This is a genomic window from Dickeya sp. ws52 (assembly GCF_007210685.1).
In the GTDB taxonomy this organism is placed as follows: domain Bacteria; phylum Pseudomonadota; class Gammaproteobacteria; order Enterobacterales; family Enterobacteriaceae; genus Dickeya; species Dickeya chrysanthemi.
The window spans coordinates 1-101,081 of record NZ_SZVX01000018.1; the positions used below are offsets into that span (position 1 = coordinate 1).

Here is a 101,081-nt window from a genome sequence, read left to right on the forward strand (position 1 = left end):
CGGGCCCGCCACCTCCAGGTAGCCCGCCAGCTGGCTGCGGTTCGGCGACACCACTTCGTTGAGGATGGCCGCGGCCGACCGGCCGTTCAGGTTGGGGTTGTTCTGGAGCAGCCCGCCCAGCTGACTCGGCGTCAGCCGGGCGGTGCCGTTGTTGAGGATAAGTCCGCGGTTGTCCACGTTGAAGTCGTGGTAGCGGTTGTGCGACAGCCCCGACGCGTCCGGCGTGGCGATGTTCACCACCGGCACCCCGTTGCCCGCCGCCTCCAGCGCCGTGTTGCCCGACGCCACCGTCACCCCCGCTGCCCACGCCGGCAGCATCGGCTGCAGCACCGTCAGCCACACCAGCGCCCACACCTTCACCCGCTGCGACGTCTTCACCGCCTTCATCCCTGAACTCCTGCGTTTTGCTGTATGAAAAGCCCAATGCCTTGAAAGCATTGAGAATAGCGTTTAAATAAAACGCGAATTATTTAAGGTATATCTATTGATCTGTATTAAAACGACAGCCCTACCCGATACCCCACCACCATGGTGTCGGGTTGTAACCATGCCGGGTAGGAAATCGGCCATCCCACGGTTACCTGTTGGCTCAACCAGCGGCTGGCAACGGTCATGCCGACGGCACCGCCCCATAGTGAGGCCGCCGTCGAGTTATCTTGTTTATGGTTATACAAATGACCGCCATCCACCGCTGCCATGAAGGTGACGTTACCCAGCACCGGCAACTGCCATGCCTGCCAGTTCAGTTCGTTACGCCAGTAAGCGCCTCGATTGCCGGAGGTGTACTGCTCGCGGAATCCGCGTATGGAGGATTCCCCGCCCAGCGTCAGTTGTTCGCTGCCGTACAGCGCTCGGGCCGAGTACTGGCCGTACAGGCTGCCGAGGTAGGTGATGCTATCGGTCACGGGGTGATAGTAACTGGCCGACAGCGTCCATTTATTGAACTCGGCGCGCGGTTCGTCCGCGCTTTTGTCGGTGTCGGTTTCTGAGCCTAACCAGCGCACACCGCGGTTATACGTCGGGTTAAACGTCGCCAGGCCGCCCCACAGTTTCTGACTGTGATTGACGCCCAGCGACACACTGCTCAGTTTGCGGCTGCTGGACGGCAATAACGATCCGTTGAGATAGTTGTTACCGGTTCGCTGGCTAAACGTGCCGGCAATGGCGGTTTTCATCGTGCCGTCGCGGAACACGACGCGGGACAGCGAAAACCGGTGGGTATCGCTGTCGCCGGTGGAATGCCAGGGAAAATCGCGGTTGATAAAGGTATTGCGGTAACGACTTTGGGAATAGTTGTAGCCCAGGTTCCAGTAACCATACGGCATCGAGAAACCGGCTTGCAGGCTTTCAGCATCGTGACTGGTGGCAAAGCGGCTGCTATGGCCGGCGCTGATGAACCATTGATCAGCCAAGCCGAACACATTATCCAGCGCCAGGCTGCCGTTAAGCTGCTCTTCGCCGGTGCTTTTCTGGCCGCTGTTATCGAAAGTCAGCCCTCCGCTAAACGGTAAATGCGCTTCACGCGTCAGATTCACCACCGAATATCCCGGCTGGCTGCCCGGTTGGATCTCGATAGTGACCTGCTGAGACGGCATCCGGTTCATCTGTTCCATGCCTTGCTCAATATCGCGCAGGTTCAGGATCTCCCCTGCATGTGCCGGGAAGGCCGTCCGGGTCATCCGTTCCGTCTGGTTATTGATGGTGATCTTTTCCAGCCGGCCTTCCAGGATTTCCAGTTGCAGTACGCCGCCCGATAAATCCTGCTCGCTCAAAAAGGCACGACTGGTGATATAGCCGCGCTGGATATACCAGTTGCTGACGTCGTGCACCAGTTGGTTGATTTGTTCAAGGTTATTGCAACGATTCAGGTAGCCTGCGACCAGCGTCGCCTGGTCGCTCGGGCGCAACAAGGTACTGTGATTAAAACGGATGTCGCGCAGGGTAAAACAAGGGCCTTGCGGCGCGTTATCCGCTTTCAGCGGCGCCTGCGCAATGTCGTTTAACTGCTGTAATGCTTCACGCTGCTGGCGGGATTGTTCAATCACTTCCGACTGGCGTTGCTGAATGTCGTTTCGCTCCGCCGGGTTCAACGATGCGGAAAACGCAGAGGCGGTATAACCGATAAGGGAAAGACAGGCGATCAGGCCGGTTTTCCTGCTACTGACGGGCATTATGCACATCCATGTAATAGAAACAGAAGGTAAAAATTGCTGAGATAATAATGCGCAAACCTGTCAAAAACAATACAAATACTTACAATTGAGTTGACATTAAATGACACTAAAAAATCAATAAATGATTGATTTAAAATAAATATATTTTATTTATGACAATAAGATCTAAAAATAACGCATAACATAACGCGAAATAACCATCAGAGATGTAACAGAAAGGGGAACCGGATTTTCATCGAATGTAACAGCCGTTTACTTCTCATCTCTTTCGTCCGTGAGATATCTCGGTATAGAACCAGAAAGTCCAGGTGGAGAAAGATGATGACCAACCAACTCAAGATTGTCAGGCCGGAACACCCCACGGATACCACGCAAAAACTGCCCTATTTTGTCGGCATCTCCCGCGATACGGTAGGTTCAAGACAGCTTTCTATGAATATTGTGGTGATCCCGGCCGGCGCGCAGGCGGAACCGCACTACCATGTTGATTACGAAACCGCAATCTATCTGCTAAAAGGGCGGATCGAAGTACGTTACGGCACAGAGTTATCGCAGACGTGTTTCCATCTGGCCGGCGAGTTTCTCTATATTCCACCCGGCGTTCCCCATCAGCCGCGTAATCTGAGCGACGAGGAAGATGCTATCGCGATTGTGGCGCGTAACGACGCGAATGAGCGGGAAAATGTGCGTTTGTACCAGGTCGATGACGATGATTAACCGGTCCCGCTAATCGCATAATAAGAAAAGAGACAGGCTTCCCCGTCTCTTTTTTCGTTTCCGCTTTATCAGGCCAGCAGGGATTATCAGGCGTTGGCCAGCTTACCCAGCGCCATGTTGGCTATTTTGTCGCCGACGACAGCCGCATCGATACCCAGCGATGCACCACCCGCGCCGCGCAGGTTCAGGTTGGTATTGCCGGTATCCCCTGCTACGGCGCTTTTGATCATACCCATCGCCTGACGGAATTTGTCCATGCTGGCGCCGGTCATACCGTCATCATCCGGTTTACTCAGCGCCTTAGCCCAGGATTTGTCGTCAGTTTTTGCTGAGCTCCAGTTATCTTTCTGATACTGCGGCTTACCAAAAATTTCCGGATACTGATCCATAAACTGGCCGATCTCTTTCGCCATGCCGCGATCTTCTTTATCCACAAAGTGGCGGTTGTTGCCGTCTACGTGGGTGCTGACGTTACTCAACGCACCCAGCGCAGCATTCTGCCCCACGCCCATGCCGATAGCATTACCCAACTGGCTGAATGCACCCGCGCCACCCAAGCCCTGCAAGCCGCCTGCACCCAGAGAAGGCTGAGAGAAGCCATTCATCGCCTGGCCGAGACCGTTGCCCAGAATCGACGACAGTGCGTTGTTCACACCGCTGCCGAACGCATTCATATTACCCTGGGTCATCTGGCTGGCGTTCAGCAGTGAATTAGCCAGTTGGTTGCTCTGGTTAGTCAGCTTGGTCACGGTGTCATGACCCAGCAGATCGTCCAGCGCTTTATCAAACATTTTTGACAAGGCATCGCTGCCGGATTGCGGCATGGATAACAAGTTGCCGGCACCCTGCGCGCCATTGCCGAAAGACTGGCCCAGTTGATTGCTCATCCCCAGCCCCTTCGAGCTGGCGCCCAGCCCCTGCGCGCCGCCAAACATCATCGACGTCAGCGCGGAGGTCAACTTATCGATGGTGCTGCTCAGTTTATCCACGCTGGAACCCAGCGATGACGCCGCGGAATTCAGTCCCTTCAGTCCCTGAGAACCCAGCCCCAGGCCGGAGACGCCCAAATCACCGCCGATGTGCGCTTTGATCGTAATTTGCATAATTTCGTTTCCTCATTCATGTCAGGTGTTCGCAAAAGTATCTGCAACGGATGCCCACGCCGATCCCGATGTAGGCATCATGATGGATACTTGTTACTGAGTGACGCCGACGGTGAAACGGTTCCTCACCGTTATCGTTTTGCAATAAAAAAAGCCGCCTTATCTTAATGATCGGGCGCGTCCGTTCCCTGTCTGCACGCGCGCCGCCGGTGCTATGGATACCGACGGCAACGTCATCCCCGCCAGTTCAAACAAACGTTCGATCACCTGCGGATAACTGCCGGGATCTGATGGCAGCGGCCACCAGAGGATCAATACATCGCTGCCGTTCAGGCACAGATGGCAGCCATCGCACTCTGCCGCCTGCTGATAACGACGAGCGAGCAGGCTGCGCAACATGCCGGGATATTGCTGCCCCGGCTGAATCTGCATCATGAGTTCACGTCCGGTGTCCCCAAACTGAAATACCAGATCGACGCCGGATTGCGGCGACCAGCGCGCCGCCTGATGCCGGTTCATCGCGGCCATAAACGCCGTAACGGTGTCGAATACCGTGATGCTATCGGTCATGGCACGTTCACTCGGGTAAAATCGGCCGCACCGGGGCGCATGTCCGTCTGCCACCAGATAACCATCTGCCGACTGTCGGGGTCCGGACGGCAACTCACCGATACACAAGCGCCGGGTGGCGTGCGGGCAGCGCAGGCGCTGAGCAACATGCCGAAAAACAGCAATAAAGTTTTATAACGCATGGCTTTTCTCCCTAAAGGCTATGGGTGTGAATCGTCAGGGTTTGATTAAGGATGCGCGAGACGGTTGCGCGTTTTTGGCCGGCAACAGCGCCAGATACACCTCGGTGGATTCACCGGGTGCCAGCGTGGTTTTCGGCCAGGCGGCGACCGCCAGCGTACGGCTATTGGCACAGCTGGCTTCGTCAAAGCGCAGGGGCTGAGTACCGGTGTTTTTCACCACCCCGACCGTCAGGCTGAGAGACAAATTGCTGTACCACTGGTGACGATGACTCTGATAACTCATTGATGGCGATGTGCGACAAATCTCCGACAATGTCGGCCCGCTGCCGTCAATGGTGAAACCGGCCGGCGTCTGGCCGCTGGCCAGATCGCGCAGGGCATTTTCTACTGTGCCGAACAGATCGGTTTTGCTGTTGCGCTGGGCCACTCGCCCCATAGCGTCATTCAGTTGACGACGGTTATCCGCCGAGACAAACCGGGTGGGATCGTTCTGATCGCCAATTAAGTGCGGCGTGAGAATAAACAACCGTTCGCGGCGGGAGACTTCATGCTGGCGTGAGGTGAACAGTTTGCCGATCCAGGGGATGTCGCCGAGCAACGGCACACGCTTATCGCGATCACCGCTCTCTTCGACGTGAAATCCCCCCAACACCAACGCCCGGTTTTCGCCAATCAGCGCCTGCGTACTGACCGTACCGCGTTTCACACCGGAAGCGGTGCCTTCGGTATTGGTTTCCACCTGACCGTCCTCAATATCGATAACCAGTTGGATACTGCTCGAGCCGCCGTGGCCGACGACCCGCGGCGTCACCTGCAGGCTGGTGCCGGCGGTCACCGGCTGCACATTCGCCACCCGCTCGCCGGTGGCGGTAATAAAGGCGGTACGGCTGAAATCGATCACCGCGGGCTGGTTTTCCAACGTCAGTACCGATGGATTGGCGACGATAGATGCGGTGCCCTCGCCTTCCAGCGCCTGAATATCAGCGGAAAAACGTTTGAAATCGCTGACAAACAGCGTGCTGGAACCTGACATCATGTTGGCACCGCCGGTAACGGCACCCAGTTTCCCTTGCCAGTTGGCTTCCAGCCTGGAAAGCGCCGTGCGGTCCACATCCAGAATGATCGCATCGATGTTGACCAGATTTTGCGGCACGTCGATCTTGTCGATCAGTTGCTGGTATTCATCCCGACGTTTTTCATCGTCGCGCACCAACAGTGCGTTGTTGCGCACATCCGCCGATACCTTGCCGTTGAGCTGATCTTTTTTACGGGACGCCGAAGAGGCGCCGCCGCTGTTACGGCTCGCCAACTTGGCCAGCATCGAGCGGGCGTTCATTTCAATCGCCTTACTGGCATCCTGCCCACCGCCCGCGCCGTCGGCCGTCGTCATTCCGCCGTCGCTGCCGATACCGCTGCCCGCGGCCGCGGCACCGGCGGGCGTGTTGCGGTTGCCATCCATTAATTCATTCAGAATGGTCGCCACGCCGGGGATCACCAGGCGCTGATCGCGATACTGGATAGTGCGGTCCGATACCGAAGCGTAACGCAATGGAAAGATCATCACCTTGCGACGATCTTCTTTGGTTTCACGCTGCTGACTGAAATTACGGATCAAATTGATGTATTCGGTCGGGCCGGTGACCAGCACCACGCCTTCTTCCGGCAATTCCCCCCAGCCGAAGCGGGAATCCAGCAAACCGATGCCGGTCAATGCCTGTTTCATGTCCGGCGCGGCGTCTTGCGATACCTCGATACGTACCGAGGTCTGTTCATCCTGCGGACTGACGTATAACACGTTGTTGTAGACGAACCACTGAAAACGGTGCTCCAACGCTAACCGATCGAGAAACGCAACGGCGTTGTCGGCGCGGATTTTTGTCTCGATATTGACGTCTTCAATGTTGCCCAACACCAGATCGACACCATGACCATTGGCAAAATCCTGCAGCACCGCCGATAGCGGCGTCTGTTCGGCGGAATAGGCATAAGCGCCCTTGCTCCAATCAGCCGGCGTCGCCGCATGGGCGATAGGCAACATCCCCATCAGCACCAGCGACCAGCAAAACAGGCGGTAAAGGTTAAACAATAGTGCATACAGCGCGTTACACATGCTGATCTCCTTGCAAAAAAGCCAGTGTCTTCAGATTCAGCGGCGGCGGCGATGCCGGTTTGGCGCGTTGCGCCAGCAGGCTTTGCCAGACATCTCTCTGATTAACCAGCACTTCCAGTGAACGACACAACCGGATTGGGTCATCCGGCTCGCGTCGCATCAGTAACCACAATTGCTCGTCGTTGGCGGACCAACAGAGGGTAGCGGCGTCCATACCCAGTCGCAGCACGGCGGCTGATGAATAGCGCAGCGCCTTTTGCAACAGCCGGTCATCCACCTTGGCCGGCAGTGCCACGACGGCGGAACATCCCACACCGTCGTGATAACGCGTCAACATCACCGGGCCGTCGTCAATATGTAGCGTCAGTTGACCCGCAGCGCTGTTGAGCCAGCGCTCAATCACGCCGGGTAACTCAGTTGAAGTCATTGATGATGGCCTTCGCCAAGCCATGCTTGACGCTCAGCATCTGCCCGGCAGCCCAGTTGGCATTGGAATAGTCCATACTGGCTTCATAAAACGCATAGCTATCCGCCATGCTAACCTCCCCTTCCGAGAGAGATTGCGCCATCTCGTCGAGCCGGGACTGAGCATCGACAAATGCGCCGTCCAGCCGACGCTGAATAGGTGAAGATGAAGACATGGTTGCGTACTCCCGTTAGTTGAACTGGTCTGTTTGTTGAACAGATGTGGTTGGCCTGCAGTTGTGTGGCCGGGGAGCGGCGGCGGTTCCATTGGGAATGAAAGATGTGTACAAGGCGGTGAGAAGCCGTGCGCGCGGGTATGGGTGCAAGGTAAACAAACCAAGTAAAAACAGGCCGTACCTGATGGCGACGGCCTGTTACGCTAATCTGAAGTAACCTGGTAAGACGCGTTAAAACGTCGTCGTCCCGTACTGATAGCGGTAGAACCGGCGGTATTCCGGTTTCTGCGGGTTATCTGAAGACAGCGTTTTCTGCAACGATTTGCCGCCGATAAGGCCGGTAATGCCGTAGGACAACAGGCTGGTCTGTTTGTCCAGTTGGCTGATCAAATCGGTTTTCGCGCCGGCGGCGAGCTGGTCGAGATAACCGTTTTCAATCTGGCTCAGCAGACGGGCCGATTGCTCCCAGTTGGGGTCGAACGACACCAACTGTTGCAAAAGCGCAATCGGCGCCACGCCTTTGCCCTGATACAGCGCGGAGATTTCGTCTTCTTTGCTGACCGGCGCCGAGTGGCGGAAACCGGCCATCACCAGTTTGGCGCGTTTGGCCGGGCCGGCCTGCTTGCCCATTTGCTCAGTAATGAAACGATACCAGCGGTAATCAAAGGCAAAACTGGAACGGGCATCATAACGTGCGCTGTAGACCAGCGTGTCGAACACTTCCCGCCCGCCGAACCACTTGGTTTCCAGCTCGGCCAGGATCTGAGCGAGGGTTTTATCTTTGAGAATGGCATTAAAGGCGTTGGTATCCTTGTCGGAATCCTGTTGCCCCTGAACCGGGTCAACCACCACCAGTCGAATGGTTTTCGCATTGGCCCAAACGCCGGGGGCCTGATTCTGCACCGCCAGATGATACAACTCGGCCAGAAACTCGGTTAAGCCCACTGCCGCACCGCGGCTATGCCCACCGACCACCAGTTGATATTCCTTCAGCGTCTTCAGGTAATCCACCAGCGGGAACAGGCTATCCAACGTTACCACGCCGGCACGGTCGTCATAACCGTTGACCTGATCGTAGAGCACGCCCAGCGTTTCACTCATCCCCACAAAGCTGCCGCCCCAACTGGCGCGTTTGGCCAATGCCTGGGTTTTGGTCAACATGGCGGCGGTGCCGATGCCGTCGATAGCGACGATGGCGCTGAAACCGCTGATTTCAACGTTGGCGAGAAAATCCTGTTTAGTCGTGCCAGTGCCGCAGAACCAGATTAGTATTTTTTCCATAGGTAACCTCTTGGTTTTCAATCGATTAGGTTTATACATCTCCGTCAGGCAATGTAGCGCGGCAAGCGCCTTGGGGCTGTGTGAGAACCACGTAAATTCAGGCCGTAACAGTGGTGTAGGGCCTGCAACACCGCGTCCATTGCGATAACGCTTCAGGCAGCGCCAGCCTTCCAAATACCCTCTCAGCTGACTGGGCGGCGCCGAACGAGTGCAGACTACAGGATGATGCGCGCCGGTGAACGTCGCGGGGGTTGTGTGGTGGTCAGGCGGGAAAATGCGTTTGAAAAGGGATGACGAGCAACGTTAGGTCCGATGACGGAATCGTGCGCCGCCCTGCTGGTGCAGACGGCGCACGATATCGTGACGACGGGCTGAATGGCGACGTTAATCGCAACGCAGCCTGTCAAGCAAGGCATGGTCGGGGTAGCCATCCGCCGGTAACCCCTGTTGCTGCTGATAAGTCCGGATAGCCTGCGTGGTGGCGCGGCCAATGTTGCCGTCGATAGCGCCCTGATAGCGCTGTTTTTCCTGTAGCAGAATTTGCAACGCCTCACGCTCTTTGCGTGTTAACGGCGTTTCCTGGTGCGGCCAGGGTTTGAGTACCGGCGTATCATGCCGGTAGTTGTCCGACAGCAAGCCAACGGTCAGCGCGTAGGAAATATCATTGTTATACCGCAGAATGGCGCGGAAATTGTCCGTCACCAGAAATGCCGGGCCATTCTTGCCGACCGGCAGCAATATCGAGGCGTTCTCCGCAGACAGCGATGACAGGTCTCTGGGTTCGGCGGCTTTCACCCCGAGCGCCTGCCAGTCGGCAACGGTTTTCTGACTATCCAAACCGGAAGCGGCATAATCAAAACCGGCGGGCAGAGTCACTTCAAACCCCCAGGGTACGCCCGCTTTCCATTTGGCCTGTTGCATATAATTGGCTACCGATGCCAGCGTATCGGGGAAAGAGGTCCAGATATCAGGGCGGCGATCGCCATCAAAATCCACGGCGTATTGCAGGTAAGACGTCGGTATGAACTGAGGCATCCCCATCGCTCCGGCCCAGGAGCCTTTTATCTGCTCTGGCCGCGCATCGCCGTTTTGAATCATGCGTAACGCCGCAATCAGATTCTGCCGGTTAAACGCCCGACGATAATTGTAGTAATCCAGCGTGGCCAGTGAGCGGACGACCGCTTTGTCGCCGGTATTGGCGCCATAGTGACTTTCAATGGAGAGAAAGGCGAACAGCAATGGCGGTTCCACCTGATAACGCTGCTCAATACGCGCCGCCACCTTAGCGTATTGTTTCAGCAACGTTTTCCCCTGCGCAATGTTATCCGGCGTCACCCGTTGTTCAATGTAGGTCCACACCGGCGTGATCACCTCAGGCTGTTTTTGCGTGGCGGCCACCACATCGTTGTCTGGGGTCAGGTCGGCAAACGCTTTATCAAAGGTGTCCGCCGTAATCCCCTTAGAAAGGGCTTCCTGGCGCACTTTGGCTTTCCATTGTTCAAAACTTTCATCTGGCGTAGGTAGCCCTGTTGGCGTGTCAGTCACGCCGTGCGATTTCAGCAAGCCATCAATATCGCGACATTCGCCGGGCGGAGCATGTTTATGAGCACATGAACTTAACACGCCGGTGACGAGCAACAACACCGTCACCTTCGCCATCATTGATGAACACCGGGTTCTGTTATTGACCATTCGACTATTCCATTCAGAGACAGAAAACAGCCCAAAGCAGACCCACGTGGCTGCCGGAACATTGCCGGTGCATCACTCCGCGACCCCTCGGGCATCGTTTAACTTCTACTCTTACAGTAATAGTGCAACCACATATGGGAATATACAGGCGACGACTGACATAACTGTCACGGACGGCGGTTATCCGTAGTATGACATGTGCTTTGGTAACGATGCATTACGGCCTTGTTTCGCTGTCGTCGGCATCGTCAGTTTAACGAGAACGTCTCCGTCTGCGGCAACAACTGTTCTACCGCTCGCTGCCAGCTCAGGGTCATCACGCCCTGTGCGGTGATCAATTTCAGGGTATCCTGCGCCAGCGCGTCATCGTTACTCAATTTCCAGCCAAGGTGGCGATGTTCGGTCAGCCAGGCGGACACATCGGCCTGACGTTCGGGATGGCAATACAGCGTGCCGCTGCCTTCTCCGCCTTGTGTGCGCAATAACTGGCGCAACAGCGCCGGGTAACGCTCTGCATCGGGTACGGTTTTGAGAAGTTGGGTCATAGCATCGGTCAGCAACTGGCTGCATTGCGATACCAGCCAGCTTTCCATTTGCTCGCGCTCCTGTTGCCAGCCGCGCAATACCTCATCCGCCTGCCGCCAGAATTGTTGCTCCGCCTGCCCGGTGGCAACGGCAATCGATTCCTGCGCCTGCCGGCGTGCTTCGTCAAGCAACACATCGGCCTGTTGCCGCGCTTCTTCTATCACCGCCAGGCCGCGTTGATGCTGTTGTAATTGTTCAACCCGAATCAGTTCCGCTTCCTGCACATCCGTTCCCGCTACCAGTTTTAGGCACCGTCTGGTCAACATATCCTCTCTCCCTGATACCGATGATGCTTACATTGATAATGCTCACCAAATAGTTTATACGTTAAACTATTATAATATGAATTATCACATTTATACTTTCCGAAACTACCCGGCGGCGACTTTCCAGATAATGGCGTCGCACAGGCTGGCGATGCGGCCGGCCGGTAAGGCTTCGGCAGGTGTTTCTGCCGCGCCGTCGCACCAGTCTCGCGGGTACAACAGTTGCAGGCGTGACCAGCATGACGCCGGAAAGCGGCTACGTAATATCACCAAGGCGTCCTGTTCCCGACGCTGGCCGAACGCCAGCATCGAAGGCAGCCACAGGCCGGGACGCAAGGCTTTCGCCAGTCGCCGGCACCAGATGGCCAGCGCGTCAGGCTGTTCACCCTCGGTTTCACGGCATACCGCCGCTATCAGCGCCAACACCTGGCGGCGTTGTTCTGCATTCAACTGCCCCAATTGCAATAGCGCGCTCTCCGGCGGAGGCGGGGTTGTTTCGACGATGTCGAAGCGATGGCGCATCGCGGTATGGTGTACCGGCGCCAGCGCCAGATCGTCCTCGCTGAATGCCACTGCCGTCAGCCAACTGGCATCCGCCTGTCGCAGGCAGCCATAACACCACCACTGAATCCAGTACAAGCCGTCGTGAACGTCAGAGGCGCTGTGCATACTCAGGCCCCCGCACCCGGCGGCGTCTGTTTCCTGCGCGCCAGTTGCTGCTCCCACCAGGGCTTGCCGAAACGCCAGCCCAACACGCCCGCCAGCGCCAGCGCCAGCAAACCGGCCAGCCACTGCACTTGCGTCATGGTCTGCGGCGTCAATTGAAACGGCCCCAGCGACACCTTAGGAATATGATCTTTGTAGGGCTCCGCCGGAACAAACACGATGGCCAGGTCTTTATCGCTCTTACCGGCAAGCCCCGGAATGCTGCTGGCCACCATGCGGCGGATACGTGGTTCGATGCTATCCGGCTCCAGCTCTGGCCGGTATTTAATGAATACCGCGGCGGATGCCGGTTGAATGGGTTCCCCCGGTGCAATACGCTCAGGCAACACAACATGAACCCGAGCCACCAACACGCCGTCAATCTGCGTGAGTGTGGATTCCACTTCCTGAGACAAGGCATAAATGTAACGGGCACGCTCTTCCAGCGGTGTCGAAATCACGCCGGTTTTCTGAAACACCTGGCCCAGATTGGTGCGGGCCTGCCGCGGCAATCCGGCGGCGTTAAGAATATTGACCGCCCGTTCCATGTCTTTGACATCAATCAGAATGCTGACGCCGGCTTTATCCGTACGCTTTTCCGCCCCGATGTGATACCCCCCTAATGCGGCAATCACTTCGTTGGCATCGTTTTCAGAAAGACCGCGATGGAGCTCCACGCGATCACCGCAGCCCGCGATCAACATCGCCAGCAGCAGGGTCAGGAATCGGTGCAGGACGGGTTTATTCATCATGGCGCCATTATTATGGGTTGATCATGATTGGGTAAATCATGACGATATTAATGATGGTCTGACTCGGTTTATCGCGAGGTTATTGCAGGTTAGTCAGCTTTTCCAGACTCTGAACGCTCTTGGCGACGACCTTGGCATTCAGCAGACTTTCCAGATAAAACGAAGATAACGTTCGGGTCGCATCCATCACATCTTTGGGGTTATTGCTGTTGATGCTTTTGCTCACCTGACGTTCCGCTTTTTGCAGCATGTTTTCCAAATTGTCGGATTTTTCCGCCAGCGCCCCGAGCCAGGCCTTATTGTCCGGCGTCGTCGGCGTTGCCGGCGCGGCAGGCTCCATCGCAGCGCTAAACCAGGTCACATCCGCTTGCGCAGGAACATCAATGCTGCGCGGTTCACCGTCGTTGATCACTCCCTGAACTTCATTGACACGGGTAATTTTCATCATGAGTCCGTTCCTCTTTGATGGATGTTCATCTGACAAAAAAACCGGGGGAACTTCCCCCCGGTAGTCGACTACCTACACAACATCAGAACTGAATAGCTTTGGCCGCTTTCTGCCCGGAGTTCATGGCCTTGGTGGCAGAGTCCATCTGGCCGTCGGTGATTGAGCTGATAGCATCGGTTTTCATTTTCTGCGCCTGGGCAGCGGTGGTCATCGCCGTGGTCGATGCCATGGTTTTGTCCAGAGTCTGCATACCTGCCAATGCTGCTGCGTTAGAAAGTCCCATCATGATAGATATCTCCAATTAACAATTGATTGATAAAGTGAATTTCGCTACTGAACTTTGCGACTTACACAGTCATCGTGTTCATAGATTAAGTAGGAGATAATGCGAGGTGGTTCCGGAAGATGTTCACTTTTTTTCCCCTGGTGGTGATAACAGGATACTGCCTGGTAAATTACAGCCCGCGCGCCGCGACATTCAGCAACTTGATGCGGTGATAAAGCGTGCGCTTGGGGATCCCAAGCTCACTGACGACGGTATCGATACAGTGGTCATTACGCTGCAACGCTTCCTGAATCAGAAAGCGCTCGATACGGCGCAACCGAACCTTCAACGATGTCAGCGGCGTGTCGCTCTCTGCGCCGTCTCCGTCGGCGACGATCGGCACCGGCGACAATCCCAGCACCCACCGCTCGGCGGCAGCCTTCAGTTCACGAATATTGCCCGGCCAGTCGTGCATCAGCAATTGCTCCTGCATGATGACCGACACCCCCGGTACCGACAGTTTCAGGCGGGCGGCGGCATCGTGTAAAAAGCGCTGAAACAACGGCAAAATGATGTCCGTGCGTGAGCGCAGCGTCGGCAATTGAATTTTTACCGTATCCAGCCGGAAGTAAAGGTCACGTCGAAAACGCCCCTCGTCCACCAGCTTTTGCAACGGCGTCTGGGTAGCGACAATCACCCGCATATCCACCGGTTTGAATTGGGTACTGCCTAACCGCTCAATGCCGCGACTTTCCAGCACCCTCAACATTTTTGCCTGTAACGTCAATGGCATACTGTCGATTTCATCCAAAAACAGGATGCCTTTATCGGCGGTTTCAAGGTATCCGGCACGGGACCGGCTGGCGCCGGTATAGGCGCCGGAAACCACCCCGAATAACTCGCTTTCCGCCAGCGTTTCCGGTACGGCCGCGCAATTCACCGCCACCAGCGGACCGGCACAACCGGAAAGCTGATGGATGCGGCGCGCCAGCGTATCTTTTCCGGTGCCGGTTTCCCCCTCCAGTACGATATCGACATTGAGAGGCGCAATAGTGTGGATGAGAGAAGCGAGTGAGCCGTGTATATCCTCCGATTGCTGTGTTGACAAAAAATGATGCGTAGCACAATGAAGTGACTGCGAAAACTCATTGCTATTCCTTAACGTCATGACTGCTCCTGTACTTTTTTTGTATTCCATTATCAGACTGTCGGATCATTTCCATGCTGTGCCGACATGTCGGTAACAGCGTCGATCTGACAACCATCATCGTCACCCTGATGCATTCTTAACGATCAACTGCGATAAATCTGATCGTTTTAACGACGTATTGATGGTATGCGTAAACATTACTGCCTGGCGCAAAACAAACCATCAGCCAACCGCTGAAGTTGAGGTAGGGATTTCAGAGCAAAAAGTAGGAATAATCTTACCCCCGGAAATCGCCGCCGCGATGGCTATCCGGATAAGGGGAAACGAGGATCGCCTCTCCGTCACGGCAGGCGATGATGCATGACGGAGAGGCGCGGCGTACACGCTACCGTCAGATGATTAAACGCTGGCTCAATGCATACTTCACGATGTCTGCATTGGTGGTGAATTGCATTTTTTCCATTAACCGCGATTTGTGGGTACTGACGGTTTTATTGCTGATGGCCAGCATTTCGGCAATCGCATTCACGCCCAATCCCTGCGCCAGCATCACCATGATCTGGTGCTCCCGCGAAGTCAGCAATTCATGACGTCCATCGCCGCGCGTCTGACAATCCGCGAACACAATCTGTTCGGCGATACTGTGATCAATGTAGCGTGCGCCCTGTGCAACCCGGCGGATAGCCGACAGCAGCGCTTCCGGATCTTTATCTTTCGTGATATAGCCCAGCGCCCCGCTTTTCAGTACCCGCCGGGCGATTTGCGGTTCGCTGTACATACTCAGCACCAGGATCGGCAGACGTGGGTATTGCGCCACAATGCGGATAATCAGCTCTTCACCGCAAATGCCCGGCATACTCATGTCCAGCAGCAGTAAATCCACCTGATTCTCACGCAGTTGCGACAAAACCTGCGATCCGGTTCCCGCTTCCGCCACCACCTCCAGATTCTCGTCTAATGCAAAGATCTGTTTTAATCCTTCACGCATAATCACATGATCGTCAGCGATCATCAGTTTTATGAGTCTGTCCATTCGCGTTGTCGTCCTCTCCAGAGACATCTGTTTTAGGCGGTATCCTGCGGAAACGTCAGCCGGACCAACGTACCGGCGCCCGGCTGACTTTCTATTACCACCTCGCCACCCAGCATTCGACCGCGCTCTTTCATGCTCATCAGGCCGAAGGCGTTGGGTTTACGAGTTTGAGCGTCAAATCCTTTACCGTTGTCGTGCACGCTCAACACGATCAATCCTTCGCGGTTTTCCAGCGAAATCACCACTTGCGTCGCTTCGGCGTGCCGCGCGATATTGGTGAGCGATTCCTGCACCACCCGAAACGCCGCCGTGGCGCATTCATCATTGAGCACCACTTCAGGCTCAGGGGCATGTAACAGGCATGGGCAGCGATATTGACGAATAAAATCATCCCGCAACCACTCCAGCGCCGGTGTCAGCCCCATATCCAGCACGTTAGGGCGTAACCGGGTCGCTACGTGTCTTACCACCTGAATGGTTTTATCGGACAACGCCATCAAATTCTGTAGTTGCGTCAGCATATGTGGATTATCGCGGGCAAACTGCATACGCATCAGCGACAGGCTCATACGCATCGATGTCAGGTGTTGCCCCAGTTCATCATGGATCTCTCGGGCGATGTGTTTACGTTCTTCTTCGCGGGAAATTTCCCGCTGGCGCGCCAACAGCCGCAACTGCATATGGGAGTCTTCCAGTTTTTTTTCGGCATAGCGTATGGCGGTAATATCCCGCCCGACGGTCAGGATCGATATCAGCTTGCCGCGCTGATCAAACTCCGGCACGCAGCGGATATGGTGGATCACCCGGTGGCGCGTCGTTGTCATGCCGATGTCCTCTTCCAGTTCCCCTTCAACGCTGCTCTGCGTATCCACCACCATCTGCACCAATTGCAAAATACGCTGAGCGCAGCGAGCATTGGGCAATAAGTCGGTCAACCGCCGCCCGTGCAGTTGCTCGGCGGTAAAACGCAGGTGAGCCAATACGGCGGGATTGGCGTATTGGCAATTGAGCTGCGTATCAAAGCGCGTGACCAGATCCGGCGTGTTCTCTACCAGCGCCCGGAACTCCTGCTCTCGGGCGTAAGCCAGTTGTTCGTTCTGTTTGCGTTCACGAATATCCCTGACGACACACATGCTGTACTTTCGTCCTTTATGTAGAAAATGGTTCACGCTGACTTCTACCGGCAGCACCACGCCCTGACGGGTTCTGTGCTCGGTTTCAAACGTCAGCCCGCGTTTCCAACCACGCGGATCGCACCAGTGGCGCTTTGTCTTTTCCTGCTCCCAGTCGAGGTCGATATTTTGTATCCGCATACGACGAAATTCGCGACGACTGTAGCCCAACATGCGACATGCCTCGTCATTGGCGTAACAGAACTGCTCCATATCATTGACGATATAAATAGCATCCTTGATACGACTAAAGGCGAAATCCACCAGTTCCAACGGCGGAACGTCATCGGGATGGTGGGGTTGCCGGGAAGTTGGGATATATAACATGGCCATCTCCTTGCTATCGCTAAGCCTATCGGCCCCTGTAAACCAGGCGCCGACAGCGAAAGGAAAGCCGCAGAAATCACCTTCGGGGAAGGAGGCCTGCGACCCTGTTAGGCTGCGTTGCCGCACGGCTCTGCGGCGGCTGACAACCTGATACTGACTGACAGGTTCCTTCACCTCCCTTGATTCAGGGGAGATGCCCTCCCGGGGCATGGCAATACCAGCGATCCCCCGTGACGATTTCGCACACGGGGGATTCAGCTTATGCATCAACGGCCTGGCGGAGATATCCCCTGGCGCGGGAAAGACGCGAACGTACAGTGCCAATAGGAATGTTGAGTTGCTCGGCAATGTCCTGGTAGCTGACATCGGCATCCAGCAACATCATCAACATTTTACGCGTTTCCTCAGGCAGGTGCGCACTGGCCGCCAGTGCGCGGCTCAATGAGTGATCGCATTCCGTGATACGGCTGGGATCGATATCCGTCGACAGAATTTCCGCGACTTCCAACGCCTCGTCGCTAATATCGAAGGCACGATAACGCGCCTGCTTGAAGTGATTTCGTACCAGATTCAGGGCGATGCCGAATACCCAGGTCTCCGGACGCGAAGCGCCGGCGAACTTTTCGCGATTTTTCAACACTTCCAGGTAGGTCATCTGCTGTAAATCTTCCACATCCTCACGGTTCGATACGCGCTTGCGAATGAAGTTTTGCAGTCGTTTGCCATGCAGGCGAAAAACCTGCTCCCAATCCACGGTATTGGCAGGGGTATGAATCTGACACGCATCCATTTGTTTCAGTGCAATCGTTTCCATTTCATTAACTCTCCATCGTTGTGCCCTAATTGGCGCATCGAGAAGAGCAAGGCGCGTGCCAGCTGATGAAAAACGATTAACCCACTGTTATGTAATAATTTATTTTTTATCCCTATGGCTTTTTACGCCACTTTTTGCCGGTGAAATCCAGCCTGAATTGCAAACTTTTGCAGAGCAAACCACCCAAATAGTTACCATATTAATAATAACTTATTGTTACCTTACAATGTTGACTTACATCATTTAACGGGAACCCGCTTTCAGGTCCTGCCACATAACAGCACACCGTTAAAGAAAAGGCTGCTTCTGGCAGGACAGGACCATGATTTCACTCAATAACGTTTCTTCCGTGCTCAATACCAGCAGCACGGCCGTCAACAATAATGACAATGATATCGACGAGCAGACGCCGATCGGCTCACCGTCTAAAACCGGCGAGGCTCGTCCCTCGCACGACAAAACCCTCAACGACGCGATGGAAGAAGTCGCCGCCAGCTTTGGCGAGCAGATTGAACGCAAAAGCAAAGCGCTTAACCGCCGGCAAATCAGCCAACCGCAGAGCCGTATGATGGCCAACATTGAACGCATCGAAAAACTGACCGAGCTGTTCGAATTGCTGGAAAACCCGAAGCACCCGACGCTTGACCAGCAAATCCGTCAGATGCAGGGGTTGTTGGGTCAGTCCTCGCCGCCATCGGTCGACGCCATCATGCAGGCGGCGGGCGGCGACGCGGCGCGCAGCGATATCGTTCTGCGTCATGTACTGAGCCAGGCGCAACAACAGCAGGATGCGTCGCTCACCCAGGCCGCCGGCCAAAGCCTGGAAAAGTTACATCAGGAAAAAGGGCCGGAAGTTCGGGCGGGGCTCAACACCGCCGCCGCCATTTCCCTGTTCAGTACCGACCCTAACCAGAAGCAGGCGCTGCGCGACCTCTACTATCAGCGCATTGTCCATCAACAATCTCCCAGCGCCCTGCTCGATGCCTTACTGGAACGCTTCGATGCACAACACTTCGCGGCCGGGTTGCGCACACTGCAACGCGCGCTGGCGGCGGATATTGCCTCACTGGCGCCGTCTATTTCAAAAAATGTGCTGAGCAAAATGCTCACCAGCCTGAACGACTCGCGCCAGTTGAGCCACACGCTGTCGGCCAGCCAGTCGCTGTTGGCGCGGCTGGCGTCGCGTATGCCGGAATGCACGCTGGGTGCGGTAGAACTGACGCGACGATTGATCGGCCTGAGCGCTAACGGCGCTTACGCCCGCGACTTGCATAATCTGGGCCGCGAAGTCGCCGGGCAGGATCTCCAGCGCCAGCTGATGTTTTTCAATGGCCTGCTGCCGCTGGTCAACGACCTGCCGCACCCGCTGTGGCGCGATGCGAAAAATCGGCTCACCGCTCTGCAACTGATTCGCAGCCTGATCGGCGATTTCGCCCAGTACGAAAAGCAACAGCAGCAGGATAACGCCGCATCAATGAACGACCGTTCTCGGAACAAGGGGTAACCGATGGCTATCCTGATCGTCTGGCTTAACCGTTTTGCCATGAGCGCCATGCAGCGCTCCGAGGTGGTGGGCGCCGTGATCGTCATGGCGATTGTGTTCATGATGATCATCCCGCTGCCGACCGGTCTGATCGACGTGCTGATTGCGTTCAACATCTGTATTTCATCACTGTTGATTGTGCTGGCCATGTACCTGCCCAAGCCGCTGGCGTTCTCTACATTTCCGGCGGTATTACTGCTGACCACCATGTTTCGGCTGGCGTTGTCCATCTCCACCACCCGACAAATCCTGCTGCAACAGGATGCCGGTCACGTGGTGGAGGCGTTCGGCAACTTCGTGGTAGGCGGCAATCTGGCGGTGGGGCTGGTGATCTTCATGATCCTGACGGTGGTGAACTTTCTGGTCATCACCAAAGGGTCGGAACGTGTGGCGGAAGTGGCGGCACGCTTCACGCTGGATGCGATGCCCGGCAAGCAAATGTCCATCGACAGCGACTTGCGCGCGGGGTTGATAGACTCGCAACAGGCCCGCCAGCGCCGGGAAAACCTGGCCAAGGAGAGCCAGTTATTCGGGGCGATGGACGGGGCGATGAAGTTCGTTAAAGGGGACGCCATCGCCAGCCTGGTGATCGTGTTCATCAACATGATTGGCGGCTTTGCCATCGGCGTGCTGCAAAACGGCATGGCCGCCGGCGACGCCATGCACATTTATTCGGTGCTGACTATCGGCGACGGTTTGATTGCCCAGATCCCGGCGCTGCTGATTTCACTGACCGCCGGGATGATCATTACCCGTGTGTCGGCAGACGGCCAGAAAACGGACAACAATATCGGCCGGGAAATCGCCGAGCAGCTGACCAGCCAGCCCAAAGCATGGATTATCTCATCAGTAGGGATGTTGGGGTTTGCGCTGTTGCCCGGTATGCCGACGCTGGTGTTTCTGCTCATTAGCCTGGCATCGCTCGGCAGCGGGTTATTCCAGCTCTGGCGCGCCAAACAAAGCGGATTACAAGATGCGCTGCTGGCGGACGACGGCCTGCCTGCCGACCAGAACGGCTATCAGGACTTACGCCGCTTTAATCCCACCCGCGCCTACCTGTTGCAGTTCCATACCGTGTGGCAAGGTGCCGCCGCCGCCGCGTTACTGGTGCAGGAGATCCGCCGTCTGCGCAACCGGCTGGTGTATCACTTTGGTTTTACGCTGCCGTCGTTCGACATCGAATTTACCCCCAACGTACCGGAAGATGAGTTTCGTTTCTGCGTGTATGAAATTCCGCAATTGCGGGCCAGTTTCGGCGTGCCGCTGCTGGCGGTGCCGCGCGGGCAAATGCCGGAAGACGCGCTCGACGACGGCATGATGCTGGGGCTCGCCACCCGCGATGAGCATCACCTGTTATGGCTGACGCCGGAACACCCGATGCTACAGCAGCCGGAACTGAGCCCCTGGAGCCCGGATGCGCTGATCCTGAGCCGCATGGAGAATGCGATTCATCGCAGCGGCGCGCAATTCATCGGGTTGCAGGAAACCAAGTCGATCCTCGCCTGGCTGGAAAGCGAACAACCGGAACTGGCGCAGGAACTCCAGCGCATTATGCCGTTGTCGCGCTTTGCCAGCGTGTTGCAACGGCTGGCATCGGAACGGGTGCCGCTGCGCTCGGTACGGCCGATTGCGGAGGCGCTGATCGATATCGGCCAGCATGAACGCGACATCAACGCCCTCACCGACTACGTCCGTCTGGAACTGAAAGCGCAGATTTGCCACCAGTACAGTCAGGACGACAGCCTCACCGTCTGGCTGCTGACGCCGGAAACGGAAGAACTGCTGCGCGACGCGCTGCGCCAGACACAAAACGAAGCCTTCTTCGCACTCACCCAGGAATACGCCGCCACCCTGCTTGGCCAGTTACGGCGCGCCTTCCCGCCGATGATGGCGCCGTCGTCGCTGATTCTGGTGGCGCAAGACCTGCGCAGCCCGCTGCGCATTCTGTTGCAGGATGAATTTCATCATGTACCGGTGCTGTCATTTACCGAACTGGAATCGCACCTGTCGATCAACGTAGCGGGCCGTATCGACCTGCTGGACAGGATTGACCCTTTTAACGCATAGGAAACGCAATATGTTTGAACTACGTGTTCTGACCGGATTACACCGAGGGGCCGCGTTGCCGCTGAGCGGAACCTCATGGCGTATCGGCTCTTCCGACGAAGCCGACATGGTGCTCTACGATCCCGGCATCCGCGAGCAACATTGCTTGCTGGAAAAATTAACCACGGGCTGGCAGATAGCCGTACTGGACGGCCCGGTCATCAATAGCGAAGGCCACGCCGTGGAGCAATCGCTGATGCTATCGCCCGGCACGCCCTTTGCCGTCGGCGGCATCTGGCTGTGCGTGGTCAGCGCCGATACGCCCTGGCAGGATGAGGCGGAAGAAACGCCGCCGGATGAACAACAACACGTCGGCGACGCCGAAACGCCTGCGGACGCGCCGCCGACCGAGGCCGTTGCCCCCGAGGAAACGTCCCCGACGCCGACGCCGGAAACCCTGTTGGTGTTGCAGGAAAAACGCCGTCTTCCGCTGTGGGCAAAATTCAGCTACCTGCTGCTGGCCGTGCTGCTGTTCATGATCATCGGCAGTTGGATGTTGCAGGAAACGGCGGCGATGCCGCCGGCACCGCCGGCGCAGGATACCCGTTTACCGATCGGTACGTTGCCGCAGCTTAACAGCACCCTGCAAACCATGCTTACCGACCGCGAGCTGGAGCGGCTGGTCACCACCAGCCTGGATAACAACCGCATCGTCCTGAGCGGCGCGCTGCTGCCGGCGCAACACACCCGGCTGGCACGTATGCTGGCGCAATTTCACCAGCGCTACGTCACCGCGTTGCAGATTGAAAACCTCACCACGGTGAAAAACGACCAGTTGCCGTTCCAGATAGTACAAGTCACCAGCGGCCCGAAAGCGAATGTCGTCACCTCCGACGGCCGTCGTATCTTCGTCGGCGATGAGGTGGACAACCTGCGACTGGTCAGCATCAACGACAGCCAGATCGAATTTCGCGGCAAACAACAGATCAAGGTGAACTGGTAATGAGCACACTGGATGTCATCGACACCCGCTACCCGCAGCTCACCCAATGGCTGCGACGGCAACAGCGCCAGTTGGCGGCGTATTCGCCGGTAACGCGACAAGGTCAAATCATCGGCATCAGCGGCATTTTGCTGGAATCCAGCTTGCCGAACGCCCGCATCGGCGATTTATGTCTGGTGGAACGCAACGACAGCTCACAGGTGCTGGCGGAAATCGTCGGTTTCAGCCCCAGCAACACCTTCCTGTCGGCGTTGGGCGCGCTGGACGGCATCGCGCAGGGGGCGGTCGTCACGCCGTTGTACCAACCGCATTGCGTGCAGGTTTCCGATGCACTGTTCGGCAGCGTGCTGGACGGATTCGGTCGTCCGCTGGAGGAAGGCGGCCACAGTGCGTTTGTCGAGCCGGGCGATCTGAATGCCAATCCGATGCCGGTGATCGGCGATGCGCCGCCGCCCACTGAACGCCCACGTATCGCCGACCCGTTGCCCACCGGTATGCGCGCCATCGACGGCCTGCTGACGATCGGCTGCGGCCAGCGCGTCGGGGTGTTCGCCGGCGCCGGCTGCGGCAAAACCACCCTGCTGGCGGAACTGGCGCGCAACACCCCATGCGACGCCATTGTGTTCGGCTTAATCGGCGAGCGTGGCCGCGAACTGCGCGAATTTCTCGATCACGAGCTGGACGAACAGCTACGCAGCCGCACCGTGCTGGTCTGCTCCACCTCCGATCGCAGCAGTATGGAACGCGCTCGCGCCGCCTTCACGGCAACCGCCATCGCCGAAGCCTTTCGCGCGGCGGGCAAACAAGTGCTGCTGATTATCGACTCGCTGACCCGCTTTGCCCGCGCCCAGCGTGAAATCGGCCTGGCGCTCGGCGAACCGCAAGGGCGCGGCGGGCTGCCGCCTTCGGTTTACACCCTGCTGCCCCGCCTGGTGGAGCGCGCCGGGCAAACCCGCCAGGGCGCGATCACCGCCCTGTATTCGGTGCTGATCGAACAAGACTCGATGAATGACCCGGTCGCCGACGAAGTACGCTCGCTGATCGACGGCCACATCGTGCTGTCGCGTCGGCTGGCTGAACGCAACCACTATCCGGCCATCGATGTGCTGATGAGCCTGAGCCGTACCATGAGCAACGTGGTGGAGCGGGAACACACGCGCAACGCCAATGCCGTACGACGGCTGATGGCCGCCTACAAACAGGTGGAAATGTTGATTCGCCTCGGCGAATACCAGCCGGGGCACGATGCCCTCACCGATGCCGCCGTCAGCGCCAACGACGACATCAACCGCTTTCTGCAACAAGCGATGCGCGAGCCGCAGAGTTTTGAGTTTATCCAGTCGCAACTCGCCGAGGTGAGTCAGTATGCCAATCTCTAACGCCATGAAATCCGTCAGCGTCATGGAAGAAGAACAGCCGGACACCAGCGCACAAGAGCTGAATGCGGTACTCAACCAGTTGTTGCCGATCCGCCGTCAGCGCCTCAGCCGCGCCGAGCGCCAGTTACGACAGGCCGAACAGACGCTCAGGCAAACCGAGGCGGCGTTACGCGCTCAGCAAGCGCAACTGGAACAGTTGCAGGCCGAATGGCGGCAACAGCGCGACACTTTTCTGCGCGAAGCGCTGGGCAAAACCCAAACGCTGGAATCACTGAAAAACCAGTTGGAACAGGAGCAAAAACAGATTCGTCAGATTCAGGCGCAGGTGCTGCTGTGTACCGACTGGCAACAACAGTATCTGCACCGCCAACAACTCGTCGGGCAGGCCAGGGAAGCGGCGCGCCTTTGTCAGAAAGCCGTTGAAAAACTCGAGTTTCTGTTAACCACTTATCAGGAGGCGATATGACCCCTCACCTGCCTGCCGCGCCCGATGTGTCGCAGCCCGGCCAATCTCCGTTACCGCATGACCAGGCGCTGGATTTCCCCGGCTACGGGTATGACGATACCGGCATTGAAGATCCGTTCGAGGATCTGTTCGACCCGGAAATGCAGTTCCCCGATGCCAGTTGGCTACCGTTTGGCCCGCCGATGGCGTTGCATCCCCCGCTCAATCTGGATGGCTTCATCGATGCCCCGTCGTCAACGGAACCGGTTGTGCCGGTGTACTGGTCGGCGCTGGAATCGTCGCTCACCGACATGCCGTTGCTACGCCGGGGAGAACCCTTGTCGTTCAGTTTGCAATTACCGCAGTTGGGCAACGTCGATGTCCGCATGGTTACGCTCCCCGCCAACGGCTGGGATGTGTCGCTGCGTTTCGGCAAAACCGCGTATGAGCAATTGAAAGGCCTGCGCGATAACTGCCGCCGTTCGCTGGCGGATACGTTACGCGCTCCGGTTCGCCTGCAATTTGAAAGCCGGGAGGATGAAGAATGATTCCGCTGGCTCAGACACTGCGACCGGTCAGCCGGGCGCGGGCGGCACTCTCCCGTCAACTGGCGACGGCGCACCGCTTCGCCTTCATGCTGGATGGCCAGCCCGGCGAGTTGCGTTTGCAATTGGCGCAGGAAGCCGTGCCCGACGCGCAGGAGAGCGGCTGGCGCTGCCACGCCGGAACGCTGTGGCTGGACAACGCCGCCCCGTTGCTGTCGTTGTTTTCCGCCTGCCCGGCGCTGCTGCCCGGCCCGCATGACAGTGAAGACGCCGTACACTGGTATTGGACCCACTACAACCAGGCGCTCAGCCCGACGCTGCGCGACCTGTTCGGCGAGTTTCAACCGCTATTCCCGGCGCCAACGGGCCACTCAACCTTACCCGACAAGACACAACCGCCAGACGATTCAGCACCGGCCGAGGTGACGCTGTGGCTGGACGCCAGACGGGGTGATTTCCGGGTGCGCAGCCGGTTGCGTACCTCGTACCAGACCTTGCAGCAATGGTTAAGTCGGCCGGGGTGGTCGGTCCCGCGCTATCCGCTGCCCGGTCATCTGGCGATAAGGGTGCCGTTAACACTGGCGGAAGTGACGTTGTCACACGAACAATTAACCCATTTGGAACCGGGCGACCTGATCTGTCCACTCAAACAGTACTTTTCACCGCAGGGCGACGGCAGTATCACGCTGGCCGACCGGCGGTTGACCGGGCGGCTCAGGATGGACGTGCTGGCCCCTTACTGGTTTACCGTGACAGAACTGGAGGAATGTCCCGTGACAACACCTTTTGACGACACCGCCGTTTTCGATAATACCGCCTCTTTCGATGCCTATACCGCGTCTGAAGCCTCTCCGTATGCGGAGTATGGCGTACCGGATGGCGACAACCCTGCCGGCGCGTTGTCCGGTTATGCGTTGCCGCCGCTGACGCTGGCGCTGACCGTGCGTTGCGGCTACCTGACGCTGACACTACAGGATTTGCAGCAACTCGCCCCCGGCACGGTGCTGACGTTGCAGCAGGCGACGCCCGGTGAAGCCACCCTCTATCACGGCGAACAGCCGCTGGCATTGGGGGAACTGGTCGATGTGGAAGGGCGACTGGGATTGCAGATCACCCGCCGCCTCGGGGTGGATGGCGAGATAGCACCGGAGTCATCACGATGACCTCGGGCAGCTTCGATCCGGTAATGTTTGCCCTGTTTCTGGGCACCTTGTCGCTGATCCCTTTGTCGATGATCGTCTGTACCTGCTTTCTGAAGATCTCGATGGTTTTGATGATCACCCGCAACGCCATCGGGGTACAGCAGGTGCCGCCCAACATGGCGCTGTACGGCATTGCGCTCGCCGCCACCGTCTTCGTGATGGCCCCGGTATTCAGCGACATCAAACAGCGATTTCAGGATGCGCCGGTCGATTTCAGTAACCTCGACGCGCTGGAAAGCAGCGTCACCCGCGGCATCGAGCCGTTGCAGAAATTCATGTCGCGCAACACCGACCCGGATATTCTCACCCATCTGCATGAAAACAGCCTGCGTATGTGGCCGGCGGCGATGTCCGAGAAAATCACCACCCAAAGCATTCTGCTGATCGTGCCCGCTTACGTGCTGTCGGAACTGCAGGCCGGATTTAAAATCGGTTTTCTGATTTATATCCCGTTCATCGTTATCGACCTGATTGTCTCCAACGTCTTGCTGGCGCTGGGGATGCAGATGGTCGCGCCCACCACGCTTTCGCTACCGCTCAAGCTGCTGTTGTTCGTGCTGGTCAACGGCTGGACCCGCTTGCTCGACGGCCTGTTCTACAGTTACCTGTGAGGCGACGATGGAAACGCTCAATCTATTCCGACAAGCGATGGTGCTGGTGGTGATGCTGTCGGCGCCGCCGCTGCTGGTCGCGGTGGTGGTCGGCGTGCTGATTTCGCTGCTACAGGCGGTGATGCAGCTACAAGACCAAACGTTGCCTTTCGCCGTCAAGCTGGTGGCGGTAGGGCTGGTGCTGGCCATGACCGGCCGCTGGATCGGCGTTGAACTGATCCAACTGGCGATGATGGCCTTCAATATGATCGAACAAGTCCGGGCGTGAGGCCACTATGCTCTCCATCGCCACCATCCAGAATATTTACGACTTTATTTACGCGCTGACGCTGGGTGTCGCCCGGTTGTATCCGTGCCTGTTTCTGGTGCCGCTGTTCTCCTTCTCGATTATCAAAGGTATGCTGCGCAACGCGGTGGCCATCGCCATCGCGCTGGTGCCGGCCGGCGCCATCCAACAGCAAATGCTGACCACCACAATCACCTGGCCGATGCTGCCGGCGCTGCTGCTGAAGGAGCTGGTGATCGGGCTGTTGTTGGGGGTGGTGCTGGCCATGCCGTTCTGGCTGTTCGAGTCGGTCGGCGCGCTGTTTGATAACCAGCGTGGTGCGCTGACCGGCGGCCAGCTCAACCCGGCGCTGGGCAGCGATGCCACCCCGCTCGGCCACATGCTGAAAGAGCTGTTTACCATGTTGCTGGTTCTCACTATCGGCTTTTCCGGCTTTACCCAATTACTGTGGGACAGCTACCGGCTGTGGCCGGCGCTGGATTTTCTGCCGCCGTTATCGGAACAGGGGTTTCACACCTATCTCGACCTGCTCAAAGAGACCTTTCAGCACATGATTGTGTACGCCGGGCCGCTGGTGGCGCTGCTGCTGCTGTTGGAATTCAGCATCGCCATTCTCAGTCTTTACAGCCCGCAGTTACAGGTGTATGTGCTGTCTACGCCCGCTAAGTGTCTGGCGGGGATGGCGTTTTTCGTACTCTACATGCCAGTGTTGCAGTTTCTCGGCGAAGGCCGGCTCAACGCACTGACCGATCTGAAACACCTGTTTCCCCTGTTCTTTCAGGCATCGTCCTGACGGACCGGCGACAGGCTACGGCGATGAAACGCTAAGGTGCCGGGATGAGTGAAAAAACCGAAAAACCCACCCCCAAAAAATTGCAGGATGCCCGCAAAAAAGGGGAAGTAGGCCAAAGTCAGGATGTGCCCAAGCTGCTGATCAGTTTTGCCTTGCTGGAGATGATTCTGGCATTGACCGACAGCGGCATGAGCAAATTACAAGCGCTGATGCAATTGCCGCTGAGCCGCATTTCCGACCCTTTCGGCCATGCCGCCGATGAAGTTTTCAGCGAAGCGCTGGCGCTGCTGGCCACCTTTTGCCTGCTGACCATCAGCGTAGCGCTGCTGATGCGTATTGTCGGCGGCTGGATCCAGTACGGCCCGTTGTTCGCCGTGGAAGCGCTGAAACTCGACTTCAACCGCCTCAACCCGATCAATCAAATTAAGCAAATGTTCACCATGCGCAAGCTCACCGACATGCTGACCAACCTGCTGAAGGCGACGACCATCGGGTTGGTCTTTTGGCTGGTGGTGATCCCGCAACTGGAGTGGCTGGTGGAGCTGGCTTACGGCGATCTGACCGCATTCTGGAAAGGTGTGGAAAACGTACTGAAAAGCGTGTCGCGCACCACCCTTTCCGCGCTACTGGCGCTGGGCGTATTCGACTTCGGGTTGCAGAAATATTATTTCCTCAAACAGCAGCGCATGAGCCACGAAGATATCCGTAACGAGTACAAAAACTCGGAAGGCGACCCCCACATGAAAGGGCACCGAAAATCCGTAGCGCAGGAAATTCTCAACGAACCGGCCAGCCCGCGCGTCAAACCCAAAGTGGAAGACGCCGACCTGCTGCTGGTCAACCCGACTCACTACGCGGTGGCGCTGTTCTACCGGCCCGGCAAGACGCCGCTGCCGCGCATTCTGCTCAAAGGCGAGGATGATCAAGCCAAGGCGTTGATCGCCCGCGCACATCAGGCCGGCGTGCCGGTGATCCGTTTCATCTGGCTGGCGCGCACCCTGTACCGGGTGCCCGAAGGCCACTACATCCCGCGCGATACCCTGCAACCGGTTGCGCAGGTCTATAAGGTACTGCGACAATTGGAGAAAGACCTGCCGCAGCGGGAGCAGAATGTGATTGAGATGGGGTGACAGACAAATCGGCATAAGCCGATTTGAGGCTGTTGACAAACAGCCGGGTTGTCTTGTGAACGGTGAAAGTCTGCCTATTCAGTGAATGGTTTCGTGCGGGATAAACGGTGTGGTTCCTCTGCTATTTCATCGCACGCACGACAAGGAGAGGTGCAAGCGCCACCTCTCCTTGACCTCTGGCTGGTGGCTAAACTGCGGCGCTACGCGCTACCTTCGGCGTTCGACTTCGCTGTTCGGGCCGCCCATGACGTGTTCCCAACACGGCACGGGCTTTCGCGACGTCCTGTCGCTCACCCGGCGAAGTCGCCCACCTCAGCGCAGTTTTTGACGCCGGAAAGATGCTTCATCCTGTAGTTAATGCGTTTGTCAGCAGTCTGAAATCGGCATAAGCCGATTTGCGCGCTGCCGACAGCGGCCCGTAGGGCGAGGCCCATTGATGGGCCAGGTAAGAAAGCCAATACACCTGCAACGTGAAGTATGACGGGTAAACAGCCATAACCCTCAGATCCGCACCGGGCATCTCTGCGTTTGCCGCCTTCATTGCGTAAAGAAAAAACCATCGCCGTCAAAAATCGTTTCAATATAATCCTGCGCCTGATTTAAATATTTGCTATCACGGCAGTTATTCCTTTTTGCCGATACCTTTTACGGATCAGCAGATACCTTTTACGGATCAAAAGTGCGCCTATGTTCAAATCGTTTTTTCCTAACCCTAAACTGTTTTTCTCCTCCGCGTTGATCTGGTCGCTGGTGGCGGTGTTCCTCTGGTATGGCTGGTGGCGTCCGCTGGGCGATAGCCTGCTGCACACCAGTGAACCGTTGCCGCAAGGCGCGATACGCTTCCTGTCGCCCGCTTTTTTGTGGTTCTACGGTTACTATCTGCTGTGCGTGAGCCTCTTCGCCGGCGCCTGGGCATTACTCGACCCACACCCCTGGCAACGCTGGTCGATTCTCGGCACCTCGTTGATTATTTTCGTCACCTACTTCTCGGTCGAGGTCGGCGTGGCGGTCAACGACTGGTACGTCCCTTTTTACGATTTGATCCAGAAAGCGCTGAGCGCGCCTAATACCACCACGATTCAGGCGTTTTACCAGCAGTTGCTGATTTTCCTCGGTATCGCGCTCACCGCGGTCACCGTCGGCGTGCTGAATATGTTTTTCGTCAGCCATTACGTTTTCCGCTGGCGTACCGCCATGAACGATTACTACACCTCGCACTGGCAAGCGCTGCGCCATATTGAAGGGGCGGCACAGCGTATTCAGGAAGATACCATGCGCTTTGCATCCACAATGGAGAGCCTGGGGGTTGACCTGGTGAAATCGCTGATGACGTTGATCGCGTTTTTGCCGGTGCTGGTGAGCCTGTCGTCGCACGTCAAATCGCTGCCGCTGCTCGGCGAAGTTCCTTACGGTTTGGTGATTGCCGCTATCGTCTGGTCGCTGGCGGGAACCGGTTTGCTGGCATTGGTCGGCATTAAGCTGCCGGGGCTGGAGTTCAACAACCAGCGGGTCGAAGCGGCTTACCGTAAAGAACTGGTCTACGGCGAGGATGCCGCCGACCGCGCCACGCCGCCGACGGTAAAACAGCTCTTCGGTAATGTGCGGAAAAACTATTTTCGCCTCTACTTTCACTACACCTACTTCAATATCGCCCGGGTGCTCTATCTGCAAACCGACAATGTATTTGGCATCATCATGCTGTTGCCGTCGATCGTAGCCGGTAGCCTGACGCTCGGTTTGATGACCCAGATTACCAACGTGTTTGATCAGGTACGCGGCTCGTTTCAGTACCTGATCAACTCCTGGGCCACCATCGTGGAATTGATGTCGATTTATAAACGTTTACGCAGTTTCGAAGCGACCATTCAGGATGTGCCGCTCTCCCTCGACGCGGCCGATGCCGCCCCCGATGCCTGACACATCCCGAGGCTGCGCCGTCACCACGGCAGCGCAGCCTTACTCCATGATGAAACCCCGGAAACGCCACACGGGCTGAATACCCGCGCTCGACTTCTCTCCCTTTCTTTATTTCTTCCTGAATAATTCGCCCCTGCTTACAGCATCGCGCAATCAAGTTCGACCTCAAAAATGCTGATGTTCCGGTAAGGAACGGACAACGGAAATTATTTTTCCGATTAGAGACGAAATGAAAAAATATGATTTACTCAGGAGAGTTAAAAATAATTTTTTGAAAGAGCGTTTAAAAAAAATCGTTTTTATAGTTCACCCAACTAGTACACGAAATCATTTTACGGGTTTTGGGAAAAATAAAAATAAAACAAGGAAGAATCTGGAATAAGAAATACAAACAACCTGTAATTTCATTATGTTACAAATCGTTTGCATTTTTAAAAAATGTGATAGTATTCACACGTTTTTTCCCTCCGTGAAAGAACCCCATCTCTGTATTTTTTTAAAAAACATGGACGTTAACAGATGGTTACTCTCTGTTGACCTGCGTTGTCAACGTACTCAGCTCTGTAGGAAGCCTTTATGAATACTATTCTGCATACCTATAACAATCTGAAGGTTGGTAGTAAATTGGCGATAGGGTTCGGACTGATTTTAATCATGTCCGCCTTTATCATGCTCTCGGGTGTTAATGGTTTTCGTAATGTTGATGCTTATGTCGATAAATCGATTATCAGCAACGACATTAATAGCAATTTGAACGATGCCCGACGTGCCCGCCTTACTTTTCAATATACTCACGACTACAACGCCATTAATACCGTCGGCGACCTGATGAAAAAGGTAGGTCAGTCGTTAAATCAGGCCGGCCAGCTTACCTGGAGCCCCGAGGCACAGAAATTACTGGATCAGCTCAATGACGCCTATAAAACCTATCTTCCCGGGCGGGACGCATTGATCAAAGCCGGCCAGCAGCGTGATGCCGTGGCGCAAAAATTCAATCAGGATACCAGCGCCGGCGTCGTTACCACGTTGCGTACCCAGTTCGGCAACAGTTCGTTGACGCCGGAATTAAAACTGGAATTTGCCGGGCTGCTTGAACAACTGTCTGACATCCGTGATCTGACGCATCAGTTGTTGCTGCAACCCTCCGAACAAATCGAATCCACCCTGCGCAAAGCCATTGGCAACGCTCAGGTCGCGTTTAATCAAGCGCTGCCTAAATTCAGCGCGGAACAACAAGGGTGGTTGAATCAAACCTGGCGTTTCTTCTCCGCTTATAACGGCTACCTTACCGATTACATGACGGCTTTCCGGGATGAAAACACCGCGACCAAAACCATGACCGGTGCGGCAATCATTCTGGATAACGCTTCCAATGATTTATACAACAGCCAGTTGGCGCTGGTCAGTTCCACGACAACCCGCTCACAGTGGCAATTACTGATTACCGGTCTGGTGATCATCGCGATCGGCATACTGATGGCGTGGGGTATCACGTTGCTGATTACTCGCCCTTTGCATCAGAGCCTGTCGCTGGCGGAGCAAATTGCTCAGGGTGACCTGACCTCTTCCATCGACGTCAACCGCCGCGATGAGCTGGGCCTGTTGATGGTGGCGATGAATCAGATGAACAGTAAACTGCGTGAGACGATCGGCACCATTCGTGAGGGCGTCAGCAATGTCGCGCTAGCCGCATCGGAAATCGCCGCCGGCAATACCGATCTCTCCTCCCGCACCGAGCAGCAGTCAGCCGCCGTCGTGGAAACCGCTGCCAGTATGGAACAGTTAACCTCCACGGTGAAACAGAACGCCGACAACGCCCATCACGCCTCGCAACTGGCTGCCGATGCCTCGGCTAACGCCACCCGCGGCGGTGAGATTGTCACCAATGTCGTCAGTACCATGAACGAGATCGCCGTCAGTTCCCGACGCATCTCTGAAATCACTTCCGTCATCAATGGCATCGCGTTCCAGACCAACATTCTGGCGCTGAACGCGGCGGTAGAAGCAGCACGCGCCGGTGAGCAGGGCCGTGGCTTTGCGGTGGTGGCGGGCGAAGTCCGTAATTTGGCCCAGCGCAGCGCCCAGGCCGCCAAAGAGATTGAAACGTTGATCGGTGAGTCCGTCACCCGCGTGAACACCGGTTCTACACTGGTGGAAGATGCCGGTAAAACGATGGATGAAATCATCCGTTCTATCTCTCATGTGCATGACATCATGGATGAAATCGCCTCCGCTTCCGATGAGCAGAGCCGCGGTATCAACCAGATTTCCACCGCCGTCACCGAAATGGACGCCACCACCCAGCAAAACGCCGCGCTGGTGGAAGAATCGTCTGCCGCCGCTAACTCGCTGGAAGAGCAGGCTCAAATGCTGGAACAAGCGGTATCGGTGTTCCGTCTGGGTAATGACAGCATAGCGCCGCAGGTAAAACCACGCGCCGCCATCGGCACGAAAAAGCCGTTGATGCTGAATAAATCTACGCTCAGGGTATCTTCTGCCGCCGCGAAAAAAGCGCCGACCGGTAATACCAAAAATGCCAAGGATGACTGGGAGTCGTTCTGAAGCAATATTGACTGACGGGTTCGCTACCCTGTCAACTCAATATCATCTGATAGAGGCTGTCGACAGACAGCCGGGTTGTCTAGTGAACGGTGAAGTCTGCCTATTCAGTGAATGGTTTCGTGCGGGATAAACGGTGTGGTTCCTCTGCTATTTCATCGCACGCACGACAAGGAGAGGTGCAAGCGCCACCTCTCCTTGACCACTGGCTGGTGGCTAAACTGCGGCGCTACGCGCTACCTTCGGCGTTCGACTTCGCGGTTCGGGCCGCCCGTGACGCTCTCCCGGAGCGGCACGGGCTTTCGCGACGTCCTGTCGCTCACCCGGCGAAGTCGCCCACCTCAGCACAGTTTTTGACGCCGGAAAGATGCTTCATCTGTACTTAATGCGTTTGTCAGCAGTCTGAGGCTGTCGACAGACAGCCTTTTTTTATCTGGCTTACGGAGAAATAGCGCTGATGGGATAAGCTCTTAGCCTTTATCCGGCTGTAACGCCAACAACCGGAGAATGGTGTGCATCACCGCGTCGTCGTCATTGGAACCGCTGGTGATAAAGCGGGCGGCGGCCTGGGTTTCCTCAAACGCATTGCGCATGGCGAAGCTATAGTCGCCACAACGCATCAGTTCAATGTCGTTCAACCCGTCGCCGAACACCATGGTTTCTTCCGCCGTTACCTGCAACATCTCCTGTAACCGAGCCACCGTGCTGCCTTTATGTACACCGACATCGGCGATATCTATCCAGGCGGCTTCAGACACCACGATATACGCGCGGGAGTCATAAGGCGTCAGATGAGTACGAGTTTGATGACAACGCCCTTTTTCATCGAACAGGGTGATTTTGACAAAATTGTCCCGCACAGCGTTGAAATCCGGCACCAGTCGGACGGTGGTGTAAGATTTTTTGACTTTCTCGATCATCGCCGGCGACAGCGAATCTTTCAGTACCGCACCATCCGGGGTACAGGCGATGACCACATGATCCTGATTCACCGCCTCCAGCGTGGCGATAATCTCCCGCCCCAGCGCATTGTCGATCAGCGACTGATACACGTACTCGCCCCGGTGCCGGATGCGGGTGGCGCTGTCCCCCAGGATCCAGAAGTCCGCCGCCTGAGCACCGAATAACTCTTCAACCCGGTCGCACTGTTTGCCGGTACAAGGTGCAAACTGCACCTGCTTACGTTGCATCAACGCCCGGACCTCATCAAACAGCGGGCGATTGAACTCGCCGTGACTACGAAGAAAAGTGCCGTCCAAATCGGTAATAATCAGTTTAATCATTATGCGCTCTCCTTATACCTTCACCGCTTTCGCACTCAGGCCAACCAGTGTCAACAACGCCGCGACCACTAAAAACGCACTCGACAGGCTACTGTGCTGCGCAATAAATCCGATACTGGCCGGCCCGGCGAGTATCCCGAGGTAACCCAGCGTCGTTACCGCCGGCACGGCAGCGGCTTGCGACATGCTGGTCTGGCGGCCGATGGCGGAGAACATGATAGGCACGATATTGGAGCACCCCAGCCCGATCAGTGCATAACCGAGCAACGCGGCCGACCAATACGGCACCCATACCACCAGTATCAACCCCGCGACGGCCAGCCCGGCGCCCAGCATCACCACCGGTTGGGATCCCAATGTTGTCACCACCCGGTCCCCGGTCAGGCGGCCGAGCGTCATGGCGGCGGCAAAACACGCAAAACCGAGCGCGCCTTGTGCCTCCGCCATGCCACGGTGTTCGATCAGGAACACGGCGCTCCAGTCCAGTACCGCGCCTTCCGCCAAAAATACGGCAAAACAGATCAGGCCCAACATCAGCACCGCGCCGCGAGGAATAGCAAACGCCGCGCCTTCCGATGGATTGGCATACGTCAGCAGGCCAGACAGGTGCGTCAGCAGCAACACCATGACAGTGATGACGCTCAGCAGGCAGGCGGCCAACGGCGATAACCCCAGCGACATCATCCCGCTCATCGCCCCGGCGCCGATGATGCCCCCGATGCTGTAAAATCCGTGAAATCCCGACATCATGGCTTTGCCCGCCGCCTTTTCCACCAGAATCGCCTGCACGTTCATGGCACAGTCGGTCGTGCCGACCCCGATACCAAACATCAGCAATGCGAGCGCCAGCAACGCCGTATTCGGGATCACCGCCAGCCACGGCAGTATCAGGCTGAATAGCAGTATCGCCAGCGCGATCACCTTGCGGCAGCCAAAGCGGGTGGTCAACACGCCGGTGAGCGGCATCGCCACCAGCGCACCACCACCCAGACACAGCAACAACAGGCCAAGCGTGCCGTCATCAACACCGGTATTTAGCCTGGCGAAGGGCACCAGCGCCGCCCACACGGCGGTAGCGAACCCGGCCAGAAAAAACATCACGCGCGTCGCGCGTTGTTCGCGCCGTCCCGGCTCGCCCACCTCAAGCGCTGATAAAGGGGTTTTGTACTGTGAATCCGTCAACTGTTGCATAAACGATACGATCTCGTGTGAAAGGAATAGGTCAATAACCACAGCGGTGCGCGCCGCACATCAACGATCCGTTAAGCTATCGATGGGGTTACCCGTTAAGAACCCGCAATACCTCTTGATGCAAATGCGGGCACCCCGTCGCCAGAATTTGCCCGCCCGCTTCCGCCCGGCCGCCTTGCAATGTGCTCACCACGCCGCCTGCCTGCTCGACGATCGGAATAAAAGCCGCAATGTCATAAGGTTGCAGCGAATATTCCAGGCAGATATCGATGTGTCCGGCGGCCAGCATCGCCATTGCGTAGCATTCACCGCCGTAGCGCGTCATCAGCGTACGTGCGGCGAGATCCTGAAAGCGTACCTGCGGATAGCGTGCAATCGGCTCCGGTGAGGTGGTATGCAAAATGGCCTGCTCAAGCGGCACATTTTTGCGGGTCTCGATGCGGCTTTCCCCCTGAGGGCCGCGATACCAGGCATGTCGTCCATCCGCCCAAAATGCCTCACCGGTGAACGGCTGGCTCATCATGCCCATCACCGCGCGCCCCTGATGCAACAGCCCGATCAACGTGCCCCATACCGGCAACCCGCATAAAAACGGTCGGGTGCCGTCGACCGGGTCAAGAATCCACTGGATATCCCCGCTGCCGCTTGCGCCGAACTCCTCCCCCAGAATCGCGTGTTGCGGGTAACGTTCGGTAATCAACGCCCGAATCACCCGCTCGGCTTCCCGGTCCGCATCCGTCACCGGATCGAAACGAAATCCCTCTTTGGGCTTACTGCCGACATGCAGATTTTGATGTGAACGAAAACGCGGCAGGGTTTGCTGACTGGCGGCGTCGGCCAATGTATGAAAAAAAGCGATATCCGGCAGTGACTGATTCATGGTACTCACCTCGTGCGATAGGCTGCGCATCACCAATATTAGATTGACAAACCTCAGCCTCAATGATTAATTTTGCTCGTTGTGCTCGATTAACTTTTTCAATAAGGCTTGGTTATGCTCGATTATGCATCTTTTCCTGAGCAGCGACAATCCCTGATCCGGGAGCGGTTGCATAAAGACGGTCGGGTGGTCTGCACGCTGCTGTCGCAGGAGTTGGCGGTGTCGGAACACACCATACGGCGAGATCTACAGGAACTGGCACGCGAAGGCGTCTGTAAACGGGTATATGGCGGTGCGGTCAGTCTGGCGCCGGCGGATGTTCATTTCATCGCCCGAGCCTCGGCCGACAGCGAAACCAAAGATAGGCTGGGTCAAGCCTGCGCGGCGCTGGTTCAGGCGGGTCAGTGCATCTTTATCGATTCCGGCTCCACCAATCTGGCTATCGCCCGGGCGATTCCGACCTCACTATCCGTGACCGTGGTGACCAACTCCCCCGCTATCGCGCTGGAAATGATGAAATCCTCCCAGGCGGAGGTGATCATGCTCGGCGGGCGGGTTCAATCGCGCACCGGCGGCGCGCTCGGTATCACGCCGCAGAAACAGCTGGAGAGCATCTATTTCGATCTCTGCTTTCTGGGCGGCTGCGCGCTGGATGCCACGGAAGGGCTGACGGTATTTGACTACGAAGACGCGGAATTCAAGCGGGTGGCGGCGCGCAACAGCAGTGAGATCGTGGTGGCGATGACGTCGGACAAACTCCCGGCCATCGCCCGCTATCATGTCATTCCTTGTGACGACATCACCACTCTGGTGGTGGAAGCAACGATTTCACCGGATAAGCTCGCCCCGTTTATCGACAAAAAAATGACTATACGTTTTGCCGGCACGCCGTAAGACAGGCGCAACCTGACACGACGACCTTCTCACTGACTTCTCGTTTAGCCACCGGGGCCACACACTGACAGCAACGGCCCCAGCCGCCATACACGATAAGGGCGCAACGACCAGTAGCGCTCAGCGCTTACCACGCCGTTAGCTTCATCATGCTGTTCCCAATGAATGGCAGCCTCACCCTGAATCTGCAACAGATCACCACTCACCCAATCCAGGATCAATAGTGCGGCGCGAGGTTCAGCCAACAGGTTACCCAGTGTGTTCATATAACGGTTGCCGCGAAAATCAGGTATCCACAGTCGTCCATCCCGATAACGGATAAACCCGGTTGGCCCCCCACGATGAGAAATATCCATGCCATTCCAGCCGTAGCTGGCGACAAATGCGGTATCAGCACGGTGTAATATCCTCCTGACATCATCGTCAACACCATCATGCACCTGACAAATCGTCTCGGTGCCAACCCGCGGCATCAGACATCGCTGCCGGATATACTGCGGGCAGTTGCCAAAGCTCTCTCGCACCGCCAGTCTGATCCCTTTTGCGTCCAGCGCGTCAATGACGCCGTTCACCCGATTTCGACGGCGGGTCATGAAATCGATCCCCAAACCGCCTATCAAACCGCCGACATACAGCGCGCTCGTCAGCGGATCTGACTCGGTCGGCATGGATCCAATAAGCAACTGGCGCGCATCCGGCGTTGATAAAAAACCAGGTGCACCCGATAAGACCGTTGCTACCGGCCACCCATCCTGACCGCGTGTAGCAATAAAAAACAACCGTAACCCAGCGAAAAATTGTTGATGCTGTATCGGCATCGCATCACGAATCGCGGCCGAAGAGACGGAAAAACCCGCACGCTGTTGCGCACGACGTTCATCAGGGTGGAAGCTCATCATTACGCGCCCGCTTCCGGCAACGGTTCAAAGCCGGGTAACGCCGCCACGCGCGCCAGCCAATTCCTGATTGACGGCCAAGACTCCAATGTGATGCCGCCTTGCGGTGCCGCCGCCACATAAGCATAGCAAGCCAGGTCGGCGATAGTCGGCTGCTCACTCACCAGCCAGTCGCGCACCTGCAAGTGGGCATCTAACTGAGGCAGGAAACGCTGCGCTACACGCACAGCGGAATCATAGTCTTCATCAACACCGAACAGCCGGATCAACCGCGCCGATGCCACACCATAACGAATCTCCCCAGCAGCTTTGCCCAGCCACTGGACAATTTGCGCGGCAGTCTGCGGATCATCCGGCAACCAGTGGCTACCCGGCGCATAGCGTTTGACCAGATACACCATAATGCCGGCGCTGTCGGCCAGCGTGACCTCACCATCGACCAATACGGGAATCTGGCCGAATGGACTAAGACGTTTGAATTCAGCGCGGGTTCGCACGTCAGCAGGCGCAGGAATGACCTCATAAGGCAACCCCAGCATGTTCAGCAGCAGACACACACGGTGGCAGTGACCAGACAACGGCGTAGCATACAAATAACGGGACATGTTTTTCTCCTGTGAAGTTCTGTTGCCAGACTACTTTTTCCTGGAGTAATGTGAATCCCTGCTAAATGAAATAGATAATTTCACTTTATGGAATAATAATGGACCGTCTTGATGAGCTGCTTATTTTTACTACCGTGGTCAGTCAGGGCAATCTGAGTGCCGCTGCACGTCAGTTACGCCGCTCGGCCCCTGCCGTCACCCGTGCCGTTGCGGCGCTGGAGAAGCGACTGGGTACTCGCTTACTGGAACGCACCACCCGCAAAATCGCCCCAACCCCAGCAGGTCTACGGTTGGCAGAACGCGCCCGAATGCTGCTGGCGGATTATCAGGATGCGGTACAAGAGTCTACTGAGAGTCAAATTCGCGGTATGTTACGTCTGACCGCACCGGTACAGTTCGGCCGTCGTCATGTCACACCATTGGTGATGGCGTTTCTGTCACAGCACCCGGATATTCAGATAGAACTGCTGCTCAACGACCATAATCAGGACCTGATCGAGCAAGGTCTGGATATGGCGGTACGTATTGGCGACCTGAAAGACTCATCAATGGTGGCCCGCCAGGTCGGCAGTGTTAGCCGTATGCTGGCAGCCAGCCCAACTTATCTTGCAGCACGGGGGACACCCGTACAACCGGGCGATCTGGCTCATCATGATGTGATCGCCGGAGCGCTGCTGCCAGTAGTGGAGTGGCGTTTTGACACACATGGGACGATGGTCAAAGTCCCTATCTCCCCACGGTTGATCACCAATGACGTAGAAGCACAGTGCGTAGCGGCCCGCGCGGGTTATGGCATCGTTCGCTTGCTCAGTTATCAGTTGGAGGACGATTTTCGTCATGGCTCGCTGGTTCATCTGCTGCCGGAATGGGAACCGGCTCCCCTTCCGGTACAATTGGTTGCGCCGCATCGGGAACTGATGCCTCGCCGGGTGAGAGCGTTCTGGGAGTTTGCCTGCGAGCGGTTACAGGAAAGATTACAGGAAAGTAGATGATGGCTACGGCGAGTACCGCAGCCATCATCGCAGTAGAGGTCATATCCCCATAGTTAGCAATGGCGCTTATCCACTATCGGAATCAATGCCCGCCGCGCAATTTCTCCGAACGGCGACGCAGGACTTCCATCACCACCAGCAACACCAGCGCGGCAGCCACCATCATGGTCGCCGCGGCGGCGATGGTCGGATCGAGGTTTTCGCGGATCCCGGCGAACATCTGTAACGGCAGCGTGCGCTGGCGCGGGCTGGCGAGAAACAGCGTGACGATCACTTCATCAAACGAGGTAGCGAAGGCAAACAGCGCGCCGGAGAATACGCCGGGGGCGATCAACGGCAACGTCACCTTACGAAACGCCAGCAGCGGCGGCGCGCCCAGACTGGCGGCGGCGCGGGTCAGGTTCTGATCGTAATTCTTCAGCACCGCGGTGACGGTAATCACCACAAACGGCACGCCCAGCACCGCATGGGCCAGCACCAGCCCGATGTAACTGTTCAACAGCGATAACTTGGCGAAAAAGAAGAACATCCCGACCGCCACAATCACCACCGGCGCGATCATCGGCGAAATCAACACCGCCATCACCAGCGATTTGCCGCGAAACTCACCGCGTACCAGCCCGACGGAAGCCAGCACGCCCAGTACCGTCGCCAGTACCGTCGCCAGCGGCGCAATCAACAGGCTGTTGCCGAGTGCACTCAGCCACTCGCTGGAATGGAAAAATTCCCGATACCAGCGCAGGGAAAAACCGGCCAGCGGGTAGCTGAGGAACGAGCTGGCATTGAACGACAACGGCACAATCACCAACACCGGCACTATCAGAAACAGCAACATCGCCGCGCCATAAAAATTGAAGAAGCCATTCCACACCCGCAGCAGTTGCGATCCCTGCTGTCTCATTTCCTTCATCGGTTTCATCATTTGCTCCTTCCGTCAACGCGCCGCTGCTTCGGCGTCGGTGCGGGTGACACGGATATACACCACATACAGCAGGACGACGATCACCAGCAATTGAGTACCCAGCGCCGCGGCCATCCCCCAGTTCATGGTGGTGTTGGTAAAGAACGCCACAAAGTAACTGAGCATCTGGTCGCCCGGCCCGCCCAACAACGCCGGCGTAATGTAGTAGCCAATCGCCATCATAAATACCAGCAACGCGCCGGCGGTCACCCCGGCGTAGGTTTGCGGCACGTACACCCGCCAGAACGCCAGAAACGGATGCGCGCCCAGCGAAATCGCCGCTCGCACATAGTTAGGCGAAATACCTTTCATCACCGCGTACAGCGGCAGCACAAAGAAAGGCAACAGGATGTGCGTCATGGAGATGTAGACGCCGATACGGTTAAACACCAGCACCAGCGGTTCATCAATGATGCCCATTCCTATCAGCGAACGGTTGATCAACCCGCCGGATTGCAACAACACGATCCAACTGGCGGTACGCACAATCAACGATGTCCAGAACGGCAACAACACCAGAATCATCAACAAATTGGCGCGATTATCCGGCTGCTTCGCCAGCCAGTAAGCCAGCGGATAGCCCAATCCTACGCACAGCAGCGTCACCACTCCCGCCATCAGCAATGTGCGTATCAGCACATCCACATACAGCGCCTGGTCCGCCGGTTGCGCCACCACCTGGTCGGTCTGCGGATCGACCTTGTGGTCAAACACCGCCAGCAGGTAATAGCCGGTAAACGGCCGTGATGCACGATCGAGGGTTTTCCAGGTCGTCAGATCCCCCCACAGCGGCTGATCGGCGATCAGTTGTTCACGTAGCCCCGGTTGTTCATCCGACGGCAGTTTGCGCAGGGTGCGGGTGATCAACGTGCGGTATTGACCCTCCTCATACCCCAGCCGTTTGGTAATCGTGGCGACCTGCCCGGTACTGCGGGCATTACGCAAATCGCTCACCAGCGCCCGAAACACCGTCTCATCAGGCACATCTTTACCGGACCATTGCCGCATCGCCTCAATCGTATTCGGCATACTGACGCGCAAGTCCGGGTTGGACACGCTTTTGCCCAGAATCGACAGTATCGGGAACAGAAAACTGACCAGAATGAACAGGAATAACGGGGCTATCAGCAACAGCGACCGTTTCTTATAGCGGGCCTGCGCCTGCCGCAACTGCTGTTTCAGACTGCTGCGGTTTTCCTCGTCGCCACCCGGCGGTTCAGCCTTCAACATCTCGCTCTGGGACATAAGCGCTCTCTCCTTGTGATCAATACCGGTTCAGGATTACTTCTGGGCGGCCCAGGCGTTGAAGCGTTGTTCCAGTTCTTCGCCGTGGTCGATCCAGAACTCGGTATCCACCTGTACGGACTGAGCCAGGTTATCCGGCGCGGTCGGCAGGTTATTGCTGATAGCCGGGCTCAGTAACGCGGTGGTTTTGCTGTTGGTCGGGCCATAAGCGATGTTCTCGGCGAACACTTTCTGATTTTCCGGCTGGTTGGCGAACGCGATGAACTGTTCAGCCGCCGCTTTATGTTTAGTCCCTTTGACAATCGCCCAGCTATCCAGATCGTACAGGCCGTCTTTCCAGACGATATTGATGCCCGGTTTCTCTTTCTGCGCCACCGCCACACGGCCGTTGTAGGCAGAGGTCATCACCACATCGCCCGCCACCAGCCACTGCAACGGCTGCGCGCCGGATTCCCACCACTGAATGTTGGATTTGATCTGATCGAGCTTCTTGAACGCCCGATCGACGCCGGCCGGAGTCGCCAATACGTTGTAAACCTCTTCACGTTTCACGCCGTCCGCCAGCAAGGCGATTTCCAGCGTAAATTTGGCGCTCTTGCGCAACGCACGTTTGCCGGGGAAATTTTTCACGTCCCAGAAGTCGGCCCAGCTTTTGGGTGCCTGTTGCAGTTTGTTGGCGTTGTAGGTCAATACGGTAGACCAGACGAAAATCCCGGCGCCGCATTCAGAGACGGACCCTTTAACGAAATCAGCCGGATTGCCCAGTTTTTGCCAGTCCAACGGTTCAAACAGCCCTTCGTTACAACCGCGCAGCAGTTCCGGGCCTTCCACTTCCACTACGTCCCAACCGACTTGCCCGGTCTGCACCATGGCGCGGATACGAGCCATTTCACCATTGTATTCACCAGCTTCGATAACGCCTTTACCCGCCGCCTGGAACGGCTTGTAAAACGCTTTATCCTGCGCGTCCTTATTCGTACCGCCAAAGGAAATCACGGTCAGGTTTTCAGCCCAGCTTTGGGAAGCCATGGCGACGAGCAGCGCGGATAATGCAAATTTTTTCAACATGGTCTGGCTCCTGAAGAGAGTAGTCAACGTATGCCCGCAAGGGCAAAAACCCTTAAATTTTTTTGATGCATAGGCATCATGATATAAAGCAGTTTTCATGCCAGTTTCTCTCGTCCGGATCGAAAACCGCCAGAGGGAGCCGTGGATCAACAGCACTGTGCAATATGCACAGTGCTGATACTATTGTTGTCATCGCGTGACGGGTGTTTTACTACGACAATCGGCGTTTAATTCGCCTTGTTGTGGTGCAGCCTGAGAAGGCGGCTGCACCATATTGGCTCGAAAGTATCTGGCAATGAGCATCCCTGCTCATTGCGTCAGGCGGAAGGGGTGAGATCCACACAGAGATATTTCATCTCCAGATACTCCTCAATGCCAAAGCGTGAGCCTTCGCGTCCCAGTCCTGACTGTTTTACCCCGCCGAAGGGGGCCACTTCGTTGGAAATAAGGCCGGTATTGATCCCCACCATGCCGTATTCCAGCGCTTCCGGCACCCGCCACTGGCGGATAGCGTCTCGGGTATAGACATAAGCCGCCAGGCCGAATTCGGTATCGTTGGCCATCGCCACCGCTTGCGCTTCATCATCAAACGGGAACAACGGCGCCACCGGGCCAAATGTCTCTTCGCGGGCAAACCTCATCTCACGCGTTACGCCGCCTACCACCGTCGGCGTGAAGAAGGTGCCGCCGAGTGCATGGCGCGAGCCGCCGGTCAGCAGTTCCGCCCCTTTCGACAGTGCATCGCCAATATGCAGTTCGACTTTGGCAACCGCCTCTTCGTCAATCAGCGGGCCTTGCATCACGCCGGGTTGCGTGCCATCGCCCACTTTCAGCTTTTCCACCTCTTCCACCAGCCGGGCCGCCAGCGCCGGGTAGATGCCGCGCTGAACGTAAATACGGTTGGCACAGACGCAGGTTTGCCCGCTGTTGCGGAACTTGGACGCCAAAATCCCCTTGATTGCCAGTTCCAGATCGGCATCGTCGAACACGATAAACGGCGCGTTACCCCCCAGCTCCAGCGACAGTTTTTTCACCGTCGGCGCACATTGCGCCATCAGAAGGCGGCCGACTTCGGTAGAACCGGTAAAGCTCAGCTTGCGTACCACCGGGCTGTCGCACAGCACTTTCCCGACCGCCGGCGCGTCGCCGGTCACCACCTGCAACACACCGGCGGGAATGCCGGCCTGTTGCGCCAGTTCCGCCAGCGCCAGTGCAGTAAACGGCGTCTGTTCGGCGGGCTTGACGATCATGGTGCAGCCGGCCGCCAGCGCCGGCGCCGCTTTGCGGGTAATCATCGCCGCCGGGAAGTTCCACGGCGTGATGGCGGCGCACACGCCGATGCCCTGTTTGATCACCAGCAAACGCTGGCTGGCCTGCGGTGATTGCAGCACGCTGCCTTCCACCCGCTTAGCCTCTTCGGCAAACCAGTCGATAAACGACGTGGCGTAGGTGATTTCACCGCTGGCTTCCGCCAGCGATTTGCCTTGCTCGGCGGTCAGAATCGCCGCCAGGTCGTCCTGATTCGCGCGAATCAGTTGCGCCCACGCCTGCATCAGCGCGGCACGCTCTTTACCGGTGCGCTGACGCCACGCCGTCAGCGCCTGCTCGGCCTCGGTCATCGCCTGCTGAGTCTGCTGCGCCGTCGCCAGCGGAATGCTACCCAGCTCAGCGCCGGTCGCCGGGTTGGTCACGCTCAGACGCGCCCCGTTACGGCTATCCTGCCATTCGCCGCCAATCAGACATTGCTGACGAAATAACGTTTTATTTTTCAGTTGCATAACTACCCTTTTGCTCACACTTCACTTCGCCAGAACCTGGGACAGGATCGACAATGCCTTGCTGAACTGGGCATCGGGAATGGTCAACGGATACAGAAAACGGATCACGTTGCCATATGTACCGCAGGTCAACAGCAGCAGCCCTTGTTCCAGCGCCGCCTGCTGGTATTTTTTGGTGATATCCGCACTCGGTTTGCCGGTCTGCGGGTCATTGAATTCCACCGCCACCATCGAGCCGCGGGCACGGATATCCACGATCGCCGGATTCGTGGCTTTTGCCTGCTCCAGCGTTTCCACCAGTGTAGCGCCAAGACGCTGGGCGCGCAGGCACAGCTGCTCTTCTTCGATCACATCCAGCACCGCCAGCGCCGACGCCACCGCCAGCGGGTTACCGGCATAGGTGCCGCCCAGTCCGCCGGGGCCTGGCGCATCCATCACCTCGGCGCGGCCGACCACGCCGGAAATCGGGAAACCGCCGCCCAGGCTCTTCGCCATGGTGATCAGATCCGCTTTATCGTCGTAATACTCCATCGCAAACACTTTACCGGTACGGGCAAAACCGGTTTGCACTTCATCGGCGATCAACAACATGCCGTATTTGTCACACAACTGGCGTACTCCACTGATAAATTCCGGCGGCGCGACATTGAAGCCGCCTTCGCCCTGAATCGGCTCCAGAAGAATGGCCGCGACCTGATCGGCAGCGATATCGGTATGCAGCAGGCGATCAATGCTTTCCAGCGACTGCTCGACGGTAATGCCGTGCTGGGCATTCGGGTACAGTGCATGGAAAATGGAGCCGGGGAACGGGCCGAAACCGTTGGAATACGGCGCCACTTTACCGGTCAGCGTCAGCGTTAACAGCGTGCGGCCGTGGAACGCGGAACCAAAGGCGATCACGCCTGGGCGTTTGGTATAGGCACGGGCGATTTTCACCGCATTTTCAACCGCTTCCGCCCCGGTGGTGAAGAAAGCCGTCTTAGCCGGACCGGCGATTGGCGCCAGCGCATTCAGGCGCTCCGCCAGCGTCACATAACTGCCGTACGGGACGATTTGATACGCCGTGTGCGTGAATTTCTCCAGTTGTTCACGCACCGCCGCCAGCAATTTCGGGTGACGGTGGCCGGTGTTCAGCACCGCAATCCCGGCGGCAAAATCGGTATACTCGCGCCCTTCGACATCCCACAGGGTGGCGTTCTCCGCCTTATCGGCAAAAAAATCACACATGACGCCCACACCACGCGGCGTGGCGGCCAAACGACGTTGATTCAATTCGCTGTTACTCATTTTCCGCTCCGATTCGATAAACACACCACCCAACAAGGGTTGACGATTAACGTGCTGATGTTGCTATTTATCCCCTGTATGGCCCTATAATCCAGAGCCAGTTTTTAATATTTGAAGGATCCACTTTGCGCTCACTACTGACCGATTTACTGCTTGCAGGGTTGGAACGCCAGCAGGAAGGCACCCTCAACAAGCGGCTGTACGATACAATCCGCCTGGCTATTTTATCCGGCGACATTGCGCCGGGACGGCGTTTGCCCTCCTCCCGCGATCTGGCGCAGCAGTTATCGCTGTCGCGCAATACCGTGATCGCCGCCTTCGAGCAATTGCTGGCGGAAGGTTATATCGAAACCCGCACCGGTAGCGGCAGTTACGTCACCGAACAGTTACCGGACACCCATCCGCCGGATGTGCGCGACGACACGCTGTCGCCGCTGCGTCCGGCCGCGCAGGAGATATCCCGGCGTGGTATGCACCTGCTGGGCTACGCCGGCGCATCGGCGCGTCAGTGGGGGGCGTTTATGCCCGGTATCCCTGATATCGCCAGCTTTCCACATGACTTATGGCGGCGGTTGCAAACCCGCTTGTCCCGCCGCCTGAAACCGGAACAGCTCTCCTACTCGCCGATCGGCGGTTGTCCGGAGCTGCAACAGGCACTGGTGGATTACCTGCGGGTGGCGCGCTCGGTGACCTGTACGCCGGAGCAGATACTGATTACCGAAGGGACCCACCAGGCGATGGATTTGCTGGCCAAAATGCTGTGCAACCTCGGCGATCTGGCATGGATTGAAGACCCCTGCTACTGGGGGATGCGCAACGTGCTGACCATCAACGGCCTGCGCGTCGCGCCGATATCGGTGGATGAACAAGGGATGGTACCGCCGGACGATGTCTCTGCTCATTCGGTGCCGAGGTTGATTTGCGTCACGCCGTCGCACCAGTATCCGCTGGGAGCGGTGATGAGTCTGGCGCGCCGCCAGCGGCTGTTGGCGCTGGCGCAGGAGCACAGCAGTTGGGTGATCGAAGACGATTACGACAGCGAGTTTCGCTTTTCCGGCAGCCCGATCCCGGCGTTACAGGGGCTACAGACTCAACCGCCGGTGATTTACATCGGCACCTTCAGCAAAACCCTCTACCCGGGTCTGCGCGTCAGTTATATGGTGCTGCCGCCGCATCTGGCGCGGGAGCTGAAAACGGCGCACGCCGAGCTATACCGGGGCGGTCATCTGCTGACGCAACTGACGCTGGGGCAATTCATCCGCGAAGGCCACTACGCCGCCCACATCCGGCGTATGCGCCTGCTGTATGCACGCCGCCGCGCCCTGCTGAGTGAATTGATTGTGCAACATCTGGGCGATGACTACCTCGGCTACAACAGTAACGCCGGCCTGCACCTGATACTGCGGCTGCCCGATCTGATCGATGACGTAGTCCTGGCCGCACGAATTCTGCAACACGGCGTGATGGTGAAAGCGCTGTCCAGCTACTATCTGCATCCCACGCATCAACGCGGGCTGCTGCTCGGTTACGCCAGCCTGGATGACGACGAAATGGTACAGGCATTTGAGGTGATTCTTCGCTGTTTACGCACGCAGGAAACACTGCCTGGCTGACCAACCCTTTTCCGTTCTCCCCCTCGCCAAAAACCGGTTAAACCGACGCGCTGTCGGTGCCGGTTTTTCCTCGCCCCACCGCACACCATCAGTGCATTTCTTTAACACGACCTCACCATTTTGATGCAATGATAAAAATCCATGCCCCGCACCGTTCAGGTATGCTGTTCACTGTATCGGTTTTCAGGCTGTGCAACATGCACTGTCATTTTCCCGATTAACGGCTACGCACTCGCTTGCAGAACAACAAAAAACCTACCGCGCGACCCCGCATTTTTCACATCAAAAATAATAAGAATCGCTTCTCAATTAATTATCAGGCATGACTTATGCATACGTCATCAACAGCACCCAGCTACGACACGTGAAAGAAGGGAATAATGAAAACCTACGTCAGCTTCAAAAATATTCAAAAAACCTACGATGGCGACCGTCTGGTGGTTAAGAATCTGAATCTGGATATTCAGGAAGGCGAATTTTTGACCATGCTGGGCCCGTCCGGCTCCGGCAAAACCACCAGTTTGATGATGCTGGCCGGGTTTGAAACGCCGACGCAGGGTGAAATCCTGCTGCGTGATACCCCTTTGCATAACCTGCCGCCGCATCAACGCGGCATCGGCATGGTGTTTCAGAACTATGCGTTATTCCCGCACATGACGGTAGCGGAGAACCTGGCATTTCCACTCTCCATTCGCCGTATGAACCGCAGCGACATCAAAGAGAAAGTGGACCGAGTGCTTGACCGCGTCAAGCTGACTAATCTGGCCGACCGCTACCCGGCGCAAATGTCCGGTGGCCAGCAACAGCGTGTGGCGTTGGCCCGAGCGCTGGTATTTGAACCACGTCTGGTGCTGATGGATGAACCGCTGGGCGCGCTGGATAAACAGCTACGCGAACATATGCAACTGGAAATCAAGGAACTGCACCGGGCATTGGAACTCACCGTGGTGTACGTCACCCACGATCAGAGCGAAGCCATGACCATGTCGGACCGGGTGGCCGTCTTCAACGACGGTATTATTCAGCAGATGGACAGCCCCAGCGACATCTATGAACGCCCGCAGAACGCGTTCGTGGCGCAGTTCATCGGTGAAAACAATACGCTTCTCGGTACGCAGTCCGGCAGCGACGGCGAGTATTATCAGGCCCAATTGGACGACGGCACCGAACTGAAGGCGCTGAAAGTACGCCCCAGTTCTCCAGGCAGAAAAATCCATCTGTGCATTCGCCCGGAGCGGGTAAAGGTCAACGCCGGCGCACTGCCGGACGGCGCCCAGCAGGTGCGTGCGCGTATTCAGCAATTTATCTACCTCGGCGATCACGTGCGCATGATGACCGAAGTGGCCGGTCAGCCGCAATTTATGGTGAAACTCCCGGCCAGCGACGTCAACCCAGGCTGGCAAATCGGCAGTGAAATCCATTTATCGTGGCAACCGGAACACCTGCGCGCACTGGATGCCGTGGCAACACAGTAAATACGCCACCGACCCGCGGCGGTTTCTCGCCGTTAATGCGGGTCATTTCGTTAATTCGGGCAGATAGTGATCTGCCCGAAACCATGCCAATATGGTAACGCCATCGGCGGTTGCCGTCTCAGCCTGACTGAACCGCCCTCACCGAATACCGACTTTTACACACGGAGCGTTTCGCCATGCCACACGTTGCCATCAAGTACTTTCCCCGCAACCTGCCGGAAAACGTCAAACAAGATTTAGCAAACGATATCAGCGAGTTACTCAAGAAGCACCTAAACGCGGAAGACAAGTCTATCTCGGTTGCCTTAACCGAAGTCACGCCAGATCGCTGGAAAGAAGCGGTTTACGATATCGAGATCGGTCCGGAACTGGATAACCTCACCAAAAAGCCGGGATATACGATGTAACGCCAACGCACGGGTCACGTTATCGGCGAGCAAAGAGCGGGCGTTACGATCACCGATCGCTGTGCCCTGAATCATCTGCGTTGCCCGTCAAAGACAAGGCTCATAACGAGCCTTGTAACACACTCGACCTGCCTGTAGTCCGCCGTTCCTGGCCGTATGGATTCTCACGGTGAATCTTGTAGGGCTGGGGGCGTCTGCAATCCTCCCTGGCCTGACCGGCTACCCGACATGAATATAGCTCATGTTGTAATGAAATTAAGTCTCTTTCACTCACCCATCAACTCTGGCATAAAATATGCTAAATTAACTTACTGGCAACATGAAGACCACTAAATGATAAAATTAAATCATTTAAGATCAATGCATTAACCAGGCCTTCATATCAAGCATCAGGAAAAAAGAGCGCGATGACTAAAAATTTTACATTTACGATTAAGAGCAGTAGCTTCGATGAGAACTATAACCCCTCCGAAAATACGCGCATCACGACCAACTTTGCGAATTTGGCCAGAGGAACGAGCCGCCAGGAGAACTTACGCAACACATTAGTGATGATCGATAATCGCTTCAATACATTGGCGTATTGGGATAACCCCAAAGGTGACCGTTATTCCGTCGAACTTGAAATCATTTCTGTTGATATGCATATTGCCGATAATAACGACACCTTCCCGGCAATTGAAATATTGAAAACAAACATTATTGATAAAAAAACCAACGAACGCATTGAAGGTATTGTAGGAAATAATTTCTCCTCTTACGTGCGAGATTATGATTTTAGTGTATTGCTGTTAGACCATAATAAGAACCAATCCGAATTTAGCATTCCAGATAATTTCGGTGACTTGCATGGCAATATATTTAAACATTTCGTCAATTCGGAAGAATACAAAGAGGCTTTTAATAAGCCGCCGGTAATCTGCTTAAGTGTTTCCAGTAAAGAAACCTATCATCGAACGGGAAACCAACACCCGGTGTTGGGCATCGAATACCAGCCCAACGGCTCTTCTTTAACCGAAAAATATTTCGAAAAAATGGGGCTGCAGGTGCGCTACTTTATGCCGAAAAACAGTGTTGCTCCTTTAGCTTTTTATTTTTTTGGTGATTTACTGAGTGATTACACTGATCTTGAACTTATCAGTACCATCAGCACGATGGAGACTTTCCAAAAAATTTACCGCCCTGAGATTTACAATGCTAACTCTGCAGCAGGGCAATACTATCAACCCGACCTGAATCACCAGGATCATTCATTAACAAAAATTGTTTATGATCGGGAAGAGCGCAGCCAGTTGGCGATTAAGCAAGGGAAGTTTACTGAAGAGCACTTCATCAAGCCGTACAAAAATATTCTTGAGCAATGGTCTGCCCATTACGCGCTTTGATTCACCAAAAATATAAGGTCACCTGCTATGAAAACATTGCTACCTACCTCGACTGCGGGCAGTTTACCCAAACCCTCCTGGCTCGCAGAGCCTGAGAAGCTATGGTCCCCCTGGAAATTACAAAACGAAGAATTAATCGAAGGGAAAAACGATGCCTTAAGTTTGTCGCTGTTTGATCAACTGCGTGCAGGTATTGATATTGTCAGCGATGGCGAACAGACACGCCAACACTTTGTCACCACGTTTATTGAGCACCTGAGCGGTGTGGATTTTGAGAAACGTGAAGTCGTTAAAATTCGTAATCGCTATGATGCGAGCGTACCGACGGTTGTCGGTGCGGTGGCGCGTCAAAAACCCGTTTTTGTTGAAGATGCCAAATTCTTACGTCAACTCACCAGGCAACCCATTAAATGGGCCTTGCCGGGGCCGATGACGATGATCGATACGCTCTATGATAACCACTATAAAAGCCGCGAAAAGCTCGCCTGGGAATTTGCCAAAATACTCAATCAGGAAGCGAAAGAATTAGAGGCGGCGGGTGTCGATATCATCCAGTTTGATGAACCCGCATTTAATGTTTTCTTTGATGAAGTGAATGACTGGGGTATTGCCGCGTTAGAACGAGCCATTGAAGGGCTGAAATGTGAAACGGCTGTACATATTTGCTATGGCTATGGCATCAAGGCCAATACCGACTGGAAAAAGACGTTAGGGTCAGAGTGGCGGCAATATGAAGAAGCCTTTCCCAAACTGCAAACATCGAATATCGATATCATCTCGCTGGAATGCCATAACTCGCGTGTTCCGATGGATCTGCTGGAACTGATTCGCGGTAAAAAAGTGATGGTCGGGGCCATTGACGTGGCAACCAATACCATTGAAACACCTGAGGAAGTCGCCGATACGCTACGAAAAGCACTTCAGTTTGTCGATGCCGACAAGCTCTACCCTTCTACCAACTGTGGTATGGCACCTTTATCTCGTCGGGTAGCCACAGGCAAGCTCAATGCGCTAAGTGCAGGCGCGGACATCATCCGCAAAGAGCTTTCGGCTAAATAATACCGCGACATTATCGATCATTAAAAACTCAGTCCGTGTGGCGATCTGAACAATCGCCATATAACCTGAACCACTAAGCGGACTGAGTCATATTGTCAACAGAGAATCTTTACGATCCGGTTATGGCACTACCTTCTATAAAGGTTTCTCGCGCTATATTACCGACGACATTGGTTGAAATACCATCGAATGCGCCACCGATGACGCCACCAATGAGGGGGATCATCTTACCTAAGTTGATCGCTCCTTTTTCACCAAATTTTGTTAGCAATCTAAAGCCGACAAACTTGTTAATCGCAAAAATTGTTTCCTTTGAAATACTCTGAATTAACTGGGTTGACATCTTAGTTCCAATTATTATCCCTGTTTCCTTAAGGATATCTTTTGCGGCATTGCCAGCAAGGCAGGTATAAACCAGAGACTTAACGCGATCATCTCTGACATCATACCCTCCCATAATAGCTATTGCGGTTATCATACGTATTTGGACATACATTACAGTTGCAATGCTTGCTGGGATAGCAACCGGTAGAGTAATAATACCACCAAGCCCAGAAACAAATCCGGTAGTAACAGATTTAGTATTTTGCCATCTGATAAGGGAGTTAACCTTCTCCAGCAAGTCATCATCCCCTTTTAGATAGTCTTCAGCCATTTCATAGGCTGAATCCGTTCCCGGAATGCTACCATCTAATGCTTTATCATAAGCCCAATCAAGGGCTTGCATAATCATTCCTTCGTTAACTGCTTCGGTCATTGCCACATCCTATAAAAAGAGAACACCTTGCCTTCATCAAACGTTATAAAACTTACTTTATGTTTAATTTAATGTCATGCCAATTTTTATTCGTTATGATCGTTGAACTCTTCACCATCGAAGCCTAATAATTAAATTAAAAATAATTTAATTATGATATCAATCCAACATCATAGAAAACATATAATTAACAAAACAGCTTACTGCTCGATTATAAATAGCATTAAAAGCCCCCAGCCATCAGGCCAGGGGCTTTTTTATTATTCAAATAACCATCAGGACGCGGCGGAAAAAATTCCGACGATTTCCGCGTGAGTGGCTTTTTTCGGGTTGGTCAAACCGCAGGCATCCTTCAGCCCATTTTTCGCCACAAAAACTATTTTTTCTGAAATACCCTTTATTTTTCCACCCGCTGTCTTAATTGTTCGGCGAGTTCCGACACCAAGCATTCTCCGGTTGCCGCCTTAATGGTGAGTTCTTCCAGCGAATTATCGTTATCGACAATCAATATGCCATTGCGACGCAAAAATGTCATGGTAACAAAAAAAGCAGTGCGTTTATTACCATCATTAAAAATATGACCACGAGCAATAGTTACCCAATACGTCGCCGGCCAGCTCAAACAGTTCGGTCACACCTTCATAATAAAGACGGTTTTGTACTCGATAAATCAACGCCTCAGCCCGACCAGGATCAGCCATCCCCACCACACCAGGCAACACCTGCAAAATACGGTCATGAAAGTCAATGACGCCCATTTCATCTGTCAGCGAGCGCTTTGATGGTGTGTCCGTGGCGCTGCATGATGACATCAAATTCAGCGTCTAATCTGGCTTTCTGATAAGTCTCAAACTCTGCTTTGGGGATAAGTACAGCCGAGGTGCCATCCCGACCCTTAATCTCTACCGGCTCACCGCTGGCCGCCGTATCAATGACCGTCGCAATGTTTTGCCGGGCTTCAGTGATGGTATACGTTTTCATAGCTCCCCCTTGAAATGTACATTTCAAGTGTACATCTGATTAATAAAATAGATCACCCGCTATGCCGCGTTAATGCGACGTTATAAAAAAAAGCCCCCAGCCATCAGGCCGGGGGCTTCAGACTGCTGACAAACGCATTAACTACAGGATGAAGCATCTTTCCGGCGTCAAAAACTGCGCTGAGGTGGGCGACTTCGCCGGGTGAGCGACAGGACGTCGCGAAAGCCCGTGCCGTGTTGGACAAAAACGCCGGGAGCGCTTTTGAACAGCGTTTACGCTGGCCCGTAGGGCGAGCCCCAGGGATGGGGCGAGTAATCACGTCACGGGCGGCCCGAACCGCGAAGTCGAACGCCGAAGGTAGCGCGTAGCGCCGCAGTTTAGCCACCAGCCAGTGGTCAAGGAGAGGTGGCGCTTGCACCTCTCCTTGTCGTGCGTGCGATGAAATAGCAGAGGAACCACACCGTTTACCCCGCACGAAACCATTCACTGAATAGGCAGACTTCACCGTTCACAAGACAACCCGGCTGTTTGTCAACAGCCTCAAGCCCCCAGCCATCAGGCCGGGGGCTTTTAATATTATTCAAATCACCATCAGAACGCGGCGGCAAAAATTCCGACGATTTCCGCGTGAGTGGCTTTTTTCGGGTTGGTCAAACCGCAGGCATCTTTCAGGGCGTTATCGGCCAGGATGTTGAAGTCTTCTTCTTTCACGCCTAGGTCTTTCAGGCCTGCCGGGATACCGACGTCACTCGCTATCTGGCTGATAGCCTGGATAGCCGCTTCAGCCGCCTGCCGGTCGCTCAGCCCGGCAACATCCACACCCAGCGCGACGGCGACATCTTTCAGACGCGGTGCGGCGACAGAGGCGTTATAACGCTCAACGTGCGGCAACAGTACTGCGTTGCATACGCCGTGCGGCAGGTTGTAGAAACCGCCCAACTGGTGCGCCATCGCATGGACATAACCCAGCGAGGCGTTATTAAACGCCATGCCCGCCATGAACTGGGCATACGCCATCTGTTCACGCGCCACCATGTTTTTACCGTCTTTCACCGCATCGCGCAGATGGGCGCGAATCAATTCAATCGCTTTAATCGCCACGGCATCGGTAATCGGGTTAGCCGCCGTCGACACATACGCTTCAATCGCGTGGGTCAGCGCATCCATACCGGTCGCGGCAGTCAGCGACGCCGGCATTCCGACCATCAGTACCGGATCATTGACGGACATCACCGGCGTCACGTTCTTATCAACGATCGCCATCTTCACGTGACGCACTTCATCGGTAATGATGCAGAAACGGGTCATTTCAGAAGCGGTGCCTGCCGTGGTGTTGATACCGATCAGCGGCAACTGCGGCTTGGCGGACACATCCACACCTTCATAGTCGGCGATTTCACCGCCATTGGCCGCCAGCAGCGCGATGCCTTTGGCGCAGTCATGGGAGGAACCGCCGCCCAGCGAGACGACGCAATCGCTGTTGTTCGCTTTGAGAATTTTCAGACCGTCATCCACATTGGCAATGGTCGGGTTCGGCTGCACGCCATCGTAAATGGCGCTATCAACCTGATATTTTTTCAGCAATTGCTGTACGGAAGCCGCCACACCGATTTTGTTCAGCACGCCATCCGTGACGATTAAGGCGTGTTTGAAACCCTGCAACTGAATCTGCCTTGCCGCTTCCTCTAATGCACCTTCGCCCATCAGATTTAAGGCGGGAATGTAAAATGCGCTACTCATAGATCACCATCCATTTATCACAGAGTTTTAACGTATCGCCATCCTAGCACCGGCATTTTTCGGTAAAATTGACCAGGGACAAATTTTCACTACTCTTCTTCACTCAGCGGCTAAATCGTTTTTTCATTTTGACACGACCACCTAACCAGTTGTTATTTATTAAAAAACCATTTTAATTTACACAATGGGTGCGATAGTGTCGTCAGCGTTGCAATCGGCTAAAACATCGCCATCGTCACATCACATTCACACATGAAATGCGCGGCGGTATCGTGAATAACATCAGCATGAGGCAGCGCACACATCGGCGCAGGTTGGCAGAGGCAACGCCACCGTCGTTAATCGGTGACGTTGCCTTTTGAGCGGATAACAGGATTAACGGCGATTCCTGACCAGTTGGTAACGGCGGGTCAGATATTCAACCGGCGCACTCCAGATATGTACCAGGCGGCAGAATGGGAACAGCACGAACAACGTCATCCCCAACACCAGATGCACGCGGAAAATAAAGGCCACGTCATCCAGATAAGCGGATGCGCCGCCGCGGAATGTCACCACCGCCTGCGCCCAGTTCACCAGCTTCATCATCTCGCTGCCGTCCATGTGCTGCGCGGAAAACGGGATGGTCAACAGCCCCAGCGCCGCCTGAATCACCAGTAATGACAGGATCAGAATATCGCCGGTGGTGGATGTTGCACGCACCCGCGGGTTGGTCAGCCGCCGTTTCAGCAACAACAGACCGCCGACCAGCGTCAGCACGCCGCAAGCACCGCCGCCAAACATCGCCATTTTCTGTTTTACATCCAACGGCAGGAACGATTCGTACATCCAGTGCGGCGTCATCATGCCCACAAAGTGGCCGCCCAGTACACCCAGAATGCCGATGTGGAACAGGTTTGACGCCAGCCGCATACCTTTTTTGTCCAGCATCTGGCTGGAACCGGCGCGCCAGCTGTATTGACCGTAGTCATAACGCAGCCAACTGCCTACCAGAAAAACCGCACCGGCGATGTAAGGGTAGATATCGAATAAAAACAGATTGAGGTAATGCATCAGCAATCTCCTTTGACCGGTGAAGCGTCAAGGTTCAGGTAGTGCGGCGCCACCGCGTCGGCGAACCGACGCTGATGACGAGTCTGTTGCGCCGGGGCGCAGCCCGCGTCGGCCAGAAAGCGGACCTGCTCCTCTTCCCATACCGCATCCAGCGCTTGCGGCGTATCGTCGCGTGTTTCTTCCGCCACCTTCGCCGCCACCGCATCGCTTGACGGCTCACACGCCGCCAGCGTCAGCAACAGCTCCAGCAGCAGGGCATAGTCGCTGCCGCGCTGACGTAAACGCTCCGCCAGCAGCGTCAGGATCGGCGCAATATCACGCAGTCCATCACGTGCCGCCTGCGGCTCGCGCAACGTCAAATACTCCAGATACAGCGGCAGGAAATCCGGCAATTCGCGACAATCCAGCTCCAGCCCGACCTCACGGTATTGCGCCAGCAAATCCACCATCGCCTGACCACGGTCGCGCGACTCACCATGAACGTGTTCAAACAGCAGCAACGACAGCGCACGACCGCGATCAAACAGCTCGCTGTAGCGCGCCTGCCGGTCCAGCAAGTCGCCCTGATAAAAGTCGCCGATGAATTGCAGCAACTGCGCGCTTTGACGCAACGGCAACTCGTCGGCCTGCTCCAGCGCTTCCAGTATGTCCTGGCGCTGTTGCCACAGTTCCGCATCCGGGTACTCCAGCAGCCGGGCGATAACGCGAAGACTGATCATGACTTGTTCTCCCGCATACGCCGTTCACTCATGTTCTGAGTTTTGCTGGTGACATCGATGGCGTCGATACGGCGGCTGTTGAACAGGTTGAACGATGAATCGCTGCCGTGGCAGCCGTCGCCGAAGCTGAAGCCGCAGCCATGCGCTTCCGGGAAAGCTTCACGCGCCAGTTCACGATGGCTGGACGGCACCACAAAGCGATCTTCATAGTTGGCGATCGCCAGATAGCGGTACATTTCTTCAGCCTGCGACGACGTCAGCCCAACTTGTTCCAGTGCGCTGGTATCGATTACCTGTTCGACGGTTTGCGCACGCTTGAAATGACGCATCGCCAGCATACGACGCAGCGCGCGCAGCACCGGACGGGTATCGCCCGCGGTCAGCAGGTTGGCCAGATACTGTACCGGAATACGCAGGCTTTCGACGTCCGGCAGAACGCCGCTGTGCGCCAGACTACCCGCATCGGCCGCCGCCTGAATCGGTGACAACGGCGGCACGTACCATACCATCGGCAGCGTGCGGTATTCCGGGTGCAGCGGCAGCGCCAACTGCCATTCCACCGCCAGCTTGTACACCGGCGATTGTTGTGCGGCTTCAATCACGCTGAGCGGAATGCCGTCGCGCTGGGCCTGTGCAATCACCTCGGGGTCGTTCGGATCGAGGAAAATGTCCAATTGACGGCCGTACAGGTCGGTTTCATTCTCCGTGGAAGCCGCCTGCTCAATGCGGTCGGCATCGTACAGCAGCACACCCAGATAGCGGATACGGCCCACGCAGGTTTCCGAACACAGCGTCGGCATACCGGATTCGATGCGCGGATAGCAGAAAATACATTTTTCCGATTTGCCGCTCTTCCAGTTGAAGTAGATTTTTTTGTACGGGCAACCGGTCAGGCACATGCGCCAGCCGCGGCATTTATCCTGATCGATCAGCACAATGCCGTCTTCCGAGCGTTTGTAAATCGCCCCGCTCGGACAGGTGGCGACGCACGCCGGGTTGAGGCAGTGTTCGCACAGTCGCGGCAGGTACATCATGAAAGTGTTCTCGAACTGCCCGTACATGTCTTTCTGCATGTCGTCGAAGTTCTTGTCCTGCGAGCGTTTGCTGAACTCGCCGCCCAGATCGTCTTCCCAGTTCGGGCCGTTTTCGATCTTCTCCATACGCTGACCCGTCACCAGCGAACGCGGGCGCGCTACCGGCTGGTGCCGGCTTTCGCCGGCGCGTTGCAGGTGTGCGTAGTCGTAGTCGAACGGCTCGTAATAATCGTCCAGCTCCGGAACGTCCGGGTTGGCGAAAATTTTCGACAGCACCCCGACACGGTTGCCCATGCGCGGTTCCAGCCGACCGTTGATCTTACGAATCCAGCCGCCTTTCCATTTTTCCTGATCTTCCCAGGCATGGGGATAACCGGTGCCGGGTTTGGTTTCCACGTTGTTGAACCAGGCGTATTCCACCCCTTCGCGGCTGGTCCAGACATTTTTACAGGTCACCGAACAGGTGTGGCAGCCAATGCATTTATCCAGATTCAGCACCATGCCGACTTGTGAACGAATTTTCATCGGGCTTTCTCCTGCAGATGAGGTTGCACATGGGAAGACAGGTCGTCATGGCTGTCCTCATCCAGCCAGTCGATACGGTTCATCTTACGGACCACCACGAACTCATCGCGGTTGGATCCGACGGTGCCGTAGTAGTTAAAGCCGTACGCCAGTTGGGCATAACCGCCAATCATATGGGTCGGTTTCGGGCAAACGCGCGTCACGGAGTTATGGATACCGCCACGCTGGCCGGTCACTTCCGAACCCGGCAGGTTCACCAGTCGTTCCTGCGCGTGGTACATCATGGTCATCCCGGCGGGAATACGCTGGCTCACCACCGCACGTGCCGTCAGGGCACCGTTGGCGTTAAACACTTCCACCCAGTCGTTATCGGCGATGTTCAGCTCACGGGCGTCGTCTTCGCTCAGCCAGACAATCGGGCCGCCGCGTCCCAGCGTCAGCATCAGCAAGTTTTCGCTGTAGGTGGAGTGAATCCCCCACTTCTGATGCGGCGTCAGGAAGTTGAGCGCTTTTTCCGGGTTGCCGTTGGGCTTTTTGTTCAGCAACGGCTGAGCAGCGCGGGTATCCACCGGCGGGCGGTATACCAACAGGCTTTCGCCGAAGGCGCGCATCCACTCATGATCCTGATACAGTTGCTGACGGCCGGAAATGGTGCGCCACGGAATCAGCTCATGCACGTTGGTATAGCAGGCGTTGTAAGAGACATGCTCGTCTTCAAGGCCAGACCAGGTCGGGCTGGAGATAATTTTGCGCGGCTGCGCCTGAATATCCCGGAAGCGGATTTTCTCGTCCTCTTTCGGGTGCGCCAGATGGGTGTGATCACGTCCGGTGACCTTGCTCAGCGCTTCCCAGGCTTTCACCGCTACCTGGCCGTTGGTTTCCGGCGCCAGCGACAGGATCACTTCGGCGGCATCGATGGCGCTGTCGATTCTCGGCCGACCGGCCGCCGCGCCCTCTTCCTGTACCCGATTGAGGCGTTTGAGGAAGTCCACTTCGTTTTGAGTATTCCAGCTAATACCTTTACCGCCGTTGCCGAGTTTATCCAGCAGCGGGCCCAGTGAGGTAAAGCGGGCATACAGGTTCGGGTAGTCGCGTTCCACCGTCATGATATGCGGCGCGGTTTTACCCGGAATCAGGTCACATTCGCCTTTTTTCCAGTCTTTCACGCCCAACGGCTGCGCCAGTTCGGCGGCCGAGTCGTGCTGAATCGGCAGCGTGACCACATCGGTTTCTACCCCGAGGTGACCCTGGCAAACGCGGGAGAAGGTTTTCGCCAGCCCTTTATAGATTTCCCAGTCGGTTTTCGACTCCCAGGCCGGGTCAACCGCTGCCGACAACGGATGAATGAACGGATGCATGTCCGACGTGTTCATGTCGTCCTTTTCATACCAGGTGGCGGTCGGCAATACGATGTCGGAATAGAGGCAGGTACTGGACATGCGGAAATCCAGCGTGACGACCAGATCCAGCTTGCCTTCACCACCTTTCGCACGCCATTCCACTTCTTCCGGCGTAACGGCACCCTGCTCGCCCAAATCCTGACCCTGAATACCGTGCTCGGTGCCCAGCAGATACTTAAGCATGTACTCATGGCCTTTACCGGAAGAACCCAGCAGGTTGGAGCGCCAAATAAACAGGTTACGCGGGAAGTTTTGCGGGCTGTCCGGCTGCTCGGCGGCAAAGCGCAGACGACCGGCTTTCAGTTCCGCCACGGTGAAATCCTGCGGCGACATGCCGGCGGCGGCGGCCTGCTCGGCGATACGCAGCGGGTTAGCCCCCAGTTGCGGTGCGGAAGGCAGCCAGCCCATGCGCTCGGCGCGCACGTTAAAGTCAATCAGGCTGCCGCTAAAGCGTGACGAGTCCGCCAGCGGCGACAGCAGTTCCTGCGGCGCAATGGTTTCATACCGCCACTGGCTGGAGTGATTATAGAAGAACGAAGTACTGTTCATGTGACGCGGCGGACGCTGCCAGTCCAGCCCGAACGCCAGCGGCAACCAGCCGGTTTGCGGACGCAGCTTCTCCTGGCCGACATAGTGTGCCCAGCCGCCACCGCTCTGCCCGACGCAACCGCAGAAGATCAACATATTGATGATCCCGCGGTAGTTCATGTCGAGGTGATACCAGTGGTTCATGCCCGCGCCCACGATAATCATCGACCGCCCGTGGGTTTTGTCGGCGTTGTCGGCAAATTCGCGCGCAATACGGATGATGTTCTGCCGCGATACGCCGGTAATCTGCTCGGCCCACGCCGGGGTATACGCTTTGACTTGATCGTAATCGCTGGCGCACTGTTCGTCGTTGAGGCCGCGATCCACACCGTAGTTGGCGAGCGTCAGATCGAAGACGCTGGTCACCAGCCCTTCCTGACCATCGGCCAGCGTCAGGCGTTTCACCGGCAACTGATGTAACAGCACTTCATCCAGTGCGACGCTGGCGAAGTTTTCACTGGCGGCGCCGCCAAAGTATGGGAAACCGACGGAAACCACCTCGTCATGATGGCCCAGCAAGCTCAGTTGCAGGTTGACGTCACGCTGGGAACCGCCTTCGCGCTGTTCCAGGTTCCACTTGCCTTGCTCGCCCCAGCGGTAACCAATGGAACCCTGCGGCGCGACCAGTTCGCCGCTGGTTTCATCAATGGCGATGGTTTTCCATTCCGGGTTGTTTTCCTGACCCAGGTTGCCGACCAGATCGGCGGCGCGCAACAAACGCCCGGCGGCGTAGCTGCCGTCGGCGCGCGGCTCCAGCAGCACCAGCATCGGCATGTCGGTATAGCGACGCACGTAGTCGGTGAAGTATTGACGCGGTTGTTTGAGGTGGAATTCGTTGAGGATCACATGGCCCATCGCCAACGCCAGCGCGCTGTCGGTGCCTTGCTTCGGGTTCAGCCATTGATCGCATAACTTGGCGATTTCTGCATAATCCGGGGTAATGGCGACCGTTTTGGTGCCTTTGTAGCGCACTTCGGCAAAGAAATGCGCATCGGGGGTACGGGTCTGAGGTACGTTGGAACCCCAGGCGATAATGTACGACGAGTTATACCAGTCGGCCGATTCCGGCACGTCGGTTTGTTCGCCCCAAGTCTGGGGTGAAGCGGGCGGCAGGTCGCAATACCAGTCGTAAAAGCTCAGGCACACCCCGCCCAGCAGCGACAGGTAACGGGCACCGGCGGCATAAGACACCATCGACATGGCCGGGATAGGTGAAAAGCCGATGACACGGTCCGGACCAAAGGTTTTTGCGGTATAGACGTTGGCGGCGGCGATCAGCTCATTCACTTCCTGCCAGTCAGCACGCACAAAACCGCCGCGCCCGCGTACTTTCTTGTATTCCTGTGCTTTGCTTGCGTCACCGACGATCGACGCCCAGGCGTCTACCGGATCGGCATGGTGGCGGCGCGCCTCACGCCACAATTTCATCAGGCGCTTACGCATCATCGGGTATTTCAGGCGGTTAGCGCTGTACAAATACCAGGAATAGCTGGCGCCGCGTGGGCAACCGCGCGGTTCATGATTCGGCAGATCCGGCCGGGTGCGTGGGTAATCGGTTTGCTGCGTCTCCCAGGTGACCAGCCCGTTTTTGACGTAAATCTTCCAGCTGCACGAACCGGTACAGTTGACGCCATGCGTCGAACGTACCACCTTGTCATGTTGCCAGCGGCTGCGGTAGCCGTCCTCCCAGTCACGATTAGTATTCAGCGTCTGGCCGTGATCACCGGAAAACGGCTCGGCCACTTGTTTGAAATAACGTAACCGGTCAAGAAATTTGCTCATCCGGACTCTCCTGCTACGGAACCTGACGGTTCCTGTCGTTATAGAAGTACACGTGGGTATTGCTCACTACGACGTAGGGTAGCCAGCCGAATAAGTACTGGAATTGACAGCGATCAAGCCCTCAGGGGCCGGTTTGTGGTGGGGAGCGTGAAAATACCACCAAAGAGGTATCGGAAAAAAATTACTTAATTAACTGATAAAAAAGGAAATATTGAGGCATGAAATGATAAGGTCAGGTGACATTTACTCATGAAGACTCTTTGGAGGTAGTAGAATGCCATCGGCCGCTTAACCGGACATATCACCCGCATTTGCCCTTAACGCCTCCTGGTCATCAGCCCGATGCCGACAAATCCTGCGCCAGAAAATCCAGCAGCGTACGCAGCGTAGCAGGCATGTGACGCCGCGACATGTAACACGCGTAAATACCCAGCGCCTGCGTCTGGTAATCGCCCAGCAGCGGCACCAGCTCGCCGGCATCCAGCCCGGCACGTACGACAAACTCCGGCAGGCAGGCGATCCCTTCACCGGCCCGTGCCGCATTCAGCAGTACCAGCGTGTCATTAGCCACCACACGCCCCGACACCATAACACGATGCCGCTCCCCGGTTTCCCGGTGCGTAAAGCGCCATTCCCGCCCAAGCCGCGTATGGTTAAGGCAGTTATGTCGCACCAGGTCGTTCGGCGTAACCGGTGGAGCGTGGTGCGCCAGATAATCCGGTGTCGCACAGACCACCGATGCGCAGCGCCCCAGCGGTTTGGCGATCAGGTTATGATCCGGTGAGTTCGTCACTTCTACCGCCAAATCGATACGCTCTTCCACCAGTTTGATGGTGCGATCCGTCAGTATCAACTCCGTTGTGGTGTGAGGATAACGGGTTCGATAGCGCCCCAACGCCTGCGACAGATAAGACTGGCCGAACGACACGCTGCTCGCGACCCGGATTACGCCGTGCGGTTCCGTGTTGCCACCGCCGGAAAGCGCCGCCATGTCCTCCGATAAAACCACTATCTGACGACACCGCACCAGCATGTCGTTACCGACGCTGGTCAGCCCTAAACTGCGGGTCGAGCGGTGCAGCAACCGCACGCCTAACCAGTGCTCCAGCGCAGCAATGTAACGTGTGGCCATGGAACGCGACATATCCAACTTATTGGCTGCCGCCGTCAGACTGCCCAAATCCGCCACCGCCACAAACACCTGCATCGCAATAAGACGATCCATAGCGCTCCTATTGACCGATATATGCAACAAACTATGGCGCATTCTAGGGTTTATTCGTTCATCTCAGGAAGCAATAATGGATATCAATTATTTAAGATGATGCTATAAGATTGATTATGCTAAAAAAATATCTCATGTTGTATTTCACCGCCGGGTTACTGACCATACCGGCCGCATCCACGCAGGCACAAACGCTCCCCTCGCCCGCCGCCCCAGCGGCATCGTCGCTGGCGGGATGCCCATCCGATGCCATCAACGCGCGTTTTACAGAGTTCGGCCGTACCGGTCGTATGCCGCCGGACCTGAACCGCTGGCTCAACGATCCACAGGCTCAAGTTATCGCGCCGTACAAAGCGTTCGACAATGTCTATTTTGTCGGCGTTTGCTGGGTTTCCGCCTGGCTGGTCAAAACCAGCGCCGGCCCGGTGTTGATCGATACGCTGCATGAACCCTATGTCGACCAATTGATCGCGAACATCCGGCAAGTCGGGGTTGATCCGGCAGATATCAAACTGGTGTTGATGACCCACGGCCATTTCGACCATGTCGGCGGCGCCTACAAGGTCAAAGCCCTGAGTCAGGCACGATTTGTCATGACTCAACCTGGCTGGGACGAAGCATTAGGCGACGCTAAACAGTCGCAACACACCGCACGGCCCTGGAAAATGCTTGACCACGCCGATATCGTGGCGCAGGACGGCCAAACCTTCACGGTCGGCGATACGACCTTTTATGCTTATGCCACACCCGGCCATACCTGGGGGACGACCTCGTACGCCTTTGACGTCAAAGACGGCGATAAGACCTACCGGGCCATCACCATCGGGGGCATGGGGCTGAACGCCATCGAAAACACCCATCAGGTAGAAGCCTATCTCGCCAGTATTGAGCGAATAAAACGGCTGATTGCCGACCCGCAACACCCGGTCATGGTGCATCTCACCGCACACCCATTCAATACCGGGTTAACGGAAGCGAAAGATCGCCTGAAAACACGTAAACCGGGGGAACCGCATCCGTTGGTTGATCAGGCTGGATTGGTTAAACAGATGGACTCTGCCCGTAAAGAAGCAGAACAGCGACTGGCGGACGAGCAGAAAAAAGAACGAAAAGACACGCAATAAACCGCACCGGCATCTGGCGGGCAAAAAGGCGGGAAGACGCCGTAGTGAACGCGATTGATTGCGCCGGAGCATTTCACCCCGGCGCAATATCATCACACCGCATCAGGTGCGGGCTTTACGTCCATAACACAACCAGGTGATCAACACACAGGCGACGTAAAACACCACAAAGATTTTCATCGCGCCGGCGGGTGAACCGGTCAGCGCCAGCGAAGTACCAAACGCTTTCGGGATGAAAAAGCCGCCGATAGCGCCGATAGCGGAGATAAACCCTAACGCCGCTGCGGTATCCGTCACCGCGCTGCGCTGCGCTTCCTCTGCGCCGCCGCCTGCGGCAGCCACTCTTTCCATCGTCAGACCCCGGAAGATCACCGCGATCATCTGGAAGGTTGAACCGCTCCCCAGCCCGGCGGTCAAAAACAGCAGCATGAAAATGCCGAAGAACAGCAGGAAAGACCCCGGCTGATTTTCACCCGGCAGCGCCGTGAACAGCAGCAGCGACAAGATAGCCATCAACACAAAATTGACCAGCGTCACCCGCACGCCGCCGAACCGGTCCGACAACATGCCGCCTACCGGACGCGCCAGCGCCCCTAACAGCGGGCCGAAAAAGGCGTAATGCAGGATCACCACATCCGGAAACTGGGTTTTCGACAACATGGCAAAACCGGCGGAGAAACCGATAAAAGAGCCGAACGCCGACAGATACAGGATGCTGAGAATCCATAAATGCGCCCGTTTCAGCACCGGCAACTGCTGGCGCAGCGACGCTTTGGCGGTGGAAAGATCGTTCATACCGAACCAGGCCGCCGCCGAGGCGATAAGCAACAGCGGCACCCACACCCAGGGCGCATTCTGCAGCCAGACCTGGCCGCCATCCGGCTGAACCACGCCTTTGCCGGTGAAACTCAGCACCGGCAGGAAAATCACCACCGGCACCAGCAACTGCATCACGCTGACGCCCAGGTTCCCAAACCCGCCGTTTAACCCCAGCGCCCCGCCCTGCTGCGCTTTCGGGAAAAAGAAGCTGATATTCGCCATGCTGGAAGCAAAGTTCGCGCCGGCAAATCCGCACAACAGCGAAATAATGATGAATACGTTATACGATGTTTGCGTGTCCTGTACCGCAAACCCCAACCACACACACGGGATAATAAGAATCAGCGTACTGAAGGTAGTCCAGCGGCGTCCGCCGGCCAGCGGGATAATAAACGAATACGGCACCCGCAACAGCGCGCCGGATACCGATGGCAATGCGGTCAGCATAAACAGCTCATCGGTGGTGAAGTGAAAACCGACCTTGTTCAAATTGACGGCCACTGTGCTGAATAACATCCAGACACAGAAAGCCAGCAACAGACAAGGAATGGAAATCCACAGGTTGCGCTGAGCAATGCCGCGCCCCTGTTTTTGCCAGAACTGAACATCTTCCGGGCGCCATTCCCGGATAACAGTCTGCCGTGAAGCGCCTGGCGTAATGGTTGACTGCGTCATAACAAGCCTCGGTCAGTAAAATACCCCTATCACTACGCGTCACATTAGAAGGTATGTCCGAAGCAAATTTGATATACATCAACGGTTTGTCGGGTAAAAAAACCGGTATCTTTTTTGTCCGCCACCAAATAGGTAAGCCAAAATGACAAGTTAATAGTGTCGTTTCATACTGTTATGATGATTAACCCCGTCACGGTATTCACGACTACCCATCAATGGAAATTGTGAGGTAACTCTTTGGGGGTATAGGGTTACCCCTGAAAATAAGAAAAAATGATCTTGTGTTGCATGAATCTGTTTTTACTTCGGGCCGGTAGCGGATACGCGGGAAGAGCACCATCGACGGTGACTAACATCGATCGATGACTCTCTCTGTCGACGCCATCAACGTCGCATGTGCGCCCGCGATCTATGGTTTATCACACCACTGCGTTTCCATTTTTGTCACAGGCGGTTTCCCCATGTTCAAATGCTTTCGGCTCCCACTCTCGCTGGTCAACCAGGTGGCACTGTTGATGCTGCTGCAAGGCCTGCTGGGGATTGCCGGCATGGCGGTATCCAGTTGGATGTCGCAAAGCATTCAGGGCAACGCGCACGCCATTAATACGGCAGGTTCTCTGCGTATGCAAAGTTACCGGTTGTTATCGATGGTGCCGCTTGACGCCAACAGTGATTATTATCTGCAGGAACTGGAACGCGCCGAAAATGACCACGACCTACGCCAGGCCGTGGTGCGTGAAAAGCTAAGCGAGCAATTTACCACGCTGCAACGCTACTGGGCGGAGCAGCTTAAGCCTCGCCTGCGTGAGGCCGAACGCCCGGCGGATGCCGCCGCCGCCGTTGCAGATTTTGTACACCACCTCGATGCGCTGGTGCTGGCTATCGATCAAAAAACCGAAGCGCACCTTCGGTTGGTCACACTGGTGCAACGCACGTTCATCGGCATCATGCTGTCGTTGTTATTGCTGACCTTTTTCTATCTGCGCCGCCGCTTGTTGGCCCCCTGGCGCAAGCTGGTGTCGATGGCGCAGGCCATCGGCCAGGGCGAATTTCATCAACGCGTAACCCCGCGCAGTCATGATGAAATGGGTACGCTGGCGCAGGCGCTGAATAATATGTCGGATGAGCTGTCGGCGATGTACCGTGATCTGGAACAGCGGGTGGCGGAAAAAACCGCCGATTTGCAACATAAAAACGATACGCTGGCGTTTCTTTATCGTGCCAGTCGGCGGCTGCATACCAATGCGCCGCTGTGCAGCCGGTTACTGCCGGTGCTGGATGAACTGAGCGCATTGATGCCGCTTTCCAGCATTCAATTGCAACTGTATGAAGATAATCATCAGGCGCTCGTAACGCCTTCCAGCCAAACCGTCATACCCAATCCCGACACCTGCCCGGACAGCGACTGCCAGCGCTGTGCGCATTTTTCCTCGGCCCACGCGGCATCCGAAGGCAAGTCGGTCAGTTGGAATTTGCATGACAAACGGGGTCACTATGGCGTGGTGCTGGCGCGACTGCCCGCTCATCAGCATCTGACGCCCGATCAGCACCAGTTGCTCAACACATTGCTGGAGCAGTTGACCAGTACGCTGGCGTTGGAGCGGCAATCCAGCCATCAACAACAACTGATGTTGATGGAAGAACGAACGACCATCGCCCGCGAGTTGCACGATTCCATCGCACAGTCGCTCTCTTGTCTGAAAATTCAGGTCAGTTGCCTGCAAATGCAGCACACCGCGCTGACACCGGAAATACAACAACAGTTAGACGCCATGCGCGATGAGATCAACACCGCCTATCGGCAATTGCGTGAATTGTTGACGACCTTCCGGCTTAAGCTATCGGAATCCGGCCTGCTGGCGGCATTGCGCGCCACGGTTGACGAATTCAGCCAACGCCTCGGCTACGCCATCGTGCTGGATTATCAGTTACCGCCGCAGGCGGTATCCGCTCATCAAGGTATTCATTTGCTGCAAATCGTGCGTGAAGCCTTGAGCAATACCTATAAACATGCACAGGCTACCGCCGCCAGCATCACCCTTTGTCAACAGCAAGGCTATATTGAACTGCATGTGTGCGATAACGGTATCGGCATCAGTGATAACCACCGCCGAACCAATCACTACGGCTTGATTATCATGCGCGACCGCGCCCGAAGCCTCCACGGCGACTGTACTATCCAACGCCTGGCGTCCGGCGGCACAGAAGTTTGTGTCCGCTTTCAGGCAGACTCTCGCCAGCCACCCGTTTTATCAGGAGAAAACCATGAATAATGACGCCGCCACCGTACTGCTCATTGATGACCACCCGATGCTACGTAATGGCGTCAAACAGTTGCTCAGCATGGCGCCTGACCTGTGTGTTGTCGGCGAAGCCAGTCAGGGCGAACAAGGCGTGGTACTGGCGGAACAATTGGACCCGGATTTGATTTTGCTGGATTTGAACATGCCGGGCATGAATGGGCTGGAAACACTGGCCCGCCTGCGTGAAACCTCATTATCCGGGCGAATCGTGGTGTTTACCGTATCAAACCATGAGGAAGACGTGATCAGCGCGTTTAAAGGCGGTGCCGACGGCTACTTGCTAAAAGACATGGAACCGGAAGATTTGCTGGTCGCGCTCCATCAGGCTGCGGCAGGTAAAATGGTGCTTAGCGATACGCTGACGCCGGTTCTGGCGGCCAGCCTGCGTGAAACGCGCAGCAGCGATACCCGGGATATCCAGCAATTGACCCCGCGGGAGAAGGATATCCTGAAACTGATAGCTCAAGGGTTGCCGAATAAAGTTATCGCCCGCAAGTTGACGATTACCGAAAGTACGGTAAAAGTACACGTCAAACATCTATTGAAAAAAATGAAGTTGCGTTCCCGGGTGGAAGCCGCCGTCTGGGTCGTGCAAGAAAAGATTTTCTAACGGGTGCCGGCGGCCGTCGCCGCCAGTCATCTTCCCCAACGGTGTTAATTTTTACTTTTAGATGTTAAAAACAACAGTAAAATACACAACACCTACATTTCTATACGTTTACTTTCACTCGTGCTGATGCCGTAACGCCTGTTCATGGTTTTTAGTACTTTATCGCCATTTTCCTAGATATTTCCCCATATTCCTTTCCTAGACTCTCCTTGTTCGGCGTTTCATTGCGCTTTCGCCAGGCTTAACCGGAGGAAAAAGAGAATGAAAGTCAGAGAACGATTTATTGGACTGGAATGGCTTCGCTTTTTACTTGGATGCTATGTAATGGTCTATCACACCGTACATGTCTATCCGCAACGTGAAAAGATCCCCTTTTTGAACGAACTGACCAGCATGGGGTTCTTCGCCACCAGTACGTTCTTTGTGTTGTCCGGCTTTCTTCTGACACATGTTTATCTGCGTGACGGCCAGCTACGGGAACCCGCCCGGCATTTCCTGGCAAAGCGGTTGTTTAACCTCTACCCGATTCACATCATCGGCCTGGTATCGTCTATCGTGGTGGTCAGCCTGATGCACTGGCTGGCGATTCCGCCGGAAGGCCAGGTTGCCAGCGCCCGTTTCGTCATTTACGACAGTAACGATCCCAGCGTTGTGCCGGAGACGCTGCGTCACTATATGGATAACGCGCAACTGGCTGTTAACGGCTTACTGCAATTGCTGATGTTACAGGCGTGGAATCCCTATTTTCTGACGTTCAACGCGCCGTTGTGGTCGGTCTCGACACTCTTTTTCTTCTACTTATTGTTCCCGCTGCTGGCGCCGCGACTGGCTGGCAGCCGTTATCCGCGCCTGTGGCTGGCGGTGCTCTGTCTGCTGTATCTGCTGCCGCCGATATGGGTTGTCTGGCATCAATTATACGGAATGCCTTATACCGGCTTACTGCAACGCAATCCATTGCTGCGGTTACCGGAGTTTTTGGCCGGAATAGTAGGCTACACGATTTTCCGCCAATACCGGGACGGCGTACGGCCGGCATTAACCCGGCTACAACGCAAAGCGCTGGCTGTCTTTATTAGCCTAAGCTTTATCGTCGCCACCTGGCTGTTTACACACGGCGAGCGCCACTGGTATTTCCTGCTGCATAACGGGCTGCTGTTGCCCTCGCAAGTGGCATTGGTCTGCCTGTGCGCGCACGCTCGTGAACCGGACAGCGAAACGTTGAAGGTCTGGGCAACAAGACTGGGTAGCGCCTCGTTGTCGATTTTTGCCCTGCATGTCCCGCTCTTTAACCTGTTCCGGACATCAGAACAGTTATTACGCGGCAACCCGCTGCAATGTTTCACCGACTGGGCAGCCTGTATTGACGCCGCCGGCAGGGTGGAGGTATCCATGACCGGTTACGGCGTCTTCCTGTTGACGACCATTACCCTATGCGTAATCGTCCAGGAACAGGTGGTGACCCGTATCAGACAATCGCTGACCGAACGCTTCCTGGCCCGTCGTTTCGAACCTTCCCGCAGCGCGGCCTGATGATAACGGCTGTCACGGTGATGTGATCGTCATCACCGTTATAGCCGTAAGTCATTAATCACACGATTTATAACAATTTCCATTCTAATTGTGGGACACTTATACCTAGAGGCGCAGCGCGATTCCTGTTAATGTTGCCTCGCCGGGAAATAACCCGGTATATACCCTAAATAAGTATGACGGGTATATCGATACATCGGCAAGCCATCCGAATGGCGTCTTCCACTTTTAGTCACCCATTGTTCTATCTGACATCATGACACATTCCAAACACGCATTTTCGTCGCTGAGCCTGTTTATCGCCCTCAGCGCCGCAGGCATTTCTACCAGCCACGCGGACACCGTCTGGTTAACCAACGGTGATAAAATCAGCGGCCAGATTACGCTGCTGGATAGCGGCAAATTATTTATCAAAACCGATTATGCCGACACTGTATCGGTGACCTGGGACAAAGTTAAAACCTTCCAGACCGACCACGGGATGGTTATTCAAGGGCAACGCTACGAGAAAGGCGTACTCTATCCGTCCATTAAAGCCTCCGATAGCTCTCGCGCCATCGTTGCCCAACCGGCAAGCGTAGACGGCCAGCAAGTCAGCGCCGGGCAGGAAACGCTGCCGTTGTCTGATATCGACTCCATGGTGGTCCCTCGTCGCTGGGTGGAGGATTTCTCCTGGAAAGGCAATGTCGACGTTAGCCTGGCCCGCAAGAAAAGCTCCACGGAAACCGACAACCGTGATGTGACATTGAACACCCGCCTGCGGCACGGTACATGGCGCCATAATCTGGATGGCAGCTACCACATGACCAAAGAAGACAATGTGGAAAGCACCAAAAACGCCGCCGGGGAATACGCACTGGATAAATTCATCGACGAGCACTGGTTCTGGCAGGGCCGTTATGAATACAAACGCGACTGGGTGGAAAACATCAAAGTTAACCGTTCCGCCGGTACCGGTCCGGGCTACCAGTTCTGGGATAACGATCTGGGCGCGTTCTCTATTACCACACTGGTCAACGCCCAAACGTTTACTTATCAGGACAACAGCGAAGATAATTTCTACTCCGGCGGCCTGAAGTGGAGCTATGATCGCTTCCTGTTCAGCAAACGTACCGAGTTGTTTTCCGACGGCGAAGTGGGCCGCTCATTTGATAGCACCACGCCGCTCTACTTTAAAGCCGGCGCGGGTCTGCGGTTCAAAGTTACCGACTGGTCATCCGTCAGTATGAAAGTCTCCCGCACCCGCACCGAAAGCATTCAGGGTAACGTTAACGATACCCTGTACTCGCTGGGTCTGGGCGTCGGCTGGTAATTCAGCCACTGAAGGTTCCCGTCTTACGATGGGAACCGTTGTCCGTTCTGCGTAAACACGTTCTGCGTAAACGACTGTTGTAAAAACAGTTGTAAAAAAGCCCGGTTTTCTCGACCGGGCTTTTGTTTTATTGCGGGTAACCGCCTACGCATTACTGCGGCTTCGGTTCCTGTTTAGACAGGTCTTCCGCAATCTGGACGGTTTCATTCAGATACGCATCCGGATCCTGATAATCCTTCGGCAAATCATCCAGCGCCTTCAACAGCGGTTTTCCCTGACGTTTCAGTCGATCGTTAATGCGTTGCAGACGCGTTGCTTCGTCTTCGTTGTTTTCCTTCTGGCGTTGCACCAGATTCAACGACACACGATTACGCTTCTGCTTCATTTCCTGATAACGCGCCACGTCCTGCTGGATGTACTGGAATTCCGGATCCTTGGCAATACGCGCATTATGCTGTTCCAGCAACACGGGCAGCAGCGGTTTCAAGTCGCTCATCACGGTATAACCAGCAGGTTTGATGCTATCCCACGGCAAGGCGTTATCTTCAAATTTCTCACCGGTATCCACAGCTTCGTTGCCGGTCGGCATCACGATATCCGGCGTAACGCCTTTACGTTGGGTACTGCCGCCGTTAATACGGTAGAACTTCTGAATGGTGTATTGTACCGAGCCCAGCGACGGCCATTCCGGACGCAGCATCTGATCGTAAATACGATTGAGAGAACGGTATTGCTGTACCGTACCCTTACCGAAAGTCGGTTCGCCGACAATCAGCGCACGGCCGTAATCCTGCATCGCAGCGGCAAAAATCTCCGACGCCGAGGCACTGAAACGATCAACCAGCACCACTAGCGGACCTTTGTAATAGACGGTATCGTCGGTGTCGCTGTCTTCACGTATCTTGCCGTTGTTATCCCGCACCTGCACCACCGGCCCGGTAGGAATGAACAGCCCAGACAGGCTGACTGCTTCCGTCAGGGCGCCGCCGCCATTGCCGCGCAAGTCGATGATGACGCTGCTGACATGCTCTTTTTCCAGTTTCTGCAACTGAACTTTCACGTCGTCCGTCAGCCCAACGTAGAAACCGGGGATATCCAGCACGCCGACTTTATCTTTACCGGCCTCTTTGATCGACATTTTCACCGCACGATCTTCCAGCCGGATACGTTCACGGGTCAGGGTGATGGTCTGCGTTTTGGTGCCCTTGCCTGCCGGCAGCACTTCCAGACGCACCTTGCTGCCTTTCGGCCCTTTGATCAACGCCACCACATCATCAAGCCGCCAGCCAATCACATCGACCATCGGTTTACCGGCCTGCCCTACGCCCACGATACGATCGCCGACGCCGATGCGTTTACTTTTCGCCGCCGGGCCGCCCGGCACCATGGAGTTAATCACGGTATAGTCTTCATCCATCTGCAATACCGCACCGATACCTTCGAGCGACAGGCTCATTTCGGTGTTGAACTGCTCGGTATTACGTGGCGACAGATAGCTGGTGTGCGGGTCGATTTCCCGCGCGAAGGCATTCATGATCAACTGAAACACATCTTCGCTGTTGGTCTGCACCAGACGGCGAACCGCAAACTGATAGCGTTTGGTCAGCGTTTCCTTGATTTCCGCATCGGCCTTGCCCGTCAGTTTCAGGCTCAGCCAATCGTACTTGACCTTGGCATCCCACAATGCGTTGAGTTCCTCCACGCTTTGCGGCCAGGGCGCTTTAGCGCGGTCAACCTCAATAAAATCGTTGCCGTTCAGGTTGACCGGTTTTTCCAGCAGCGTCAGCGCATACTGGTAACGTTCGAAACGGCGTTTCTGGGCCAGATTGTACATGGCGTACGGCAGGCTCAGCTTGCCGCTTTTTAAATTCTCGCCCAACTCGCCTTTTTGACCGGAAAACTGCGCCACATCGGAAGATAACAGCACGTTATGGCTGTAATCCAGCATGTTGAGGTAACGATCGAAGATCTTGCCGGAAAACTCCGCATCCAGCATGAACTGGCGATAATGGGAACGCAGAAAACGCGACGCAACGCGCTCGCTGACGGTAGAGTGCTGCGCTTCCGGCTGCAACTGCGGAATTTGATCCGCGCGGGTAATGTTCTCGCTGGCGAAACTACTCCCGGACAGCAAAAGCCAGGTTAATGCCGCCGCTTTGACAAATTTGTTCATGCCCTGGTTGGCCTCCGTATCAGAACTGCAAATGTTCTGCGCGTACGATCATCGCCAGACCGGAAGCCAGTTGAACCCTGACTCCATCTTTGGCGATCTCAAGCACAGTGGCATCCATGGCGCTTTTGCCAGCCCTGACTTTGATTTCCTGGCCAATCTGCAGGCTGGAAATATCCGTCACCGCCTGCCGTTCCGGTTGCACCGTACGGGCTGCTTTCGGCTGACGGGGTTGGGATTTATCGGATGACGGGGAAGCGGTCTGTGCGGAACGAGAAGAAGACGGACGCGGTTTACGCGGAGCTGAACCTGCGGCATCTCGCTCACGGCGCGGAGCATTTCTGCCGGCAGAGGGACGCGGACGAGAGGGTTCGGCCTCGCCGGACTCACGTTTCTTCGCCTGCTGCTCTGCACGCTGAGCCTGAACACGGGCTTTGGCCTCTTCCAGTTGCTTGCGCGCATGTTCCACATGCTGCTGCTCGAGCTCGCCGCACGGGTTGCCGTCAAGATCGACGCGTTGAGCGCCCAGTTTGACGCCATACAGATAACGCCAGCTTGACGTATACAAACGCAGCGCGGAGCGCAACTGCGTCTTGCTGACGTGCTCAGATTCGGACACGCGTTCGACCAGATCCTGAAAAATGCCAATCTTTAACGGACGCGCTTCGCCTTCAAGCGTGAAACAGAGCGGAAAACGCTCTGCCAGATAGGCGATCACTTCTTTACTACTGTTCAACTTAGGTTGATTTTCCATGAAATTTCCTGATTACAACGGGTTTGCCAACCAGCGCAGGCATGAACAGGCGTCATTATAATGACGCCATCGGCAATTGCTACGTTATCCTTGTCGCAACGTAAGAGAATTGATGAAAGCCAGCACGTCGCTCTGTGACAATTGGCGGCACAGTGCAGCCGCAACCGCATTCAGCCCGTCTTCGTCCTCGGCATCAAAACGATGATGAACGGTGCTATCAATATCCAGAACGCCAATCAACCGCCCGTCAACCGTCAGCGGCAGCACGATTTCAGCATTGCTGGCGGCATCACAGGCGATATGGCCGGGAAACGCATGTACATCGCCGACCCGTTGAACACGGTTCTCCGCGACCGCACGACCGCAGACCCCTTTTCCCGCCGGAATTCGCACGCAAGCCGGGCGCCCCTGAAACGGCCCCAGAAATAACGTGTCGCCTTCCAGCAAATAAAAGCCGGCCCAATTCACACCATCCAATCGTTCAAACAGTAACGCACTGCTGTTTGATAATATCGTGAGGAAGCGATCTTCATCGGCAATCAGCGCGGTGAGATCACGTACCAGTTCATCGTAGAATTGTTCTTTTTTCATCGCTTACAATAGGCATAAATTGTCTTTACGGACCGCCTGACGGCAGACATCCGCAGCACATTACATAAAGTTTCGCATCGGGATGCTACAGGATTTCTCTTGCCAGCCCAACTTTCACCGCACAGCGCCGTCACAGGATAGCGACTTACGCACCATTGCCGATATCCGGCGATGTCCGTACCGGTTACCGCCTGGCGACACCACATTTCATCTGACAAGGGTAGCAGTGATTTTGTGTCATCCATCATTCAGTTACACTATGATAATACCTGTCCTGTTAACCTGCCTGCAGGAAATATGAAAATTTATAACGCCGCCCCGTCCGTCGGGTCGGCTGATTCGCCGCCGGCCGCGCCGCGGCGCCTTCAACGTTGCCCGCAATGCGACCTGTTATTCATGTTGCCTCGGCTCAAACGTCAGCAGCACGGCCACTGTCCGCGCTGCGCGGCACATATTGCCAGCGGCCGCGACTGGTCTATTTCCCGACTGGTGGCGATGGCGGTGGCCATGCTGGTGCTGATGCCCTTCGCCTATAGCGAACCCTTGCTCAATATCCGATTGCTGGGTGTCTCCATTAATGCCAGCTTGCTGGAAGGCATCTGGCAAATGACGCGTCAGGGGCATCCGGTCACCGCCAGCATCGTGGCGTTTTGTACTATCGGCGCGCCGCTGACGCTGGTATTCGCCCTGCTGTATCTGTTTTTTGCCCCTCGCGTCGGTATGAATCTGCGTCCGGTGTTATTGCTGTTCGAACGCTTAAAAGCGTGGGTCATGCTGGATGTGTATCTGGTCGGTCTGGCGGTCGCGTCGATTAAAGTCCGTGAATTTTCCGAGGTTTTGCCCGGCAATGGGTTGCTGGCGTTTTTGGCGCTGATGGCGCTCAGTTTGCTGACCCTGATTCACCTTAATGCCGAACAGCTCTGGCAACGCTACTACCCACAGCGTGCCTACCCGGCTTCAGCGCAGGCGCTGGTCTGCCTGTCCTGCTATTTTACCGCGACGCCAGACAGCCGTGGCCGCTGCCACCGTTGTCATGTGCCGCTCACACCGCGGCGTCCATATAGTTTGCAGAAATCCTGGGCGGCGCTGATTTCCGCCGTCATTCTGCTGTTGCCGGCCAATCTGCTGCCGATCTCAGTGATTTACGTCAACGGCGTGCGCCGGGAAGACACGATTTTTTCCGGCATTATGTCGCTGGCCGCCGGGAATATCCCGGTGGCGTTGGTGGTTTTTGTCGCCAGTATTCTGGTGCCGTTCAGCAAGGTATTCATCACGTCGGTCCTGCTGCTCAGTATTCATTTTCGGGTGAGCCATAGCCGGATGATACGTATGCGACTGCTGCGTCTCATGAGCGGGATCGGCCGTTGGTCGATGCTCGACCTGTTCGTGATCGCCCTGACTATGTCGCTGGTTAACCGCGACCAATTGCTTGCTTTTACCATGGGACCCGCGGCGTTCTATTTTGGCGCCGCCGTTATTTTGACCATATTGTCCGTCGAGTGGCTGGATAGTCGACTGATATGGGATAACGACTAAGCGCCTATCCCGATGGGCTCTTATCAATAATTGCAGGATAACAATGCAGAACTCAACGCCGATGGCACCCACTGAAGCCCGCATCAAAAACCGGCGCCGCCTGTCGCCCTTTTGGCTGCTTCCTTTTATCGCCCTGCTGCTCGCCGGCTGGCTGCTCTACACCAATCAGCAGGAGCGCGGCGCAACGGTAACTATCGATTTCGTGTCGGCGGACGGCATCGTCCCCGGCCGCACGCCGGTGCGCTATCAGGGGGTGGAAGTCGGCACCGTGCGCAACATCAAACTCAGCGATGATTTACGCACTATTCAGGTCATCGCCAGCATCCGTAACGATATGAAAGAGGCGCTACGCAGCGGCACCCAGTTCTGGCTGGTGACGCCCAAAGCCTCGCTGGCCGGGGTATCCGGTCTGGATGCACTGGTCGGCGGCAACTACATCGGCATGTTACCCGGCGGCGGCGATCCCGCCAGTCACTTCACCGCGCAGGATACCCAGCCCAAATACCGTGTTAACAGCGGAGAATTACTGATACATCTGCGCGCAGACGATCTCGGCTCGCTGAACGCCGGTTCGCTGGTCTATTTTCGTAAAATCCCGGTAGGGAAAGTTTACGATTACAGCGTTAACGCCGATCACCGCGGCGTGATGATCGATGTGTTGATCGACCGCCGCTTCACCGGGCTGGTGAAAAAGACCAGCCGTTTCTGGAACGTCTCCGGATTAAAAGCGGACGTCAGCCTCAGCGGCGCGACCGTCGAAATGCAAAATTTGTCCGCACTGGTTAACGGCGCCATCGCCTTTGACTCCCCTGAACAGGGCGAGTCGGCCGCGGCGGATCAGAACTACGAGCTGTACCCGGATTTGGCGCAGAGCCAGCGTGGCGTGCAGATTATGCTGGACTTGCCTTCCGGTGACAGACTGCAAGCCGGGCACACGCCGCTGCTGTATCAGGGATTAGAAGTGGGCAGGTTGCAACGGCTCACTCTGGAGGCCAATCAGCGCGTCACCGGAGAATTGATCGTCGACCCGTCGGTGGTGGCGTTGATGCGGGAAAACACCCGAATTGAACTGGCCGCGCCGCGCCTGTCGCTAAGCGATATCAACCTGCCGAGCCTGCTGGGCGGCACCACGCTGACGCTGATCCCCGGCGAAGGCGAGCCGAAACAGCGCTTCACCGTCGCTGACGCCACCCGGCAGCAACTGCAACAACCCGGTGCGCTTACCGTTGAATTGACCGCCAGCCAGAGTTACGGCATCGACAGCGGCCAGCCGGTCATGCTGCACGGCGTGCAAATCGGCCGAATAGTCCAGCGCACACTCACCGATAACGGCGTCGGTTTTACCGCCGTTATCGACCGCCAATACCGACACCTGCTGCACAAAGACAGTCAATTCATCGCCAGCAGTCGGGTCAACGTTAAACTGGGGTTAGACGGCGTTCAGGTGCTGGGCGCCAGCGCCCAGGAGTGGCTGAGCGGCGGCGTCACGGTGCTGCCAGGCTCGACCGGTGATGCCCAACCGCGTTACCCGCTCTATAGCGATCGGGAAAAGGCCGCTGCCGGTATTCAGGGCACGACGCCCCCCACCACGCTGACGTTGTTGACCGACAGCCTGCCGGACATTCAGGACGGCTCGGTAGTGCTGTATCGCAAGTTTCAGGTTGGCGAGATAACCCGCATTCGCCCTAAGGCCGAGACATTCGAAATCGATGTTTATATCCGGCCGGAATACCGCAAGCTGCTGACCGATAACAGCGTTTTCTGGGCGGAAGGCGGTGCGCGGGTACAACTGAACGGCGCCGGATTAACGGTACAGACCTCGCCGCTCAGCCGGGCGTTGAAAGGCGCCATCAGTTTCGACAACGTAGACGGCGCCGCCGACGTACAAAACGACAAACGCCCGTTATACAGTAACGAAACCGCCGCCCGTGCGATTGGCAGCCGCATCACGTTGCGCACCTACGATGCCAGCAAGCTCTCCGCGGGGATGCCGATCCGTTATCTGGGTATCGATATCGGCCAGTTGGAGTCGCTGAAACTGGCGGAGCAGCGCGACGAAGTGCGGGTACAGGCGGTGCTGTACCCGGAATATGTCCGTAATTTCGCCCGCGCCGGCACCCGCTTCTCGGTGGTGACGCCGGAAATTTCCGCCGCTGGGGTTAACCATCTGGAAACGCTGATCCAGCCCTACATTAACGTCGAGCCGGGTAATGGCGCCGTTACCCGCAGCTTTGAATTGCAGAAAGCCACTATTTCCGACTCCCGCTATCAGGATGGATTGAGCATCAGCGTTGACACCGCCGAAGCCGGATCGCTGCAAATCGGCACGCCGGTGCTGTTCCGCGGGATTGAAGTCGGCACGGTGACCGGTCTGTCACTCGGCGCATTGTCCGATCGGGTATCGGTGGCGCTGCGCATCAGTAAGCGCCACGCACATCTGGTGCGTGATAATTCCGTCTTCTGGCTGGCCTCCGGCTATAACCTGCAATTTGGTCTGACCGGCGGCGTGATCAAGAGCGGGACTTTCCAGCAATTTATCCGCGGCGGCATTGCTTTTGCGACGCCACCGGCCACCCCGCTAGCGCCCACCGCACAGGCCGGCAAACATTTCCTGTTGCACGGTGAAGAACCCGGCGGCTGGCGAGATTGGGGAACAGCGTTGCCGGAGCGATAAACACCACATCTGCGTTCTGCGACTCACCGCCCTCTGAGCCGGTGGTGAGTCGCCATCCCTTCCCTCAACGCAGATATGGTAATATTCGTGTTTTGATTGTTGTTGTAACGGAACCGTTGCTGTGGCCAAACCTATTCCCGCCTCTCTCATTCCCGATTTTTTAACCGCCATGCAAGCCATTATGCCTGCACACCTGAGCATGGATGACTTCATCGACGCCTGCCGGCGACCGCTGCGCCGTAGTCTCCGCGTCAACACGTTGAAAATCAGCGTGCCCGACTTTCTCGCGCTGGTCGCGCCCTACGGTTGGGAACTGGAAGCGGTGCCCTGGTGCGACGATGGGTTTTGGCTGCTGAACGCCGACGAGGAAGCCATGCGGCTCGGCAACGCACTGGAGCACCTGAGCGGTCTGTTCTACATTCAGGAAGCCAGTTCGATGTTGCCGGTCAGCGCGTTGTTGCTGGGGAACGATACCCCGGAGCGAATACTGGACATGGCCGCCGCCCCCGGTTCCAAAACTACCCAGATCGCCGCCCGGCTCCACAATCAGGGTGTGATTATCGCTAACGAATACTCCGCCAGTCGGGTGAAGGTGTTGCACGCCAACCTGCACCGCTGCGGCGTCAGCAACACGGCGCTGACGCACTTTGACGGCCGGGTCTTCGGCAGTGCCTTGCCGGAAACCTTTGATGCCATTCTGCTGGATGCGCCCTGCTCCGGAGAAGGTGTGGTCAGGAAAGATCCCGCCGCCATGAGTCACTGGTCGCTGGAGAGCATCGCCGATATCGCCGCCACCCAGCGCGAGCTGATCCTCAGCGCCTTCCATGCGCTGAAGCCGGGCGGCGTACTGATTTACTCCACCTGTACCCTCAATCATCAGGAAAACCAGCAGGTTTGTCGCTGGCTGATGCAACAATTCCCAGATGCATGTGAAATCGAATCACTGAAAGACCTGTTTCCACACGCTCACCGCGCCCTCACCGAAGACGGTTTCTTGCATGTCTTCCCGCAAATTTACGACAGCGAAGGTTTTTTTGTGGCCCGCTTGCGTAAAACCGCCGGCGTACCGCCACTGGCAGCGCCGGATTACAAACTCGGCAAGCTGCCCTTTACGCCGCTCAACCACAAGGATGCGCAGTTGATTCGCCAGAACGCCCAGCGGCTCGGCCTGCAGTGGTCAGAACAGCAGTTACAGTTGTGGCAACGGGACGATGAGATCTGGTTGTTTCCGGCTGCACTGCAACCGATGTTGGGCAAAATGCGCTTCTCCCGAATCGGTATTAAACTGGCGGAGCGCTTTGCCAAAGGGTATCGCTGGCAGCATGAAGCCATTGTGGCGCTGGGCAATCCTGACAGCCCGAATGCGTACGCGCTCAGTGCGGAGCAAGCCGTAGATTGGTTCCGAGGAAAAGACATTTATCCGCCTTCCCCCGTCAGCCATGACGACATTCTGTTGACCTGGCAACAGACCACGCTGGGGCTAACCAAACGCGTCGGTCAGCGACTGAAAAATACCCTGCCCCGGGATCGGGTGCGTGATGGCGCCAACCTCATTCTTTCTGCCGATTAATCTTTGACCGGGTTGCCGCCTGCGGCGATCCGGGTCTGTTTTTTCATCTACAATCAACACGTGTCATCAACATTCAACCTGTTGAGGAATCTATGTTCGCACTGGTTATCTTTGTCTGTTACCTGGGAGGTAACTGCGAGAGTCTGGTCGCGGGAACCTACATCAATGAACCACAGTGTCTGAGCGCTATGGAGGAGCAGCAGATCCGTAACGGCGGCTGTTTCCCGATTGACGATTTTCGCAGCGGGTACTGGAAACCCGCCCATGAGTACCGGGATCGCTAATCACTCGTCGCTCTTTTCCGTTCTCTCCTGTAACAGCGCGCGCTGCCAGGCGGAAATCGGCATAACGGAAGCAATAACCTACGGCTGCTCACGCCGGCGCATGACTGATGCTCAACAACCCGGGCTCGAATAAAAAAGGGCAATGCCGCAGCTGTAACGACATTGCCCAACCTGATGTAATCAAACCGCTTGTTATGATGAGTATTTCAGGGCGGTGAAAACGTGCTGATGATCGGCACCTTCACCGTTTAAAACTTCACCCACTCGTCTTTATCCGGATTATTTTTGGCGCTGGTTGAATGCGCCCGCGTCGCCTTGGGGGCGGATTTACGCCCCGGCTTACCCGGTTTATTCAGTAATAATGGTTGCTGATGATGGGCGGTTGTGCCGCCATGATGCGCATGAGGATCGTCGCCTAAATGAAACGCCGATACCGTCTGCATCAGTAACTGCGCTTGTTCCTCCAGCGAATTGGCAGCCGAAGATGATTCTTCCACCAGCGCCGCATTCTGCTGCGTGGTGCTATCCAGTTCAGTCACCGCCTGAGCAATTTGACTAATCCCACGGCTTTGCTCATCCGATGCAGAGGCTATTTCACCCATAATATCAAACACATGAGTAATGGAGCGAACAATGTCCTGCATGGTTTTCCCGGCATCATCCACCAGTTCGGAACCGGTATTCACCCGTAAAACCGACTCCTGAATCAGCCCTTCGATTTCTTTCGCCGCCTGCGAACTGCGCTGCGCCAGATTGCGCACCTCGCTGGCGACAACCGCAAAACCGCGCCCTTGCTCGCCGGCTCTTGCCGCTTCAACCGCCGCATTCAACGCCAGAATATTGGTCTGGAAGGCAATACTGTTAATTACCGAGGTGATTTCAGAGATACGTTTTGAACTGCTGGAAATCTCGTTCATGGTTTTCACCACGTTGCCGACGATTTCACCCCCCTTGATGGCATTCTGCGATGCTTCCGACGCCAGTTGCGAAGCATGATGGGCATTTTCCGAGTTCTGTTTTACCGTTGAGGTTAACTGCTCCATGCTGGCGGCGGTTTCCACCACGGCCGCCGACTGCTGTTCGGTACGGGAAGAGAGATCGACATTGCCTGCCGCGATTTCAGCCGACGCCGACGCCACATGCCCGACACCTTCCCGAATATCCAGAATCATGGTGCGCAATTTGTCATTCATGTTGGCCATGGCGGTAATCAACATACCCAGTTCGTCACGACGCGAGGAATTGACTGACGACGAGAGATCGCCGCCCGCGATGCGTTCCGCCACCGACAACCCCTGCTTAAGCGGCGTCACAATCTGCACGGAAATACGCCAGGCCATGATGATGCCAAACACAATGGCGGCCAGCCCGGTCACCGTCATCTTCACTTCGGATGAGCGGGTAGTTTGACTGGAGCTAACCAGTTGCAGGTTAAACAGGTTGGAAACATCCGTGTTCAATTTATCCGCCGCCGCCGTTAATGCCTGGCTGGTGCGGGTTTCATCCTGAAATGCCGCCAAATACCCTGCGGCAGACTGACGATATGCCAGAAAATAGTCCCAAGCGGTTTTCAATGTCGCCTGCACTTCCGGCGGGAATTGCCTGGTTTTTTCTGTGATGACTTTTTCCGCCGTATCAATACTTTTCAACGTCACCGCCAGCGTATTGTCAGACGGCGTCAGCAGCAAATCATGGGCAACATCGCGAATATCCGCCATACGCTCGCCGACTTGATACAGTTCTATCTTACTCTCGGCGGAGAGACCGGTTGCCTGCTGCCATTTATTCTGAAAGGTATCCAGCATCGCCTCACTTTCATCCTGGCTGATTTTCAACCCTGCGGCATCGCGTTTTTTACTGGCGGCGATAAAGGCATCCCGTGCGGCGTTGTAGGATTTCAAATCTTGATCAATGCGCTCAACATCATCAAGCGTATCTTTATCCCAGCTCAGATTTTTAGCCTGACCGAGAATATCCCCCATCTTATTCACCAGTTCGCCGTTTTTCTCGATGAACTTATAGTCGTGCGTAAACTGGAATTGCGTACGTAAAAGGCGAGCTTGCGCCAGCGTAGTATTGAGCTGATTAGTCACTTGCACCTTGGTATTATTATCATCCACCGCCCGAAAGCCGACGACACCGGAAATCAAAACCATCAGAGACAATACCAGTACCAACCCAAACCCTAATGACAGCCGGGTTCCAACCTTCAGATTATCGTATTTTTCACCCAGAACACTCATAGAATCACCTGTTTATGATTATCATCAGCTGATCGCCACAGTATTTATCTTTGCAATAATTCGGCTTGCAAGTATGTGGTTTTTCCTGCAACTCGACCTATTTAAGACATAACACCGGCAACCTAATATGGAGCGAAATATCACTACGCAATAACTCAGGGAATAACTACCCTCCAGGTTTCAAACCGCGCATCCCAGCATTGAGAAATTATCGGTCTGTATAAATCTTAGTTTAGTAATAAACAGAAAAAACACTACACGACCAGATAATTATCTGGACTAATAACAAATTGAATTAAAAGAAGAAAAAAAATAAATTAAAGGAATATAAAGCAATATATATTTAAATTATGACGATAAACACCAATCCGAAAAATAAAAAAACACACCACCAATATTCAGCTATAATACGACGTTCTGTTTAATTAACTGATTCTCCTTAGATTGTAAAAATTCTGTTAACAGGAAGATATAATAACGAGCCGACTGATTTACAAATACGCCGATATTAGATTTTGCCTTATCTTATACATACCCGTCATACTTCACGTTGCAGGTGTGTTGGCTTGATTACTCGGTCGCTGCGTTACCAGGTGCAATGAGCCTGGCTCTGATGGGCCTAAATGGAAGCGATAAACCATCGCCATTGCCAAAAGCGGCAAAGGCGATGACAAGAACAAACCGAAAGGCATCCGGTGCGTTCAACAGAGCGCACCGGATGTATTGGCGTCAGAGACTGGGTGTTAGCGTCAGTACCACGACTCCGCGCGGCGTGACTTCATCCACACCACACTGGAATTGCGAACCGCCGCCTTCAACCTGCATTTTGCGCCCCGGCAACAGCGCCACATCATAAATATCGTTTTTACCGTCGATATCCAGCAACCAGCGACCATTGCTAATGCTGGTCACACCGGTATCCACCAGCCAGGAAGACGAACTTCCTTCGACCAGCAACGGCGCATGTAGCCCGGCGGGAATAAACTGCGGATCGGCCTTCCACTCTCCCGCTTCCTGCAACTTACCGGTTTTCAATATATTACGTGGAATCAGGATGACGCTGCCGTCATCGTGACGAACCGCAGGAGTGTCATGCTGCTGCGGCCCCCCTTTTCCGGTGGCTAACCAGGCCAGCGATACCCCGGTATCCAACGCACAGGTCACCACCACATCCCCCGGAAAGAAATCGCGCCGAATCCAGGTGCTGATCGTACCGGGTGCGATGCCCAGCAAATCGCCCAGCTCTTTTTGCGTACTAAATCCGTAGGCATCCAGCATACGGCGCAACACCGCCTTACCGCCTGACGACAGAATTTGCTCATACAACGCCTTACCTTTCAGCGGCGACTTATGGGCAAAAACATTCGCATTTGCAAACTCCCCAGTTACCAGCCATCCAGCCTCCGCGCCGGTATCCAGCGCACACTTCAGAATAATGTTACCCGGCACGTTCCCTCGCTGAACCCAGTTACTGATTGTATTGGTAGGTATTTCAGTTACCTCGCTCAGTTCCTTCTGAGTCTTTACTCCATAGCTTGACATGATGCGCTCAAGTACGGAGGCCGCAGACACGGCATCACTATTTGTATTCAAAAACACCTCACGAGTATTTACATATACACGTTACGTGTTTTATAGTGTCTACACAGCACATGTAACACCATAGAACACCCTGGCCTGGGGGAGATATTGCTTTATGTCGGACGAGATTTCAATTCTATTGCTCATTTCTGAGGAAAATCCTACGTCGGCGAGTGCAACGACTGCCAAAGCGCAGTGCTTCGCCGCAGATAATCGACTGCCTTATCCGGTGTCTAATCAGGCAACGATGAGCGACGCCAACACTAACGAGGCAAGAAGAACAGCGGCGGCAGCCCCTGCGACGTGGCGTATTGCGCGTGATACCGGCAGGCTGCTCAGATTAATCATCGACAACGTCGCTCACTATTATTTTGCAAATGCAAAAACGTTATTCACTCTTCTCCAGACAACGGCCTCTTTTTCTGGTGCCGGAGCGGCTTATGCATTACTAAATCAGGATCATCATTTGACCGATGTGAATGGTAATAATGCCTTTAACAAAAAATTCGTAAATTCGAATTCAAACCGTCATCCGTACCGATTAGCCCCCTGCGTCGCCCCCAACGACGAGCGAGCATAACCATGAAGCCACATTATGCTTTTACCGCGAATCACCTACAGAGTTTACCGCCAAATTTGCGGGCGCTACTCGGAAAACACTTCGCAGATTCGCGCTGGGAACAAACTTGCCGATTTTATCAGCGATTCGCGGAGCGCTATCGGCGCACGCTGTGCTTCCATGCCGCGTTGCATAACCGCTGGTGCGTCTACCAGTTGGATGAAATGGATGAAATGGCCAGAGAAAGAATCGTCAGTGCGTTGAATGAACTGCGCAGCGCTTTTGATGGGCCGGCAATTCAGGAACAGAGCCAGTTATTGCCGTTCGTGATGGGGCTGCGCCTGAGTGAACGCCGGACGCTGTTTTTTCACGCCGGACTCACGGCCCGGGAATTTAACCACCCCTTGCGGCGTATCGACGAGCCGGATTGCCAATGGGCGCAGGCGCTGGGTCGTGCCGCGGTGGAATTACACAGCCTATTTACCGATGCGCCGGATATTCTGACCAGCATCAGACCTGAAAACTATTTTCTCTAACAACTGGTTTCTCTAACCACTGGTTTCTCTAACTACTGTTTTCGCTAACAACCGTTTCACCGACAGCGGATTTCACCAGAAAGATAACCGTCGTTAACTCAACCGCCAGCAGACAAGCCGCCGCTCAGGCAGGCTGGACTTGTTGCGGCTTATTATCAGGAAATTGCATGAAAAACATACGAACGATACGCACCACTCCACGCCAAACGCCAGACTCGTATGCCGTCTGGAAAGCCGATTTTGCTCACCGTTACAGCGAATATCTGGAACAACTGGCACAGCACGCCTGGCAGGAACGTTTATCTGCTCAGGAACTGGTGGTGCTGCTACAGCAGGAAGCGGAAAAAATTCGGCACCAGATGTGGGAGGCGCACTAATGGCAGACAGCATGGATATTTCCCAGGAGCAGCAGGCTCTGCTGCTGGATGCGCAAATCGCTCAGGCCCGTACCGTCCCCGCAACGCCATCGGCATGGGTTTGTGAGGATTGCGACGCCCCGATCCCCGAAGCGCGTCGGTTGGCGATTCCGGGGGTTGCGTGCTGCGTGTCCTGTCAGGAAATCCGCGAACGCAGGCAACGCCACTACCGCTCACCATCCTGAGTAGGCATTCACACACTGACAGGCCGGAACAGTGCACAACGATTGGCGCCGCCATCCGGCAAACACACATCGGGTAGATAAACGCGGGCTGGTTATGACGTCTGAAAAAACTGAAAAAAACGCCGACAATCGGCCCCCGGAGTGGATGTATACCTGGAATGCCCCCCGCCCCGCCATTCTGCCCGAGTCCTGTTCAGTATCCCCGGATATCCTGCGACAAGGGCAAGCGGTGTTGTATCAGTTAACGCTGCTACCGCGTTTTCTAGCCGACCATTTTCGACGCCGTTTCGAGTATCTGAAGCAGCATCAGGGGCTGCATGTCGCCTTCCGTTATCTGCTGTCAGTGGTGCATCGGCGGTTATGGCCACGCATCGACGCAATTAATCGCCGCTACCAGATGAATATCACCCATTGTTCATTCTTTATCAGCGAAGCAGACCACTACCACCAATTGCCGGATATGCCGGACAAACTGTTATCCCGCTTTGCCGGCCGCATTGCCGGCCAGATGAACGATGCCTACAACGCCCACTGCGACGCTTACTTACAACACGAAGACGGGCATCATCATGCGCCATTATTCGGCAATGAAATACAAGCCCGCATTTATGGCCGACTCGCTGCGCTGGCTCAGGCGTTGAACGTAACGCCCGCTTACTGGGCTCGCCATCAAAGCGGGACGCTCACGCTGGAGCAAGCTTTTGCCGGCATTATGCGGTTGGTTACCCCCCGCTGGTGGGAACGCCAGTTAAAAATCCAGCGGGCACGCTGGCGTGAAGCATTGTGGATTGCCGCCGGAGAAGTGAGCCGGGCCGCCTCTGCGTTTCTCAGCCGTCAAGCATGGTATGACATTCACTACCGCCGTCTGGCGACGCTGGATTTTCTGAAAAGTCGCGATCTGGAAAACATCCGCAACGGTGATCGTGTTGATTTAATCGACAAAGTCATGGGCAGTATCGCCAATCCGAATATTCGCCGTATGGAACTGATGACCATGCTGGCGGGCATTGAACGTTACGCCACCGCACACCACCACATGGGTATGCTGGTTACCTTGACTGCTCCCGGCCATTACCACCCTACCCGCACGCGCCATCCTGACCGGGTATTGCCCAATGCGGCCTGGATGCCGGATTGCCCCACCCCAAAAATGACGCAACATTATCTGGTTAAGCTGTGGAGCAAAATCCGTACTGCGCTCAAAGACCGTAAGTTGTCTATCTACGGTTTACGGGTCGTTGAACCGCATCATGACGGCACGCCGCACTGGCACATGATGCTGTATTGCGAACGCGCACAGCGCCAGGCGATTATCGATATTCTGCAGCGCTATACGCTGCAACATGATGAAACCGGCGCCAACACCACGCGCCATCGCCAGTTTGACTGCAAGCACATCAATAAAGGCGGCGCGACCGCCTATGTCGCCAAATATATCGCTAAAAACATCGACGGCTACGCGCTGGACGGCGAATCCGACCATGAAACCGGCAAACCGCTGAAAGACATGGCCGCCGCCGCTTCTGCCTGGGCGTCGCTCTGGCGTATTCCCCAATTTCACTTTATCGGCCTCCCCACGGTTGGCGTGTATCGCGAATGCCGGCGTATTCGTAGTCGCTCTCTGGCGGACTCACTGGGAGAACAAGCCGAACAGGTGAGGTATGCGGCAGACCGCGGTGATTTCGCGGCTTATATCGAGGCACAGGGCGGTGCCAACGTTGCGCGAAAGTGTCAGTCTGTCCGCGTCGCCAGAGCCGCCGGCGAACGGTTAAACGCCTACGATGAGGCTATCGTTCGCACCATCGGCATTTTCTCCGTCCAACGTGGTAGCGAACAGGTATTCAATACCCGCCCCGATGAATGGCGAATTGTCGCTAAAAACCAGGCCATCTGTCATCACGCTGCCGATGGCCATCGGCAGGCTCGTCCTTGGAGTTCTGTTAATAACTGTGGGGAGGTGTTTTCAACCGGCGAACTTGCGCCGCCATTTCGTGATATTCCCCGTGTTCCTTCAGCACGGCTAACCTATTTTCAGCGTGACCGCCTGGCGTCATTAGCCCCGCGTCTCAGGCAGCAAGGCATTGAAATCTCACGCTGGGAACGGGAAGCCCTGGTGCGCGGCGCCAGGGTGAAAATCGATGGGCAACTGATTGATGAATTTAGGAATAAAGCTATATCCGCCGTTGATGAAAAGCGCATCATGGACGCACAGGTCCTGCACTTATGAGTTGACTAAGATTACTGAATAAAGTACTGTATATAAATACAGTCTCACAATGGAAGAGGTACCGTGGAACAGACTGAAAACAGAGAGCTGACCTTATCAAGGATTCGATTAATTGCCGATATGTCTTTGATATCACAATGCAACCCTGAAGAAATGAGAATCGCCATGTCACTAATCGCCGACTTATCTCACGGCGAGTTCCCGAATAGTGATTATCAACAATTTCTGAAGAACAGCAGTGAAGGGCAACGGCTGAAAGCATGGTTCGAACAACAAACGTTGTGAGGGATTGCGATGGATAATAACGACCGACGTGAAACTCCCCAATATTTATCCGGAGGCACGTACAAATTAATGGATTTTCTCTGTGGCCAACGCGCCAAACTTATACGCAGCACACTATTTTTTCGTATCCAGACCGTTTGATAATAACGGCCGCACCGGCTAAAGCCGAATGTACGTTTTGGCATGAATTGTAATAACTGACTCAGTGCAGACCTGTTCGTTGGTAATATTTATTCACTCTACACAGCGATGTTAAATTAAGACCTCCTCCCACCCATGCTGCATAACAAGGCTCATTTGAGTCTTGTTATGCAGCAACGCAACCCATCCATCTTCTGCGATATCCACGACACGCCTGTTTATACCCGTCAGATTTCACGTTGCAGGTGCGTTGTTCAAAACGCAACGCGTGTTGTCCTGCTATTCGAATGATTTTGGGTATGGCACGTGTTGTGCCATTAATACTACACCGCTCTTACATTGCGGTCAGTACCGATCCTCCGGAGGATAAAGGGTCAGAAACAATCCATTTTATTCGGCCCTATTTTATCTGAAATTAAAGGTATCACATGAAAGTCTACGCTCATCAGGACGACGTTCTGGATGCACTCTGTTATCGCTACTATGGCCGCACACAGGGCATAGTTGAAACAGTTATGCAGTCCAATCCTGGAATTGCGGACTTTGGTCCGCTGCTGCCACACGGCACCGCCGTTATCCTGCCCGATATTAATGTTTCCGACTCGCAGGAAAGTATTAATATTTGGGAATAATCGGACCGTATATATCTATACCCAAAATAATTCGAGTTGCAGGACAAAACGCGTTGCGTTCTGAACAACGCAACGCGTTGGCCGGCCAGGGCAAGGCTCATTGAGCCTTGCCACGCGGTAAGAGAGAAAAATTCGTCGGGAATGAATTTGACCCGCTAACGCACCTGCAACGTGAAGTATGAAGGGTATAAAGATAACCGCCACACCAGGACATTTATTATGCAAAAACCGCAAAGCCTCAGACTTGCGCTGACCACCGCATTACCGTCATTGAGTAATGTATTGCAGTTTCGAATTCAGGAAGGTGAAATTGCTGCATTGCATGAACCGTCGTTGTCTTTCGAATACCGCTATCAGTTGCTGCTGACGCTGGATAATTTCACCGACAACCCCGATACGCTTTTTGTCACGCTATTATTCTGGGTACGCCAGAATCAGCCCGATTTATTAACCCGCGAAGGTATTCGTAATAAAGGCATTAGTTTCACTATCGATAATAATTCGGATAATACCCGCACCTTATCTGTTCGACTCAATTTAACGGAGCGTAATCGCGTTATTGAGCAGAATCAGACTCTACAAGTACATTATGAACCGGAGCCCGCACCGCCTGAACCGGTTAGCCGCCCTAATGCGCTCTATATTGCTGGTGAACTGATCAGCCAATGGAAAAGCAATTGATCGGTTGAATGTTACTTTTCGTTATCAGGGCCGTTGCGAAGACGGCCAGCCTTTTCACTATAACGCCGATGGCGCTATCTTATAGCCTTGCCATCGCATCTATTTATTCCCGCCGATCATTACCACATTCACGACGTATTTATTAACGCATCGCCCGGATACATCAGGCATCGACATACATTCATTGCCGGGAACGCCTGCGACTATTCTTCAGCAACACCCCATGCAACGGCTCGCCTAAGACCCCATCTCAATAGTCGGAATGGGAATTAGCACATCGCCCCTCACTCATGTCGGCCTTGCCATACCGCGATGCGCATCCTCGGTACGCATACTCCCTATCGGTGGTATCCCTGGCCACACAACCGCGGAAAATTGTCTCATGACGTGGGAAGACTCATGCTTCCCACCATGAATACATACGAATATCTCTCCGAAATCCAGCGCGCACTGCGTAACCTGATTCGTATCGGCGTCGTGACCGAAGTCGATACCCAACAGGCACGCTGCCGCGTGCAAACCGGTGGCATGGTCACCGGATGGCTCCACTGGCTGTCCCGTCGCGCGGGGAGTTCCCGCGAATGGTGGGCGCCGTCGGTGGGTGAACAGGTACTCATACTTGCTATAGGAGGCGAGCTCAATACGGCTTTTGTCGTACCGGGTATTTACAGCGACCACCACCCTGCGCCATCAGTGTCGGCGGATGCCTGTCACATCCGCTTTCCCGATGGCGCCGTGATGGAATACGAACCGGCTAACGGCGCACTGACCGTGACCGGCATCAAAACCGCCACTGTCGTCGCAGCGGAATCTGTGTCCGTTACCACGAAAAACGTCACCATCAACGCCAGCGAACGCATCACGCTGGATACACCGGAAGTCGTCTGTACACATAAGTTGATCACCCAGACTATTGAGGTACAGCAAGGCGGCAGCATCACAGGCAGCGTCACGCATTCAGGAGGAAGCTTCTCCTCTAACGGCGTGGTGGTGCATACCCATCAACACGGCGGCGTACAAAGTGGCGGCGGCACAACAGGAGGACCTTTATGACCAGCACATCGTACACCGGCATGAACCGCAACACCGGCAGCAGTCTCAGCGATCTGGAGCACCTACGCCAAAGTGTGCGCGACATTCTGACTACGCCACAAGGCAGCCGGGTCATGCGGCGCGATTACGGCTCGCTGCTTTCCTCACTGATCGACCAGCCGCAGACGCCCGCCTTGAAGCTACAGGTACAGGCCGCCTGCTATGTCGCGCTGTTGAAGTGGGAGCCTCGACTGACGCTGACATCCATCTCCATGGAAAGCCACTACGACGGCCAGTTGATTGTGGATATTTCCGGCACGCTGGCCGGCAACAGTACATCCCTTTCGTTAACCATTCCTGTGAGCTGAGATTATGCCCATTATCGATTTAAGTCAGTTACCCGCCCCCAACGTCGTTGAAACGCTGGATTATGAAACCCTGTACGCCACGCGTAAGGAAACGCTGTTATCACTTTACAGTGACGATGAACGCGCCGCTATCGCACGCACTCTGACGCTGGAATCAGAACCGCTGGTAAAACTGTTGCAGGAAAACGCTTACCGCGAACTCCTGCTGCGCCAGCGTATCAATGAAGCCGCACAGGCTGGGATGCTGGCGTTCGCCCGGGGCAATGACCTGGACCAACTGGGCGCTAACGTCAATGTATCCCGCCTGGTGATTACCCCGGCAGACGCGACCACCGTCCCCCCGACCGCGGCGGTGATGGAATCGGATACCGATTTCCGTTTACGCATCCAGCAGGCTTATGAAGGTTTGAGCGTGGCAGGCTCCATCGGCGCCTACCAGTTCCATGGCCGCAGCGCCAGCGGCCAGGTCGCGGATATCTCGGTGATCAGTCCCGGCCCCGCTCAGGTGTTGGTGTCGGTCCTGTCACGGGAAAATGACGGCGCCGCCAGCGATGCGCTTATCGCCACCGTTAACGCCGCACTCAACGCCGAGGATGTCAGGCCGGTAGCTGACCGGGTCACCGTCAAATCTGCGGTAATTGTCCCTTACGACATTCAGGCCACGCTCTATCTTTATCCCGGCCCGGAAGCCGAGCCGATCCGCGCTGCCGCGGAGAAGAAACTGCAGAGTTATGTCAGTAGCCAGCACCGTCTGGGGCGTGATATCCGTCGCTCAGCCATCTATGCGGCGCTGCATGTGGAAGGGGTGCAGCGGGTGGAATTGGCCAGCCCGACGGCGGATATCGTACTGGATGACACCCAGGCGTCGCACTGCACCGGCTATACCCTGAGATTAGGGGGAACGGATGAATAAAAGTCCCCTGCTGCCCCCCGGTTCATCTTCTCTGGAACATGCGGCCGCCACGACCAGCGCCAGTCTGGAAAAGATACCTATCCCCCTGCGCCAAATTTGGAATCCCGACACTTGCCCGGTCGAGCTGCTGCCCTATCTGGCCTGGACATTATCGGTCGATCGCTGGGATGAAAGCTGGTCGGAAGCCGTCAAACGAAAAGTCATCAAAGATGCGTTTTTTATCCACCGCCATAAAGGCACCATCGGTGCGCTGCGTCGGGTGGTCGAACCGCTGGGGTATCTGATTCGCATCAAAGAGTGGTGGCAAACCGGCGATACTCCCGGCACCTTCCGGCTGGATATCGGTATTCAGGAATCAGGCATTACGGAAGAGTCTTTTCAGGAACTGGAACGGCTGATTGCCGACGCCAAGCCCGTCAGCCGCCAGATGTTGGGGCTGAATATCAATCTGGATACAACAGGGACCGTCTCGCTGGGCGCCAGTTCTTACAGCGGCGATGAGTTGACCATCTATCCTTACTTCCCGGAAACCATCAGCGTCTCGGGCGAAGAGTTCACCGGCGGAGCAATTCATCTTATTGATGATCTGAATGTCGGCGGTTAATTTTTGCTTCCTCTCAAGCCAGCTTACGCTGGCTTTTTTTATGTCGAATCGCCCGATTGTTGTCTCTGCCTCACGCCAACGCCCATTGGGTGCGATCTCCCCGCCGCTCTCGCATACTACCCTCACTCAATCACAGCCGGGACTCTTTGCCGGCTGGTTATCACCAGTCTGTATCCCCGGCTTCTCCGATGCCCCTTGCGGTATCCTTCCCTATTAACCGTATGAGTAATCTGCATGAGTACAAAATACTTTGCTTTACTGACGAATACCGGCGCGGCGAAATTAGCTAACGCCACGGCGCTGGGTAGCCACCTGGCCATCACGCAAATGGCGGTCGGCGATGGCGGCGGCAGCCTGCCTACTCCGACTCCGGCCCAAACCAAACTGATCAATGAGAAACGCCGCGCTACGCTCAACGCACTGAGTGTTGACCCTAAAAACCCCAACCAAATCATTGCCGAGCAGGTTATTCCTGAAAATGAGGGCGGTTGGTGGATCCGTGAAATCGGTTTGTATGACAGCGACGGTGATCTGGTTGCCGTCGCAAACTGCGCCGATACCTATAAGCCACTGCTACAGGAAGGCTCAGGCCGGGTACAAACCGTACGCATGATCCTGATTGTCAATAGCGCCGACGCCATTACCCTGAAAATCGACCCAGCCGTGGTACTGGCGACCCGCCAGTATGTCGATGATACGGCTGTTGAGGTCAAGACATACGCCGACAGCCAGCTCAACGCACATGTCGCCGCCGCCAATCCCCACCCGCAATATGCTCCACTCAGCAGCCCCGCGCTGACCGGCGTACCTACCGCGCCGACGGCGGCCAACAGCGCGAACTCCACGCAACTGGCGACCACCGCATTTGTCAAAAACACGGCATTGCTCAAAGAACAAAACGGTGCGGATATCGCGAATAAATCGGCCTTTCTCGCAAACCTGGGTTTAAGCGACACGCTGAAAATCGCCGATATCGTCGGTATCCCACTGCCCTGGCCGCAAGCCACACCGCCCGCCGGCTGGCTGAAATGCAACGGTCAGGCGTTCGACAAAAACGCTTTCCCGAAACTGGCGCAGGCTTACCCCGGCGGCGTGCTGCCGGACCTGCGCGGTGAATTTATTCGCGGCTGGGATGATGGGCGCGGGGTAGATGTTGCCCGTGAATTGCTAAGTTGGCAAAAAGGAACTCTGACTATTTCAGATCCCAACTTAAGTGCAGTAAATGTAGGGGCATTGATACATGCAAACAACGATAGTGCCAATACATACAAATCTATGGGGTTTGATATTGTCAACAAAAGCGATTATGCCATGCTACGTGCCGCTATAAATGTGGAGACGGTGGGGGCACAAGATTTGGATTCAAATGGTTGGCAGTTTGGTTATGGAGCTACCCGACCGCGCAACATCGCCTTTAACTACATCGTCAGAGCAGCCTGACGGCCGGAATCATCCTCAACATTTTCTGACCGGATAAACCACAACGCGGTGAGTATGCTCACCGCGTTTTACAATCTGTATTGTTGTCAGCCTGTACTGTCATAAAAGCGTCGTATTACAGTCTTAGTGTGATGTCGCTACTTTCTCGTACAGGATTCGACTATGCGCCTTTGCTTACCGCTTCTTTCTATTTTGTTGCTGGCCCATGTCGTTCAGGCAGCGGATATCCAAACCGAGCAGTACCAGATTACTTTCCCTGATAATGATCGGGTCAGTTATCCAGGTAAATGGCAGACGCGTTTCCCCAACGGTTTTCCCATGGGGGTCGGTTCCGGGTTGTCATTTATCGGGCGGGATGGTGACAAGCTGATGTTTGTTACCGTTACCGATCGCGGGCCGAATGCCGATGCGCCGGAATATCAGGGTAAAGAGGCAAAAATTTTTGCTGCGCCCGACTTTGTTCCTTCGATTATGCTCATTACCGTCGATGCCAAAAGCGCACAAGCCACAGCGTTGCGTCAGTTGCATGACGAGTTTGGTCCCGTCAGCGGTTTGCCATTACCCGGTTCGTTAATCGGCACCACTAATGAAGTGGCGCTTAGCGATGTGCTGAAAAAACTGCCGGACGATCGCCGTGGGCTGGATACCGAAGGGATTACACCCGATGGCCAAGGCGGTTTTTGGCTTTCAGACGAGTATGGTCCGTTTCTGATTCAGATTGATGCTCAGGGCAAGATCCTGAAAAAGGTGGGCCCAACGCCGCTACAGGGTGAACAAGGGTTAGCCAGCGGTTTACCCAATATTCTTAAATGGCGCCAGCCAAACCGGGGTTTTGAGGGTATTACCCGGATGCCGGACGGCCGCATTCTTGCTGCAGTACAAAGCACGCTGGATATTGACGGGAAAACACAAAACAAAGCGTTGTTTACTCGATTAGTCAGTTTTGACCCGGCAACGGGCAAAACAGTGATGTATGGCTATCCGCTGGAGACAGATCGGTGGAAAAAAACCGGTGACGCCAAAATTGGCGATATGGTTGCACTGAACGATCATGAGGTTCTGGTGATTGAACAAGGTGCGGGCAAAAACAAGGTCATGCACAACCTGATCTATCGCGTTGATCTCCGCGAAGCCAGCGATCTGACCCTGCTGGATGCGACGCGTCCAGCAGAATGGGATGATGCCGACACGCTGACAAAACGCGGCGTCGTGCTCGCGAAAAAACAACAACTGGTTGATTTACGTCAGTTGGGCTGGAAACCGGAGAAAGCCGAAGGATTGGCGTTGATTGACGCCAGTACGCTGGCGGTAACCAGTGACAACGATTTCGGTTTACAGTCTGTGTTGGTCAATCCCACCCATGATGTGAAAAAAATTGGCAAATATCAGGTCGGGTCTGATGGCAAGCTGTTGCTGGATGGCCAGCCCGTCGATACCCGACTGGAGCTGGAGTCACTGCCCAAGGATGAGGCAAGTAGCCAATTATGGATCATCCATCTTCCTCAGCCGCTTCGTTAAAACTGAAATACTTGTCAGGCAGCGTTTCCTCAGCGGGTGTGCTGCTTTATTTATCTGATACGTGAAATTTTTCCCGCCATTATATTTCCCTATCGGAAATAATTGTTTACAGTGTAAGCCATTGTGAACATTTTGCGGTATTGTTGGAGAAAAAGCGTGACAGGTTCCACCGCGATTGACGTACGCCAGCTGATTAACCAGCGCCCTCTTGGGGCTTACCAGAAACTGATCGTTTTCCTTTGTTTTTGTATTATTGCGCTTGATGGCATGGACATTGCCATTATGGGCTTTATCGCCCCCTCGCTGAAAGCAGCGTGGGGAATTGGCAATGCAGAGCTGGCGGTGGTTATCAGCGCCGCGTTGATTGGCCTGGCGGTAGGCGCCATGGTATCCGGCCCGTTGGCAGACTGGCGCGGACGTAAAACCATCATTATTGCCAGTGTATTCCTGTTTGGCCTGTGGACGTTGTTAACCGCATTTTCCCAAAATGTGCAACACATGGTCATTTTTCGCTTTCTGACCGGGTTAGGTTTGGGAGCGGCGATGCCGAATGTCGGCACGCTGGTATCGGAGTTTGCACCGGAGAAAAAACGCTCCTTCATCATCACCGTGGTCTTCTGCGGCTTCAGTTTCGGCGCCGCCAGCGGCGGGTTTGCCGCCTCCTGGATGATTCCTCAGTGGGGCTGGCATTCGGTATTGCTGATGGGCGGTATTCTGCCGCTTCTGCTGGTGCCGTTCTTGTTGCTAAAGCTGCCTGAATCAGTGCGCTTTTTGGTTAGCAAGCGGGCGGATTCACGTCAAATACATCACATTGTTGACAAGATAGCCCCCGGCGTGACCCAGGCGGATAGCCTGTTCGCCATGCCGGTGGCCGAAAAACCGCCTGCTTTCGCCGTTCGGCTGGTGTTATCCCGCTCTTATCGATTCGGCAGTATTATGCTGTGGGGCGGCTATTTCTTTGGTCTGTTTATGGTGTATCTGCTGGGAAGCTGGCTGCCTACGGTGATCAAGGAAGCGGGGATGAGCGTAACGGAAGCCACCATCATCACAGCCCTGTATCAGGCCGGCGGTACTTTCGGTTCGCTATTTGCCGGCTGGTTGATGGATAAGGTTAATCCGCATTTGGCGCTTGGCGTAATTTATGCCGCCGGCGGTGCCGCCACCGCGATGATTGGCGCGACCCATGCTCATTTCGTGCTCCTGGCCATAGTGGCATTCAGCAGCGGTTTTTGCCTTAACGGCGCAAATACCGGCATGAATGCGCTGTCTGCCCGTTATTATCCGACGGAAGCACGCGCCACCGGCTCAGGCTGGATGCACGGTATTGGCCGGCTGGGGGCAATCATGAGCGCTTTTGCGGGCGCACAGGTCGTCAGTATGGGATGGGGATTGAGCGTGATGTTCACGATTCTTGCCATTCCCGCACTGTTGACGTCGCTGATGATTCTCGCCAAGGGACAATTCGGTTATAGCCGGCCCGCCGTTGCAGAACTCACTTACTGATAGGCCAATGCCCATACGCCAACGTCCGGTTATCCGGGCGTTTTCTTTTGGCGAGAGAAAGATCAACGGCTGCGTTTAGCGTGTCTCTCGCGATTATCCTGACGAGCCTGGTCGGATTTTTTAAGCGACACATAACAAGCACCGGCGCCGCCATGAAACGGTTGTGCGATACAAAAGGCTTGCACGGTGTCAAACTGCTGCAACCAACGGAACAGGTAATTGCGCACGACATTGGCATGTGATTTATCATGACGACTTTTGCCATGAATAATCAGTAGATTACGCAAGTTATCCTGTTGCGCCTGCAACATGAACGCGAACAGATTCTGCCGACAGACCTCAACCGGCTGACGGAGTAGGTTGAGGCTGGCATCCAGCGGATACTTTCCCTGACGCAGTTTATCCACCACACCCTGCTGGATACCTTCCCGCCTGAACTCCAGCGGGCTATCACACGAAAAGAGATCAAGAAAGCCGGTAATCAGGAAATTATCCGGCTCCGGTTCCTGTACACGATGGGGAGTCGTACCCGGTAAGACTGGCTTTAGGTGAGTGACGGTTGAGGACGGTTTCAGCGGTTTGACATCGTCCATGGCGGTCAGGAATAGGGCTTTTTCGTCAGGAGTCATCGTGTCACTCGCAATTATCTATTTACTACTTCTCTACTATACCCAGAGCGTCATCAAATATCACCCCGCAGGGCGGACAAGAAACGCGGTGAGTTTCCTCACCGCGTTGTGGTCTATCCGGTCAGAAAATGTTGAGGATGATTCCGGCCGTCAGGCTGCCCTCACAATATAGCTAAAGGCGATATTGCGCGGGCGGTTTTCGTTAGCCGTAGGGACAACTCTGGAAGCATCAAACGCGAAGTCGTCATTAAGTTGTGCAGCAATTGTTGACAAGGGTGATATCGAATTTCGCGAACCGGTATCATAAAACGCACCAGAGTAACCATCAAACCCGACATAAACACCACTGACAAACCCGGTGATGTTCCTTATCGCATCGCCCTGTAGCGAAAGTATGCTTCTGTTGCTATCCACCCCCCGCCCATCATCCCAGCCGCGAATAAATTCACCGCGCAGGTCCGGCAGCACGCCGCCGGGGTAAGCCTGCGCCAGTTTCGGGAAAGCGTTTTTGTCGAACGCCTGACCGTTGCATTTCAGCCAGCCGGCGGGCGGTGTGGCTTGCGGCCAGGGCAGCGGGATACCGACGATATCGGCGATTTTCAGCGTATCGCTTAAACCCAGGTTTGCGAGAAAACAAGAGGATAAATACAATCAGCCTTTTCAGGAGGTTACGTTATGCTTATTGGTTATGCCCGGGTATCGACCAGCGATCAAAATACCGAATTACAGAAAAATGCGCTGGTCAGCGCAAATTGTGAGCTGATTTTCGAAGATCAAGCCAGCGGCAAAAACGCCAGGCGCCCAGGGCTTAAACGCGCATTGCGTAAACTCAAACGCGGCGACACGCTGATCGTCTGGAAACTGGATAGACTGGGTCGCAGCGTGCGTGATTTGATTACCATGGTGTCGGACCTGCAGGGGCGTGGCATCCACTTTCGTAGCCTGACCGATGCGATTGATACGTCAACGCCTGCCGGCCGCTTCTTTTTTCATGTGATGAGTGCGCTGGCCGAAATGGAACGTGAACTGATCATCGAACGTACCCGTGCAGGGCTGGCAGCGGCCAGAGCCGCCGGTCGCATTGGCGGGCGGCGGCGCATTATGACGCCGGATGCGGTTGACCAGGCAAAAACATTGCTGAATAACGGAGCCACCCGCTGGCAAATCGCCAATATTATCGGCGTGTCGGAAAAAACCATTTATAAATATTTTCCCGTCACACAAAAAACAGTTGTCAGTGAATTATTATCATATGAAAAATATGAAGGATGATGATTAATATTATACCCAAAATAATTCGAGTTGCAGGAAGGCGGCAAGAGAGAGACAAATTCGTCGGGAACGAATTTGACCAGCCAAAGGCTGGC

Annotated in this window: 91 protein-coding genes and 1 pseudogene; 46 read left to right on the top strand and 46 right to left on the bottom strand. The window is 55.4% G+C overall.

Features of this window, described 5'->3' with window-relative positions; translation table 11 throughout:
* Together FDP13_RS16370 and FDP13_RS16375 are read right to left on the bottom strand one after the other, a co-directional pair.
* A partial coding sequence (locus FDP13_RS16370; protein WP_143839911.1) for a filamentous hemagglutinin N-terminal domain-containing protein occupies nucleotides 1-387 on the bottom strand: 387 nt, incomplete at its 3' end.
* 107 nt (nucleotides 388-494) lie between these two features.
* Nucleotides 495-2,171 (bottom strand): ShlB/FhaC/HecB family hemolysin secretion/activation protein, encoded by a 1,677-nt coding sequence (locus FDP13_RS16375; protein WP_012769632.1) that lies wholly within the window; start codon nucleotides 2,169-2,171, stop codon nucleotides 495-497.
* A gap of 321 nt (nucleotides 2,172-2,492) precedes the next feature.
* Between FDP13_RS16375 and FDP13_RS16380 the strand changes: the two genes are divergently transcribed.
* Nucleotides 2,493-2,891, top strand: coding sequence for a cupin domain-containing protein (locus FDP13_RS16380; protein ID WP_143839912.1), 399 nt, complete (start codon nucleotides 2,493-2,495; stop codon nucleotides 2,889-2,891).
* 86 nt (nucleotides 2,892-2,977) lie between these two features.
* Here FDP13_RS16380 and hrpN read toward each other — a convergent pair whose 3' ends face one another.
* The 17 genes from hrpN to FDP13_RS16465 form a co-directional block, all read right to left on the bottom strand.
* A complete protein-coding gene (hrpN, locus tag FDP13_RS16385; protein ID WP_012769630.1) occupies nucleotides 2,978-3,994 on the bottom strand; it encodes a harpin HrpN in 1,017 nt (338 codons plus the stop codon).
* Nucleotides 3,995-4,153: 159 nt separating this feature from the next.
* On the bottom strand, nucleotides 4,154-4,564 hold the full coding sequence (hrpV, locus tag FDP13_RS16390) for an HrpV family type III secretion system protein (protein ID WP_012769629.1): 411 nt from the start codon (nucleotides 4,562-4,564) through the stop codon (nucleotides 4,154-4,156).
* Nucleotides 4,561-4,746: an HrpT family type III secretion system protein gene (gene hrpT, locus FDP13_RS16395; RefSeq protein WP_012769628.1), complete on the bottom strand. Its 186-nt coding sequence runs from the start codon at nucleotides 4,744-4,746 to the stop codon at nucleotides 4,561-4,563. Before hrpT ends, hrpV begins: the two co-directional genes overlap by 4 nt.
* A gap of 34 nt (nucleotides 4,747-4,780) precedes the next feature.
* On the bottom strand, nucleotides 4,781-6,856 hold the full coding sequence (sctC, locus tag FDP13_RS16400; protein WP_012769627.1) for a type III secretion system outer membrane ring subunit SctC: 2,076 nt from the start codon (nucleotides 6,854-6,856) through the stop codon (nucleotides 4,781-4,783).
* Complete coding sequence (locus tag FDP13_RS16405; RefSeq protein ID WP_012769626.1) at nucleotides 6,849-7,283, bottom strand: type III secretion system chaperone; 435 nt, start codon at nucleotides 7,281-7,283, stop codon at nucleotides 6,849-6,851. The genes sctC and FDP13_RS16405 overlap by 8 nt, the downstream gene beginning before the upstream one ends.
* Nucleotides 7,270-7,497, bottom strand: coding sequence for a type III secretion protein HrpF (locus tag FDP13_RS16410; RefSeq protein WP_012769625.1), 228 nt, complete (start codon nucleotides 7,495-7,497; stop codon nucleotides 7,270-7,272). Before FDP13_RS16410 ends, FDP13_RS16405 begins: the two co-directional genes overlap by 14 nt.
* Before the next feature lie 231 nt (nucleotides 7,498-7,728).
* Nucleotides 7,729-8,778: a phospholipase gene (locus tag FDP13_RS16415; protein ID WP_143839913.1), complete on the bottom strand. Its 1,050-nt coding sequence runs from the start codon at nucleotides 8,776-8,778 to the stop codon at nucleotides 7,729-7,731.
* 384 nt (nucleotides 8,779-9,162) lie between these two features.
* Entirely contained in the window at nucleotides 9,163-10,470 is a 1,308-nt protein-coding gene (locus FDP13_RS16420; RefSeq protein WP_143839914.1) for a lytic murein transglycosylase, read from the bottom strand.
* 248 nt (nucleotides 10,471-10,718) lie between these two features.
* Nucleotides 10,719-11,321, bottom strand: a complete 603-nt coding sequence (gene sctL, locus FDP13_RS16425; RefSeq protein ID WP_012769621.1) for a type III secretion system stator protein SctL — start codon at nucleotides 11,319-11,321, stop codon at nucleotides 10,719-10,721.
* Nucleotides 11,322-11,426: 105 nt separating this feature from the next.
* Nucleotides 11,427-11,990, bottom strand: a complete 564-nt coding sequence (locus FDP13_RS16430; RefSeq protein WP_143839915.1) for a serine kinase — start codon at nucleotides 11,988-11,990, stop codon at nucleotides 11,427-11,429.
* A gap of 2 nt (nucleotides 11,991-11,992) precedes the next feature.
* Nucleotides 11,993-12,775 carry a type III secretion system inner membrane ring lipoprotein SctJ gene (sctJ, locus tag FDP13_RS16435; RefSeq protein WP_027711924.1) on the bottom strand — a complete coding sequence of 261 codons (783 nt, stop codon included), beginning with the start codon at nucleotides 12,773-12,775 and terminating at the stop codon, nucleotides 11,993-11,995.
* Between the two features lie 82 nt (nucleotides 12,776-12,857).
* Nucleotides 12,858-13,226 (bottom strand): EscI/YscI/HrpB family type III secretion system inner rod protein, encoded by a 369-nt coding sequence (locus FDP13_RS16440; protein WP_012769618.1) that lies wholly within the window; start codon nucleotides 13,224-13,226, stop codon nucleotides 12,858-12,860.
* Nucleotides 13,227-13,308: 82 nt separating this feature from the next.
* Nucleotides 13,309-13,515 carry a hypothetical protein gene (locus tag FDP13_RS16445; RefSeq protein WP_033575736.1) on the bottom strand — a complete coding sequence of 69 codons (207 nt, stop codon included), beginning with the start codon at nucleotides 13,513-13,515 and terminating at the stop codon, nucleotides 13,309-13,311.
* Nucleotides 13,516-13,681: 166 nt separating this feature from the next.
* Nucleotides 13,682-14,659 carry a sigma 54-interacting transcriptional regulator gene (locus FDP13_RS16450; protein WP_012769616.1) on the bottom strand — a complete coding sequence of 326 codons (978 nt, stop codon included), beginning with the start codon at nucleotides 14,657-14,659 and terminating at the stop codon, nucleotides 13,682-13,684.
* A gap of 373 nt (nucleotides 14,660-15,032) precedes the next feature.
* A complete protein-coding gene (locus tag FDP13_RS16455) occupies nucleotides 15,033-15,674 on the bottom strand; it encodes a response regulator transcription factor (protein WP_012769615.1) in 642 nt (213 codons plus the stop codon).
* A 32-nt stretch (nucleotides 15,675-15,706) separates the two neighbouring features.
* Nucleotides 15,707-17,173 (bottom strand): PAS domain S-box protein, encoded by a 1,467-nt coding sequence (locus tag FDP13_RS16460; RefSeq protein WP_027711921.1) that lies wholly within the window; start codon nucleotides 17,171-17,173, stop codon nucleotides 15,707-15,709.
* 259 nt (nucleotides 17,174-17,432) lie between these two features.
* Nucleotides 17,433-17,987, bottom strand: a complete 555-nt coding sequence (locus FDP13_RS16465) for an RNA polymerase sigma factor (protein ID WP_012769613.1) — start codon at nucleotides 17,985-17,987, stop codon at nucleotides 17,433-17,435.
* Between the two features lie 322 nt (nucleotides 17,988-18,309).
* On the opposite strand from FDP13_RS16465, the gene sctW reads away from it, so the two are divergent.
* From sctW to FDP13_RS16535, 13 genes are all read left to right on the top strand, one after another.
* Nucleotides 18,310-19,491, top strand: a complete 1,182-nt coding sequence (gene sctW / locus FDP13_RS16470) for a type III secretion system gatekeeper subunit SctW (RefSeq protein WP_012769612.1) — start codon at nucleotides 18,310-18,312, stop codon at nucleotides 19,489-19,491.
* 3 nt (nucleotides 19,492-19,494) lie between these two features.
* Nucleotides 19,495-21,597 carry a type III secretion system export apparatus subunit SctV gene (gene sctV, locus FDP13_RS16475; protein ID WP_033575698.1) on the top strand — a complete coding sequence of 701 codons (2,103 nt, stop codon included), beginning with the start codon at nucleotides 19,495-19,497 and terminating at the stop codon, nucleotides 21,595-21,597.
* 10 nt (nucleotides 21,598-21,607) lie between these two features.
* Nucleotides 21,608-22,579, top strand: coding sequence for a type III secretion system inner membrane ring subunit SctD (gene sctD, locus FDP13_RS16480; RefSeq protein ID WP_143839916.1), 972 nt, complete (start codon nucleotides 21,608-21,610; stop codon nucleotides 22,577-22,579).
* Nucleotides 22,579-23,958: a type III secretion system ATPase SctN gene (sctN, locus tag FDP13_RS16485; RefSeq protein WP_033575700.1), complete on the top strand. Its 1,380-nt coding sequence runs from the start codon at nucleotides 22,579-22,581 to the stop codon at nucleotides 23,956-23,958. Before sctD ends, sctN begins: the two co-directional genes overlap by 1 nt.
* Entirely contained in the window at nucleotides 23,945-24,424 is a 480-nt protein-coding gene (locus tag FDP13_RS16490; protein ID WP_012769608.1) for a hypothetical protein, read from the top strand. Before sctN ends, FDP13_RS16490 begins: the two co-directional genes overlap by 14 nt.
* Nucleotides 24,421-24,951: a type III secretion system HrpP C-terminal domain-containing protein gene (locus FDP13_RS16495; RefSeq protein ID WP_012769607.1), complete on the top strand. Its 531-nt coding sequence runs from the start codon at nucleotides 24,421-24,423 to the stop codon at nucleotides 24,949-24,951. Before FDP13_RS16490 ends, FDP13_RS16495 begins: the two co-directional genes overlap by 4 nt.
* Nucleotides 24,948-26,111, top strand: coding sequence for a FliM/FliN family flagellar motor switch protein (locus tag FDP13_RS16500; protein WP_143839917.1), 1,164 nt, complete (start codon nucleotides 24,948-24,950; stop codon nucleotides 26,109-26,111). The genes FDP13_RS16495 and FDP13_RS16500 overlap by 4 nt, the downstream gene beginning before the upstream one ends.
* Nucleotides 26,108-26,761, top strand: a complete 654-nt coding sequence (gene sctR, locus FDP13_RS16505) for a type III secretion system export apparatus subunit SctR (RefSeq protein WP_012769605.1) — start codon at nucleotides 26,108-26,110, stop codon at nucleotides 26,759-26,761. Before FDP13_RS16500 ends, sctR begins: the two co-directional genes overlap by 4 nt.
* Nucleotides 26,762-26,768: 7 nt before the next feature.
* Complete coding sequence (gene sctS, locus FDP13_RS16510; RefSeq protein ID WP_012769604.1) at nucleotides 26,769-27,029, top strand: type III secretion system export apparatus subunit SctS; 261 nt, start codon at nucleotides 26,769-26,771, stop codon at nucleotides 27,027-27,029.
* 7 nt (nucleotides 27,030-27,036) lie between these two features.
* The gene (sctT, locus tag FDP13_RS16515) at nucleotides 27,037-27,840 is read left to right on the top strand and encodes a type III secretion system export apparatus subunit SctT (protein ID WP_012769603.1); all 804 of its coding nucleotides are present in this window, start codon (nucleotides 27,037-27,039) and stop codon (nucleotides 27,838-27,840) included.
* 44 nt (nucleotides 27,841-27,884) lie between these two features.
* The gene (gene sctU, locus FDP13_RS16520; RefSeq protein WP_027711913.1) at nucleotides 27,885-28,970 is read left to right on the top strand and encodes a type III secretion system export apparatus subunit SctU; all 1,086 of its coding nucleotides are present in this window, start codon (nucleotides 27,885-27,887) and stop codon (nucleotides 28,968-28,970) included.
* Nucleotides 28,971-29,657: 687 nt separating this feature from the next.
* Nucleotides 29,658-30,887, top strand: coding sequence for a peptide antibiotic transporter SbmA (sbmA, locus tag FDP13_RS16530; RefSeq protein ID WP_143839918.1), 1,230 nt, complete (start codon nucleotides 29,658-29,660; stop codon nucleotides 30,885-30,887).
* A 576-nt stretch (nucleotides 30,888-31,463) separates the two neighbouring features.
* On the top strand, nucleotides 31,464-33,449 hold the full coding sequence (locus FDP13_RS16535; protein WP_143839919.1) for a methyl-accepting chemotaxis protein: 1,986 nt from the start codon (nucleotides 31,464-31,466) through the stop codon (nucleotides 33,447-33,449).
* A gap of 467 nt (nucleotides 33,450-33,916) precedes the next feature.
* Here the strand turns inward: FDP13_RS16535 and FDP13_RS16545 are convergent, their stop codons facing one another.
* From FDP13_RS16545 to hisN, 3 genes are all read right to left on the bottom strand, one after another.
* The gene (locus tag FDP13_RS16545; RefSeq protein WP_143839920.1) at nucleotides 33,917-34,729 is read right to left on the bottom strand and encodes an HAD family hydrolase; all 813 of its coding nucleotides are present in this window, start codon (nucleotides 34,727-34,729) and stop codon (nucleotides 33,917-33,919) included.
* Nucleotides 34,730-34,741: 12 nt separating this feature from the next.
* Complete coding sequence (locus tag FDP13_RS16550; RefSeq protein WP_143839921.1) at nucleotides 34,742-35,920, bottom strand: MFS transporter; 1,179 nt, start codon at nucleotides 35,918-35,920, stop codon at nucleotides 34,742-34,744.
* Nucleotides 35,921-36,008: 88 nt separating this feature from the next.
* A complete protein-coding gene (gene hisN / locus FDP13_RS16555; RefSeq protein ID WP_012769596.1) occupies nucleotides 36,009-36,800 on the bottom strand; it encodes a histidinol-phosphatase in 792 nt (263 codons plus the stop codon).
* Between the two features lie 114 nt (nucleotides 36,801-36,914).
* Here hisN and FDP13_RS16560 point away from each other — a divergent pair, with 114 nt between their 5' ends.
* Nucleotides 36,915-37,694 carry a DeoR/GlpR family DNA-binding transcription regulator gene (locus tag FDP13_RS16560; RefSeq protein ID WP_033575706.1) on the top strand — a complete coding sequence of 260 codons (780 nt, stop codon included), beginning with the start codon at nucleotides 36,915-36,917 and terminating at the stop codon, nucleotides 37,692-37,694.
* Between the two features lie 44 nt (nucleotides 37,695-37,738).
* Here FDP13_RS16560 and FDP13_RS16565 read toward each other — a convergent pair whose 3' ends face one another.
* Both FDP13_RS16565 and FDP13_RS16570 read right to left on the bottom strand, forming a co-directional pair.
* On the bottom strand, nucleotides 37,739-38,593 hold the full coding sequence (locus tag FDP13_RS16565; RefSeq protein WP_143839922.1) for a pyridoxamine 5'-phosphate oxidase family protein: 855 nt from the start codon (nucleotides 38,591-38,593) through the stop codon (nucleotides 37,739-37,741).
* Nucleotides 38,593-39,195, bottom strand: coding sequence for a glutathione S-transferase (locus tag FDP13_RS16570; RefSeq protein ID WP_143839923.1), 603 nt, complete (start codon nucleotides 39,193-39,195; stop codon nucleotides 38,593-38,595). The genes FDP13_RS16565 and FDP13_RS16570 overlap by 1 nt, the downstream gene beginning before the upstream one ends.
* A gap of 98 nt (nucleotides 39,196-39,293) precedes the next feature.
* Between FDP13_RS16570 and FDP13_RS16575 the strand changes: the two genes are divergently transcribed.
* Nucleotides 39,294-40,187 (top strand): LysR family transcriptional regulator, encoded by an 894-nt coding sequence (locus tag FDP13_RS16575; RefSeq protein ID WP_143839924.1) that lies wholly within the window; start codon nucleotides 39,294-39,296, stop codon nucleotides 40,185-40,187.
* An 82-nt stretch (nucleotides 40,188-40,269) separates the two neighbouring features.
* Here FDP13_RS16575 and FDP13_RS16580 read toward each other — a convergent pair whose 3' ends face one another.
* The 5 genes from FDP13_RS16580 to FDP13_RS16600 form a co-directional block, all read right to left on the bottom strand.
* On the bottom strand, nucleotides 40,270-41,088 hold the full coding sequence (locus FDP13_RS16580; RefSeq protein ID WP_143839948.1) for an ABC transporter permease: 819 nt from the start codon (nucleotides 41,086-41,088) through the stop codon (nucleotides 40,270-40,272).
* A gap of 33 nt (nucleotides 41,089-41,121) precedes the next feature.
* Entirely contained in the window at nucleotides 41,122-42,393 is a 1,272-nt protein-coding gene (locus tag FDP13_RS16585; RefSeq protein ID WP_143839925.1) for an ABC transporter permease, read from the bottom strand.
* Between the two features lie 36 nt (nucleotides 42,394-42,429).
* The gene (locus FDP13_RS16590) at nucleotides 42,430-43,461 is read right to left on the bottom strand and encodes an ABC transporter substrate-binding protein (RefSeq protein WP_012769589.1); all 1,032 of its coding nucleotides are present in this window, start codon (nucleotides 43,459-43,461) and stop codon (nucleotides 42,430-42,432) included.
* A gap of 317 nt (nucleotides 43,462-43,778) precedes the next feature.
* Entirely contained in the window at nucleotides 43,779-45,239 is a 1,461-nt protein-coding gene (locus tag FDP13_RS16595; protein WP_143839926.1) for an NAD-dependent succinate-semialdehyde dehydrogenase, read from the bottom strand.
* A 21-nt stretch (nucleotides 45,240-45,260) separates the two neighbouring features.
* Entirely contained in the window at nucleotides 45,261-46,526 is a 1,266-nt protein-coding gene (locus FDP13_RS16600; protein ID WP_033575712.1) for a 4-aminobutyrate--2-oxoglutarate transaminase, read from the bottom strand.
* Nucleotides 46,527-46,651: 125 nt separating this feature from the next.
* Here FDP13_RS16600 and FDP13_RS16605 point away from each other — a divergent pair, with 125 nt between their 5' ends.
* The 5 genes from FDP13_RS16605 (at nucleotide 46,652) to FDP13_RS16625 (ending at nucleotide 52,465) form a co-directional block, all read left to right on the top strand.
* Nucleotides 46,652-48,139: a PLP-dependent aminotransferase family protein gene (locus FDP13_RS16605; protein ID WP_143839927.1), complete on the top strand. Its 1,488-nt coding sequence runs from the start codon at nucleotides 46,652-46,654 to the stop codon at nucleotides 48,137-48,139.
* Between the two features lie 380 nt (nucleotides 48,140-48,519).
* Nucleotides 48,520-49,614: an ABC transporter ATP-binding protein gene (locus FDP13_RS16610; protein WP_143839928.1), complete on the top strand. Its 1,095-nt coding sequence runs from the start codon at nucleotides 48,520-48,522 to the stop codon at nucleotides 49,612-49,614.
* A 176-nt stretch (nucleotides 49,615-49,790) separates the two neighbouring features.
* A complete protein-coding gene (gene pptA / locus FDP13_RS16615) occupies nucleotides 49,791-50,021 on the top strand; it encodes a tautomerase PptA (protein WP_012769584.1) in 231 nt (76 codons plus the stop codon).
* Nucleotides 50,022-50,428: 407 nt separating this feature from the next.
* Complete coding sequence (locus FDP13_RS16620; RefSeq protein WP_143839929.1) at nucleotides 50,429-51,406, top strand: DUF1852 domain-containing protein; 978 nt, start codon at nucleotides 50,429-50,431, stop codon at nucleotides 51,404-51,406.
* A gap of 27 nt (nucleotides 51,407-51,433) precedes the next feature.
* The gene (locus tag FDP13_RS16625; RefSeq protein WP_027711898.1) at nucleotides 51,434-52,465 is read left to right on the top strand and encodes a methionine synthase; all 1,032 of its coding nucleotides are present in this window, start codon (nucleotides 51,434-51,436) and stop codon (nucleotides 52,463-52,465) included.
* Nucleotides 52,466-52,574: 109 nt separating this feature from the next.
* On the opposite strand, the gene FDP13_RS16630 is transcribed toward FDP13_RS16625, so the two are convergent.
* The 9 genes and pseudogenes from FDP13_RS16630 to FDP13_RS16675 all read right to left on the bottom strand — a co-directional run bounded on the left by FDP13_RS16630 (nucleotide 52,575) and on the right by FDP13_RS16675 (nucleotide 64,269).
* A complete protein-coding gene (locus FDP13_RS16630) occupies nucleotides 52,575-53,222 on the bottom strand; it encodes an EcsC family protein (protein ID WP_143839930.1) in 648 nt (215 codons plus the stop codon).
* A gap of 397 nt (nucleotides 53,223-53,619) precedes the next feature.
* Nucleotides 53,620-53,980 (bottom strand): annotated as a pseudogene (locus FDP13_RS16635) (type II toxin-antitoxin system death-on-curing family toxin).
* 1 nt (nucleotide 53,981) lies between these two features.
* A complete protein-coding gene (locus tag FDP13_RS16640) occupies nucleotides 53,982-54,203 on the bottom strand; it encodes a type II toxin-antitoxin system Phd/YefM family antitoxin (protein WP_143839931.1) in 222 nt (73 codons plus the stop codon).
* A 591-nt stretch (nucleotides 54,204-54,794) separates the two neighbouring features.
* Nucleotides 54,795-55,943, bottom strand: a complete 1,149-nt coding sequence (yiaY, locus tag FDP13_RS16650; protein WP_143839933.1) for an L-threonine dehydrogenase — start codon at nucleotides 55,941-55,943, stop codon at nucleotides 54,795-54,797.
* A gap of 375 nt (nucleotides 55,944-56,318) precedes the next feature.
* A complete protein-coding gene (gene narI / locus FDP13_RS16655; RefSeq protein WP_027711895.1) occupies nucleotides 56,319-56,996 on the bottom strand; it encodes a respiratory nitrate reductase subunit gamma in 678 nt (225 codons plus the stop codon).
* Nucleotides 56,996-57,715, bottom strand: coding sequence for a nitrate reductase molybdenum cofactor assembly chaperone (gene narJ, locus FDP13_RS16660; protein WP_012769576.1), 720 nt, complete (start codon nucleotides 57,713-57,715; stop codon nucleotides 56,996-56,998). Before narJ ends, narI begins: the two co-directional genes overlap by 1 nt.
* Nucleotides 57,712-59,274, bottom strand: coding sequence for a nitrate reductase subunit beta (gene narH / locus FDP13_RS16665; protein ID WP_033575720.1), 1,563 nt, complete (start codon nucleotides 59,272-59,274; stop codon nucleotides 57,712-57,714). Before narH ends, narJ begins: the two co-directional genes overlap by 4 nt.
* On the bottom strand, nucleotides 59,271-63,044 hold the full coding sequence (locus tag FDP13_RS16670; RefSeq protein ID WP_027711892.1) for a nitrate reductase subunit alpha: 3,774 nt from the start codon (nucleotides 63,042-63,044) through the stop codon (nucleotides 59,271-59,273). The genes narH and FDP13_RS16670 overlap by 4 nt, the downstream gene beginning before the upstream one ends.
* 334 nt (nucleotides 63,045-63,378) lie before the next feature.
* Complete coding sequence (locus FDP13_RS16675) at nucleotides 63,379-64,269, bottom strand: LysR family transcriptional regulator (protein WP_012769573.1); 891 nt, start codon at nucleotides 64,267-64,269, stop codon at nucleotides 63,379-63,381.
* Nucleotides 64,270-64,385: 116 nt separating this feature from the next.
* Here FDP13_RS16675 and blaCAR point away from each other — a divergent pair, with 116 nt between their 5' ends.
* Nucleotides 64,386-65,393, top strand: a complete 1,008-nt coding sequence (gene blaCAR, locus FDP13_RS16680) for a CAR family subclass B3 metallo-beta-lactamase (protein WP_033575721.1) — start codon at nucleotides 64,386-64,388, stop codon at nucleotides 65,391-65,393.
* 102 nt (nucleotides 65,394-65,495) lie between these two features.
* Here the strand turns inward: blaCAR and FDP13_RS16685 are convergent, their stop codons facing one another.
* Nucleotides 65,496-66,887 (bottom strand): NarK family nitrate/nitrite MFS transporter, encoded by a 1,392-nt coding sequence (locus FDP13_RS16685; RefSeq protein ID WP_012769571.1) that lies wholly within the window; start codon nucleotides 66,885-66,887, stop codon nucleotides 65,496-65,498.
* Between the two features lie 461 nt (nucleotides 66,888-67,348).
* On the opposite strand from FDP13_RS16685, the gene narX reads away from it, so the two are divergent.
* The 4 genes from narX to FDP13_RS16705 all read left to right on the top strand — a co-directional run bounded on the left by narX (nucleotide 67,349) and on the right by FDP13_RS16705 (nucleotide 72,642).
* The gene (gene narX / locus FDP13_RS16690) at nucleotides 67,349-69,160 is read left to right on the top strand and encodes a nitrate/nitrite two-component system sensor histidine kinase NarX (RefSeq protein WP_143839934.1); all 1,812 of its coding nucleotides are present in this window, start codon (nucleotides 67,349-67,351) and stop codon (nucleotides 69,158-69,160) included.
* On the top strand, nucleotides 69,153-69,800 hold the full coding sequence (narL, locus tag FDP13_RS16695; RefSeq protein ID WP_012769569.1) for a two-component system response regulator NarL: 648 nt from the start codon (nucleotides 69,153-69,155) through the stop codon (nucleotides 69,798-69,800). The genes narX and narL overlap by 8 nt, the downstream gene beginning before the upstream one ends.
* Before the next feature lie 261 nt (nucleotides 69,801-70,061).
* Entirely contained in the window at nucleotides 70,062-71,330 is a 1,269-nt protein-coding gene (locus FDP13_RS16700; protein ID WP_143839935.1) for an acyltransferase family protein, read from the top strand.
* A gap of 256 nt (nucleotides 71,331-71,586) precedes the next feature.
* Complete coding sequence (locus FDP13_RS16705; protein ID WP_012769567.1) at nucleotides 71,587-72,642, top strand: DUF481 domain-containing protein; 1,056 nt, start codon at nucleotides 71,587-71,589, stop codon at nucleotides 72,640-72,642.
* Nucleotides 72,643-72,793: 151 nt separating this feature from the next.
* Here FDP13_RS16705 and prc read toward each other — a convergent pair whose 3' ends face one another.
* From prc to FDP13_RS16720, 3 genes are all read right to left on the bottom strand, one after another.
* Nucleotides 72,794-74,815, bottom strand: coding sequence for a carboxy terminal-processing peptidase (gene prc / locus FDP13_RS16710; RefSeq protein ID WP_143839936.1), 2,022 nt, complete (start codon nucleotides 74,813-74,815; stop codon nucleotides 72,794-72,796).
* 19 nt (nucleotides 74,816-74,834) lie between these two features.
* The gene (gene proQ, locus FDP13_RS16715; protein WP_012769565.1) at nucleotides 74,835-75,566 is read right to left on the bottom strand and encodes an RNA chaperone ProQ; all 732 of its coding nucleotides are present in this window, start codon (nucleotides 75,564-75,566) and stop codon (nucleotides 74,835-74,837) included.
* Between the two features lie 84 nt (nucleotides 75,567-75,650).
* The gene (locus tag FDP13_RS16720) at nucleotides 75,651-76,157 is read right to left on the bottom strand and encodes a GAF domain-containing protein (protein ID WP_033575725.1); all 507 of its coding nucleotides are present in this window, start codon (nucleotides 76,155-76,157) and stop codon (nucleotides 75,651-75,653) included.
* Between the two features lie 297 nt (nucleotides 76,158-76,454).
* Here FDP13_RS16720 and yebS point away from each other — a divergent pair, with 297 nt between their 5' ends.
* From yebS to FDP13_RS16740, 4 genes are all read left to right on the top strand, one after another.
* A complete protein-coding gene (yebS, locus tag FDP13_RS16725) occupies nucleotides 76,455-77,693 on the top strand; it encodes a membrane integrity lipid transport subunit YebS (RefSeq protein ID WP_143839937.1) in 1,239 nt (412 codons plus the stop codon).
* 43 nt (nucleotides 77,694-77,736) lie between these two features.
* Nucleotides 77,737-80,367 carry a PqiB family protein gene (locus FDP13_RS16730; protein WP_143839938.1) on the top strand — a complete coding sequence of 877 codons (2,631 nt, stop codon included), beginning with the start codon at nucleotides 77,737-77,739 and terminating at the stop codon, nucleotides 80,365-80,367.
* A gap of 121 nt (nucleotides 80,368-80,488) precedes the next feature.
* The gene (gene rsmF / locus FDP13_RS16735) at nucleotides 80,489-81,937 is read left to right on the top strand and encodes a 16S rRNA (cytosine(1407)-C(5))-methyltransferase RsmF (protein WP_143839939.1); all 1,449 of its coding nucleotides are present in this window, start codon (nucleotides 80,489-80,491) and stop codon (nucleotides 81,935-81,937) included.
* Between the two features lie 92 nt (nucleotides 81,938-82,029).
* Entirely contained in the window at nucleotides 82,030-82,221 is a 192-nt protein-coding gene (locus tag FDP13_RS16740) for a YebW family protein (protein WP_012769560.1), read from the top strand.
* A 248-nt stretch (nucleotides 82,222-82,469) separates the two neighbouring features.
* On the opposite strand, the gene FDP13_RS16745 is transcribed toward FDP13_RS16740, so the two are convergent.
* Together FDP13_RS16745 and FDP13_RS16750 are read right to left on the bottom strand one after the other, a co-directional pair.
* Nucleotides 82,470-84,464, bottom strand: coding sequence for a methyl-accepting chemotaxis protein (locus FDP13_RS16745; protein ID WP_143839940.1), 1,995 nt, complete (start codon nucleotides 84,462-84,464; stop codon nucleotides 82,470-82,472).
* A gap of 729 nt (nucleotides 84,465-85,193) precedes the next feature.
* Nucleotides 85,194-86,006 carry a phage repressor protein CI gene (locus tag FDP13_RS16750; protein WP_012769558.1) on the bottom strand — a complete coding sequence of 271 codons (813 nt, stop codon included), beginning with the start codon at nucleotides 86,004-86,006 and terminating at the stop codon, nucleotides 85,194-85,196.
* Nucleotides 86,007-86,160: 154 nt separating this feature from the next.
* Between FDP13_RS16750 and FDP13_RS16755 the strand changes: the two genes are divergently transcribed.
* The 15 genes from FDP13_RS16755 (at nucleotide 86,161) to FDP13_RS16825 (ending at nucleotide 99,085) form a co-directional block, all read left to right on the top strand.
* Complete coding sequence (locus FDP13_RS16755; RefSeq protein ID WP_033575731.1) at nucleotides 86,161-86,625, top strand: hypothetical protein; 465 nt, start codon at nucleotides 86,161-86,163, stop codon at nucleotides 86,623-86,625.
* A gap of 2 nt (nucleotides 86,626-86,627) precedes the next feature.
* Complete coding sequence (locus FDP13_RS16760; protein WP_012769556.1) at nucleotides 86,628-87,140, top strand: hypothetical protein; 513 nt, start codon at nucleotides 86,628-86,630, stop codon at nucleotides 87,138-87,140.
* A 167-nt stretch (nucleotides 87,141-87,307) separates the two neighbouring features.
* Entirely contained in the window at nucleotides 87,308-87,517 is a 210-nt protein-coding gene (locus FDP13_RS16765) for a DUF2732 family protein (protein ID WP_033575733.1), read from the top strand.
* Complete coding sequence (locus tag FDP13_RS16770; RefSeq protein ID WP_012769554.1) at nucleotides 87,517-87,741, top strand: TraR/DksA family transcriptional regulator; 225 nt, start codon at nucleotides 87,517-87,519, stop codon at nucleotides 87,739-87,741. The genes FDP13_RS16765 and FDP13_RS16770 overlap by 1 nt, the downstream gene beginning before the upstream one ends.
* 94 nt (nucleotides 87,742-87,835) lie before the next feature.
* Nucleotides 87,836-89,968 (top strand): replication endonuclease, encoded by a 2,133-nt coding sequence (locus FDP13_RS16775; protein WP_143839941.1) that lies wholly within the window; start codon nucleotides 87,836-87,838, stop codon nucleotides 89,966-89,968.
* Nucleotides 89,969-90,031: 63 nt separating this feature from the next.
* A complete protein-coding gene (locus tag FDP13_RS16780) occupies nucleotides 90,032-90,253 on the top strand; it encodes a hypothetical protein (protein WP_038926988.1) in 222 nt (73 codons plus the stop codon).
* Between the two features lie 569 nt (nucleotides 90,254-90,822).
* On the top strand, nucleotides 90,823-91,026 hold the full coding sequence (locus FDP13_RS16785) for a tail protein X (protein ID WP_012769550.1): 204 nt from the start codon (nucleotides 90,823-90,825) through the stop codon (nucleotides 91,024-91,026).
* A 219-nt stretch (nucleotides 91,027-91,245) separates the two neighbouring features.
* Nucleotides 91,246-91,707, top strand: coding sequence for a phage tail protein (locus FDP13_RS16790; protein WP_033577852.1), 462 nt, complete (start codon nucleotides 91,246-91,248; stop codon nucleotides 91,705-91,707).
* A gap of 411 nt (nucleotides 91,708-92,118) precedes the next feature.
* Nucleotides 92,119-92,760 (top strand): phage baseplate assembly protein V, encoded by a 642-nt coding sequence (locus FDP13_RS16795; RefSeq protein WP_226053376.1) that lies wholly within the window; start codon nucleotides 92,119-92,121, stop codon nucleotides 92,758-92,760.
* Entirely contained in the window at nucleotides 92,757-93,107 is a 351-nt protein-coding gene (locus tag FDP13_RS16800) for a GPW/gp25 family protein (RefSeq protein WP_027711867.1), read from the top strand. Before FDP13_RS16795 ends, FDP13_RS16800 begins: the two co-directional genes overlap by 4 nt.
* A gap of 4 nt (nucleotides 93,108-93,111) precedes the next feature.
* Complete coding sequence (locus FDP13_RS16805; protein WP_143839942.1) at nucleotides 93,112-94,020, top strand: baseplate J/gp47 family protein; 909 nt, start codon at nucleotides 93,112-93,114, stop codon at nucleotides 94,018-94,020.
* Nucleotides 94,013-94,624, top strand: a complete 612-nt coding sequence (locus FDP13_RS16810) for a phage tail protein I (RefSeq protein WP_143839943.1) — start codon at nucleotides 94,013-94,015, stop codon at nucleotides 94,622-94,624. Before FDP13_RS16805 ends, FDP13_RS16810 begins: the two co-directional genes overlap by 8 nt.
* A gap of 234 nt (nucleotides 94,625-94,858) precedes the next feature.
* Nucleotides 94,859-96,064, top strand: coding sequence for a phage tail protein (locus FDP13_RS16815; RefSeq protein WP_143839944.1), 1,206 nt, complete (start codon nucleotides 94,859-94,861; stop codon nucleotides 96,062-96,064).
* Nucleotides 96,065-96,226: 162 nt separating this feature from the next.
* Nucleotides 96,227-97,582, top strand: a complete 1,356-nt coding sequence (locus FDP13_RS16820; protein ID WP_143839945.1) for an esterase-like activity of phytase family protein — start codon at nucleotides 96,227-96,229, stop codon at nucleotides 97,580-97,582.
* A gap of 156 nt (nucleotides 97,583-97,738) precedes the next feature.
* Nucleotides 97,739-99,085 (top strand): aromatic acid/H+ symport family MFS transporter, encoded by a 1,347-nt coding sequence (locus FDP13_RS16825; protein ID WP_012769542.1) that lies wholly within the window; start codon nucleotides 97,739-97,741, stop codon nucleotides 99,083-99,085.
* Nucleotides 99,086-99,147: 62 nt separating this feature from the next.
* On the opposite strand, the gene smrA is transcribed toward FDP13_RS16825, so the two are convergent.
* Together smrA and FDP13_RS16835 are read right to left on the bottom strand one after the other, a co-directional pair.
* A complete protein-coding gene (gene smrA, locus FDP13_RS16830; protein WP_012769541.1) occupies nucleotides 99,148-99,714 on the bottom strand; it encodes a DNA endonuclease SmrA in 567 nt (188 codons plus the stop codon).
* 150 nt (nucleotides 99,715-99,864) lie between these two features.
* A complete protein-coding gene (locus FDP13_RS16835) occupies nucleotides 99,865-100,365 on the bottom strand; it encodes a phage tail protein (protein WP_143839946.1) in 501 nt (166 codons plus the stop codon).
* Nucleotides 100,366-100,389: 24 nt separating this feature from the next.
* On the opposite strand from FDP13_RS16835, the gene FDP13_RS16840 reads away from it, so the two are divergent.
* Nucleotides 100,390-100,986 (top strand): recombinase family protein, encoded by a 597-nt coding sequence (locus FDP13_RS16840; RefSeq protein WP_143839947.1) that lies wholly within the window; start codon nucleotides 100,390-100,392, stop codon nucleotides 100,984-100,986.
* Nucleotides 100,987-101,081 lie beyond the last annotated feature (95 nt).

Coding starts and splice junctions, on each gene's coding strand:
- FDP13_RS16375 (WP_012769632.1), bottom strand. CDS start 2,171: ATGCCCGTCAGTAGCAGGAAAACCGGCCTGATCGCCTGTCTTTCCCTT.
- FDP13_RS16380 (WP_143839912.1), top strand. CDS start 2,493: ATGATGACCAACCAACTCAAGATTGTCAGGCCGGAACACCCCACGGAT.
- hrpN (WP_012769630.1), bottom strand. CDS start 3,994: ATGCAAATTACGATCAAAGCGCACATCGGCGGTGATTTGGGCGTCTCC.
- hrpV (WP_012769629.1), bottom strand. CDS start 4,564: ATGACCGATAGCATCACGGTATTCGACACCGTTACGGCGTTTATGGCC.
- hrpT (WP_012769628.1), bottom strand. CDS start 4,746: ATGCGTTATAAAACTTTATTGCTGTTTTTCGGCATGTTGCTCAGCGCC.
- sctC (WP_012769627.1), bottom strand. CDS start 6,856: ATGTGTAACGCGCTGTATGCACTATTGTTTAACCTTTACCGCCTGTTT.
- FDP13_RS16405 (WP_012769626.1), bottom strand. CDS start 7,283: ATGACTTCAACTGAGTTACCCGGCGTGATTGAGCGCTGGCTCAACAGC.
- FDP13_RS16410 (WP_012769625.1), bottom strand. CDS start 7,497: ATGTCTTCATCTTCACCTATTCAGCGTCGGCTGGACGGCGCATTTGTC.
- FDP13_RS16415 (WP_143839913.1), bottom strand. CDS start 8,778: ATGGAAAAAATACTAATCTGGTTCTGCGGCACTGGCACGACTAAACAG.
- FDP13_RS16420 (WP_143839914.1), bottom strand. CDS start 10,470: ATGGTCAATAACAGAACCCGGTGTTCATCAATGATGGCGAAGGTGACG.
- sctL (WP_012769621.1), bottom strand. CDS start 11,321: ATGTTGACCAGACGGTGCCTAAAACTGGTAGCGGGAACGGATGTGCAG.
- FDP13_RS16430 (WP_143839915.1), bottom strand. CDS start 11,990: ATGCACAGCGCCTCTGACGTTCACGACGGCTTGTACTGGATTCAGTGG.
- sctJ (WP_027711924.1), bottom strand. CDS start 12,775: ATGAATAAACCCGTCCTGCACCGATTCCTGACCCTGCTGCTGGCGATG.
- FDP13_RS16440 (WP_012769618.1), bottom strand. CDS start 13,226: ATGATGAAAATTACCCGTGTCAATGAAGTTCAGGGAGTGATCAACGAC.
- FDP13_RS16450 (WP_012769616.1), bottom strand. CDS start 14,659: ATGACGTTAAGGAATAGCAATGAGTTTTCGCAGTCACTTCATTGTGCT.
- FDP13_RS16455 (WP_012769615.1), bottom strand. CDS start 15,674: ATGGACAGACTCATAAAACTGATGATCGCTGACGATCATGTGATTATG.
- FDP13_RS16460 (WP_027711921.1), bottom strand. CDS start 17,173: ATGTTATATATCCCAACTTCCCGGCAACCCCACCATCCCGATGACGTT.
- FDP13_RS16465 (WP_012769613.1), bottom strand. CDS start 17,987: ATGGAAACGATTGCACTGAAACAAATGGATGCGTGTCAGATTCATACC.
- sctW (WP_012769612.1), top strand. CDS start 18,310: ATGATTTCACTCAATAACGTTTCTTCCGTGCTCAATACCAGCAGCACG.
- sctV (WP_033575698.1), top strand. CDS start 19,495: ATGGCTATCCTGATCGTCTGGCTTAACCGTTTTGCCATGAGCGCCATG.
- sctD (WP_143839916.1), top strand. CDS start 21,608: ATGTTTGAACTACGTGTTCTGACCGGATTACACCGAGGGGCCGCGTTG.
- sctN (WP_033575700.1), top strand. CDS start 22,579: ATGAGCACACTGGATGTCATCGACACCCGCTACCCGCAGCTCACCCAA.
- FDP13_RS16490 (WP_012769608.1), top strand. CDS start 23,945: ATGCCAATCTCTAACGCCATGAAATCCGTCAGCGTCATGGAAGAAGAA.
- FDP13_RS16495 (WP_012769607.1), top strand. CDS start 24,421: ATGACCCCTCACCTGCCTGCCGCGCCCGATGTGTCGCAGCCCGGCCAA.
- FDP13_RS16500 (WP_143839917.1), top strand. CDS start 24,948: ATGATTCCGCTGGCTCAGACACTGCGACCGGTCAGCCGGGCGCGGGCG.
- sctR (WP_012769605.1), top strand. CDS start 26,108: ATGACCTCGGGCAGCTTCGATCCGGTAATGTTTGCCCTGTTTCTGGGC.
- sctS (WP_012769604.1), top strand. CDS start 26,769: ATGGAAACGCTCAATCTATTCCGACAAGCGATGGTGCTGGTGGTGATG.
- sctT (WP_012769603.1), top strand. CDS start 27,037: ATGCTCTCCATCGCCACCATCCAGAATATTTACGACTTTATTTACGCG.
- sctU (WP_027711913.1), top strand. CDS start 27,885: ATGAGTGAAAAAACCGAAAAACCCACCCCCAAAAAATTGCAGGATGCC.
- sbmA (WP_143839918.1), top strand. CDS start 29,658: ATGTTCAAATCGTTTTTTCCTAACCCTAAACTGTTTTTCTCCTCCGCG.
- FDP13_RS16535 (WP_143839919.1), top strand. CDS start 31,464: ATGAATACTATTCTGCATACCTATAACAATCTGAAGGTTGGTAGTAAA.
- FDP13_RS16545 (WP_143839920.1), bottom strand. CDS start 34,729: ATGATTAAACTGATTATTACCGATTTGGACGGCACTTTTCTTCGTAGT.
- FDP13_RS16550 (WP_143839921.1), bottom strand. CDS start 35,920: ATGCAACAGTTGACGGATTCACAGTACAAAACCCCTTTATCAGCGCTT.
- hisN (WP_012769596.1), bottom strand. CDS start 36,800: ATGAATCAGTCACTGCCGGATATCGCTTTTTTTCATACATTGGCCGAC.
- FDP13_RS16560 (WP_033575706.1), top strand. CDS start 36,915: ATGCTCGATTATGCATCTTTTCCTGAGCAGCGACAATCCCTGATCCGG.
- FDP13_RS16565 (WP_143839922.1), bottom strand. CDS start 38,593: ATGATGAGCTTCCACCCTGATGAACGTCGTGCGCAACAGCGTGCGGGT.
- FDP13_RS16570 (WP_143839923.1), bottom strand. CDS start 39,195: ATGTCCCGTTATTTGTATGCTACGCCGTTGTCTGGTCACTGCCACCGT.
- FDP13_RS16575 (WP_143839924.1), top strand. CDS start 39,294: ATGGACCGTCTTGATGAGCTGCTTATTTTTACTACCGTGGTCAGTCAG.
- FDP13_RS16580 (WP_143839948.1), bottom strand. CDS start 41,088: ATGAGACAGCAGGGATCGCAACTGCTGCGGGTGTGGAATGGCTTCTTC.
- FDP13_RS16585 (WP_143839925.1), bottom strand. CDS start 42,393: ATGTCCCAGAGCGAGATGTTGAAGGCTGAACCGCCGGGTGGCGACGAG.
- FDP13_RS16590 (WP_012769589.1), bottom strand. CDS start 43,461: ATGTTGAAAAAATTTGCATTATCCGCGCTGCTCGTCGCCATGGCTTCC.
- FDP13_RS16595 (WP_143839926.1), bottom strand. CDS start 45,239: ATGCAACTGAAAAATAAAACGTTATTTCGTCAGCAATGTCTGATTGGC.
- FDP13_RS16600 (WP_033575712.1), bottom strand. CDS start 46,526: ATGAGTAACAGCGAATTGAATCAACGTCGTTTGGCCGCCACGCCGCGT.
- FDP13_RS16610 (WP_143839928.1), top strand. CDS start 48,520: ATGAAAACCTACGTCAGCTTCAAAAATATTCAAAAAACCTACGATGGC.
- pptA (WP_012769584.1), top strand. CDS start 49,791: ATGCCACACGTTGCCATCAAGTACTTTCCCCGCAACCTGCCGGAAAAC.
- FDP13_RS16620 (WP_143839929.1), top strand. CDS start 50,429: ATGACTAAAAATTTTACATTTACGATTAAGAGCAGTAGCTTCGATGAG.
- FDP13_RS16625 (WP_027711898.1), top strand. CDS start 51,434: ATGAAAACATTGCTACCTACCTCGACTGCGGGCAGTTTACCCAAACCC.
- FDP13_RS16630 (WP_143839930.1), bottom strand. CDS start 53,222: ATGACCGAAGCAGTTAACGAAGGAATGATTATGCAAGCCCTTGATTGG.
- FDP13_RS16640 (WP_143839931.1), bottom strand. CDS start 54,203: ATGAAAACGTATACCATCACTGAAGCCCGGCAAAACATTGCGACGGTC.
- yiaY (WP_143839933.1), bottom strand. CDS start 55,943: ATGAGTAGCGCATTTTACATTCCCGCCTTAAATCTGATGGGCGAAGGT.
- narI (WP_027711895.1), bottom strand. CDS start 56,996: ATGCATTACCTCAATCTGTTTTTATTCGATATCTACCCTTACATCGCC.
- narJ (WP_012769576.1), bottom strand. CDS start 57,715: ATGATCAGTCTTCGCGTTATCGCCCGGCTGCTGGAGTACCCGGATGCG.
- narH (WP_033575720.1), bottom strand. CDS start 59,274: ATGAAAATTCGTTCACAAGTCGGCATGGTGCTGAATCTGGATAAATGC.
- FDP13_RS16670 (WP_027711892.1), bottom strand. CDS start 63,044: ATGAGCAAATTTCTTGACCGGTTACGTTATTTCAAACAAGTGGCCGAG.
- FDP13_RS16675 (WP_012769573.1), bottom strand. CDS start 64,269: ATGGATCGTCTTATTGCGATGCAGGTGTTTGTGGCGGTGGCGGATTTG.
- blaCAR (WP_033575721.1), top strand. CDS start 64,386: ATGCTAAAAAAATATCTCATGTTGTATTTCACCGCCGGGTTACTGACC.
- FDP13_RS16685 (WP_012769571.1), bottom strand. CDS start 66,887: ATGACGCAGTCAACCATTACGCCAGGCGCTTCACGGCAGACTGTTATC.
- narX (WP_143839934.1), top strand. CDS start 67,349: ATGTTCAAATGCTTTCGGCTCCCACTCTCGCTGGTCAACCAGGTGGCA.
- narL (WP_012769569.1), top strand. CDS start 69,153: ATGAATAATGACGCCGCCACCGTACTGCTCATTGATGACCACCCGATG.
- FDP13_RS16700 (WP_143839935.1), top strand. CDS start 70,062: ATGAAAGTCAGAGAACGATTTATTGGACTGGAATGGCTTCGCTTTTTA.
- FDP13_RS16705 (WP_012769567.1), top strand. CDS start 71,587: ATGACACATTCCAAACACGCATTTTCGTCGCTGAGCCTGTTTATCGCC.
- prc (WP_143839936.1), bottom strand. CDS start 74,815: ATGAACAAATTTGTCAAAGCGGCGGCATTAACCTGGCTTTTGCTGTCC.
- proQ (WP_012769565.1), bottom strand. CDS start 75,566: ATGGAAAATCAACCTAAGTTGAACAGTAGTAAAGAAGTGATCGCCTAT.
- FDP13_RS16720 (WP_033575725.1), bottom strand. CDS start 76,157: ATGAAAAAAGAACAATTCTACGATGAACTGGTACGTGATCTCACCGCG.
- yebS (WP_143839937.1), top strand. CDS start 76,455: ATGAAAATTTATAACGCCGCCCCGTCCGTCGGGTCGGCTGATTCGCCG.
- FDP13_RS16730 (WP_143839938.1), top strand. CDS start 77,737: ATGCAGAACTCAACGCCGATGGCACCCACTGAAGCCCGCATCAAAAAC.
- FDP13_RS16740 (WP_012769560.1), top strand. CDS start 82,030: ATGTTCGCACTGGTTATCTTTGTCTGTTACCTGGGAGGTAACTGCGAG.
- FDP13_RS16745 (WP_143839940.1), bottom strand. CDS start 84,464: ATGAGTGTTCTGGGTGAAAAATACGATAATCTGAAGGTTGGAACCCGG.
- FDP13_RS16750 (WP_012769558.1), bottom strand. CDS start 86,006: ATGTCAAGCTATGGAGTAAAGACTCAGAAGGAACTGAGCGAGGTAACT.
- FDP13_RS16755 (WP_033575731.1), top strand. CDS start 86,161: ATGTCGGACGAGATTTCAATTCTATTGCTCATTTCTGAGGAAAATCCT.
- FDP13_RS16760 (WP_012769556.1), top strand. CDS start 86,628: ATGAAGCCACATTATGCTTTTACCGCGAATCACCTACAGAGTTTACCG.
- FDP13_RS16765 (WP_033575733.1), top strand. CDS start 87,308: ATGAAAAACATACGAACGATACGCACCACTCCACGCCAAACGCCAGAC.
- FDP13_RS16770 (WP_012769554.1), top strand. CDS start 87,517: ATGGCAGACAGCATGGATATTTCCCAGGAGCAGCAGGCTCTGCTGCTG.
- FDP13_RS16775 (WP_143839941.1), top strand. CDS start 87,836: ATGACGTCTGAAAAAACTGAAAAAAACGCCGACAATCGGCCCCCGGAG.
- FDP13_RS16785 (WP_012769550.1), top strand. CDS start 90,823: ATGAAAGTCTACGCTCATCAGGACGACGTTCTGGATGCACTCTGTTAT.
- FDP13_RS16790 (WP_033577852.1), top strand. CDS start 91,246: ATGCAAAAACCGCAAAGCCTCAGACTTGCGCTGACCACCGCATTACCG.
- FDP13_RS16795 (WP_226053376.1), top strand. CDS start 92,119: ATGAATACATACGAATATCTCTCCGAAATCCAGCGCGCACTGCGTAAC.
- FDP13_RS16800 (WP_027711867.1), top strand. CDS start 92,757: ATGACCAGCACATCGTACACCGGCATGAACCGCAACACCGGCAGCAGT.
- FDP13_RS16805 (WP_143839942.1), top strand. CDS start 93,112: ATGCCCATTATCGATTTAAGTCAGTTACCCGCCCCCAACGTCGTTGAA.
- FDP13_RS16810 (WP_143839943.1), top strand. CDS start 94,013: ATGAATAAAAGTCCCCTGCTGCCCCCCGGTTCATCTTCTCTGGAACAT.
- FDP13_RS16815 (WP_143839944.1), top strand. CDS start 94,859: ATGAGTACAAAATACTTTGCTTTACTGACGAATACCGGCGCGGCGAAA.
- FDP13_RS16820 (WP_143839945.1), top strand. CDS start 96,227: ATGCGCCTTTGCTTACCGCTTCTTTCTATTTTGTTGCTGGCCCATGTC.
- smrA (WP_012769541.1), bottom strand. CDS start 99,714: ATGACTCCTGACGAAAAAGCCCTATTCCTGACCGCCATGGACGATGTC.
- FDP13_RS16840 (WP_143839947.1), top strand. CDS start 100,390: ATGCTTATTGGTTATGCCCGGGTATCGACCAGCGATCAAAATACCGAA.